Source organism: Flavobacterium sp. ZT3R18 (assembly GCF_007097385.1).
Taxonomy (GTDB): Bacteria; Bacteroidota; Bacteroidia; order Flavobacteriales; family Flavobacteriaceae; genus Flavobacterium.
In genome coordinates this window covers 97,164-212,506 of the sequence record NZ_VJZS01000002.1, presented here as the reverse complement: position 1 = coordinate 212,506, position 115,343 = coordinate 97,164, and the positions used below count along the sequence as shown (strand labels likewise).

113 protein-coding genes (1 of these 113 only partly in view) are annotated in these 115,343 nt (G+C 34.8%); 56 read left to right on the top strand and 57 right to left on the bottom strand.

What is annotated here, in order from left to right; genetic code table 11:
* A protein-coding gene (locus tag FNW52_RS03470; protein WP_143376043.1) for a CvpA family protein crosses the window boundary here: on the top strand, positions 1 to 157 show its 3' end. Its footprint begins 344 nt before the window's first position; 157 of the gene's 501 nt are visible here — the last part of the coding sequence; its start codon lies off the left edge, out of view; its stop codon occupies positions 155 to 157.
* 220 nt (positions 158 to 377) lie between these two features.
* On the opposite strand, the gene FNW52_RS03465 is transcribed toward FNW52_RS03470, so the two are convergent.
* From FNW52_RS03465 to FNW52_RS03430, 8 genes are all read right to left on the bottom strand, one after another.
* A complete protein-coding gene (locus FNW52_RS03465; protein WP_143376041.1) occupies positions 378 to 1,121 on the bottom strand; it encodes a tetratricopeptide repeat protein in 744 nt (247 codons plus the stop codon).
* Between the two features lie 64 nt (positions 1,122 to 1,185).
* Complete coding sequence (locus FNW52_RS03460; RefSeq protein ID WP_143376039.1) at positions 1,186 to 2,934, bottom strand: BatD family protein; 1,749 nt, start codon at positions 2,932 to 2,934, stop codon at positions 1,186 to 1,188.
* A 276-nt stretch (positions 2,935 to 3,210) separates the two neighbouring features.
* Entirely contained in the window at positions 3,211 to 3,945 is a 735-nt protein-coding gene (locus tag FNW52_RS03455) for a tetratricopeptide repeat protein (RefSeq protein ID WP_143376038.1), read from the bottom strand.
* A gap of 76 nt (positions 3,946 to 4,021) precedes the next feature.
* Positions 4,022 to 5,056, bottom strand: coding sequence for a VWA domain-containing protein (locus tag FNW52_RS03450; RefSeq protein ID WP_143376037.1), 1,035 nt, complete (start codon positions 5,054 to 5,056; stop codon positions 4,022 to 4,024).
* A 90-nt stretch (positions 5,057 to 5,146) separates the two neighbouring features.
* On the bottom strand, positions 5,147 to 6,148 hold the full coding sequence (locus FNW52_RS03445; protein ID WP_143376036.1) for a VWA domain-containing protein: 1,002 nt from the start codon (positions 6,146 to 6,148) through the stop codon (positions 5,147 to 5,149).
* Positions 6,148 to 7,779, bottom strand: coding sequence for a hypothetical protein (locus tag FNW52_RS03440; RefSeq protein WP_143376035.1), 1,632 nt, complete (start codon positions 7,777 to 7,779; stop codon positions 6,148 to 6,150). Before FNW52_RS03440 ends, FNW52_RS03445 begins: the two co-directional genes overlap by 1 nt.
* Before the next feature lie 49 nt (positions 7,780 to 7,828).
* Positions 7,829 to 8,692 carry a DUF58 domain-containing protein gene (locus tag FNW52_RS03435; RefSeq protein WP_143376033.1) on the bottom strand — a complete coding sequence of 288 codons (864 nt, stop codon included), beginning with the start codon at positions 8,690 to 8,692 and terminating at the stop codon, positions 7,829 to 7,831.
* Positions 8,693 to 8,773: 81 nt separating this feature from the next.
* Entirely contained in the window at positions 8,774 to 9,778 is a 1,005-nt protein-coding gene (locus FNW52_RS03430) for a MoxR family ATPase (protein ID WP_143376032.1), read from the bottom strand.
* Positions 9,779 to 10,048: 270 nt separating this feature from the next.
* On the opposite strand from FNW52_RS03430, the gene FNW52_RS03425 reads away from it, so the two are divergent.
* Complete coding sequence (locus tag FNW52_RS03425) at positions 10,049 to 10,924, top strand: aldo/keto reductase family oxidoreductase (protein WP_143376030.1); 876 nt, start codon at positions 10,049 to 10,051, stop codon at positions 10,922 to 10,924.
* Between the two features lie 98 nt (positions 10,925 to 11,022).
* Here FNW52_RS03425 and FNW52_RS03420 read toward each other — a convergent pair whose 3' ends face one another.
* The gene (locus FNW52_RS03420; RefSeq protein ID WP_185965910.1) at positions 11,023 to 11,829 is read right to left on the bottom strand and encodes a DUF4382 domain-containing protein; all 807 of its coding nucleotides are present in this window, start codon (positions 11,827 to 11,829) and stop codon (positions 11,023 to 11,025) included.
* Between the two features lie 106 nt (positions 11,830 to 11,935).
* Here FNW52_RS03420 and FNW52_RS03415 point away from each other — a divergent pair, with 106 nt between their 5' ends.
* The 3 genes from FNW52_RS03415 to FNW52_RS03405 all read left to right on the top strand — a co-directional run bounded on the left by FNW52_RS03415 (position 11,936) and on the right by FNW52_RS03405 (position 14,851).
* Positions 11,936 to 13,075 carry an ATP-binding protein gene (locus tag FNW52_RS03415; RefSeq protein WP_143376029.1) on the top strand — a complete coding sequence of 380 codons (1,140 nt, stop codon included), beginning with the start codon at positions 11,936 to 11,938 and terminating at the stop codon, positions 13,073 to 13,075.
* Between the two features lie 473 nt (positions 13,076 to 13,548).
* Complete coding sequence (locus tag FNW52_RS03410) at positions 13,549 to 14,280, top strand: metallophosphoesterase family protein (protein ID WP_143376028.1); 732 nt, start codon at positions 13,549 to 13,551, stop codon at positions 14,278 to 14,280.
* Positions 14,281 to 14,320: 40 nt separating this feature from the next.
* Positions 14,321 to 14,851, top strand: a complete 531-nt coding sequence (locus FNW52_RS03405; RefSeq protein WP_143376026.1) for a DUF6646 family protein — start codon at positions 14,321 to 14,323, stop codon at positions 14,849 to 14,851.
* Positions 14,852 to 14,972: 121 nt separating this feature from the next.
* On the opposite strand, the gene FNW52_RS03400 is transcribed toward FNW52_RS03405, so the two are convergent.
* Positions 14,973 to 16,526 (bottom strand): aldehyde dehydrogenase family protein, encoded by a 1,554-nt coding sequence (locus tag FNW52_RS03400; RefSeq protein ID WP_143376025.1) that lies wholly within the window; start codon positions 16,524 to 16,526, stop codon positions 14,973 to 14,975.
* Between the two features lie 465 nt (positions 16,527 to 16,991).
* Between FNW52_RS03400 and FNW52_RS03395 the strand changes: the two genes are divergently transcribed.
* Positions 16,992 to 17,951, top strand: a complete 960-nt coding sequence (locus FNW52_RS03395) for an MBL fold metallo-hydrolase (protein WP_143376024.1) — start codon at positions 16,992 to 16,994, stop codon at positions 17,949 to 17,951.
* A gap of 114 nt (positions 17,952 to 18,065) precedes the next feature.
* Positions 18,066 to 18,203 (top strand): hypothetical protein, encoded by a 138-nt coding sequence (locus FNW52_RS20660; RefSeq protein ID WP_185965909.1) that lies wholly within the window; start codon positions 18,066 to 18,068, stop codon positions 18,201 to 18,203.
* A gap of 78 nt (positions 18,204 to 18,281) precedes the next feature.
* Here the strand turns inward: FNW52_RS20660 and FNW52_RS03390 are convergent, their stop codons facing one another.
* Positions 18,282 to 19,397, bottom strand: a complete 1,116-nt coding sequence (locus FNW52_RS03390; protein WP_143376023.1) for an endonuclease/exonuclease/phosphatase family protein — start codon at positions 19,395 to 19,397, stop codon at positions 18,282 to 18,284.
* A gap of 303 nt (positions 19,398 to 19,700) precedes the next feature.
* Here FNW52_RS03390 and FNW52_RS03385 point away from each other — a divergent pair, with 303 nt between their 5' ends.
* The 5 genes from FNW52_RS03385 (at position 19,701) to FNW52_RS03365 (ending at position 25,067) form a co-directional block, all read left to right on the top strand.
* On the top strand, positions 19,701 to 20,705 hold the full coding sequence (locus FNW52_RS03385; RefSeq protein ID WP_370511562.1) for an LD-carboxypeptidase: 1,005 nt from the start codon (positions 19,701 to 19,703) through the stop codon (positions 20,703 to 20,705).
* A gap of 163 nt (positions 20,706 to 20,868) precedes the next feature.
* Entirely contained in the window at positions 20,869 to 21,228 is a 360-nt protein-coding gene (locus FNW52_RS03380; RefSeq protein ID WP_143376021.1) for a YraN family protein, read from the top strand.
* A gap of 105 nt (positions 21,229 to 21,333) precedes the next feature.
* Positions 21,334 to 21,990, top strand: a complete 657-nt coding sequence (locus tag FNW52_RS03375; RefSeq protein ID WP_143376019.1) for an aspartate kinase — start codon at positions 21,334 to 21,336, stop codon at positions 21,988 to 21,990.
* A gap of 156 nt (positions 21,991 to 22,146) precedes the next feature.
* Positions 22,147 to 24,252, top strand: coding sequence for an FAD-binding and (Fe-S)-binding domain-containing protein (locus FNW52_RS03370; protein ID WP_143376017.1), 2,106 nt, complete (start codon positions 22,147 to 22,149; stop codon positions 24,250 to 24,252).
* Positions 24,253 to 24,350: 98 nt separating this feature from the next.
* Positions 24,351 to 25,067 carry a (Fe-S)-binding protein gene (locus FNW52_RS03365; protein ID WP_143376016.1) on the top strand — a complete coding sequence of 239 codons (717 nt, stop codon included), beginning with the start codon at positions 24,351 to 24,353 and terminating at the stop codon, positions 25,065 to 25,067.
* A gap of 13 nt (positions 25,068 to 25,080) precedes the next feature.
* On the opposite strand, the gene FNW52_RS03360 is transcribed toward FNW52_RS03365, so the two are convergent.
* The 4 genes from FNW52_RS03360 to FNW52_RS03345 all read right to left on the bottom strand — a co-directional run bounded on the left by FNW52_RS03360 (position 25,081) and on the right by FNW52_RS03345 (position 30,285).
* Positions 25,081 to 25,539, bottom strand: coding sequence for a hypothetical protein (locus FNW52_RS03360; RefSeq protein WP_143376014.1), 459 nt, complete (start codon positions 25,537 to 25,539; stop codon positions 25,081 to 25,083).
* A gap of 49 nt (positions 25,540 to 25,588) precedes the next feature.
* Entirely contained in the window at positions 25,589 to 28,957 is a 3,369-nt protein-coding gene (mfd, locus tag FNW52_RS03355) for a transcription-repair coupling factor (protein ID WP_143376013.1), read from the bottom strand.
* Positions 28,950 to 29,591, bottom strand: a complete 642-nt coding sequence (locus tag FNW52_RS03350) for a hypothetical protein (RefSeq protein ID WP_143376012.1) — start codon at positions 29,589 to 29,591, stop codon at positions 28,950 to 28,952. Before FNW52_RS03350 ends, mfd begins: the two co-directional genes overlap by 8 nt.
* 211 nt (positions 29,592 to 29,802) lie before the next feature.
* Complete coding sequence (locus tag FNW52_RS03345) at positions 29,803 to 30,285, bottom strand: hypothetical protein (RefSeq protein WP_143376010.1); 483 nt, start codon at positions 30,283 to 30,285, stop codon at positions 29,803 to 29,805.
* 231 nt (positions 30,286 to 30,516) lie between these two features.
* Between FNW52_RS03345 and FNW52_RS03340 the strand changes: the two genes are divergently transcribed.
* Positions 30,517 to 31,197 carry a response regulator transcription factor gene (locus tag FNW52_RS03340; RefSeq protein ID WP_143376008.1) on the top strand — a complete coding sequence of 227 codons (681 nt, stop codon included), beginning with the start codon at positions 30,517 to 30,519 and terminating at the stop codon, positions 31,195 to 31,197.
* A complete protein-coding gene (locus tag FNW52_RS03335) occupies positions 31,194 to 32,561 on the top strand; it encodes a HAMP domain-containing sensor histidine kinase (protein ID WP_143376007.1) in 1,368 nt (455 codons plus the stop codon). Before FNW52_RS03340 ends, FNW52_RS03335 begins: the two co-directional genes overlap by 4 nt.
* Positions 32,562 to 32,841: 280 nt before the next feature.
* On the opposite strand, the gene FNW52_RS03330 is transcribed toward FNW52_RS03335, so the two are convergent.
* On the bottom strand, positions 32,842 to 33,414 hold the full coding sequence (locus tag FNW52_RS03330; RefSeq protein WP_143376006.1) for a hypothetical protein: 573 nt from the start codon (positions 33,412 to 33,414) through the stop codon (positions 32,842 to 32,844).
* A 740-nt stretch (positions 33,415 to 34,154) separates the two neighbouring features.
* On the opposite strand from FNW52_RS03330, the gene FNW52_RS03325 reads away from it, so the two are divergent.
* The 9 genes from FNW52_RS03325 (at position 34,155) to FNW52_RS03285 (ending at position 48,469) form a co-directional block, all read left to right on the top strand.
* A complete protein-coding gene (locus FNW52_RS03325; protein WP_143376004.1) occupies positions 34,155 to 34,361 on the top strand; it encodes a hypothetical protein in 207 nt (68 codons plus the stop codon).
* Positions 34,345 to 35,058: an MgtC/SapB family protein gene (locus tag FNW52_RS03320; RefSeq protein ID WP_255515471.1), complete on the top strand. Its 714-nt coding sequence runs from the start codon at positions 34,345 to 34,347 to the stop codon at positions 35,056 to 35,058. The genes FNW52_RS03325 and FNW52_RS03320 overlap by 17 nt, the downstream gene beginning before the upstream one ends.
* 46 nt (positions 35,059 to 35,104) lie before the next feature.
* Entirely contained in the window at positions 35,105 to 37,807 is a 2,703-nt protein-coding gene (gene mgtA / locus FNW52_RS03315; RefSeq protein WP_255515469.1) for a magnesium-translocating P-type ATPase, read from the top strand.
* 19 nt (positions 37,808 to 37,826) lie between these two features.
* Entirely contained in the window at positions 37,827 to 38,984 is a 1,158-nt protein-coding gene (locus FNW52_RS03310) for an efflux RND transporter periplasmic adaptor subunit (RefSeq protein WP_143376003.1), read from the top strand.
* Positions 38,985 to 39,029: 45 nt separating this feature from the next.
* Positions 39,030 to 42,131 carry an efflux RND transporter permease subunit gene (locus FNW52_RS03305; protein WP_143376002.1) on the top strand — a complete coding sequence of 1,034 codons (3,102 nt, stop codon included), beginning with the start codon at positions 39,030 to 39,032 and terminating at the stop codon, positions 42,129 to 42,131.
* A gap of 60 nt (positions 42,132 to 42,191) precedes the next feature.
* On the top strand, positions 42,192 to 43,484 hold the full coding sequence (locus FNW52_RS03300) for a TolC family protein (RefSeq protein ID WP_143376000.1): 1,293 nt from the start codon (positions 42,192 to 42,194) through the stop codon (positions 43,482 to 43,484).
* 12 nt (positions 43,485 to 43,496) lie between these two features.
* Complete coding sequence (locus FNW52_RS03295) at positions 43,497 to 44,159, top strand: outer membrane beta-barrel protein (RefSeq protein WP_143375999.1); 663 nt, start codon at positions 43,497 to 43,499, stop codon at positions 44,157 to 44,159.
* A 144-nt stretch (positions 44,160 to 44,303) separates the two neighbouring features.
* Positions 44,304 to 45,263, top strand: coding sequence for an L-threonine 3-dehydrogenase (locus tag FNW52_RS03290; protein ID WP_143375998.1), 960 nt, complete (start codon positions 44,304 to 44,306; stop codon positions 45,261 to 45,263).
* A 557-nt stretch (positions 45,264 to 45,820) separates the two neighbouring features.
* Positions 45,821 to 48,469: a glucosidase gene (locus FNW52_RS03285; protein ID WP_143375997.1), complete on the top strand. Its 2,649-nt coding sequence runs from the start codon at positions 45,821 to 45,823 to the stop codon at positions 48,467 to 48,469.
* A 383-nt stretch (positions 48,470 to 48,852) separates the two neighbouring features.
* On the opposite strand, the gene FNW52_RS03280 is transcribed toward FNW52_RS03285, so the two are convergent.
* Together FNW52_RS03280 and FNW52_RS03275 are read right to left on the bottom strand one after the other, a co-directional pair.
* Complete coding sequence (locus tag FNW52_RS03280) at positions 48,853 to 50,727, bottom strand: M1 family metallopeptidase (RefSeq protein ID WP_143375996.1); 1,875 nt, start codon at positions 50,725 to 50,727, stop codon at positions 48,853 to 48,855.
* A 62-nt stretch (positions 50,728 to 50,789) separates the two neighbouring features.
* The gene (locus FNW52_RS03275) at positions 50,790 to 52,367 is read right to left on the bottom strand and encodes a S8 family peptidase (protein WP_143375995.1); all 1,578 of its coding nucleotides are present in this window, start codon (positions 52,365 to 52,367) and stop codon (positions 50,790 to 50,792) included.
* A 211-nt stretch (positions 52,368 to 52,578) separates the two neighbouring features.
* Here FNW52_RS03275 and FNW52_RS03270 point away from each other — a divergent pair, with 211 nt between their 5' ends.
* Positions 52,579 to 54,294 carry a T9SS type A sorting domain-containing protein gene (locus tag FNW52_RS03270; protein WP_185965908.1) on the top strand — a complete coding sequence of 572 codons (1,716 nt, stop codon included), beginning with the start codon at positions 52,579 to 52,581 and terminating at the stop codon, positions 54,292 to 54,294.
* Positions 54,295 to 54,409: 115 nt separating this feature from the next.
* Here FNW52_RS03270 and FNW52_RS03265 read toward each other — a convergent pair whose 3' ends face one another.
* The 5 genes from FNW52_RS03265 to FNW52_RS03245 all read right to left on the bottom strand — a co-directional run bounded on the left by FNW52_RS03265 (position 54,410) and on the right by FNW52_RS03245 (position 58,368).
* Positions 54,410 to 55,267, bottom strand: coding sequence for an MBL fold metallo-hydrolase (locus tag FNW52_RS03265; protein WP_143375993.1), 858 nt, complete (start codon positions 55,265 to 55,267; stop codon positions 54,410 to 54,412).
* 102 nt (positions 55,268 to 55,369) lie between these two features.
* The gene (locus FNW52_RS03260) at positions 55,370 to 55,888 is read right to left on the bottom strand and encodes a nucleotidyl transferase AbiEii/AbiGii toxin family protein (RefSeq protein WP_143375992.1); all 519 of its coding nucleotides are present in this window, start codon (positions 55,886 to 55,888) and stop codon (positions 55,370 to 55,372) included.
* Positions 55,878 to 56,138 (bottom strand): hypothetical protein, encoded by a 261-nt coding sequence (locus tag FNW52_RS03255; protein ID WP_143375991.1) that lies wholly within the window; start codon positions 56,136 to 56,138, stop codon positions 55,878 to 55,880. Before FNW52_RS03255 ends, FNW52_RS03260 begins: the two co-directional genes overlap by 11 nt.
* Before the next feature lie 198 nt (positions 56,139 to 56,336).
* Positions 56,337 to 57,404, bottom strand: a complete 1,068-nt coding sequence (locus FNW52_RS03250) for a M48 family metallopeptidase (protein WP_143375990.1) — start codon at positions 57,402 to 57,404, stop codon at positions 56,337 to 56,339.
* A 4-nt stretch (positions 57,405 to 57,408) separates the two neighbouring features.
* Positions 57,409 to 58,368, bottom strand: coding sequence for a YjgN family protein (locus FNW52_RS03245; protein ID WP_143375989.1), 960 nt, complete (start codon positions 58,366 to 58,368; stop codon positions 57,409 to 57,411).
* A gap of 263 nt (positions 58,369 to 58,631) precedes the next feature.
* Between FNW52_RS03245 and FNW52_RS03240 the strand changes: the two genes are divergently transcribed.
* From FNW52_RS03240 to FNW52_RS03210, 8 genes are all read left to right on the top strand, one after another.
* Complete coding sequence (locus FNW52_RS03240; RefSeq protein ID WP_116759809.1) at positions 58,632 to 58,961, top strand: iron-sulfur cluster assembly accessory protein; 330 nt, start codon at positions 58,632 to 58,634, stop codon at positions 58,959 to 58,961.
* Positions 58,962 to 59,094: 133 nt separating this feature from the next.
* A complete protein-coding gene (gene sufB, locus FNW52_RS03235) occupies positions 59,095 to 60,543 on the top strand; it encodes a Fe-S cluster assembly protein SufB (protein WP_143375988.1) in 1,449 nt (482 codons plus the stop codon).
* Entirely contained in the window at positions 60,543 to 61,034 is a 492-nt protein-coding gene (locus FNW52_RS03230; protein ID WP_370511561.1) for a flavodoxin family protein, read from the top strand. Before sufB ends, FNW52_RS03230 begins: the two co-directional genes overlap by 1 nt.
* Before the next feature lie 17 nt (positions 61,035 to 61,051).
* A complete protein-coding gene (locus FNW52_RS20655) occupies positions 61,052 to 61,216 on the top strand; it encodes a hypothetical protein (protein ID WP_185965907.1) in 165 nt (54 codons plus the stop codon).
* On the top strand, positions 61,206 to 61,700 hold the full coding sequence (locus FNW52_RS03225) for a DUF6169 family protein (protein WP_143375987.1): 495 nt from the start codon (positions 61,206 to 61,208) through the stop codon (positions 61,698 to 61,700). Before FNW52_RS20655 ends, FNW52_RS03225 begins: the two co-directional genes overlap by 11 nt.
* 4 nt (positions 61,701 to 61,704) lie before the next feature.
* Positions 61,705 to 62,451, top strand: coding sequence for a Fe-S cluster assembly ATPase SufC (gene sufC, locus FNW52_RS03220; RefSeq protein ID WP_143375986.1), 747 nt, complete (start codon positions 61,705 to 61,707; stop codon positions 62,449 to 62,451).
* 1 nt (position 62,452) lies between these two features.
* Entirely contained in the window at positions 62,453 to 63,769 is a 1,317-nt protein-coding gene (sufD, locus tag FNW52_RS03215) for a Fe-S cluster assembly protein SufD (RefSeq protein WP_143375985.1), read from the top strand.
* 212 nt (positions 63,770 to 63,981) lie between these two features.
* Positions 63,982 to 64,584, top strand: a complete 603-nt coding sequence (locus tag FNW52_RS03210) for a Uma2 family endonuclease (protein WP_143375984.1) — start codon at positions 63,982 to 63,984, stop codon at positions 64,582 to 64,584.
* 256 nt (positions 64,585 to 64,840) lie between these two features.
* Here FNW52_RS03210 and FNW52_RS03205 read toward each other — a convergent pair whose 3' ends face one another.
* On the bottom strand, positions 64,841 to 66,187 hold the full coding sequence (locus FNW52_RS03205) for a serine hydrolase (RefSeq protein WP_143375983.1): 1,347 nt from the start codon (positions 66,185 to 66,187) through the stop codon (positions 64,841 to 64,843).
* 171 nt (positions 66,188 to 66,358) lie between these two features.
* On the opposite strand from FNW52_RS03205, the gene FNW52_RS03200 reads away from it, so the two are divergent.
* The 5 genes from FNW52_RS03200 (at position 66,359) to FNW52_RS03180 (ending at position 69,339) form a co-directional block, all read left to right on the top strand.
* Positions 66,359 to 67,573, top strand: coding sequence for an aminotransferase class V-fold PLP-dependent enzyme (locus FNW52_RS03200; RefSeq protein ID WP_143375982.1), 1,215 nt, complete (start codon positions 66,359 to 66,361; stop codon positions 67,571 to 67,573).
* 12 nt (positions 67,574 to 67,585) lie between these two features.
* Positions 67,586 to 68,011, top strand: coding sequence for a hypothetical protein (locus FNW52_RS03195; protein WP_143375981.1), 426 nt, complete (start codon positions 67,586 to 67,588; stop codon positions 68,009 to 68,011).
* A 1-nt stretch (position 68,012) separates the two neighbouring features.
* Positions 68,013 to 68,435 carry a SufE family protein gene (locus FNW52_RS03190; RefSeq protein ID WP_143375980.1) on the top strand — a complete coding sequence of 141 codons (423 nt, stop codon included), beginning with the start codon at positions 68,013 to 68,015 and terminating at the stop codon, positions 68,433 to 68,435.
* A 4-nt stretch (positions 68,436 to 68,439) separates the two neighbouring features.
* On the top strand, positions 68,440 to 68,763 hold the full coding sequence (locus tag FNW52_RS03185) for an SUF system Fe-S cluster assembly protein (RefSeq protein ID WP_143375979.1): 324 nt from the start codon (positions 68,440 to 68,442) through the stop codon (positions 68,761 to 68,763).
* 66 nt (positions 68,764 to 68,829) lie between these two features.
* Positions 68,830 to 69,339: a DUF2480 family protein gene (locus tag FNW52_RS03180; protein ID WP_143375978.1), complete on the top strand. Its 510-nt coding sequence runs from the start codon at positions 68,830 to 68,832 to the stop codon at positions 69,337 to 69,339.
* 62 nt (positions 69,340 to 69,401) lie between these two features.
* Here FNW52_RS03180 and hflX read toward each other — a convergent pair whose 3' ends face one another.
* The 31 genes from hflX to FNW52_RS03020 form a co-directional block, all read right to left on the bottom strand.
* Positions 69,402 to 70,643 (bottom strand): GTPase HflX, encoded by a 1,242-nt coding sequence (gene hflX / locus FNW52_RS03175; protein ID WP_143375977.1) that lies wholly within the window; start codon positions 70,641 to 70,643, stop codon positions 69,402 to 69,404.
* 152 nt (positions 70,644 to 70,795) lie between these two features.
* A complete protein-coding gene (locus FNW52_RS03170; RefSeq protein WP_143375976.1) occupies positions 70,796 to 71,557 on the bottom strand; it encodes a Bax inhibitor-1/YccA family protein in 762 nt (253 codons plus the stop codon).
* A 77-nt stretch (positions 71,558 to 71,634) separates the two neighbouring features.
* Positions 71,635 to 73,074 carry a murein hydrolase activator EnvC gene (locus FNW52_RS03165; RefSeq protein ID WP_143375975.1) on the bottom strand — a complete coding sequence of 480 codons (1,440 nt, stop codon included), beginning with the start codon at positions 73,072 to 73,074 and terminating at the stop codon, positions 71,635 to 71,637.
* Positions 73,075 to 73,307: 233 nt separating this feature from the next.
* Positions 73,308 to 74,540 carry a murein hydrolase activator EnvC gene (locus tag FNW52_RS03160; RefSeq protein ID WP_143375974.1) on the bottom strand — a complete coding sequence of 411 codons (1,233 nt, stop codon included), beginning with the start codon at positions 74,538 to 74,540 and terminating at the stop codon, positions 73,308 to 73,310.
* 23 nt (positions 74,541 to 74,563) lie between these two features.
* The gene (locus tag FNW52_RS03155; RefSeq protein ID WP_143375973.1) at positions 74,564 to 75,367 is read right to left on the bottom strand and encodes a DUF4292 domain-containing protein; all 804 of its coding nucleotides are present in this window, start codon (positions 75,365 to 75,367) and stop codon (positions 74,564 to 74,566) included.
* Entirely contained in the window at positions 75,367 to 76,719 is a 1,353-nt protein-coding gene (locus FNW52_RS03150) for a tetratricopeptide repeat protein (RefSeq protein ID WP_143375972.1), read from the bottom strand. Before FNW52_RS03150 ends, FNW52_RS03155 begins: the two co-directional genes overlap by 1 nt.
* A 132-nt stretch (positions 76,720 to 76,851) precedes the next feature.
* Positions 76,852 to 77,862, bottom strand: coding sequence for a sugar phosphate nucleotidyltransferase (locus FNW52_RS03145; RefSeq protein ID WP_143375971.1), 1,011 nt, complete (start codon positions 77,860 to 77,862; stop codon positions 76,852 to 76,854).
* Between the two features lie 175 nt (positions 77,863 to 78,037).
* Positions 78,038 to 78,472 (bottom strand): dUTP diphosphatase, encoded by a 435-nt coding sequence (gene dut, locus FNW52_RS03140; protein WP_143375970.1) that lies wholly within the window; start codon positions 78,470 to 78,472, stop codon positions 78,038 to 78,040.
* A gap of 115 nt (positions 78,473 to 78,587) precedes the next feature.
* Positions 78,588 to 80,060 carry a lipopolysaccharide biosynthesis protein gene (locus FNW52_RS03135; protein ID WP_143375969.1) on the bottom strand — a complete coding sequence of 491 codons (1,473 nt, stop codon included), beginning with the start codon at positions 80,058 to 80,060 and terminating at the stop codon, positions 78,588 to 78,590.
* A gap of 188 nt (positions 80,061 to 80,248) precedes the next feature.
* Positions 80,249 to 81,679 (bottom strand): AAA family ATPase, encoded by a 1,431-nt coding sequence (locus tag FNW52_RS03130; protein WP_143375968.1) that lies wholly within the window; start codon positions 81,677 to 81,679, stop codon positions 80,249 to 80,251.
* Positions 81,680 to 81,772: 93 nt separating this feature from the next.
* Positions 81,773 to 82,603, bottom strand: a complete 831-nt coding sequence (locus FNW52_RS03125; RefSeq protein WP_143375967.1) for an ATP-binding cassette domain-containing protein — start codon at positions 82,601 to 82,603, stop codon at positions 81,773 to 81,775.
* A 5-nt stretch (positions 82,604 to 82,608) separates the two neighbouring features.
* Positions 82,609 to 83,379: an ABC transporter permease gene (locus FNW52_RS03120; RefSeq protein ID WP_143375966.1), complete on the bottom strand. Its 771-nt coding sequence runs from the start codon at positions 83,377 to 83,379 to the stop codon at positions 82,609 to 82,611.
* A gap of 72 nt (positions 83,380 to 83,451) precedes the next feature.
* Positions 83,452 to 85,266 carry an OmpA family protein gene (locus FNW52_RS03115; protein ID WP_143375965.1) on the bottom strand — a complete coding sequence of 605 codons (1,815 nt, stop codon included), beginning with the start codon at positions 85,264 to 85,266 and terminating at the stop codon, positions 83,452 to 83,454.
* 26 nt (positions 85,267 to 85,292) lie between these two features.
* Complete coding sequence (locus tag FNW52_RS03110) at positions 85,293 to 86,414, bottom strand: hypothetical protein (RefSeq protein WP_143375964.1); 1,122 nt, start codon at positions 86,412 to 86,414, stop codon at positions 85,293 to 85,295.
* Between the two features lie 3 nt (positions 86,415 to 86,417).
* Positions 86,418 to 87,080 (bottom strand): hypothetical protein, encoded by a 663-nt coding sequence (locus FNW52_RS03105; RefSeq protein WP_143375963.1) that lies wholly within the window; start codon positions 87,078 to 87,080, stop codon positions 86,418 to 86,420.
* 245 nt (positions 87,081 to 87,325) lie between these two features.
* A complete protein-coding gene (locus FNW52_RS03100) occupies positions 87,326 to 87,730 on the bottom strand; it encodes a GNAT family N-acetyltransferase (RefSeq protein WP_143376252.1) in 405 nt (134 codons plus the stop codon).
* A 95-nt stretch (positions 87,731 to 87,825) separates the two neighbouring features.
* Positions 87,826 to 88,149, bottom strand: a complete 324-nt coding sequence (locus FNW52_RS03095; protein WP_143375962.1) for a hypothetical protein — start codon at positions 88,147 to 88,149, stop codon at positions 87,826 to 87,828.
* Positions 88,137 to 88,334: a hypothetical protein gene (locus FNW52_RS03090; RefSeq protein WP_143375961.1), complete on the bottom strand. Its 198-nt coding sequence runs from the start codon at positions 88,332 to 88,334 to the stop codon at positions 88,137 to 88,139. The genes FNW52_RS03095 and FNW52_RS03090 overlap by 13 nt, the downstream gene beginning before the upstream one ends.
* Positions 88,335 to 88,419: 85 nt before the next feature.
* Positions 88,420 to 89,007, bottom strand: coding sequence for a Uma2 family endonuclease (locus FNW52_RS03085; protein WP_143375960.1), 588 nt, complete (start codon positions 89,005 to 89,007; stop codon positions 88,420 to 88,422).
* A gap of 160 nt (positions 89,008 to 89,167) precedes the next feature.
* Entirely contained in the window at positions 89,168 to 90,028 is an 861-nt protein-coding gene (gene atpG, locus FNW52_RS03080; protein ID WP_116759854.1) for an ATP synthase F1 subunit gamma, read from the bottom strand.
* A 79-nt stretch (positions 90,029 to 90,107) separates the two neighbouring features.
* The gene (gene atpA / locus FNW52_RS03075) at positions 90,108 to 91,685 is read right to left on the bottom strand and encodes a F0F1 ATP synthase subunit alpha (protein ID WP_116759856.1); all 1,578 of its coding nucleotides are present in this window, start codon (positions 91,683 to 91,685) and stop codon (positions 90,108 to 90,110) included.
* A 23-nt stretch (positions 91,686 to 91,708) separates the two neighbouring features.
* On the bottom strand, positions 91,709 to 93,262 hold the full coding sequence (locus FNW52_RS03070) for a hypothetical protein (RefSeq protein WP_143375959.1): 1,554 nt from the start codon (positions 93,260 to 93,262) through the stop codon (positions 91,709 to 91,711).
* Between the two features lie 9 nt (positions 93,263 to 93,271).
* Positions 93,272 to 93,805, bottom strand: a complete 534-nt coding sequence (gene atpH, locus FNW52_RS03065; RefSeq protein ID WP_143375958.1) for an ATP synthase F1 subunit delta — start codon at positions 93,803 to 93,805, stop codon at positions 93,272 to 93,274.
* Positions 93,806 to 93,807: 2 nt separating this feature from the next.
* Positions 93,808 to 94,308, bottom strand: a complete 501-nt coding sequence (locus tag FNW52_RS03060) for a F0F1 ATP synthase subunit B (RefSeq protein ID WP_143375957.1) — start codon at positions 94,306 to 94,308, stop codon at positions 93,808 to 93,810.
* A gap of 122 nt (positions 94,309 to 94,430) precedes the next feature.
* Positions 94,431 to 94,622, bottom strand: a complete 192-nt coding sequence (gene atpE / locus FNW52_RS03055) for an ATP synthase F0 subunit C (protein WP_185965906.1) — start codon at positions 94,620 to 94,622, stop codon at positions 94,431 to 94,433.
* A 102-nt stretch (positions 94,623 to 94,724) separates the two neighbouring features.
* Positions 94,725 to 95,879, bottom strand: a complete 1,155-nt coding sequence (atpB, locus tag FNW52_RS03050; RefSeq protein ID WP_143375955.1) for a F0F1 ATP synthase subunit A — start codon at positions 95,877 to 95,879, stop codon at positions 94,725 to 94,727.
* Positions 95,880 to 96,407: 528 nt separating this feature from the next.
* Complete coding sequence (locus FNW52_RS03040; RefSeq protein ID WP_143375953.1) at positions 96,408 to 96,638, bottom strand: AtpZ/AtpI family protein; 231 nt, start codon at positions 96,636 to 96,638, stop codon at positions 96,408 to 96,410.
* Entirely contained in the window at positions 96,625 to 97,011 is a 387-nt protein-coding gene (locus FNW52_RS03035) for a polymer-forming cytoskeletal protein (RefSeq protein WP_143375952.1), read from the bottom strand. The genes FNW52_RS03040 and FNW52_RS03035 overlap by 14 nt, the downstream gene beginning before the upstream one ends.
* 2 nt (positions 97,012 to 97,013) lie before the next feature.
* Positions 97,014 to 99,647, bottom strand: coding sequence for a lipopolysaccharide assembly protein LapB (locus tag FNW52_RS03030; protein ID WP_143375951.1), 2,634 nt, complete (start codon positions 99,645 to 99,647; stop codon positions 97,014 to 97,016).
* 87 nt (positions 99,648 to 99,734) lie between these two features.
* Complete coding sequence (locus FNW52_RS03025; protein ID WP_143375950.1) at positions 99,735 to 100,430, bottom strand: ABC transporter ATP-binding protein; 696 nt, start codon at positions 100,428 to 100,430, stop codon at positions 99,735 to 99,737.
* A gap of 63 nt (positions 100,431 to 100,493) precedes the next feature.
* Positions 100,494 to 101,957, bottom strand: coding sequence for a DUF5687 family protein (locus tag FNW52_RS03020; protein ID WP_143375949.1), 1,464 nt, complete (start codon positions 101,955 to 101,957; stop codon positions 100,494 to 100,496).
* Between the two features lie 136 nt (positions 101,958 to 102,093).
* Here FNW52_RS03020 and FNW52_RS03015 point away from each other — a divergent pair, with 136 nt between their 5' ends.
* Positions 102,094 to 103,146: a ferredoxin--NADP reductase gene (locus tag FNW52_RS03015; RefSeq protein WP_143375948.1), complete on the top strand. Its 1,053-nt coding sequence runs from the start codon at positions 102,094 to 102,096 to the stop codon at positions 103,144 to 103,146.
* 74 nt (positions 103,147 to 103,220) lie between these two features.
* Positions 103,221 to 103,529 (top strand): hypothetical protein, encoded by a 309-nt coding sequence (locus tag FNW52_RS03010; RefSeq protein WP_143375947.1) that lies wholly within the window; start codon positions 103,221 to 103,223, stop codon positions 103,527 to 103,529.
* Positions 103,530 to 103,643: 114 nt separating this feature from the next.
* Here the strand turns inward: FNW52_RS03010 and FNW52_RS03005 are convergent, their stop codons facing one another.
* Together FNW52_RS03005 and FNW52_RS03000 are read right to left on the bottom strand one after the other, a co-directional pair.
* Positions 103,644 to 104,642, bottom strand: a complete 999-nt coding sequence (locus FNW52_RS03005) for a glycosyltransferase family 9 protein (RefSeq protein ID WP_143375946.1) — start codon at positions 104,640 to 104,642, stop codon at positions 103,644 to 103,646.
* A gap of 45 nt (positions 104,643 to 104,687) precedes the next feature.
* Positions 104,688 to 105,293: a DUF4254 domain-containing protein gene (locus FNW52_RS03000; protein ID WP_143375945.1), complete on the bottom strand. Its 606-nt coding sequence runs from the start codon at positions 105,291 to 105,293 to the stop codon at positions 104,688 to 104,690.
* Positions 105,294 to 105,505: 212 nt separating this feature from the next.
* On the opposite strand from FNW52_RS03000, the gene FNW52_RS02995 reads away from it, so the two are divergent.
* The 17 genes from FNW52_RS02995 (at position 105,506) to FNW52_RS02925 (ending at position 114,936) form a co-directional block, all read left to right on the top strand.
* Positions 105,506 to 106,699: a site-specific integrase gene (locus FNW52_RS02995; protein ID WP_143375944.1), complete on the top strand. Its 1,194-nt coding sequence runs from the start codon at positions 105,506 to 105,508 to the stop codon at positions 106,697 to 106,699.
* 219 nt (positions 106,700 to 106,918) lie between these two features.
* Positions 106,919 to 107,137, top strand: coding sequence for a hypothetical protein (locus FNW52_RS02990; protein WP_143375943.1), 219 nt, complete (start codon positions 106,919 to 106,921; stop codon positions 107,135 to 107,137).
* Between the two features lie 290 nt (positions 107,138 to 107,427).
* Positions 107,428 to 108,075 carry a hypothetical protein gene (locus FNW52_RS02985; protein WP_143375942.1) on the top strand — a complete coding sequence of 216 codons (648 nt, stop codon included), beginning with the start codon at positions 107,428 to 107,430 and terminating at the stop codon, positions 108,073 to 108,075.
* Positions 108,076 to 108,240: 165 nt separating this feature from the next.
* Positions 108,241 to 108,459, top strand: coding sequence for a hypothetical protein (locus FNW52_RS02980; RefSeq protein WP_143375941.1), 219 nt, complete (start codon positions 108,241 to 108,243; stop codon positions 108,457 to 108,459).
* Positions 108,460 to 108,498: 39 nt separating this feature from the next.
* Positions 108,499 to 108,900, top strand: coding sequence for a hypothetical protein (locus FNW52_RS02975; protein ID WP_143375940.1), 402 nt, complete (start codon positions 108,499 to 108,501; stop codon positions 108,898 to 108,900).
* A gap of 13 nt (positions 108,901 to 108,913) precedes the next feature.
* Positions 108,914 to 109,264: a hypothetical protein gene (locus FNW52_RS02970; protein ID WP_143375939.1), complete on the top strand. Its 351-nt coding sequence runs from the start codon at positions 108,914 to 108,916 to the stop codon at positions 109,262 to 109,264.
* A 3-nt stretch (positions 109,265 to 109,267) separates the two neighbouring features.
* Positions 109,268 to 109,435: a hypothetical protein gene (locus tag FNW52_RS20650; protein WP_185965905.1), complete on the top strand. Its 168-nt coding sequence runs from the start codon at positions 109,268 to 109,270 to the stop codon at positions 109,433 to 109,435.
* An 18-nt stretch (positions 109,436 to 109,453) separates the two neighbouring features.
* Positions 109,454 to 109,735 (top strand): hypothetical protein, encoded by a 282-nt coding sequence (locus FNW52_RS02965; protein ID WP_143375938.1) that lies wholly within the window; start codon positions 109,454 to 109,456, stop codon positions 109,733 to 109,735.
* A gap of 94 nt (positions 109,736 to 109,829) precedes the next feature.
* Positions 109,830 to 110,132 carry a hypothetical protein gene (locus FNW52_RS02960; RefSeq protein ID WP_143375937.1) on the top strand — a complete coding sequence of 101 codons (303 nt, stop codon included), beginning with the start codon at positions 109,830 to 109,832 and terminating at the stop codon, positions 110,130 to 110,132.
* A gap of 5 nt (positions 110,133 to 110,137) precedes the next feature.
* Complete coding sequence (locus FNW52_RS02955; protein WP_143375936.1) at positions 110,138 to 110,752, top strand: hypothetical protein; 615 nt, start codon at positions 110,138 to 110,140, stop codon at positions 110,750 to 110,752.
* A 143-nt stretch (positions 110,753 to 110,895) separates the two neighbouring features.
* Positions 110,896 to 111,228, top strand: a complete 333-nt coding sequence (locus FNW52_RS02950) for a hypothetical protein (RefSeq protein WP_143375935.1) — start codon at positions 110,896 to 110,898, stop codon at positions 111,226 to 111,228.
* Positions 111,225 to 111,509 (top strand): hypothetical protein, encoded by a 285-nt coding sequence (locus FNW52_RS02945; RefSeq protein ID WP_143375934.1) that lies wholly within the window; start codon positions 111,225 to 111,227, stop codon positions 111,507 to 111,509. The genes FNW52_RS02950 and FNW52_RS02945 overlap by 4 nt, the downstream gene beginning before the upstream one ends.
* Positions 111,510 to 111,511: 2 nt before the next feature.
* The gene (locus FNW52_RS21050; protein WP_255515468.1) at positions 111,512 to 111,637 is read left to right on the top strand and encodes a hypothetical protein; all 126 of its coding nucleotides are present in this window, start codon (positions 111,512 to 111,514) and stop codon (positions 111,635 to 111,637) included.
* Between the two features lie 3 nt (positions 111,638 to 111,640).
* On the top strand, positions 111,641 to 111,928 hold the full coding sequence (locus FNW52_RS02940) for a helix-turn-helix domain-containing protein (protein ID WP_143375933.1): 288 nt from the start codon (positions 111,641 to 111,643) through the stop codon (positions 111,926 to 111,928).
* Positions 111,929 to 112,124: 196 nt separating this feature from the next.
* The gene (locus tag FNW52_RS02935; RefSeq protein ID WP_143375932.1) at positions 112,125 to 113,087 is read left to right on the top strand and encodes a hypothetical protein; all 963 of its coding nucleotides are present in this window, start codon (positions 112,125 to 112,127) and stop codon (positions 113,085 to 113,087) included.
* A gap of 513 nt (positions 113,088 to 113,600) precedes the next feature.
* Positions 113,601 to 113,936, top strand: coding sequence for a helix-turn-helix domain-containing protein (locus tag FNW52_RS02930; protein ID WP_143375931.1), 336 nt, complete (start codon positions 113,601 to 113,603; stop codon positions 113,934 to 113,936).
* Entirely contained in the window at positions 113,923 to 114,936 is a 1,014-nt protein-coding gene (locus FNW52_RS02925) for a hypothetical protein (protein ID WP_143375930.1), read from the top strand. The genes FNW52_RS02930 and FNW52_RS02925 overlap by 14 nt, the downstream gene beginning before the upstream one ends.
* Positions 114,937 to 115,343: the final 407 nt, after the last annotated feature.

Genomic DNA, 115,343 nt, shown 5'->3' with positions numbered 1-115,343 from the left:
CAGTGTGTTTCTTACTATTTTCGAAAAAATAAATTATCATAATTATTTGGCCAAAAAAGAAACACTTGACAAATCCCTATTCTTTAATCCGATTCAAAAAGTGTCTGGATTTATTTTTCCGTCTATTGAGAAGTGGTATGATAAAGCGAGGAGGTAGAGTTCGCAGTCTCAGTTTTCAGTTTTCAGTCTCAGTTTTCAGTCTCAGTCTTCAGTTTGCAGTAATCAGTTTGCAGTCTGAGTGCTAAAGGATTTGGTTTATTAGCATATAAAAACAATAGCCCGTAGTCAAAACTATGGGCTATTGTTTTTAAGAATGCATTTAGCTGGTAGAACTCGTATTCGACTGAAAACTGAGACTGAAAACTGAATACTAACTACTACTTCACTTCCTTAATAGCCTTACCATCAATCCAACCCTCGGTTCCATCGGTCAATTGAATTTTTTTCCAGTTTTCTAAAGTTTCTTCTACGTATACTTTCGTACCTTCATGCAAGACAAAAGTGGCTGCACTCGCTTTTTGAGGTTCGCTTCTTACGGCTGCAGATGAAACAAAAACTATAGCTGGTTTTTCATTGTCAAAATGGCTTTTTTCAAAAAAGGCAGCCGAAATACTCATTAGAATTAACAATAGAATTACAAACATTCCCAAGAAAAAAATTCTTTTTATAACCACTGTTTGAGACAAATAATAGCCCAAGAAAAACGACAAGAACAACATCGCAAAAGCAATGGTTATCCAGGCCCAAGTATCAAAAGGATAAATTCCGGTAAAATCACGAAGTAGCTTTGCAAAACCAACTTTTGGAACTACTTTGATTTCATCTATCGTTTGCTTTTGAGCAAATTTTATATTGTTTAAAACGGCTGCGTTCGAAGGGTCTATAACCAAAGCTTTCTCGTAATTATAAATCGCTGCAGCCGTTTGCTGCAATTTATAATAACAATTTCCTAAATTAAAGTACAGTTCGGCAGATTCTTTGTTAGTTTTCAAAACCGATTCATACTCTTTGGCAGCCAAATCGTACTTCCCTTTTTGGTACAAATGATTTCCTTTCTCGAACCCGCTTTGGGCAAAGAAAATCTGAGTAGTTAATAAGAGTATGTAAAATATATTTTTCATTTTAATTAATTGTTGTTAAGTTTCTAAGAGTCTAAGTTGCTAAGAAACTTAGACTCTATTGAAATCATATCTGTTTTTCTAATTCGGAAATAATGGTTACCGCTTTATCAAAATCCTGTTGTATCGTTGCACTAGACGAAGGTGCATATCTTGCGATCTCGCAATTCTCGGTCAACGCAATAAAACTATCTACTGCTTCTGGATTTGCTTTTCTGGACAACAATAATTCCTGAATGTTATCTTTACTCATTTCCGAAGTTTCGATATGCAGTTTGGCTTTCAGGAAATTGTGCATTGCTTTTTCTAAGGCAACATAAAAAGGCTCTTTATTGTTGATTTGCTTTTTGGCCTCTGATAAATATTTCTTGGCCAATTTATTGTTCATTTTGATTCTGTTTCCAAAAACATCACCATCAATTGCTTCTTTTTTCTTTTTGAATAACACAATTATTGGAAGCATTAAAAATGGTAAAAACAACAAAGTATAAAAGGTATTAGAACCAAAAAAAGCGTGTTCATTACTTGTGGTAAGTTCTGTTTTTAAATTAATAAATTTAAACTGTTCTATTCCTGTAATTGCATTTTTTTCAGCAGTAGTATTTTCATGCGTCTCAGCAGTTTGTGTAGGGCCATCGAGCACATTAATTTTTATTTCGGAAGAACTTATTGTTTTATAAGTACCCGACCCCAAGTCAAAATATGAAAAATGCATCGGTTTAATGACATAATCTCCTTTGTATTGTGGTATAATGGTGTACGAATCTGAGATTTTGCCTGTCATTCCAGAAAGTGGCGTATTTACCTTCTCATCGTGAACCGCATCATACATTTCTAACGCATTGGGCACTTCTGGCTTTGGTAAAGTAAATAATTTAAGGTTACCAGTACCCGTTACACTTAAAACTAAATCCAGACTTTCTCCGTTTTTTAACGTTGTTTTTGAAGGTATAGCTTTAAAATCAAATCTACCCACAGCACCCGAAAAATCTAATGGTTTTCCTGCTTCTGGCAACGCTTTTACATGAATAGTTTTGGCTCCAGCCGAAACCCTTTTATTACCCTCTGTTATAATTACTCGCCCGAACATATCTCTACGATTGGTTGGCAATTGCACATCAATATCGAGTGCCAAAGGTTCAATAACTAACTTTCCTGATTTTTGAGGATATAAGATTACTTTTTTTAATACAATGAAACGGTATCGTTCGCCTTTGAACATTCCTTCTTCGGCAACCAATTGTTTAATCTCAATATTTTGGCTCCAAAAATCATTGTATTTGGGTTTTCCAAGCTCATTCCATTTGGTTATTCCAATATTGTTACTAAAATACAATTTATACACTACCGTAATAGGTTGATTGATATACGGATTGGTGTTCGAAATATCCGCAACCAAATATAGATTGTCATCGGCTGAAATTTGCGAGTCATTTGGGTCACGAGGTTGCTCTATTGCCGCAGTTACATTTATTTTTATAGGAGATGTTTTGTAGATCTGCCCATTATACTCTATGGCCGCTTGTTTGATTACCAAAGTCCCTTTTTGATTGGGTAAAAGAAAATAAGAATAACTTTTCTCGAAAGTGCTTCTCCCGTTAATCCAGGATTGGCTAACTTGCTGACTTGGTCCTGCTATAATTCGAAACCCATCAAAAGAAGGCTGAACAAAGTTATCCCCATCAATATTCATCACAAAATCGATACGGAGTCTTTCATTAAGTCCAAGCGTTGTTTTGCTTACTCTAGCCTCAAATTGCACTTGGGCTAAAAGTCCTTGAAAAGGGATTAGTAATAGAATTAAATATCTTTTCATTACTTGTTTTAATTGTTTTATGTGTTTAGAAGTTTAAAGGTTTAGAAAGTTTAGAGTATTGCGGTTACTATACAACCTACTTTGTCTAAAAAAACTTGTTTAAAGTTCATAACTAATTTATTTTAAGGTTTTATTTTGTTGAAAATGGCAAAATTCTATGTTTCGAGTCCGTCGGAGCGATCTTAAGCTATTTACACTTTTTAAATTTTCAAATCCTCTAAACTTTTAAACCGTTTTAAACTTCTAAACTTTTAAACTTTTAAACCGTGTATATTCTTACCAATCCTTCTCCATTTTCGTAGGAGAACCTTTTGCTTTATTGGCGTTTACTTTATCTTGAACTTTCTTTTCTTCGTTATTTACGGCATCCAAAAGATTTTCTAATCGTTGTTTTGGGATATCCCCAGGTTTTGGTTTAGGCTGACCATCATCTTTGGGTTTTTCGTCTTTCTTATCCTTATCTCCGTCCTTTTTGTCGTCTTTCTTGTCGTCCTTGTTTTTATCGTCCTTCTTATCTTTATCTTTATCGTCTTTTTTATCCTTGTCTTTGTTCTTATCCTTCTTTTTATCGTCTTTTGGAGGAGGATTATCTTTCAGCATTTTTTTGGCCAATGCATAATTGTAGCGCGTCTCTTCGTCCTCAGGGTTGTTGCGTAATGCATTTTTATACGCTTCAACTGCTTGGGTATAATCCTTCTCTTTCATAAAAACATTGCCTAAATTATGGAAAGCTTTGTGTTTTTGGGTTCTTGTTTTTACATTTTTTAATGCATTTCCATAGGCATATTTAGATTCTGAAAACTGATTTTGCCTGTAAATTGAGTTGCCTAAATTATAAGATGCAACGGTTCTATTAGGAAATTTAGATTTAGAAATTCTATAATTGGCTTCTGCCTCCACAAAATTCTTTTCTACATATTCCTCATTCGCTTTAGGCAACACTTTGTCTTTCTGTTGCGCATTGCCAACAAAAGCTAAAAGCAGTAGTATGTGTACAATTCTATTTTTCATTTTATCTTTTGATGTAAGTTTCAAAGCATTCCATGAGCTGTAATTACTCTTTTGGTTTACTAAGATCTTATTACCTTTATTTATTTTCGTTAAATAAATTCAACTTTCTCACCCATCTGGTTTTTCTTTCCAAAAAGAAAATATCCAGAAATAACAAGACAAATCCAATTCCCAAAAACCATTGAAATTGCGATTGAAAATCAGCCATTTCGGTAGCTTCAAATTCGGTTTTTTGTATTTTGTCTAGGGTGTTCTTTATGTATTCCAGCACTTCCTTGGTATTATTCCCATTTATATAACCACCATCCGTAATTTTAGCAATGGTTGCTAAACTATTTGGATTTAATTTGGTTATAACGACCTCTCCATTATTGTCTCTTTGGTAACTCTCTACAATTCCGTTCTTTTTTAAAGGAATCGTCCCTCCTTTCTCGGTTCCTAGTCCTATGGTAATGATTTTCATTCCTAGTTTCTTGGCATCTTCTGCAGCGGCTTCGGCACCTTCGGAATGATCTTCCCCATCCGAAATCATAATCAACAATTTACTCGTTTTACTTTTTTCGGCAAAATAAGTTGCCGATAATTTTATGGCTTCATCAAGCGAGGTTCCTTGAGACGAAACCATTTCAGGGTTAACACTTTGCAAGAACATTTTGGCAACACCATAATCCGTCGTTATGGGGAGCACCGGAAATGCGCTGCCGGCATAAACCACAATTCCTATTCTATCACTCCCCAATTGGTTGATGATTTGAGAAACAATTTGTTTGCTTTTTTCCAATCGGCTGGGCGCTACATCTTCGGCAAGCATACTTTTGGACACATCCATTGCAAACACAATGTCGATTCCTTCACGCTTTACGGTTTCCACCTTGGTTCCGATTTTAGGATTTACCAAGCCAATAATCAAAGCAGCCAAGGCCAAAAGCATTATGGTCAATTTTAAAACAGGTTTAAAAACCGAGCGTTCTGGACTTAGTCTTTTTAGCAATTCCAAATCACCAAATTCTCGTTGCTTTTTCCTTTTCCAATATAAATTAATTAGAAAAATTACCACCAAAACGGGTAGTATAAAAAGAAGATATAAGTATTTTTGTTCGTCTAATTCCATAATAATTTTTGATTTTTGATTAACGATTTTTGATTGCAGATAGCAATAAATCAGAAATCAGAAATCGTTAATCTTCATTCTTAAATTTTTTTATATAAAGCTTCTATACACAGTATTACGTAAACCTAATTCCAATAACAAAAAGAAACCGGCCAGCAAAACAAAAGGCCTATACTTTTCGTCATAATCATAGAATTTTAATTCTTCGACTTCAGTAGTCTCCAATTTATTAATTTCATCATAGATTTGAGCTAATTTGTAATTACTAGTTGCTCTAAAATATTTTCCGCCCGTTTTCCTGGCAATACTCTGCATCAACTTTTCATCAATTTCTACCTTCATCATTTGAAACATCAATTGTCCATTGGGTGCAACTGCATATGGAGATTCGGCCATCCCATTGGTTCCAACACCAATGGTATATACTTTTATTCCATATTGTTGTGCGATATCCGATGCGGTTTCAGGTTCGATAAACCCTGCATTATTAACACCATCAGTCAATAATATAATCACTTTACTTTTGGCTTTACTGTCTTTTAAACGGTTTACGGCAGTGGCCAATCCCATTCCAATTCCAGTTCCATCCTGCAAAACATTATCATATTTTATACTTCGAATTGCATCTTGAATAACAGCTTTATCACTAGTTACAGGTGTTTTGGTATACGCTTCAGAGGCATAGACCACAAGTCCAATTCTGTCATTTGGCCTTTCGTCCACAAAGTCGGCAGCCACTTTTTTCAGGGCCTCCATTCTATTAGGCTTCAAATCTTTGGCCAACATACTCCCTGAAACATCGATTGCCACTACAATATCTATTCCTCTTGTCGTTTTCGTTTTATTGCTTACGTCAACCGTTCTAGGTCTTGCCATAGCCACAATTAGAGACGATAATGCCAATAAACGAATTATATTTAATAGTGGTTCTAGCTTGGCCATTAGAGAATTTGTGCCCTTGAATCCCTGGAGAGAACTAATCTGCATGGAGGCCGTTTGTTGTTCTCTTCTCCAAAATATCAGAGCAATTCCAATTGGAATCAGAAGAAACAACCAAAAAAATTCTGGATTTAAAAAGGTTATTTTTTCCATTAGTTACTCGCTGATTTAAGTTCTACCGAATTCAAAAGACGGTCTGTTAATTCCGTTGCATATCGATCTCCTTCTTCATGAAGAATCATAATTTGTTGCAATCCTCCTTCTTGTCCAAAAAGTAAAATTTCATAATAAATTTTAGAACTGCTTTGGGTATTGCCATCTATTCTTGTAAAAGTTCCGTATCCTTTCTTGCCGGTAATTCCTGCATTGGTTTGAAAATCTTCTTGTTTTACAATCATATTTTGAGCTCCTTGTGATTCTAAAACCTGCAAAGAACTTTCGATCGATTTAGACAAATCTAATGCTCCTTCTTTTTTATATTTAATAGTAGAGACCATAATGTAAAAATTATCCAAGAGGCTACCATAACCAAAAGATTGCATCTCTTTTATCAAAGCCATCCCATCTTTTGGCAATGTTTTTGTCAAATCCATTCGTTTCAACACTTTTGGAGTTTCTACAATAACGCCAGGGTTTCCGTATTCACTTTTTACCCATTCACCTTCCAACAACTCTTTGGTTGGATGCCCAAACACATTGTCTACTACATAATTATAGCCTTTGGTAGCCATGAAGTAGATTGTTATGGTAGAGAGTAAAAGAAAAACGGATAAAACTGAAACCACAATACGTTGAGTTCTCTTTTTTCTAAGCAAAATTTTGATTTGTTTTTGCTTCTGTGCTTCATTCAAAATAGTGTCTTCCTCGATTGCTACTTCAACCGGAATAGCTTCATCAAGGGTTAAAATCGCTCTTTGAATTCTATTTCTGTCTTCGGTAATTTCAAATTCTAAAGGTTTTGATTTCGCAAATTTCACTAAATCGGCTTGTTTCAAAACGGTAAATAAATTTTCTATCGTTTCCTGAGAAAGCTTCATTTTCTTTTTTAATGATGCTACTTTAAGTCCTGCAATCAATTCTGAAGTGGTGCTTTCCATCGCTGGAATTTCTATGGCTTCTTCGATGTAGTTTCGAGCAATATCTGTCAATTCACTATAATACGCTTTCACTTCTCCGTGTTGCCAAAGTTCTTTTTTCTCTAAAGTATTGAGTAAACTGGTCGCTTTTTCTATAGGCGTTTTATAAACTTCTTCTTCAATTTTTTTCTTTTGGTGTTTTTTTATGTACCAATAAACGAAAGCTCCAATTCCTAAGATCAATACAATGCCCAAAAGATATTTCCACCAATCGCCCCATGAATCTTGGGCTTTTACAATGTCTTTAATGTCATACATTTTTTGTTTTAATGTATCGACTTGAACATTGGCAACCTCAACTTTTATCGAATCGGTCATAAAAGCTTTATTATTGATCAGAATTTTGATGCTTGGAATCGTATATTTCCCCGAATCAAATTGAGTCAAACCGTACTTTTTGATTAATTCGTAACGGTCGTCCTTTTTGATAGTGTCAATTGGATACGACTGAATAACTTCTAGCGCTCCAATGTTTTTTAGTTTTGGAAAAACAACTTTAGACAAAGTATCTACCGAAGTTTTTAAAGTCAATTTAAACTCAGCTCCAATTTTATTTTTTGTAGTATCGATACTGGTAACTACTTTTTGCTGTTGTGCAAAAGCAAAAGTTGTTATAAGTAAAAATAGTAGGTAAAGTTTAATTTTCATTTAGTTCTTAATTTAAACCCGACAGGTTTTGAAACCTGTCGGGTTTGTCTTATCTTGATTTAAAATAGCCTAATAATTTGGTAACATAACTTTCATCGACTCTAGTATTTACAACACCTGAACCCGATTTACTAAAAGTCTCTTTAAAATAATTCACATTATCATGATAGTATTTTTCATAATTCATTCGTACCAATTTTGAACCCGTATTAATCAATTGTGTTTTGCCTGTCTCTGCGTCAAGCATGGACACCATTCCTAAATTGGGCATTTTTTCTTCTCGAATGTCATACACTCTGATGCCTGTAATATCGTGTTTTTTGGAAGCAATTTTCAGTGTTTGCTCATAATCTCCCGACATGAAATCGGAAATGACAAATACGATGGCTTTCTTTTTTTGGGTACCCGATAAAAACTTCAAGGCTTGAGCAATATCCGTTTTGTAACTCTTGGGGTGAAACTCTATTAATTCACGAATGATTCTCAATACGTGTGATCTCCCCTTTTTAGGTGGAATATACAATTCGATTTGATCCGAAAATAAAATCAATCCTATTTTATCGTTATTTTGAGTAGCCGAAAATGCCATTGTTGCAGCGATTTCGGTAACAATTTCTTTCTTAAACTGGCTTTTAGAACCAAAACTTTCGGAGCCCGAAATATCAACCATCAACATCATGGTCAATTCGCGTTCTTCCTCAAAAACTTTAACATGCGCTTCGTTATAGCGAGCGGTCACGTTCCAATCTATGGCGCGTATATCGTCGCCAAATTGATATTGGCGCACCTCACTAAAAGTCATTCCACGTCCTTTGAACGACGTATGATATTCCCCCGAAAAGATATGATCACTCAATCTTCGGGTCTTGATTTCTATTTTACGTACTTTTTTTAAAAGCTCTTTTGTATCCATTTCTTTAGTTTTCAGTCGCAGTTTTCAGTCGCAGTTGACCCTTATAGTCTGAAAACTGCGACTGAAAACTGAAAACTATTTTTAAGGTACTTCGATTTCGTTGATGATTTTATTGATAATGTCTACCGATGTAATATTTTCGGCTTCGGCTTCATAAGTAATTCCAATTCTATGTCGCAAAATATCATGAACTACAGCGCGAACATCTTCTGGAATCACATACCCACGACGTTTGATAAAAGCATAACATTTTGCAGCGGTAGCAAGGTTAATACTTCCACGAGGGGAGGCTCCAAAACTGATTAAAGGTTTCAATTCAGCCAATTTATATTTCTCTGGGTAACGAGTGGCGAAAATAATATCTAGTATGTATTTCTCTATTTTTTCATCCATGTAAACCTCCCGAACCGCTTCTTGAGCGCGTATAATTTGCTCTACTGAAACTACTGGATTTACTTTTTCATAGCTCCCCTTAAGATTTTGACGAATCACCAAACGCTCGTCTTCCATCTTTGGATAATCGATGACTGTTTTTAACATAAAACGATCGACTTGTGCTTCTGGCAATTGGTAAGTACCTTCTTGCTCAATAGGGTTTTGAGTTGCCAAAACTAAAAATGGTCGGTCTAATTTAAAAGTGGTATCACCAATAGTGACTTGTTTTTCTTGCATCGCTTCCAATAAAGCCGATTGCACTTTGGCAGGCGCACGGTTGATCTCATCCGCAAGAACGAAATTAGCAAAAATTGGTCCCTTTTTGATAGAGAACTCATTTTGCTTAATGTTATAAATCATGGTTCCTACAACATCTGCTGGCAATAAATCAGGAGTAAACTGAATTCTACTAAAAGAACCATGAATGGCTTGTGAAAGGGTATTTATGGCCAATGTTTTGGCCAATCCAGGAACACCTTCCAACAAAATATGTCCTTGACCCAAAAGTCCAATTAATAATCGTTCGACCATGTGTTTTTGTCCCACAATGACTTTGTTCATTTCCATGGTGAGAAGGTCTATAAAAGCACTTTCTCTTTCGATTTTTTCATTGATTGCTCTAATGTCTAAAGTCGTTGTATTCTCTTCCATATTTATATTTTTAAACCCTAAATTTTTATATCTTTCGTTTGATGGTGCAAATTGAATTTTTTTTTAGAAGTAAGATGTTAAAAAATGGTTAAAACTTCGGACAATCCCCTAATTTTAAGCTCGAATTGTGATTGTATTTACCTATTTTTAAGAACTCAATAAAACAACCGTCAAAATCACAACTTTAACCTCTAAATCATTAGGGCCTGTTCCCAAATAAATCGGACAGAATTGAAGACGTAATTTTTGAACAAACATTAAAAGTAAAACATGACTAAAACACCTTTTTCTAAGATAATCGCGGGTACCATGACATGGGGAATTTGGGGTAAAAACTTAGACAAAAATCTGATGATAGACCTGATGAATTCTTGTCTCGAAAGTGGTATTTCGACCTTTGACCATGCCGATATTTATGGGGCTTATACTACCGAAAACGCTTTTGGAAATGCCTTTAGCAAAAGCAAAATTGACAGACAAAAAATACAGCTGATTTCAAAGTGTGGCATTCAACATAAGAATAAAAACAGAAGCCAAAACAGCGTTGGTCATTATGAATATTCTAAGTCCTACATCATTTGGTCAGCTGAACAATCCCTGCAAAATTTACAAACTGATTATTTGGATCTTCTACTTTTACATAGACCCAGTCCATTGATGCAAGCCGATGAAATTAAGGAAGCTGTAGAAAAACTAAAAACCGAAGGAAAGATTTTGGATTTTGGGGTGTCTAATTTTACACCCAGCCAAACCGATTTGATTCAAACTAAAACTAAAATCAATTACAACCAAATCGAATTTTCTATCACACATATTGACCCTATGCTCGACGGCAGTTTAGACCATATGCAAACCAACCAAATTACACCGATGTGTTGGTCTCCTTTAGGAACCGTTTTTAGAAAAGATGATGAACAATCGCAACGTATAAAAAAGCTAGCGACAACACTTTCGTTAAAATATAATGTGGCTGATGATGTTATTTTATTGGCTTGGATATTGAAACATCCCGCTGGAATTTTGCCGGTTTTCGGGACTTCCGACAAAAATAGAATTGCAAATTTGATGCAAGCCACCACTTTTGAAATGGAATTGCAGGATTGGTTTGCCCTTTGGATAGCGAGTACAGGGAATCCGGTACCTTGATTAAAACGAATCATAAGGGCTAACTATTCATTATCCCTTATTTGAAAACAAAAAAACAGCTAAAATTTAGCTGTTTTTTTGTTTGAATTTAAATGATTCTATAACGAAATATTACCCATATCTGCAATTGTTCCATTAACAACAACTACTCCTGCAATAGTTTTCACCACTTTCCCCGAAGCTATATCTGGCGTTAAAGTAACCGTATAGGTTCCAACAGGAAGTCCATCCAATCGAAATACACCTTCTGCATTTGCGTAGGCTGAGACTGTGGTTGTTCCAACTTGAACTGAAGCCAAAACCTGAAATCCCACTAGCAATGGACTAATAGTCCCTTTGATGCTCCCTGAAGTTTCTTTTGTTGAAACTCTGATTACTGGGTGTAAGTTATAAATACCCGAACCCCCAGCTTGGACAACGATAGAGTGTTCCACGTCAAAATCCAATAAGAATTCATAGGTTTTGTCTGCTAACAAAGTTTGGTTCACTTTTAATTTTAATCCAGATTGTTGCGCGCTTGGAGTACTCAATTTATGTGTTGTACCGTCTTTAAGTACCACAGTGTTGTTATCCCCAAGCAGTAATCGAATTTGCCCCAAATTTCCTGAAGCAATCGTATTATCTGCCAATAAAGCAGTAACGCCCCCTGTTAAATCCAGTAAATTATAAACGCCTGGGTTTTTCCCAATACTTACCCATCCTTGGTCATCTGTGTTTGAGTTGCTTTTTATCAAAACATCTTTCACCTCAACATTTACTTCTTTATAATCTCCTGGGGCATCAGACAATCTAACCATAACCCCTGATGTTCCAGTAGAATCACCACTGTTGCTACATCCCGTCAAAAACAGACCCAACACTGCCATCGCAAAAAAACCTACTGTGCTTAATTTAATCTTTCTCATACTTTTTTTTATTTCGTTTTTAGTAAATTTGGTAAAACTTGAACGCATAAGATTTCAGTTTAGTACCCTTTTAATACAAACGATTCAATTTTAACAATGATTAACAATGATTAACAAACGTCTTCTTATCAAAAACCTGCTCGCTCACAATGATGAGAGCAGTTTCTATGATAAAAAACGGCAGTTGAATTTGCATTCTAGAGAGGGAAAAGGGAAGTTTTTGAAACATATTTGTGCGTTATCCAATTCGAATCCCACCAATAATTCCTATATCGTGGTAGGTGTTGAAGATGAGAATAATGATATCGTGGGAGATGATTTTTTTGATGATAGTAGGATTCAGAATTTAGTAAATGCTTTTCTGGAAAATCCGCCCAAAATTCAATACGAAAATGTACCTTTTCCTAATTTACCAAAGGACAAAGTGATTGGGCTCGTAACCATAAAACCCAACAGCAAAACTTCCTATTTCAAAAAAGGAATTCACACTATTCCTGCGAACAGTGTTTTTATACGTCGCGGCAGCAATACCATGCCAATTGAGGGAGAAGTTGAAAAAAATTATCAGAATACCGAAACCGTAATTGACATTGAAAACAGTTCGAGAAACAGCATAGAATACACCCTTGACGGCGTTATTGATTTTATGAATTTCCGTCACAAGGACATGGCTCCAAAGTATAAAGTTTTTAAAGAATTATTTGTTATTTGTTGGGCTGGAATTGCCAAAAAATCCCGTGATAAAACCTATTTATCTCGGGTAGATATTGAGTTGATTAACGAGCAAATCAAACTATTCTATTCGGCTCAAGATGTGGTTGAAATTACGTATAATGAAGATACTTTTACCATTATTGAGTATGTTCCTTTGGGGTTGAATGACAAAACCAGTTACTATCCGTTAGAACAACAAACGATTCATTTTCATGACAATGGATACTACAAAATTGATCGAAAAATACTTTTTGAACCGCCGGAATTCAATAGAAAAATGTTGTATCACATTTATAATTCGAACATCTCTTTACTTTACAAACTCCAGAAAGAGATTAAACTATCGGAACGGGAACACAAAGATTTAGAAAATTTACCATCGACTTTTATGATTTGTTACCTCAACGGTTTTGAGGAGGCCAAACAAAAACTGATTGACGCCAAACCGCTATTGAAACCATTTACGCAAGTGTATCTTTCGTTTAAAGAAGCACTCCGTATTCTGAGAAAAATGAAATATGATGTGCAGTAAGTTTGCTTTTTGAGAGTCGTTTTATCCCCATTAACCAAACAAACCTATTATCCAAAGTACAACATCATTTATTACTTGACAAGCAAAATTAGTCATTAGTAATATTAAAGTGAGTAATGCATTCATTTTTATAATTTTTTGGTAAAACTACGATACTTTCTTACAGCATACAATCACTAAATATAGTGATATTTTGAAAATCAAAAATAATGAATTTTACCCAATAAAAACAATTTAACTAATTGACATTCATTGGTTTCGAAAAGATATTTCGAAAATTAAAATATGTCACTAAAAAAATTACATTTTAAAACCCTTCCTTTTCTTGTAGTTTAGAAAACGAGAATGATCCATTTCTAAAATCAATCTATTTCATATAAAATCAAAGTTGATCTTCTCAAAAGGTTAAAAAATAAAAAAACAACACCTCTTTTGTCCTATTTTTGTAAAAGAACAATTTCAGAATGAATTACATGAGAACATTAGTTATTGGCGACATACATGGTGGCTTACGAGCTTTGCATCAAATTCTAGAAAGAGCCAAAGTAACCCCAAAAGATAAACTCATTTTCTTGGGCGATTATGTTGATGGCTGGAGTCAATCCCCGCAAGTGATCGATTTTTTGATTGAAATGAAAACCTCCCACGATATTATTTGTATTCGAGGGAATCATGATGAATTATTAGAGGAATGGCTCAGCGAAAGCAAAGATAATTTGCTGTGGTACAACCATGGAGGAGAAGCAACCGTTTTGGCCTATGAAACTGTATCTGCCGAGACCAAACAAAGGCATATTAAATTTTTGCGCTCTTTAGATAATTATTATCTGGACGAGCAAAACAGATTGTTTATTCATGCAGGTTTTACCCATATGAATGGTGTTGACTATGAATATTTTCCAAAATTATTTTATTGGGATCGAACACTTTGGGAAACCGCATTGGCATTAGATAAAAGTATGAAACCTTCTGATCTATTGTATCCCAAAAGGTTCATTCAATACAAAGAAATATACATTGGACACACTCCTGTTTCACGAATAGAAGCCACAACTCCGGTACAAATGGCCAATGTTTGGAACATTGATACCAGTGCCGCTTTCAAGGGACCGCTGACGATTCTAGATGCCGATACCAAAGAATTTTGGCAAAGCGAACCTTTACCAAGTTTATATCCTAATGAGAAAGGGAGAAATAAAATCTAAACACTATATTTGCAGAAAAATAGCACTTAATTTTATATTTATGAAAAAGATTATCACACTTGTGTTTTTGGCATCTTTTGGTTTAACAAATGCACAACAGGCTTTTAAAGGAAAAGGAGACACGAAAATTAATATCGGAGCTAACATCCAGAATGGTGGATCAGGAATTCAAGCTTCCGCTGATTTTGGTCTTGGAGAAAATTTTTCTTACGGATTTGTTTCTAGTTATTTATTAGGAGTGGACGAATTTAATGGGCTTTACGGGAATGTCCCAACACTATATTATGGTGAAAAACCAAAGTTTGAAGATCGATTTGATGCTAAATTTAGAATTAATGCCAATTTAGGAAGCGTGATTAATATAGACGAAAAATTAGACATCTATCCTGGATTAAGTTTAGGATTGAAAAATTTTGGTGGTCATGTTGGTGGACGTTATTTTTTTACTGAAGGATTTGGTGTATTTACGGAACTTGGATTTCCAATTGCAAAATACGGAAATGAAGACAAAGTGTTTTACAATTTAAACAACCAATTCACTTTTAGCCTTGGAGCATCTTTTAATTTATAGAAAGGCATTTTTTCAAAAAACACTCCGCTTTTCAATAAGTTCTCGAAAAGAGGTATAAAACAAAAAGACCATTTGAAATTTAACTTTCAAATGGTCTTTTTTTATTAGTACTGAATCAAATCTACAAATCAAATTTGATTCCTTGTGCCAAAGGCAAACTTGTAGTATAATTGATCGTATTGGTTTGACGACGCATGTAAACTTTCCAAGCATCAGAACCAGACTCACGTCCACCACCTGTTTCTTTTTCTCCACCAAAAGCACCACCAATTTCGGCTCCAGAAGTTCCTATGTTTACGTTGGCAATTCCACAATCAGATCCTACTACAGATAAGAAATGTTCCGCTTCACGTAAATTGTTGGTCATAATCGCTGATGACAATCCTTGTGCTACTCCGTTTTGAACGTCGATAGCATTCTCTACTGTTCCTGAATATTTGATTAAATATAAAACAGGAGCAAAAGTTTCGTGCTGTACAATTTCGAATGAATTTTGTGCTTCGGCAATCGCTGGTTTTACATAACAACCACTTTCGTATCCTTCTCCAGAAAGTACTCCACCTTCAACAAGGATTTTTCCTCCTTCGGCTACTACTTTTGTCAAAGCATTGGCATACATTTCAACTGCATGAGTATCAATTAGCGGTCCAACATGATTGTTTTCGTCTAATGGATTTCCGATTCGCAATTGCCCGTAAGCAGCCACTACAGCGTCTTTTACTTTGTCATAAATACTTTCGTGAATAATCAAACGACGAGTTGATGTACATCTTTGTCCTGCAGTTCCTACCGCTCCAAAAACAGCACCAATAACAGTCATTTTGATATCGGCATCTGGCGTTACAATGATAGCATTGTTTCCCCCTAACTCTAATAAAGATCTTCCCAAACGACCCGCAACATCTTGAGCAACTATTTTCCCCATACGAGTAGAACCTGTAGCAGAAATTAAAGGTACACGTTTATCGGCAGTCATTAATTGACCTATCGTATAATCTCCGTTGATCAAACAAGAAATACCTTCTGGAAGATTATTTTCTTTGATCACCTCCGCAATAATATTTTGACAGGCAACTCCGCACAAAGGTGTTTTCTCTGATGGTTTCCAAACACAAACGTCTCCACAAATCCATGCTAATGCAGTGTTCCAAGCCCAAACAGCTACCGGAAAATTGAAGGCAGAAATAATCCCCACAACTCCTAAAGGATGGTATTGCTCATACATTCTATGTCCTGGACGCTCAGAATGCATTGTTAAACCATGCAATTGACGCGATAATCCCACTGCAAAATCACAGATGTCAATCATTTCTTGAACTTCTCCATATCCTTCTTGCAAAGATTTCCCCATTTCGTAAGAAACCAATTTACCTAAAGCCTCTTTGTTTTTACGCAATTTATCCCCAAACTGACGCACAATTTCTCCACGTTGTGGAGCTGGCATCAATCTGAATGTTTTAAAAGCTTCGGTTGCCGTTTGCATTACTTTTTCGTAATCGGCAGGGGTGCTCATTTTTACGGAAGCGATTAGCTTTCCGTCTACTGGCGAATGACTATCCAGTATTTCTCCATTTGAAAAATGGTTAATTCCTGTTGAAGTCCCTTCATTTATGGCTTTAACTCCCAATTGCGCTAATGCCTCTTTCATTCCGAATTGTTCTGCTATTGTTATCATTGTAACTATTTTGGTTAAATTTGTTATATTTTTGTGTAAAGATATTATTTTAAGCTTAACTTGACACACTCCAAATGTTAAAATCAAAGTACGGATACACGATTAAGATTCAAAAACATACTGAAGTATATTAAAAAAGCGAGTAAATTTATACTTTTTTGACGGGTTGCTGTTGATTTTTATAAAAAAAAGGGTTCAGTAATAACGAAGAGAGTAATTTTATAATCGGAAACATTGTTGTCCGATTAAATTCAAAGCCAAAATTTATTTTGTGTTATTCTCTCGCAAAGTCACGAAGACGCAAAGAAAAAAACGCTAGACTTTGCGAGAAATTTTAAAAATCAAGCGTGCTATTCGTTTGTCTTTTAAAAGCAACTCAAATACAGCACATAACAGAATACCTTAAAATCTTAGTAGAACAACAATGTTTTCGAAAATAAAACTTAAAATAATACCCTTTTGACCATGACTACCATTAATCGATATCTTATTGTTTTCTTTTTGATAACCATTCATGTGTTTGCTCAACAAAAACAATCTGCTGCTTTTGAAGTAGTGCCGTTGGGAGTAAGAGGCGGAATTGATGAAAAAAATCTTTCGGCTTATTTAGTCGCTCCCATTCACACTCATGATTACATCTGTCTCGATGCAGGAACCCTAAATTCGGGAATTGAGAAAGCGATAGCGAATAAAGTCTTTACCGTTTCACCTACTGAAGTTTTGCGACAATACATTAAAGGCTACTTTATTTCTCATGCCCATCTGGATCATGTTTCGGGTTTAATCATTAACTCGCCTGCCGATGCTGAAAAAACGGTTTATGCCACCAAAAAATGCATGGAGACGATGGAAAACCATTATTTCAACGGAGAGGCTTGGGCCAATTTTGGTGACGAAGGCGTGGGGTTTAAGTTGAAAAAATATCATTTTCAAACTCTTGCTATTGGGGAAGAAACCAAAATTACCAATACCACCATGACCGTAAAAGCGTTTGCATTGAGTCATGGAAACCCTTTTGAGAGTACTGCTTTTTTAATCCAAAATGGAAATGATTATGTTTTGTATTTGGGTGACACAGGCCCTGATTCGGTAGAGAAAAGTGACAAATTAAATCTTTTATGGCAAGCGATCGCTCCATTAATTCAACACAAACAATTAAGAGGGATTTTTATTGAAGTTTCTTTTCCTAATGAACAACCGGATTCTTCTTTATTTGGACATTTAACTCCTAATTATTTAATGAAAGAACTCCATGCGCTTAGTGAATTAAGTGGAAAAGAAGCCTTGAAAAGTTGCGAAATTATCATTACTCATTTGAAACCACCGACTCAAAATATTGTAAAAATTCAAGAGCAATTGCAAAAACAAAATGATTTAGGTTTACAACTCATATTTCCTGAACAAGGAAAACGTTTTGAATTATAGCTGCATACAGCAAGACAGCCTTTTACAGTAAGAAATAAAATTGCCACAAAGGCACAAAGACGCAAAGAAAAAATAAGGGTAACTACTCAACATATTCTGTTTTCAAAACATTAATTGCCTCCAGCTTTAGCTGGAGAAATAAAATTGGTATGTTATGTAATGGCTTTAGCCAAAATAGCATGCTTTTTGGCTAAAGCCAATTTATTATTCATTCATTTACCTCCAGCTTTAGCTGGAGGCAATTCAAAATAAGCAATAGGCTGAATAGTTACAAATCATTTAAGAATTTGTGCCTTTGCGACAAAAGCACCTTTGCAGTAAAAAAAACCTTTACTTTCTCTCCTTTATCAAATAAATATAAACCGGAAAGTGGTCGCTAAAACCAATTTCGGTGAGCGAATGCCGTAACGGATATCCTTTGTACTTACCGCTTTTTTGAATTAAAAAGGGTTTGTTATAAATTCCCGCTTTCCAATATTGAAAAGAGCTGTAGTCCTTTTGCAGTAGCGATTCCGAAACCATGACTTGATCAAAAATATCCCAAGAATCCCGAAAAGCAATCGTACCCAATCCTTTATTGACCATCTCTTCGAATGGATTGTAAATCCCAAAGGACTGAACTTCTTGTGTTTTTCCTTTAGCTCCAAGTGCTCTTTTCACACTGTTATTAAAAGGACTGTCGTTTAAATCTCCCATCGTAATTATCTTGGCATTGGGGTTGATGTGCTGCAAAGAATCAATAATCTTTCTGTTTAAAGCTCCCGCAGCCTCCCGAAACGGACTGGTTTTCTTCTCCCCTCCAGATCGTGACGGCCAGTGGTTGACAATAATATGGATTTCTTCCCCATTCAAAAAACCCGTTACCAGCAATTGATCTCTGGTGTAAACTCGGTAATTTTTGGTGCTGACTTCAATAACATCTTCGGTTTCTAAATCCTCCAGAGATTCCGCTTTTGATGTTTCCTTAATCGGTTGTTCTCCTTTATATACATACAAAGGAATATTGCTATAACTCGTGGGTTGAAACTGCTTTTTTTGATACAATAAAGCAACGTCGATTCCCCTTTTGTCGGGTGAATCAAAATGGATAATCCCATAATCTTTGTCGCTCAATTTGGGTTGCTTGATTAAATCTTCTAGAACGCCTTGGTTTTCAATTTCGACACCACCAATAAATGTTGGGGAATTGGGATTTACGGAAGTTCCGATTTCAGATAAAACACGGGATAAATTTTCTAGTTTTTGATGGTATTTTTTAGTGTTCCAATGTTGATCTCCCGTGGGCGTCCATTCATCATCATTGGTAATCGGGTCATTAATAGTGTCAAAACAGTTTTCAAAATTGTAAAAAGCTACCGTATGAACCACAAATGCCTTGGTTTGGGCATGGCCTTTGGATAGCAAAAGAAGTAAAATCAGATAAAAACAGGTCTTTTTCAACATCATTACACTTTATAAATGGTTCTACCACGATATGTGTGGATTACTTTTATTTCGCCACGAATTTCACGAATTATTCACGAATTAATTTGTGTGAATTTCAAAGAATTTGTGTGAATTTGTGCAATTCGTGGCTTACTTTTTTTCTTTCATTTATGGCTACCCACACGGTTGAGGGCAAAACCTTATAATTTTTTTATATTAAGTAAATATAGTAATTCAATTACAATTATTTGTCTTGTTTCAGAAATGTATATCTTTGCTTTAACTCAGAATCAGTATAACAATTCATTTTCCAAAAAATACAGCATGAATACCAATCCATTTTCTTTTATTCAAAAACAATGTGTTTTGTATCCGATGCTATTCCTTATTTTTGTTTTACAAGCTATAAACAGTCAAGCACAAACTACTATGATTACACCACCTTATTTACAAAAAGGAGATACCATTGCAATTGTGGCAACCGCCAGAAAAAATGTTGATGACAACTTAAAACCAACTATAGATTTATTGCATTCTTGGGGTTTAGAAGTCGTTATTGGCAATACCATCGGACTCGATCTAAATCAATTGGCGGGAACCGATGAACAACGCGCAGCCGATTTACAGCATCAAATGGACAACCCAAATATCAAAGCAATTTGGTGTGCCCGTGGTGGTTATGGTACGGTACGAATAATTGATTTATTGGATTTTACCAAATTCAAACAACATCCAAAATGGATTGTTGGCTTTAGTGACGTTACTGTTTTACATAATCATCTCAACACCATGGGCTACAAGTCCATTCATGGAACTATGCCCGTTAGTATCGAAAGAACGGCTCCAGAATCTATAGAATCTTTGAAAACAGCCTTATTTGGAAAACCTTTAGAATATCAGATCGACCCCTTCCCGATGAATCGTTTTGGAAAAGCTACGGGGGAATTGGTGGGTGGAAACTTGTCTATTTTATATAGTTTGATGGGGTCTAAATCGGCTATTGATTGTACCGATAAAATTTTATTCATAGAAGATCTGGACGAATACCTCTACCATATTGACCGAATGATGATGAACCTAAAACGCAATGGTTGCCTCGAAAGCATCAAAGGTATTATTGTGGGAGGCATGACAAAAATGAAAGACAATGACATTCCATGGGGGAAAAATGCAATGGAAATTGTTCAAGATGTGACCCAAAAATACAACATTCCTGTACTTTATAATTTTCCTGCAGGACACGTTCATGACAATAGAGCCTTGATTATGGGTAATGTCGTGAGTATGGATGTGAATGAAAATTGTAATACCGTAGTTTTTGAAAAATAAAAATGATTTTTGATTGAAGATTAACGATTTTTGATTGCAGATTTGTTTGAACCGAAATTTGAGGATTAAATCTTTTATTTTCTACTTCTAAGATCAAAAATCTTAATTCTCTTTTTTCTAACTTCTTAAATCTAAAATCCTCAATCTAAAATCTAAAATTTCAATGGCTGCACACAACGAACTTGGCAAACTTGGAGAAGATCTGGCTGTAGAATACCTTCGAAAAGAGGGTTATGAAATTCTGGAAACCAATTGGACATTCCAAAAAGCGGAGATTGATATCATTGCCATGAAAGAGGGAATCCTTGCTGTTATAGAAGTAAAAACACGTTCATCGCTGGAATTTGGATTGCCACAAGATTTTGTAAAGCCAAAAAAAATTCAGCTCTTGGTCAAAGCAGTCAATGCATACGTAAATCGAAAAAATTTGGACATTGAAGTCCGTTTTGACATCATTGCCATCCATAAAGAAGGCAAATCCTTTGCAATTGAGCATCTTATAGACGCTTTTTATCATTTCTAAAAAAATTTAACAATGTTATATTTGTAACAAATTGTTTTTTAAGTATCTTTGCCGAGAATTTAGATCCAAAAACTAAGTACCAACTACGTAAAAACCACATCCATTATGAAAACAGTATCTTCAATTGTTGAAAATTACATTAAAACAAAACCGTTTTTATTGAACGCTTTATCACTTGGCATCATCAACTTGACTTCGTTGTCTCGAAATATTATGATCGAATTGGAAAGTGAATTTGGCAAAGAAGTAAAACAAGGAGCTGTGGTAATGGCACTTAAAAGACTAACTGAAGAATTGGATTTTAGATTGAATCACAAAATCAATAAAGTAATCAAAAACATAGGGGAAATAACGGTTCGATCTGCTTTGACTGATTATACTTATGCCGTTTCGGATACCGTATTAAACAAACAAGCCGATTTGATTACTGACATTAATGCATTACCAGACATTTTTTATACCTCATCCAAAGGAGTAAATGAAACGAATATTGTGGTTAGTAATAGCGTCAATCACTTGGTTGAAAAACATTTTGCTTCTGAAAAAATGATTCAGAAACTGGATAATTTAGCTTCTATAACGGTAAAATTACCCAAAGAAAACATCGCAGTTCCTGGAATTTATTATTTCATATTTCAGCGTTTGGCTTGGGAAGGGATTATTATCAATGAGGTAATTTCGACTTCCAATGAGTTTACCATTTTAGTAAGCGAAAATGAAGTAGATGTAGCTTTTAAGGTTATCAAAGATTTAAAAAATTAAGATTTATATTTTTTATATGCTATCCTAGAAATGTGTAACTAATTTTTTTAAACCATTAAGGGATTAAGTTTTATTAAGAAAGATTACGAAACTTAATTTTCTTACTATCTTAATGGTTCAAGATATTTGAATATTGCATTTTAAAACACAATCGCTATGTTAGCTCCTTCGTATCAAAAGTTTAAAGACATTTTGTCGGCGTTTATCGATCCCAAACGTATTTTGACCAATCCTTTGCAAACTCTTGCTTATGGAACTGATGCCAGTTTTTATAGACTCATTCCCAAAATTGTAATTCTTGCCCACAACGAGTTTGAAGTTATTGAAATTATAAAGCAAGCTAAAGTGTTCGATATTGCACTAACCTTTCGGGCTGCTGGAACCAGTTTGTCTGGTCAGGCCATTACGGATTCGGTCTTGGTGGTGGCCACTCACGGCTGGAAAAGGTTTGAACTTTTAGATAACAATCAAAAAATAAAACTAGAACCCGGTATTATTGGTGCCAAAGCCAATAATTACTTGGCTCCCCATGGTTTAAAAATTGGCCCTGATCCAGCCTCTATCGGAGCATGCATGATTGGTGGAATAGTCGCCAATAATGCCAGCGGTATGTGTTGCGGAACGGCTCAAAACTCCTATCAAACGATAGCCGATATCCGAATTGTATTGAATGACGGAACTATTCTGGACACAGCGAATTCCGATAGTGTTACTGCTTTCAAGAACAATCAAAAGGCGTTAATTCAAGAAATTGAAAGTCTTAGAGATGAGATTAAAAGTAACGATGAACTTTATAAGCGTATCCAAAATAAATTCAAAATAAAAAACACCACAGGATATAGTATCAACGCCTTGGTCGATTATGAGGATCCTATTGAAATCATTAAACATTTGATGGTGGGATCTGAGGGAACTTTGGCTTTTATTTCGAATGTGACTTTCAAAACGGTTATTGACGAAAAATACAAATCTTGCTCTTTGATCTTCTTCCATACAATTCAGGATGCCTGTAATGCTACTATATTGTTAAAATCAAGCCCAGTTGCAGCAGTAGAATTATTGGATCGGGAATCCATTCGATCAGTAGAAAATGACAATGATGCACCAGACTATTTCAGAACATTACCCGAATCGGCTTGTGCTTTATTGGTGGAATGTAGGGATAATGATTTGGCTGTTTTAAATCAGAAACAAGAAGCGATTCGACTGCAAATTCAATTCATTCCTACCTATACGGATTATGAATTTACCAGTGATCCCAAACAATATTATTTTAACTGGAAAGCCCGAAAAGGATTGTTGCCAACAGTTGGCGGACTGCGAAAAAACGGAACAACCGTTATCATTGAAGATGTCGCTTTCCCGTTACCTCAACTGGCTGATGCCTGTTTGGCATTAAAAGATTTGTTTAAAAAATATGAATACCACGATGCCGTTTTATTTGGTCATGCCTTGGAAGGAAACCTGCATTTTGTGTTTTCCCAAGATTTTTCGAACCAAAATGAAATCGATCGGTACGAAAAACTAATGTCAGAATTGGCAGTTTTGGTGGTAGATCGTTTTGGAGGTTCCTTAAAAGCAGAACATGGAACAGGACGTAATATGGCGCCATTCGTAGAAAAAGAATGGGGAACTGCAGCTTACGAAATCATGAAACGCATCAAAAACATTTTTGATCCGAATAATAAAATCAATCCCGATGTACTAATCAACCCCGATCCCAAAGCGCATCTCAAAAATTTAAAACCGTTACCAGAATCCAATGCTATTATCGACAAATGTATCGAGTGTGGCTTTTGTGAACCGCATTGTGTTTCCGAAGGATTGACATTATCCCCGCGACAACGTATTGTGATCGCCAGAGAAATTAGCCGATTGGAAAGTACAAATGACGATCCGCAGCGATTGGCAGCGATTCAAAAAGAAGTAACCTACCAACTGGACGAAACCTGTGCTACCGATGGACTTTGTGCCTTGGCTTGTCCCGTTCACATTGATACCGGAAAATTTGTAAAAGAATGGCGAGCCAGAAAATTGGACTCTGGCGATAAAAAAATAGCGGCTTACATTGGTTCTCACATGGCTGGAACTACGGCGATTTTGAGAATCGGATTGAAAATAGTTTCCGTTTTTCATGCCCTACTTGGAACCACTATTATGACTTTGTTATCCAATGGGTTCCGTTATATAAGTTTTGGAAAAGTTCCGAAATGGATTCCTGAAATGCCCAAAGGAGCAAATAAAATAAACACGAAAAATTGACCTCAGATTCGCAGATTAATTTTTTTATTTTGAATAAAATATTTACCAGATTACAATAAAAATCTGCGAATCCGCGGTTAAACTTTTAATAAAAAACAATGAGTGCAATACCCGATTTAAAAGTAGTTTACTTCCCTTCTTGTATCAATAGAAGTATGGGTAAAAATAGTTTTCAAGACTCCGATGATCTTCAATTGACAACACTTACCCATCAATTATTGGTTCGTGCCGGTTTTACGATAATTTATCCCGAATCATTGAACACTCATTGTTGTGGTATGCCGTTTTCGAGCAAAGGATTTGCAGAAGCCAATCACGCTCAATCCGAATCTTTAGAGGCGGCCCTGTTGAAAGCTTCAGAAAATGGAAAATATCCCATATTGTACGACATGAGTCCTTGTTTTTACCATTCAAAAGAAGAATTTTCGAAAGCCTTAAAAATTGTGGATCCCATCGAATTTATGTTGGATTACGTCATGCCAAAATTGGTTGTAAAAAACAAAAAAGACACCATAGCCGTTTTCCCGGTTTGCTCCGTTAAAAAAATCGGAAAGATGGATCAACTCCTTTCCTTATCCAATCTGTGCGCCAATAATGTGACGATTATCGACAGCAATTGTTGTGGTTTTGCAGGAGACAGAGGTTTCTTAATTCCCGAATTGAACGAATACGGATTGCGTGAATTAAAAGAACAAATTCCCACCAACTGTAAAGAAGGCTTTTCTACCAGCAGAACCTGCGAAATTGGTTTAGAAAATAGGAGCGGTATTGATTTTAAATCAATTTTTTATTTGATTGAGGAAGTGACGCGATAATGACAAATATTTTTTATTCTTTAAAGTTAGGATTAAATTTCATAATCAGTTTATCCCTTTCCTTTTTGTTTTTTCTTGACGAGAAGAATAATGGTATTGAGATTCCAATTTCATTTATTCCTATCACAGTTATAATACCACCTGCCAAAGCCACGTATGCTCCAGACTCGTCCATTTCACTATTTGAATTATTTGAACTATTCTTAATACTTGTTAATATTAAAATCCCCCCTGTAGTTGTAAGTAACCCTAGTCCGCTAAAAATATAGCCAACTGTTTTGCTTGTTTTTCTTTTGCGCTCTTTTTTCAGGATTTCCATAAATTCAACTCCATAGTTTGGATTTTCGATTATGAGTGGTTTGTATTCAATACCGAAAGTTTCAAGTTTTTGAATTTGATTCGATTTTAATTCCTGCCCTTGCATTCCTAATACCATCAGGAAGCATAATAAAGAGATGATTTTCAATTTCATAATTAAAGTACCGTAATTGTTTTTAAAATATTGATCAACTTGACTATCCTTACTCCCCTCCCAACAACTCCATCAATTCCAAAGCCCTTCTTGTATTCTTCACATTATCAAAGGTCAACAACAGTCGCAAACCTGCTGGAGTTTGCTTTTCTTTCATCTGGCAAATAGAATTGTGAGTTTGCACAAACTGTATCACCTTATGGAAACGTGTAGAATGGTAATAATCCGATTGTTGATCGGAGACAAAATAACCAATCATCTTGCCTTTTTTCATCACCAGTTTTTCGATTCCCACTCGGGTCGCAATCCATTTGATACGAATGCTGTTCATTAAAGCAAGGGCTCGTGGCGGCATTGGACCAAAACGGTCAATAAGTTTACTTTGAAAAACAATCAGTTCCTCTTCGTTTTTTACGTTACCCAACTCGTTGTACAAACTCAAACGCTCGGTGACATTATTGATGTATTCGTCTGAAAACAACAACTCAAAATCGGTGTCGATTTGCAGGTCTTTTACATATTCCTTGGTTTCTATATTGCTCTCTTCAGGATACAAATCCTTGAATTCATTTTCCTTCAATTCCTCTATGGCCTCGTTCATGATTTTTTGATACGTATCAAAACCAATGTCATTGATGAATCCGCTTTGCTCTCCTCCCAACAAATCTCCGGCACCACGAATTTCGAGATCTTTCATGGCAATGTTCAAACCACTTCCCAACTCGCTGAATTGCTCCAAAGCCTGAATTCGTTTTCGGGCATCTTCGGTCATGTGCGAATACGGCGGACAGATGAAATAACAAAACGCTTTCTTGTTACTACGTCCCACTCGACCTCGCATTTGATGCAAATCTGACAATCCGAAATTATTCGCATTATTGATAAAAATGGTATTCGCATTCGGAACGTCCAATCCGCTTTCGATAATGGTGGTGGCTACCAGAACATCAAATTCTCCGTTCATAAAGGCAAGCATCAACTCCTCGAGTTTGGCGCCTTCCATTTGTCCGTGACCAATTCCCACTCGGGCATTAGGCACCAAGCGCTGGATCATTCCTGCAAATTCTTTGATATTTTCGATTCGGTTATTGATAAAGAAAACCTGCCCGTTGCGCTGAATTTCATACGAAATCGCATCCCGAATCAATTCTTCATTAAAACCAACTACATTGGTTTCGATAGGATATCTGTTTGGCGGTGGTGTCGTGATTACCGATAAATCCCGTGCTGCCATCAACGAAAACTGCAAGGTTCTCGGGATAGGCGTTGCCGTCAAAGTCAAGGTATCGACATTGGCAGCAATGGTTTTGAGTTTGTCTTTTACGTTAACTCCGAATTTTTGTTCCTCATCGACAATCAATAATCCAAGATCTTTGAAAACCACATTTTTGTTAACCAATTGATGTGTTCCAATCACAATATCGAGTTTACCTTCGGCTAATTGTTTTAGGGTTTCCGCTTTTTGTTTGGCGGTTCTAAAACGGTTCAGATAGCCAACAGAAACGGGCATGTCTTTCAACCTTTCGGTAAAAGTGCGGTAATGTTGGTACGCCAAAATAGTCGTTGGTACCAAAACCGCCACTTGTTTGCTATTATCAACAGCCTTAAAAGCGGCACGAATGGCGACTTCGGTTTTACCAAAACCTACATCCCCACAAACCAAACGATCCATAGGACGCTCACTTTCCATATCAGCTTTTACTTCTTGGGTTGATTTGGTTTGGTCAGGCGTGTCCTCGTAGATAAACGAACTCTCCAACTCGTTTTGCAAGTAACTGTCGGGAGCAAATTGAAATCCTTTTTCCAATCGTCGCTTGGCATACAACTGAATCAAATTGAATGCAATATTTTTAACCCTTGCTTTGGTTTTTTGTTTTAAAACCTTCCAAGCATTCGAACCCAGTTTATAAATTTTGGGTGGTGTTCCGTCTTTCCCGTTGTATTTCGAAATTTTATGTAGCGAGTGAATGCTCACATACACGATATCATTGTCGGCATACACCAGCTTGATGGCTTCTTGTGTTTTGCCTTCGACTTGTATTTTTTGCAACCCGCCAAACTTTCCAATTCCATGATCGATATGCGTTACATAATCGCCTACGGACAAAGTCGTGAGTTCTTTTAAGGTTAAATTTTGCTTTTTCGAATACCCATTTTTGATGCTAAATTTATGATAGCGTTCAAAAATTTGATGATCGGTATAACAGCAAATTTGGTTTTCCTGATCGATGAAGCCTTGATACAAAGGCAATACGATGGTCTTGTATTGCTTGCGGATATTCTCGGAATTGGCTTCATCTAAGGTTTCGAATATATCATGAAAACGTTTGGCCTGCGCTTCATTCGAACAAAACAAATAATTTTTATAACCGTCAAAATGGTTCTCGCTTAAGTTATTCAACAACAAATCAAACTGTTTGTTGAACGACGGTTGCGGCTGAATATGAAATTCAAACTTCTTGGTCGTTTTAAAAACAGGCTTCGAATGAAATTCCACAATCGAAAAATCCAACGCTCGTTGCACAAATGCTTTTTGGTTCAAGAACAATTGTTCCGGAGTCGCATGTTTGATATCTTTGGACAATTTTTCAAAAGCTTCTTCGGCTTTGCCAAATTGCTTGTCCAATTCGTATAAAAGATTCTCGGTATTTTGAAAAAACAAAACCGTTTTCTCAGCTATATAATCTAAAAAACTCTCCCTGTTTTCCTGAAAAATTCTGTTTTCGACATTCGGAATGATGGTGATTTTTTTCTGTTTTTCTAATGACAATTGAGTCCCCACATCAAAACTACGGATACTTTCGACTTCATTGCCAAAAAATTCTATTCGGTACGGATTGTCATTCGAAAACGAAAACACATCGACAATTCCTCCACGAACTGAGAATTCGCCAGGTTCCGTAATAAAATCAACTCTTTTGAATTCGTATTCAAACAATACTTCGTTCAGGAAATCAATCGAAATTTTATCGCCGATTGCTACTTTCAAAGTGTTTTTATCCAAATCCTTTCGAGTCACTACTTTCTCAAAAAGCGCCTCGGGGTAGGTAACAATGACAGCGGGTTTTTTTCGGGAATTGATTCGATTGAGTACCTCAGCGCGAAGCAAAACATTCGCATTGTCGGTTTCCTCTATTTGGTACGGACGACGAAAAGAACCGGGATAAAACAACACATCGGGTTCACCGATCATTTGTTCGAGGTCGTTAAAATAATAGGCTGCTTCTTCTTTATCATTAAAAACCACCAAAAAAGGAAGCTCTGATTTCTTAAAAAGAGACTGAATCACAAAGGAAGCTGCCGACCCCAACAAACCTTCCAATTGTATTTTTATCTGATTATTTTCCTGCAAACGGGCTACAATCTGAGCCGTTTTTGGAGAAGAATCATAAACCGAATATATAGTGGCCTTACTCAACGTGTGCTGCGTTTGGATTATTTGGATTGCTCAAATTATTTGGATTACCTGGAATCACAGGGCTTCCAGACTGAATGGCTCTTGTGGTGTCCAGCATCTTTAATAATTCGGACTCCCCAACTTCCAATGGGATTTTACTTTTCTCGACAATTTTATCCATTTGTCTTTGCAAAGAAACCAACTCGATATTAATTTCCGAAACGAGCTTCGTCACTCTTTTATCCGAAACTTTATCCAAATTAATGTATAAATCTAACATTTGAACTTGCGTGACTAAAGTCGCAATACGGCTTCTTATTTGTGGTGTATCAAATTGGGTAGGAATATTGGTGTTCAAAGCCATCGCTTTGGTCGATAAGGCTTTGGCTTTCTTTTGAAAAGCACCAATTGTTTTCTTTGGCTTGATGGCCAATTCATCCATAAAAGCACGCCATTCACCCCAAGTGGCCAAGGTAGCTTCCGAAGTCGAATTGATCGGAGTGTCGTGAAAATTCCACCCTTTATTTATAGTTGTGAAAATTAATTCCTTCTTTTTAGTATCCCTTAAGTTATCGGCAAAACGTTGTTCGTTGTTATTTTTACACGAAAACTGCAGCGAAATTATCAAAAAAAGCAGCGTTAATTTAGTATTCATTTGTAGCAATTATTTGTTTTTTAATGGTCAAATGTCCTTCGCAAAGAAATTCAGTATTACTCCTATCTTTTGAACTATTTCAAGCACAAAGTTACAAAGTAATTTTACAATAGTCGAAAAAACGAAAGTCCTAAAGAAAAAACAATAAAAAAAAGCTAAGCATGTAAAAAACACTTAGCTTCTTTTTAATTTAATAACGGTGTAACTATATTTATAATGCTTCTATTTCTGAAGTTGCCATTTGTGCAACGGCTGCACGTGGATTTATATAAATTGAAATTTTCCTTCCTTTTGGCGCAGTAAAATCAAGACCTTTCAATTCCACTTCTTGAGATCCTAAAGCTTGAATTTGCTTAACCTTGAATGACAAATTAATTGTTTTGTCCACATCGTCTGTATTCGTATAGCTGAAAGTTACCAATTTCCCACTATTATAAAACACTTTTTCAATGGTTTTTACGGTTGCTGGTGCTTCTGTAACATTTAAATTTAAAATCGATCTTTCAAAATCTACTCCTCCAATACTATTGGGTGTCCACAAATCATATTTGTATTTTAGGGCATTATTGATCTTGATTACGAACGAACATTCTGGTAAATCGGCAGCTTTTTCTTGTGGACTTACAACGAGATTGTCTTTTGTACAATTTGTTAATAATAGTGCCAACACTATTATGCTTATAACTTTTTTCATAAATTTGTTTTTATCGAAAACAGACCATTTTCGAATATTTTTTGCAAAAATACCACTATCACATTGCATTTAATAGCAAAAAAGAAAGGTTTAACAAAGGTTTCGTGTTTTCTTGTCAGGAATATACGTCACAATTAACGTTAATTAGAGTAAAAATATGATATCGAATCGTCGTTTATCTTCAATTTGTAATAGCGTCGATTTGAAAAATGAAAGCGTAACTTTGTACCGATGAAAATTCTAATAATAGAGGACGACCAAAGGGTAGCTGCACTTATCCAAAGAGGGCTGGAAGAGCAAGGCTTTACCACTACTTTAGCTTATGATGGGATTTCGGGAAAGAAATTGGCATTGAACAATCAGTATGACTTGGTTATTACTGATATTGTTTTGCCTAAACTTGACGGACTCGATTTGTGCAAGGAAATACGCAAGACCAAACCCGATCTGCCAATAATTATGCTTACCGCTCTAGGTACTACCGACGACAAAGTAGAGGGATTTGATGCCGGTGCAGACGATTATTTGATAAAGCCTTTTGAAATGAGAGAGCTTTTGGTTCGAATTCGGGCTTTGTTGAAACGGAGTACAGGCAATACCAATAGCATTAAATTTATTTTGAAATATGCCGATCTTGAAATGAATTTGCAAACCAAAAGCGTAAGAAGAAACGATACCGAAATAAATCTTACCCCAAAAGAATTTAAACTTTTAGAATACCTACTCCAAAACCCCGAACGTGTTTTGTCGCGAACCGAAATTGCCGAGGAAGTGTGGGACACTCATTTTGACACTGGCACTAATTTCATAGATGTATATATCAATTATTTACGGAAAAAAATTGATAAAAATTTTGACCATAAGCTCATACACACCAAATCTGGAATGGGATTTATCTTTAAAGTAGAATGAAAATCAGAAACCGCCTTACTTTATTATTTACTTTTATTACGGCCACGATTTTATTTGTGTTTGCTTCTATTATCTATCTCTCAGCTAAAGAAAATCGCGAAAATGAGTTTTATTTTGGTTTAAAAAAAGAAGCCATTACCAAGGCAAACTTAATTTTTGATGCGAAAGTTGATACTAAGACCCTACAAGACATTTATAAAAATAACAGGGAGATCCTAAATGAAGTAGAAGTTGCGATCTATGACGATTCTTTTAAATTGCTCTATCACGATGCCGTCGATATCGATGTGGTGAAAGAAACCAGACCCATGTTTGATGAAATCATTCAAAAAAACGAATTGTATTTTTATCAAAAAAACAGACAAGTAGTTGGTTTGAACTTTAAATTTAAAGGGAAGGATTTTGTTATTACGGCCGCCGCTTATGACGAATATGGCTATAAAAAGTTACAGGATTTACAGCAAAACATCATTCTTTTTTACATTATTTCAATATTATTTCTCTATATAGCAGGCCGTTTTTTTTCGAGAAAAGCATTTGAACCTATAGTTGAACTCACCAACAAAGCAAAAAACATTACGGCCACAAATCTTGATTTGAGGTTAAGCTCCAGCGACAGTAAAGACGAACTCTCTGAAATGGCGAATACATTCAACGAAATGCTCAACCGGTTGGAAAATTCATTTGATGCACAAAAACATTTTGTCTCCAATATTTCACACGAACTACGAACACCGCTAGCCGCAATTATCACCGAATTAGAATTATCCACCAACAAAGAGCGAAGCACCGAAGAATATAAAACTGCCATACAATTTGCTTTGAATGATGCCAAAAAATTAGCCAAACTTTCCAATAGTTTATTGGATCTTGCCAAAGCGAGCTATGATCCATCTGAAATTTCTTTTAAGCCCGTTCGTATAGACGAGATCTTATTAGACGCCAGCCAACAGGTCCAAAAATCCAATTCCAGTTACAATGTCAGCATTCACTTTGAAAATGATTTTGAAAATGAAAATGACATTTCAGTAAACGGAAATGAATATCTTTTGAAAGTTGCTTTTGCCAACTTGTTTGAAAATGGATGCAAGTTTTCGAATAACCATAAAAGCCAGGTGTCTATTTCGTTTACCGAAAATCAAATCAGTTTACAGTTTACAGATACCGGTATTGGCATTACAAAAAAAGATTTAAAGCATATTTTCACTCCATTTTATAGGGGTTCAAACAAAGTTCACGCTGATGGAAATGGTATTGGCTTGTCCTTGACCAAGAAAATTGTCTCGCTGCACAAAGGGGAAATATCGGTGGTTTCTAATGTTGCTGTGGGAACCAATTTCAAGGTTGAAATTCCTCATTTATAAATTCCAAAACTTTAAATCACCGATTTTAAACACCCTCCAGTTAAAGCTGGAGGCAATTGACTGCTTTGGGTAAATAAATATAGAAAATAGAAACGGCTCAATAATTACTGCATTTCTTATCGATATAAAAGAGGTGCCAACCCATTATTGCCAACAAAAAAAGGCTGTCCGAAATAGGACAGCCTTTTTTGAATAAATCGAATCACGAGAATCACTTTAAGAGCATACAATTAAATTTGTAAGCAATTAATACTTTTTTCCCTGCTCTATTTACAAAAAATTAAAGTTTATATGACAAACCAGCATTTAAAATCCCTTTGTAACCGAATCCTAAATTAACAAATCCCCCAAATTTATTTCCGAAACGAACCCCAATGGCATCCACTTGATAAGCAACTAGATTTGTTGTATCTGTTTGTCCAGCATATTCGTGATGATTTACAGAAACACCCCCAGAAACACCAGAGTATAACTTAACCGTTTTTTTCTGGAAATAATTAAAATCCGCTCCAGCTAGAACTGTATAATAGCTATCTTCCATTCTGCCACTTTTTACTTTGGCAATGATAATATCTTTACCCACTTTTTCATATACAAAACCTCCTTTAAGTGAAATTCTAGGAGTAATATCATATAAGTACTCTAATCCAATTGCTCCGGTTCCCTGGTTATTCTCTGTTTTATAATATCCACCTGTTAATCCAACACTCCAAACATCCGACATTAAATCAGCAAATTGAGGAACGGTTCCAAGACCGTAAGAAAATCTAATTTCACTTTTTCCTTGTTTTTCCTGTGCATTAACAACTAAACCAAAAGCTAATAATACCAATACTGTCAATCCTTTTTTCATTTTTTATTTATTTTAAATTATGAGCTGCAAAGGTAAATATCACAAAACCGAAACCTTTTGTTATTTCCATAAAGTAAAGTTAAACCAAGCAAGCGACTATAAGTCAACTACTTAACGCAATATATTACATTGACTCCTTAATTTCAATCGGTTTCGTAAAATATAGTCAAACTGTTTATTTATTTTTTTTTGGTTTTTTTTAAGAGACTTATAACTATTCATTACCATAAATACATGTGTAATCGGATACACGACAGATTGCACTTTTTGAGAAAACAAAATTAATTCTCATTGTTGTCGAAATTCCAACATATAAGTTTATGTAAGAAAGCAAAGTGAACTTATCTGTTTAAATATACCCAACTATATTGTCGCTATAAGTCTTCCGACTATAACATTACTTTTAGAAAAGGTGCATTTTGTCGTACACCCTGTGTAACCATTCGGTATCGCAAATACTAAGTTGCTTTTTGCCACAATTATTGTTTGATTTCTTAATAGACCCTAAGTGTTAAAGTAAACCTGCATAGATTACGGTAACTCTAATAAGATTCTAATTTTTTTCTAAACCTTTTCTAACGGCTCTATCTAAGTTGCTGCTCTACTTTTGCAGCTCAAAATTTAAAAAACAGTACAAATTAAAAATGGATCTCCCTCCCCCTAGAAAACAAAAATTATAAACTTCTCATCTGCATGATTGCCATTGGTTTTTTCGCAGTTGCGAATTAAAGACAAAAATCATGTTAAAAACACCTTCAAAAAATAAAACAATTCGCCTTCTTGATGAGAGTTACAACTATCCGCTCGGAATCGAAGCAAGCCCGACAGTCGCCTTCTTAAAAAAAGAAACGGTTATCCCTAAACTAAAATGGGTTTCGAATATTTTCGACTATTTGAGTAGTGCTAATTCTAAAACAAGAGACTTTCTCTATGATTACAACCTATGAATTCACGGTTCGTCTTTCGACAGCCTTACTACTGGGAGCCACTATAGGCATTGAACGGCAATGGCACCAAAAAAGCGCTGGACTCCGTACCAACACATTGGTTTCATTAGGCGCTGCCGCTTTTATCCTGCTCTCCGTTTCGCTAACGGGTAATGGAGGAGATCCAAGTCGAATTGCCGCTCAAATTATCACAGGAATTGGTTTTCTGGGTGCTGGAGTGATTATGAAAGACGGTTTAAGTGTGCAAGGGCTGAACACGGCGGCAACCATTTGGTGTTCGGCAGCAGTGGGTTCACTAGCAGGTGTTGGTTTATTTGCGGAAGCGACAATCGTTAGTGTCGCAATAATGCTTACCCATTTATTGCTTCGCCCAGTTGGTTTGAAATTAAACCAATTACAACCCATAAAATCCACAAATGCCGCTACGGATTATTTGATTACCATAAACTGTAAAACAGAAGTTGAGAATCATCTTCGGGTGATGCTCATGCAAAATTTAGGGTTGCACGATACCTTATTATTAAAATCATTAACAAGTGATGATAATGAAGATCCTTCTATTGCAATCATAACAGCCGAAATAAAAGCTGTTTCGGCACAAGATAATTTAATAGAAAAAATGGCTAGCCGATTAACCATTGAAGAAAAAGTAATAAAAGTGAGTTGGGAAATTATTGGAACCCAAACAGATCTATAAATCAACATATTAAAAACAGTCCAATTATTATTTAAAATTATAAAAGATGAGTGTAAAAGATAAAATGAAACAACCTTTTTATTCCTTAGCCAGTAGCAACGGAATGAATTTAGGGGCTATTACAAAACTGCGTACTGCTTCTCGAAGCAACGACGATTTTGTATATGCTATGCTGGAAAGCTCAGAAAAAGGGCTTACAAAACCTGCCTCTGAAGAACGAATTAGAGAATTTGGATTAAATGAAGTACAGCACGACAAAGCGCCCTCTTGGATAAGCCAATTATTGAAAGCATTCGTAAATCCGTTTATTTTCATATTGCTTATCATTGCTATAATCTCCTTTATCATTGATATATGGATGGTACCTCTGGGAGAAGAAGACTTCAAAACCGTAATCGTCGTTGCCATGATGGTTTTATTTAGTGCGTTGTTACGATTTTTTCAAGAATACCGCAGCAATAAAGCCGCTGAAAACTTAAAAGGAATGGTGAAAACCACGGCTACCGTTTTAAGAAAATTTATGGGCAAAAGAGAGATTGCCATGACCGAATTAGTTCCTGGCGACATTATCTTTCTCTCGGCTGGTGACATGATTCCTGCGGATTGCCGTATTATGCAAAGCAAAGATTTATTCGTTAGCGAGTCGATGCTTACAGGAGAAGCATTGCCTATTGAAAAAACTTTTCTTCCCATTCGTGATGCCGACAAAAAACAACCCATAGAACTCAACAACCTTTGTTTTATGGGGACCAATGTGGTGAGTGGTACAGCAACCGCCATAGTCGTTGCCACTGGAAGCCAGACTTATTTTGGGAGCATTAGCAAAACCATTTTAGGAAACAGACCCGAAACGGCTTTTGATATAGGGGTGAACAAAGTGAGTTACTTGCTCATCCGTTTTATGTTGGTGATGGTTCCCGTAATTTTCCTAATAAATGGTTTTGTAAAAGGCGACTGGATGCAGGCCCTTCTATTTGCAATTGCCGTTGCCGTAGGTCTAACGCCCGAAATGTTGCCTATGATTGTTACCGCCAATCTTGCCAAAGGCGCACTGAACATGAGTAAACACAAGGTAATTGTAAAACGATTGAACGCCATCCAAAATATTGGTGCTATGGATATTCTCTGTACCGATAAAACCGGAACATTGACACTCGATAAAATAGTACTGGAAAAACACCTAAATGTTTTTGGTGTCGAAGATGATGAAGTCTTAAAGTGGGCCTACCTCAACAGTTTTCATCAAACGGGACTAAAAAACATACTGGATAAAGCCGTTTTAGAACATGCCGAACTTCACGATTATTTGAAAGTGGAGGAATCCTTTATGAAAGTGGATGAGATACCTTTTGATTTTCAACGCAGACGCATGTCGGTTATCCTTAAAATGCAAAACGGAAATCATCTGTTGATTTGCAAAGGAGCAGTCGAAGAAATGTTGGATTTGTGTTCCCATAGTTTTGATCCTGGCGAAGACAAGCAACTCCATCTCGAAAATGACAAAGTAATTCCGATGGATCAGAAAATGCGAAATACCGTTTTGCAAACCTCAAAGAAAATGAATGAGGAAGGATTAAGAGTCCTGTTAGTTGCCATTAGGGAATTTGACGGAACACGTCCGTTGACTTATTCAGTAGAAGACGAAAACAAGCTTACACTGACTGGCTTTATTGGTTTTCTGGATCCCGCAAAACCATCGGCAGAACCCAGTATTGCGGCACTTCACAAATTAGGGGTGACCTTAAAAGTGCTTACTGGCGACAATGAAATCGTTACCAAAAAAATCTGTAATGATATTGGAATTCCAGTACAAAATATTGTGCTGGGTGCCGAGTTGGAAATGATGACCGATGCCGAACTTACCCAACGCATTGATACCATTTCGATTTTTGCCAAACTAAGTCCATTACAAAAAGTAAGGGTTGTCAGAATATTAAGAGCCAAAGGGCATACCGTAGGGTTTATGGGAGATGGGATCAATGATGCCGCCGCACTTAAGGAAGCAGATGTAGGTATTAGCGTAGATACCGCCGTAGATATTGCCAAAGAAAGTGCCGACATTATTCTGTTAGAAAAGGATTTAATGGTGTTACGCAAAGGGGTCATTTATGGCCGCAGAACTTTTGGTAACATCATCAAATACATAAAAATGACGGCTAGCAGCAATTTCGGAAATATGTTTAGCATGCTTGGAGCAAGTGCTTTTCTGCCCTTTTTACCGATGCTTCCCGTTCAGTTGTTAGCTCAAAACTTGTTGTATGATATATCACAAACAACCATCCCTTGGGACAAAATGGATGAGGATTTCTTAGAAACACCAAAAAAATGGGATCCTTCAAGTATCCAAAGATTCATGTTTTTTATCGGACCCATCGGTTCCATTTTTGACTTTGCAACTTTTGCCGTGATGTTTTTTTTCTTCAAAGCCAATACTCCAGAACTGCAATCCTTTTTTCAAAGCGGTTGGTTTATAGAAGGTTTGTTGTCTCAAACATTAATTATACACATGATACGCACCAAAAAAATTCCGTTTCTACAAAGTTGGGCAACAACTCCTGTGGTAGCATTAACATCCATAATTATGTTTATTGGTATCGCTATTCCGTTTTCGCCATTAGCGCCAATATTAAAAATGCAACCACTTCCGTTGAGTTATTTCCCTTGGCTGTTTGGAATACTCACCAGCTATTGTTTGCTAACGCAATGGGTAAAAACGTGGTTTATAAAAAAATTTAACGAGTGGTTATAACACTAAAGAAGAATACAATATGATACTAAACAAAACAAAAAATTGCGGGTTTCAAATAGCGAAAGTTCAAAATCGAAACCTCTTATTGGCTCTAATTACGGCAACCGTTCTTACTGCTTGCGGTACTACAGCCGAAACCAAAGAAGAAGAAAATTTTTCTTTGAAGGGAGACACCATTGTAGTTCCTGCCCAATCATCGATTGCGCCCAAACTAAAAATGGAAACGGTCAAAGAAGAGCCTTACCGTTTGAATCTAATAACAGCGGGTACCGTAAAAGCGATTCCGAATTATTATGCCGAAATAGCCCCACCGTTTTCTGGTAGGGTAACCAAAGTACATTTGAAATTAGGAATGAAAGCACAAGCAGGAACACCGCTTTTTGAAATTGTTTCCCCAGATTTCGTCGATGCACAGAAGAATTTTTTTCAGGCAAAGTCAGGATTTCAAATAGCCCAACTTTCGTTGAAACGCCAAAAGGATTTAAGTGCCAATGGTGTGGGCGCACAAAAGGATCTAGAAGAGGCGCAAACCAATTTTGAAATAAATGAAAAAGAATATCAAAATGCCATCGTCAGCTTAAAAATATTCGGGGTAAATGCCAATACGTTAGCCTTTGGACAACCGCTGGTCATTACCTCTCCCATTCCAGGCGAAGTGGTACACAACGAAGTGGTCATGGGACAGTATATAAATACCGAAGATGCCCCCCGAGCAAAAGTTGCCAACCTAAAAAAAGTTTGGGTCGTGGGACAGGTAAAGGAAAAAGACATTCGGTTTATACATGAATTAGATGCTGCAACAATCCAGATAGCGGCTTATCCCGACAGAAAAATAACAGGCAAGGTGTATCATGTTGAAGAAAGCGTTGACGAAGCCACCCGAAGTGTACAGGTTTTAATCGAGTGCCAAAATAATGACAATACACTTAAACCCGGCATGTATGTAACCGTAAACTTTATTGATACGCCTCAAAGCACTTTGTTCGTCCCAGCCAAAGCGGTGTTGCAGTTTAACGACCAAAGTTTCGTATTCGTTCAAATCGCAAAAGGAAAATACATAAGACGTACCGTGGAAACTGGAATTTCAGACAATGGAAAAATAGCCATATTATCCGGACTAAAATCAGACGAAACCATCATAAGTGAAGGTGCTTTCTATCTCCTTGAAGTAAAATAATTAGATATCTCTCGATAATTATCGGAATTAAAAAATAAAACACATATGAAAGAAAATATATTTGGAACAGCCATTACTAAACGCTGGTTAATTTTAGCATTATTCTTGCTACTTTCTTTATTTGGGTATTACTCTTGGACCCAACTATCGGTTGAAGCTTACCCCGATATTGGAGATGTTACCTCGCAAGTGGTAACACAAGTTCCCGGTTTGGCCGCCGAAGAAATGGAACAACAAATCACGATTCCCATCGAGCGCGCCATAAACGGATTGCCTGGTCTGCATGTGATGCGAAGCAAAAGTACTTTTGGCTTGTCTATGGTGACCATTGTTTTTGATGACGGGGTAGAAGATTACTTTGCCCGAGCCAGAATTCAAGAACGCTTAAATGATGTCGAATTGCCTTATGGTGCCGTACCGGGTTTAGACCCTCTTACCTCTCCAACTGGTGAAATTTACCGCTACATCATTGAAAGCAAAAACCATGATTTGCGACAACTAAGCGAGCTACAAGAATACATAATTATTCCCCGTATCAAGCAAGTAGCGGGTGTGGCAGACATCACCAATTTTGGGGGTATCACAACGCAATATCAAGTAGAGCTTGATCCCCGAAAAATAGAGCAATACAATTTATCGCTAAGCGAAGTAACCGAAGCTATCGAAAAAAACAATGCCAATGTGGGCGGTAGCATGGTGGATCGTGGCGACCAATCCTACGTGGTGCGTGGAATCGGTTTGGCAAAAAATCTGGATGATATAGGGCGAATTGTCGTGAAATCGGTAAATGGCGTTCCCATTTATCTCAATGATATTGGGAAACTAAAATATGGAAACCTAGAACGCAAAGGGGCACTTGGGTATTCTGACAAACGTGGGGCTGACTATTCCGATAATATTCAAGGCATTGTGCTTTTGCTAAAACAGGAAAATCCATCGGTTGTCCTAAAAGGCGTGAATGAGGCCGTTGTAGATTTGAACGAAAACGTGCTTCCAAAGGGAGTAAAAATCCATACTTTCTTAGACCGAACTGATCTTGTAAACACTACCCTTACCACCGTTTCTCACACTTTACTTGAGGGAATGGCTTTGGTAATTATTGTGCTAATTGTTTTTCTGGGTAGTTGGAGAGGGGCTTTATTAGTGGCAATTACGATTCCAATCTCATTATTGATTGCTTTTATATTAATGAAATTGACCAATATTCCGGCAAATCTGCTTTCCCTAGGGGCAATCGATTTTGGAATTATTGTAGATGGTGCTATTGTAATGATGGAGACCGTTTTGAAGAAACGAGAAGATAACGAAGACCAAGAACTAACCGAGAAAAGTATTGCCGAAAGGGTAAAAGGAGTGGCTCGTCCAATATTTTTTGCCACCTTGATTCTTATTACTGCTTACTTGCCGCTATTTGCGTTTGAACGTGTGGAGAAAAAATTATTCACACCCATGGCATTTACCGTTGGCTACGCTCTTTTTGGTGCCTTACTAGTTGCCTTATTTCTTATACCGGGACTAGCCTATTTCATTTATCGCAAGCCACAAAAAATGTATCACAACAAGTGGCTCGATAAACTAACTAATGCGTACCACAGTCGCATTCAAAAAATAATGCAAGCTCCCAAAAAAGTGTTTGTGCCATTAATTGCGGTATTGTCTCTTGCTTGTATTCTTACCGCAACGGTAGGAAAAGATTTCTTGCCTCCATTAGACGAAGGGTCTATTTGGTTACAAGTTTCATTACCGCCGGGTATCACTTTAGAAAAATCGAAAGAGATGAGCGACACCCTTCGTCATCGTACACTAAAACACGACGAGGTAACCTATATGATGGTGCAAGCCGGACGTAATGATGACGGAACAGATGCGTGGACCCCTTCGCACTACGAATGCAGTATTGGTCTAAAACCCTACAGCGAGTGGAAATCAGGAAGAACCAAAGCCGATTTAATTAAAGAACTTGCCGCAGAATACGCCACTATGCCAGGATATAATGTTGGTTTTTCGCAACCCATGATTGATGGGGTTATGGATAAAATTTCGGGAGCACACAGCGAATTGGTGGTAAAAATATATGGCGAAGATTATAAAGAAACCCGCCGAATTGCAGAGGATGTCATCAAAACATTGCAAGGTGTAAAGGGAGCCGTTGATTTGGCTATAGACCAAGAACCGCCTTTGCCGCAAATACAAGTTATTGCGGATCGCCAAAAGATTGCCCAGTATGGCTTGAATGTAGATGATGTATCGGAATTGATAGAAGTTGCCCTGGGAGGAAAAGCGGTTTCGCAAATTTTTGTAGGCAATAAAGTCTATGATATTATGACGCGTTATGACGAAGAAAGTCGCAATAGTCCTGAGAAAATAGCAAATTTAATGTTGACCAATTCCGAAGGGAGCAAGATTCCTTTGTCCCAAGTTTGCAACATCAAACTCAATACAGGAGAAAGTACTATTTCTCGAGAGATGAATCAACGACATTTAACCGTTCGTTTGAACTTGAGAGGGAGTGATTTGAGTTCGTTCCTAGCCGAAGCTCAATCTGAAATTGAAGAAAAAGTAAAATACGACCATGAACAATTTAAAATAAAATGGGGAGGACAATTTGAAAATCAAGAACGCGCTTATGGGCATCTTGCCGTAATCGTCCCTTTGGCTTTAGCCCTTATGTTTGTCTTATTGTACGGTGCGTTTGGCAAATTCCGTCAGGCAGGACTGCTGATGAGCATCGTTCCTTTGGCCTTGTTTGGAGGAATGTTAGCCCTAAATGTTCGTGGAATGACACTCAATGTCTCCTCTGCGGTGGGCTTTATTGCCTTGTTTGGTGTGGCGATACAGAATGGCGTAATTATGATTTCACACATCAATCAACTTCGCAACAAAGGAATGGCCTTGCTTGATGCCGTAACGAACGGTGCCAAACAACGCTTCCGTCCCGTATTGATGACCGCAACAGTTGCTGTTTTGGGATTGCTTCCTGCTTCCTTAACCACTGGTATAGGCAGCGATGTACAAAGGCCACTGGCAACGGTAATCGTTTATGGTTTACTGTTCTCTACCGTTCTTACCTTATTTGTTTTGCCTTCTCTTTATTATCTGATTGAGAAAAAATTTGAGCAAGAGGAGGAGGAGTTAGAAAACGTTTAAGCGTTGATTTATTTAACGATTAACAGAATAAACAAATAACCAAATAAACAATTCAATACTATGATTAAAAATATAAAATATAAATGGGTGCCATTTGTTTTACTGATCGGTATTCCGGGAGTGGCAAATGCTCAAATTGACACCACATTTACAAGAACAATAATAAATTATTCGGATTTTCTAACCTTAGTCAGTAAGAACAATTTAGGCTATGCTGCCGAAAAATTCAACATGAATATTGCAGACGCCAATGTAGAAGCGGCCAAAGTTTTCCCAGATCCAGAACTAACCATCGGAGCAAGTGATACTGGACAACGAAGAATGCAGATGGGTTATGGTTTTTCTGGTGAATTAAGCTGGTCATTAGAATTGGGAGGAAAGCGAAAAGCACGCATCAACTTGGCAAAAAGCACCAACGAACTCACCAAGGCCTTACTTGAAGACTACTTCCGCAACCTACGTGCCGAAGCTACTTTGAATTACCTCACGGGTTTGAAACAAAAAGAGCTTTTTGCAGTACAGCTCAGCTCTTATACGATTCTAAAAAATATAGCCGTCTCGGACAGCATTCGTTTCAAGTTAGGAAGTATCTCCGAAATTGATGCCCGCCAAAGCAGACTAGAAGCCAATGCCATGCTGAATGAAGTTTATCAAAGCGAAGCCGATTGGAAGACCGCCCTTTTGCAATTAGGGACGCTAGTGGGGGAGCAAAAAGCAGACGCCTTGTTGCTGCCTTCTGGAGATTTAGCAAAAATGGATCGTGTGTTCGATTTAAACCAACTGATTACTTCCGCCCAAAACAACAGAGCCGATTTGTTGGCTGCGCTCAAGAATAAAACGGTATCCCAAGATGCTTTAAAATTAACCCAAGCGAATCGGGTTTTCGACCTGGGATTCAGTTTGGGAGTAGAAGGCGCTGCTGTTGTAAGTAATGCTGTTGCACCAACGCCCTCTTCAACCGCAGTTTCGGCAGGAATAACCATTCCACTACTATTTTCCAACAACAACAGAGGCGAATTAAAAGCCGCAGAATATGGCTTGCAACAAGCCAATGTGCTATACAAACAAACGGAGTTACAAATTCAGGTTGAAGTTAGGCAAGCCTGGTTTGCTTACCACACGGCACAAAAACAGGTTCGCCAATTTAATACTGGTTTACTTGCTGATGCAAAAGGAGTATTAGACGGTAAGATTTATAGTTACAAGCGAGGAGAAACTTCGCTGCTGGAAGTATTGAGTGCACAACAAACCTATAACGAAACACAGCTCAATTATTATGAAACGTTATACAACTACGCAGCAGCCTTAGTAGAATTGGAAAAAACAGCTGGCATTTGGGATATTAATTTTTAAAATAAAGAAACAATGAAAACAATACTTACAATAGCACTGATGTTATTTTTGTCAATAACAGCCAGTGCACAACAGGAAAAGATCACTTTTGGCATTAGTGGCGGTATGAACTGGTCGACACTCAGAGGCAGTGACATCGACAGTTTATCAACTGGGGGTGCATCAAAAGGGTCAATCAGTGCTGTAATCGGCATCACTCTCGACAACAAAACAACCAAGCATTTTGGACTAAAACATGAACTTTTTTACAGCAGACGATTGACTACAGTAGAGATGAATGATGCTATTAACCCTATTTTTACCAGTAGCCTTAGGCGTCAATATCTTGATCTATTTCCCGCTAGTCCAACTTTTTATTACAAAGGATTTCAGCTCTATGCAGGTCCCTATTTAGGCATTTTGTTAAATGCCTCCATTCAGCGCAAAGATGATGATGGAAACCTATATACTGATAAAACTTTTTTTGGCTCTAGTGAATCTTCCGGTGGTTATAGCCAGAAAATGGATGCTGGAATTGTAATGGGTTTAAATTATGAATTACCAAACGGACTTAATTTTGGAGCGCGCTGTATTCGTGGATTTGTGCCCCTGATTGAAAATGCAAATACACAAGAAGAGCAATGGAAGATTTACAATCAAAGTTTTTTTGTCACCATGGGGTATAAATTTCAATAAATTTCAATTTTCAACTATATCACGTTTAGGAAAACTATGGACTAACAACAATAACGGCTGTTTTTTTTTGATATTAACAAACCGGTGGCTAAATTTATCTAACTATTTATGAAATCGTTATATTTGTGGTCAAAACAAATTACAATGAATCCAAAGATATTAATTATAGGCGCTTGCGGGCAAATAGGCACCGAACTAACGCACCAACTTAGAGCATTATACGGAACGGAAAATGTTATTGCTTCCGACATTCGAAAATTGAATACCGATGTCGTCAATTCAGGACCCTTTGAAGTGGTCAATGCTTTAGATTTTAACCAAATTGAAAATTTGGTAGAATTGCATCAAATTACCGACGTGTATTTAATGGCAGCCCTGCTTTCTGCGACAGCCGAAAAAAATCCTGCTTTTGCTTGGGATTTAAATATGAACTCGTTATTTCACGTTCTGAATTTGGCGAAAGCCGGAAAAATCAAAAAGATATTCTGGCCTTCCAGTATAGCCGTTTTTGGGCCAACAACACCCAAAGAAAACACCCCGCAATACACTGTTATGGAACCTTCTACCGTTTATGGAATCAGCAAACAAGCCGGCGAAAGATGGTGCGAATACTACCATAACATCTTTGGAGTCGACGTGAGAAGTATCAGATATCCTGGTTTAATCAGTTGGACCACACTCCCAGGCGGAGGAACTACCGATTATGCTGTTGACATCTATCACAAAGCACTTTCTGATAAAAAATACGAATGCTTTTTAGCTGCAGAAACCAAAATGCCGATGATGTATATGGATGATGCCATTGCAGCTACCATCAATATTATGAAAGCACCGGTTGAACAAATTAAGATTCGATCTTCCTATAATTTGGCGGCGATGAGTTTTACCCCAACCGAAATTGCTGCCGAAATCAAAAAACACATTCCAGAACTGGAAGTAACGTACGCACCGGATTTCCGTCAAAAAATTGCCGACAGTTGGCCTGCAAGCATTGACGACAGCCGCGCTAGAGAAGATTGGGGCTGGAAACACGAATTTGATCTAGAAATGATGACCGTCGATATGATCAAAAATCTAAGTCCGCAATACAGTACCGACTTATAGAATAATTCCAAAAATTCACGTCCATAATCATCCATTGGGCGTGCCACCATTAGAAAAAGAGGCCTACTTATCGCAGCGCGTATTCGGCCTCTTTCCCTAATGCTGTCAGGCTATTGCCGTTACAAGGTAACTTGGCGCTATCCTTCACGCAGCATCCGTGTCCCGAAGATATTATTCGTTTAAAGAACCTGTTCTTCCACAAACCACTCACTCAATATTGTCTCACCTCAAAATTGTCCTTCCGAGGAACGAGGAATCTCCACAATACTATTCCGCAATGCTATTCCGTTTTTTTAATTTTCTTAGTCGAATAAGATTGTCGAGCTACTCGCGGAGATCTCTCCTTCGTCGAGATGACAATATTATGATGAAAAGTTTGAGAACAAAAAACTGTACTGACCCAAATTACGGGTTTATAGAATTTCCGTACTAATTGCAATAAAAACAATTCATAAATAACGTTTCACTAATAATCCTCTTTGATTTTTGCCAATTATTTAACGGTTTGTCCCTGCGATTTATTTAAATTGCAAATGCATTAAAAACAGGAAAATGGTATGTCAGAAATAGATCCAGAAAGAGCGCGCCTAAAATTAAGAACCGACAATAAAGGCTGGAAAAAGTGGGGTCCTTATCTAACGGAACGCCAATGGGGAACCGTACGAGAAGACTATTCTCAAAATGGTTATGCCTGGGGAAGCACCACTCACGACATGGCCCGCTCCAAAGCGTATCGATGGGGAGAAGAAGGTATTGGGGGGATTTCAGACAACAAACAGCACATCTGTTTGGCTTTTGCTTTTTGGAACCACAAAGACCATATTCTAAAAGAACGTTTTTTTGGACTAACCCCTTCCGAGTCGAACCACGGAGAAGACGTAAAAGAAATCTACTTCTATCAAGATTCCACCCCTACCCATTCCTATCAAAAGATGCTTTATAAGTATCCTCAAACTGCTTTTCCGTATGAAAAACTAATCAAAGAAAGCAAAAAACGATCCCGTCAGGAACCCGAATACGAACTACTGGACACAGGGATTTTTGATAACGATGCCTATTTTGATATTTCCATAGAATATGCCAAAGCCGAGGAACAGGACATCTTAATCAAAATTACCGTAGAGAACCGCTCAAAGGAAGCCGCTCCAATTACAGTATTACCCACCATTTGGTTCAGGAACACTTGGAGTTGGGGATATGAGAATTACAAACACAAGCCAACCTTAACTGGCGTTGGAAAAGCTGCAATTGAAGTCCACCATCGCTTAGTGGGTCACTTTCATTTGTATGCCGATCATGCCGAAGAACTTTTATTTTGCGAAAACGAAACCAATTTGGAGCGCTTGTACAAAACCCCAAATCCCACTGCTTATACCAAAGACGGCATCAATGATTATATTATCAATAAAAATGCAGCAAGCATAAATCCAAAGGGTACAGGCACCAAAGCAGCTGTAAAATATGACGATATCATTCCTGCCAATGGTCAAAAAGTCTATCGCCTTCGATTTACAAATACCACTACAAATAATCCTTTTGCCGATTTTGATACCCTCTTCGAAAAAAGAACTCGGGAAGCCGATGCATTTTATGCTCCCCTCCAGAAAGAAGTTACAGATGAGAAATTAAAATCCATTCAGCGTCAAGCGTATGCGGGAATGCTTTGGACCAAACAATGGTATTATTACAATGTCTTTGAATGGCTAAAAGGAGATCCCTCTACTCCAAAACCAGAAGGAAACAGAAAGACTGGGCGAAATAGTACTTGGAAACATTTATATACTTCCAACATTCTTTCTATGCCAGACAAATGGGAATACCCTTGGTTTGCGGCATGGGATTTGGCCTTCCATACCTTGCCTTTGGCCAGATTGGATCCTGATTTTGCCAAAAGACAATTGTCAGTTATCCTTAGGGAATATTACATGCACCCAAACGGGCAAATCCCAGCTTATGAATGGTCGTTCTCGGATGTCAATCCACCAGTTCATGCTTGGGCCACCTGGAAAGTATATGAAATTGACAAAGAAGCCAATGGTGGCGTTGGAGATACCGTTTTCTTGGAACGTATTTTTCACAAACTGTTACTGAATTTCACTTGGTGGGTAAATCTCAAAGATGAAAATGGGAATAACATCTTTGGAGGTGGATTCCTTGGCATGGATAATATTGGAGTATTTGATCGCTCCGCCGATTTACCCACAGGAGGTCATCTCGAACAAGCCGACGGTACGGGTTGGATGGCCATGTATTGCCTAAATATGTTGCGAATAGCCTGTGAAATTTCATTGAAAAATCCCGTTTATCAAGATATGGCTTCCAAGTTCTTTGAGCACTTTCTACAAATTTCGGGAGCGATGCAATCAATGGGAGACAACAAACTTAATCTTTGGGACGATGAAGATAAATTCTTTTACGACATGCTCCACAAAGAAAATGGCGATGCCGAATTGCTAAAAATACGCTCAATGGTTGGGTTGATCCCTCTATTTGCCGTCGAAGTATTAACTCCGGAGTTGTTAGAGAAATTACCCGCTTTTAAACGTCGTGTCGAATGGGTTCTAAAAAACCGTCCGGACTTAGCGAGTTTAGTTTCGAGTTGGTATCATCATGGCAAAGGAGAAAGTCGTTTGCTTTCTACCCTTAGAGGGCATCGAATGAAAATGATCCTAAGACGCATGTTTGATGAAAATGAATTTTTGTCGGATTTTGGGGTACGATCTTTGTCCAAATACCACAAAGAACATCCCTATAAATTCAAACATGACGGAGGAACCATTCAAGTCGATTATACTCCAGCCGAAGCCACCGGAGATATGTTTGGCGGAAACTCGAATTGGAGAGGGCCTATTTGGTTCCCCATGAATTATTTGATTTTAGACTCTTTAGAAAAATTTCACAGCTATTACGGAACGGACTTCAAGGTAGCATTCCCAACCCATTCGGGGCAAATGGTCACGCTACAGCAAGCTTCTGAAGGAGTTGCCAAACGATTATTATCGCTTTTTATACCGGATGCCAACGAGAAAATTCCGATGTATGGAGAATACGAGAAGTTTCAAGAGGATGCTCTTTTCAATACAAACCATTTGTTCTTTGAGTATTTTGATGGAGATACTGGCAAAGGTCTAGGCGCCAATCATCAAACGGGATGGACGGGATTGATTTCTGAAATTATTAGACACTTGCATGAGGAAGTGGAATAGGTAGTCTTTTTGTGTCTTTGCGAGGAACGAAGCAATCTCACTAACAAGGGCAACTTAGTGAATTATTGAAACGGACATACGATATGAGATTGCTTCGTTCCTCGCAAAGACACACGAAAACTTTATTCCAACTAAAAAGAGATCTCATTGAAAACCCTAAATTTCTAAGTTTACCCTAATGATCTTAGGATTGGGTAAGGGATAGACGCTGGCTACCGAAGTAGCGCAAATAGCCCGACAGCAGTAGCAAAAGGGGCGAGTAAGCAGCACTAAAAGTAGCCCCTTTTGCTAGTGGTGTTACCCCCAAATAATTGTTGTATAAAAAAAGGCTCTTTTAAAACGTTACATTTTAAAAGAGCCTTTTTTTATATTTTTATGAAATATTACTTCACTTCATAAATATTATTGCCTTGTTTGATATCTGCCATTAAACCGCTAGCATCTATGGTAATTTTCTTGATGGTAGCTTTCGGTTTTGAGATGTTAAATTCAAAAGTAGGATACGCCCAAGCCCAATCGTTAAGGACCGTTCTGGTAATGGCGGGAGTTGGGTTTTCTTTTTCGAAACTCATCATGCGCAACGGGATGTAGAAACTCTCTTTGGTACCATCCGTATATTCTACCAATAGATCAATTGGCATTGGCATTCTACCAATTCGTTCAAGGGTTACGGTTGTTTTATCGGCATTGTCTTTGACTTCTTTGATTCCGTAATCGATAGTGTTCAGTGTTTCTGTCCAATCGACCAAGTACCAATCTAAGTTGGCTCCCGAAACACGCTCGGCAGTTCTCTTAATATCGTTTGGTGATGGGTGTTTGAATTTGAAATCCTGATAGTATTTTTTCAGGGTTTTGTTTACGTTGTCCTGACCAATCACATAAACCAATTGCGACAAGAAAATACTTCCTTTTACGTAAGACGAAATACTATACGGACGGTTTTCATCATAACGATCTCCGTGCGTGGTTTGTGGTTGCTCCTTACCAGATTCTACTAATTTATAATAGGCTGCATAGTTGGGTTTGAATGGGTTTTCTTCTTTTTTGTCTTTCAATTCATTCAGTGCCGAATCTTCGATATAGGTGGTAAAACCTTCGTCCATCCAAGGGTGTTTGGATTCGTTGGACGCCAAAATATGTTGGAACCAAGAGTGCCCCAGCTCATGTGTAGCCGTACCTAAAATTCCTTCCAGTTTTCCGTTACCCAGCATCAAAGTACACATGGCATACTCCATTCCGCCATCACCTCCTTGTATAAACGAGTATTGTTTGTATGGATAATCACCAACCGTTTTGTTGTAATCATCCATCACTTTTACCATCAAAGGCTCTAGTTTTTTCCAGTTTTCTACAACAGCCGGTGTATTTTTGAAAAAGAAATGCAAATCGACATTGTTGGGTCCTTTTACTATATCGTGCACGTAATTTTTATCGGCAGCCCAAGTAAAATCATGCACCATTGGGGCTACAAAATGCCAAGTCAAGGTTTTTGTTTTTTTTGGATATACTACGGTAACTCCAGCATCTTGGTAGCCATGCCCCATTTCGTTTGGATTTTGCAAATAACCAGAACCTCCCAAAGTATAGTCTTTGTCGATTGTAATGTTGACATCAAAATTCCCCCAAACACCGTGAAATTCTCTGGCGATATAAGGATCAGCATGCCAACCTTCAAAGTCAAATTCAGCCATTTTTGGGTACCATTGTGCCATTGATAATTCGATACCTTCGACATTATTGCGTCCCGAACGACGAATTTGCACCGGTACTTGACCATCAAAATCTAGGGTAAAAGTCGTTTTTGAATTTGGCAGAATCGGTTTGGCCAAAGTAACTTCTAGAATCGTCCCTACTTCTTTGGCAACAGCCACAACGCCGTCTTGTTTGAAATTTGAAATTCTCAAATACCCAATTTCGTTGGGTTTAAGGTTTTTGATTCGGCTTTCTTTTACCTCTTTGTCATCTACTTTTATTTTGGTTACCATACGACCATCAGGGTCTTTGATGGTTTGCAGTCTAGCATCCATTTCGCTTCCCGGTTGAAAAGCATTATTGTACAAATGATAGTACACTCTCTTCAACGTATCCGAAGAGTTATTAGTGTAAACCAGTTCTTGTTTTCCCTTGTACTGGTAGGTTTTGACATCCATAGTGACGTCCATTTTATAATCGACCTGTTGTTGCCAGTAACCCGAATTTTGGGCGGATAGATTCACAATACTTACAGAAAAGAATACGAATAAATAGAGTTTGCGCATGGTATTTAAAAATAAAAAATGGAAGAACAAAAGCCCTTCCATTGGATTAATAGTAGTTACAATTATTTCTTAGACATTTTCTCGGCCATCACTAATGCATTATAGGCATTGACCATTTTTCCTGATTTAGAAGAATTGGCTGCTGTGCTTGATTCTTGTTTTTCGCCCAAAAGTACGGTGGCAGGAAGTGGCATTCCAGATTCCATCAAGATTTGTTTTACTTGTTTGGCTGATAATTTTGGGTAATACGAACGAACCAAAGCGGCAACTCCAGCAGCATTAGGCGCAGCCATAGAAGTTCCTTGTAAATATTTGTATTTGTTGTTTGGGATGGTTGCGTAAATTTCATCCCCAGGAGCAAAAACATCTACGTTAAAAGTACCATAATTTGAAAACTCTGCGATTACACTTTGTCCGTATGCATTATTCAAAGCACCTACGGTCAACACATTCGAAGCAAATTCTTTTTTATTGTCATCGGAGTCATTTGGGAAATTTGTATTTTCAGCCAAATCGATATTATTTCCATCATTCCCAGCGGCATGAACAAACAAAACGTCTTTCTTTTCAGCGTATTTAATGGCATCAAAAACCCATTGCTTGTGAGGAGAATAACTTTTTCCGAAACTTCCGTTGATTACTTTGGCTCCATTATCTACTGCATAACGAATGGCCAGTGCAATATCTTTGTCGTACTCATCTCCGTCTGGAACCGCTCTTACGGCCATGATTTCAACATTATTGGCAACTCCGTCACCCCCAAGATTATTGCCTCGTACTTGAGCAATAATTCCAGCAACGTGAGTTCCATGAAGGGCTTCTTCTTTGTCTGGTCCATAAACAGTATTGTTTCCGTATTTGGTATCTTTAATGTCTTCTGGATTATCACCTACAATTTTTCTACCATCAAACTCTTTGTTTAAATTATAGTTCAATTGATCGTAAACATATTTGCTATACTCTTCGATTTCCGCTCTAAAAGTAGGCCCTGCATTGGTCAAAATACGGGTCATGACCATTTTACTTTTGGTCAAATCAGGATCGGTAGTAATGATTGCGTTCAAATCTTCAACAGTATAGACTTCCTTATTCAAATGTTTTTGAATGGATTTATCTGCCCCCATCAAGAAATCGACTTGCTGTTTGTCTTGCAATGCTTTATTGTATTTTTCATTATACGCAGCCAGTGCACTTTTGTAGGTTGCGGATCCGTCATCGCCTTTTTTTACGCTACGGGTCATTTCTAGTGTTTCTTTTCCGGCATTACCCAGAAAATTCCAACCGTGAATATCATCAATGTAACCGTTTTTATCATCATCTATTCCGTTTCCGGCAATTTCTTTTTTATTGGTCCAAACTATGGATTTCAAATCTTCGTGATCAATGTCAATACCCGAATCTACAATCCCAACAATTACTTTAACCCCTTTTTTGCCTTTTAGTAATTCCGCATAAGCTTTATCTACGCTCATTCCCGGAATACTGTCTTTGGCCAAATCCAGATGCGACCATCTTTGCAATTCGGGTTCACTCAGTTTTCCTTTTTTACCAGTGTATGTAGTCGATGTTTGCGCATTGGCCGAAAGACATAATGACAAAGCCGCGAGTAATGCTAATGAAGTTAGATTTATTTTTTTCATGTACGTATTTTCCAATTTTAATAATCAACTCCAAAAATAGTAGAAGTAAATTACATATTACGCAATCGTTAACGGTATTTTAAGATAAAACACCTCTGGAAAAAGGTTTTTATTACAAAAATAATATTAGTAGGATATCACTAAATAATACCGTAAGAAAATGGATTATTTTTCGTACTCTTGCACCGCCTTATATTTAAAGACAACTTTTATGAAAACAAAATTACTTATTGTATTTGCATTTTGCACTTTTAATTTATTCTCCCAAACCAATGTAGTCCCAAACGGTGGATTCGAAACTTGGACCAATAGTACAACATTGTCCGACTGGACAATAAAAAACAATGTAACCCAAAACACTTCTAGTTTTACCGAAGGGAGCAAAAGTGTACAACTGTCTATTGCAAACAACACCACTAGACCAGAAATAATAGCTCAAGTTCCTATGACCGCTGGTAAAACGTATACTGTAAAATTTAAGTATAAGGATCCAAACGGAAACTTTAACAGTCAACATCCCATAAGTTTAAACATTAAGCAAAACGGCAGTTCTACAACGATATCCAGCAGTACTTTTGCCACTGACAACAATTGGACTGTAAAAGAAACTACTTTTACCCCAGACCAAAACATGTCGTATGACTTGAGTATTTCCTTATTTACTTTTGATACTGAGGCATTTAATATTTTGATTGATGACGTACAAGTGTTTGTTCAAGCAACTGAGCAATACACCCTAATCCCTGATCTAAATTTTGAGAAAAAACTAATTGAGTTGGGAATTGATTCTGCTCCTGCCAATGGGAAAGTAGCAACAAACAAAATTAACACATTGACTTCGTTGAATGTTTCTTCAAGCTCAATTGCTGACTTAACAGGTATTCAGGATTTTGTAGCTTTAGAATCGTTAGATTGTCAAGAAAACAATTTAACTATTTTAGATCTCTCTAAAAACGGAAAATTGACAGATGTAAATTGTTCTACAAATCAATTAACCAGTTTCATCAACACTAGCAATCTAAATTTGACACATTTAAACTGCGATTCTAATCAATTAAATTCACTAGTTGTTTCTAAATATACTGTATTAACAAATTTATTTTTTAATTATAATAAGATAACTGTAATTGATGTTTCATCAAATACTTTGTTGGAGAAATTAGAGTGTTATTCAAACTTACTTACTGAATTAAACATTACAAATAATACATCTCTAATAGAGTTAAGTTGTGGAAAAAATCAATTAACAAGTTTAAATACTTCCAAAAATCTCGCTTTAGCTTATTTAAGCTGTTCTTACAATCAAATATCTAGCTTAAATCTTTATAAAAACACAGCTTTATATGGTTTAGGTTGTTCAAATAATAAATTATCTACCCTAGATATTTCTGCAAATGTGGCTTTAACTGGTATTTTCTGTCATGTAAATGAATTGACAAGTCTTGATCTTTCGAGAAATTCAGTTCTGCTACTTTTAAAATGTAACAATAATAAATTATTAAGTATAAATTTTAAAAATGGCAAAAACTCAAGTATTGACACGAATAATCTTCCTAATTTCAAAAACAATCCTAATCTGAAATGCATACAAGTTGATGATGCTGCTTATTCAAACAATAATTGGTCAACTTTAAAAGATGCTACAGCAACCTATAATACGGTTTGCACGACATTAGGAATAGAAGAATCTATTTTTGATAAAATCGCTATCTATCCAAACCCAACCAAAGGGGAATTGCACATTGACAATATTGTTCTTGAAAAAGTAACTGTTTATGATGCTTTAGGAAAGTTAGTGAAAACAACTACATTTACTTCTGGAGCTAATGACAATACGATACATTTAACTGGATTGCCAAAAGGAATCTATTATGTGTTTCTAGAAAGCGAAGGAGCCAATACCGCTAAGAAAATTATAGTGGAGTAAGTAATAAATCATCCAAGTGAGATTGCTTTGTTCCTCACAAAAACTGCACATAAAACCCCCATTTTCAAATCGATGAAAATGGGGGTTTATTTTTAGAGTTAACTTTATCTAGATTTTAAAAAATATCTGTACAACTAAATACTTCCTTCAATCGCACTCCTTTCTCGGTATGCTCTACGGTTATAATTTCGTTATGCGCATCATGTTCCAAAAACAAATAGTAATTGTTATCGGCGGCGGCGTTCAGGAATTTTGCTTTCTCGGGCATCGTCAATAAAGGTCTGGTATCATAACCCATTACGTACGGCAAAGGCAAGTGTCCAGCTGTTGCCAATAAATCGGCACAAAAAACAATCGTTTTATCTTGGTATTGAATGTGCGGAATCATTTGCTTCTCGGTATGACCATCGGCATAAAAAATTCCAAATCCCAACTCATTTGAAATTCCAAAATCTCCATCGGGTCTAGGAACAAAATGCAATTGTCCATTTTCTTGCATCGGCAAAATATTCTCGGAAAGAAATGACGCTTTCTCTCTCGGATTCGGTTTTGTGGCCCATTCCCAATGATTCTCGTTACTCCAGAATTTGGCGTTTTTGAAAGCGGGTTCATAGCCGGTTTTGGCTGCGTTCCATTGCACGCTTCCCCCGCAATGGTCAAAATGCAAATGTGTCATAAAAACGTCGGTAATGTCATCGCGATGAAAACCGTATTGAGCCAACGATTTGTCCATAGAATGCGTTCCCCAAAGCGAGTAATACCCGAAAAACTTGTCGGATTGTTTGTTTCCCATTCCGGTATCAATCAAAATCAATCGGTTCCTGTCTTCAATCAACAAACAGCGTGCGGCAATATCAATCAGATTATTTTCGTCGGCAGGATTGGTTTTGTTCCAAATGGTTTTGGGAACCACACCAAACATAGCTCCACCATCGAGTTTAAAATTGCCTGTTTCTATAGGATAAAGTTTCATTTTTAAAAAATTTTATTCAAATGTAATATGCCTTCAATTATTCTCTTTTTAATTTTAGAAATAGGCAGTGGTTTTTTTAATTTTGGAGGGCCAATTTCGGGGTCAATATCTCCAAAGTATTCCAATCCCCTTATTACTGTTTGCGTATTTAAGTTCATAAAAACCGAGCATTTGATTGATAGAAAAATGTTCAAGCAGAAAATAAATATCAATAAAATCCTTTAATCGTTTACCTGACTGAGCTATTGCATTGAGTTTCATAGCGGCAATATCTTCCAAGGATAGATAAGTAATGCCTTCCTCGGTAATGGGTTCATTTATTAATGGATAATTATGGCGAATGAAATCAGTTTTAATAGAATTGATAAAACACATCAATGTATTTTCTCTCTCAAAAGACTTGAAAAATTCTTTGTTTTCTGCTAATTTTTCAACAAATTCTTGCGTTGAAAATTCGTTTTGAGTAAATAAGTCGATGTCAATAGAATTTCTATGACCTAATTTTAATGCTAATGCCGTTCCTCCGACCAAATAAAATTCCTTCAAGAAATCTAGCCTTTGTAGTTCTTGAATTAGCGAAAAAGTTTCTGGATTTATGATAAATGGGTCTTTACAGAACATCGAAATAATCTGATTTTAAAAATAATTTACTAAATTCTTTGTCTCTGTTTTGCAATTGAGCCGACCATTCTATTGTTTCAATAATTTTTTCGTGGGGATAATAATGTACTATTTCTTTCCAATCTTCCATAGTCCCTCTTTCTAAAACTCTTTCAATAACAATTTTATACGATTTATCGTAATTAAAGGTATTTAAATCGTATTCCCAGAGTAAAAATGCTGGTATATTTGGTTTTTTCATCGTTTCCATAGCATTACAAATTTAATCATTTTAAAAATAGTACCTGCTATTTAATGGCAATAGTTGCTCCAATTTAGCCAAAGCTTTGTCCATAGAATGTGGATCCCAATATATAGGATTCAAAAACAACCTAAAACCATTTTGAAACGAATTCCAGAATTCAAGCAAATAAAAAAGCCTGAACTCCATTTGGAATTCAGGCTCAATTTAATTTTTAATGGCTGAAAACAATTTCTTCAGTTGCAAATTTTCTTTAAACTGAAAAGGTTTTATTTTAATCAATTCATTAATATCTCTTATTCTTTCGGTAGTAACAGGATGCGAACTTAAAAATTCCGGAATACTGACAACCTCTTCATCCTGTAATCGCTTGAATAAATTAGACATCCCTTTTGGGTTTACTTTATTTAAAGCGATAATTTCAAACCCTTCCACATCAGCTTCATGTTCAAATTTTCTAGAGTAAGACAACGATTGCAAACTATTCACATTATCACCAATTGTTGCCATAACCCCATTGGCATCTCCCAAAACTGCGGATACAAATAAATAGCCTGATAAATTCCTGCACACCATTTTCATAGAGTGCCGATGATTCACATGAGCCACTTCATGACCAATAAGTCCAACTAATTCGTCATAATCTTTCATGGTATTAAGTATCCCCGAAAAAACGACAATATTTCCATCCGGAAGTGCAAAAGCATTCACCATTTCTGAATTTACAACCGTGAATTTTAATTTTTTGGTGTTTTTTAAGTTCAACTCACTTGCAAATCGATTTAAAGCTCTTGTCTTTTCAGTATCAACATCATTAAAAAGCATGTTTTGGTCAAAAAAAGTTTCTCCTAATTGAGAATCATAATCTTCTGGAATGAGTACCACCGCTTTTTCTGCTACAAATGGAAGGACATAAAAATAACCTAATCCAATAATTGCAAAGATAAAAACGGTAAAAAGGATATGGGCTTTGATTCCCATATCCATTAGTTTTTGATACCAACTTAGATTCCCTTTCTTTTTTCTAAAATCATGAATCCTTTTTATAAAATCGCTGTCACTAATTTTTATATTTTGAATAGGATCATTTCCATATTCAAGATATACGTTTTTTGACTTTATTTCGAAAACAACCAAATCTAGATCCCAAGAATGTTGCTGATTATTGATAGTTTCAAAAACAAGAACACTTTTCTCAACATCAAAAATTAATTCAATTTCTTGCGGAATAGCTGATTCTCCATCAAAGAAAATCCCAATTATTTTTTCTTGCATAACATTACATCACAAAATCCATATCAAAAAAATCACTAATATCTTCTCCTGTGGCATCCTTATAATTCTCTTCGGTTTGTGACAATAAATTCAAATCGATATTTCCTTCCATTTCAATATTATCAAAAACATATTTCATCGTTCTTGTTACAACCCAAGCATACCCAATACCAAGTGTCCCAATGATGATTAGTATATTTACAATTGCCAATTTAAAAACCCCACCTCCAGTTACAGTCGAATTTAAGGCAATTTCTTTATCCTCTTTATTCATACTTAAATTATTGATGTAGTATTCAAAAAGGTCTTTTTGCCACCAGAACCCATAAATCCCCAAAGTAAATACCGTCAATAAATAGCCTTTAAGGTTTAACATAAAATAATCTCCTCCATCTCCTTCACTATTAAATTCAACATCTCCAAATCGAATGTTGCTCAGCAAATAATTCCTCATGTTGATTGACATCCAAGAACCGTATAATCCAAAAGAAATAATGGTAAAGAAAAGCCATTTGAAGAAATTTATACTGAACTCCTTGCGGTCTCCTCTGTATCCAAAACGAATTCCTCTCCAAGATGTTCTGGACATTCTGTATCTATAGGATCCATGTATGGCAAATGGCAATAGCGCCAAAATACCAAGATAAAGTATCACAATTCCCAGAACTGGTGTTTTGAGATAGAGGAATAAAAAAAATAAAGCATACAGAAACGTAATTATAAGTATTGCTTTTACAAAGCCTCTAAACATTTCTTTACCGGTTCCGTGAAATGAGAAAGAATCCCCATTCAAAGAAGTTTCTCCATATAAAAATTGCAGTTTTCTTGCTTTCGCCCATGGATAATAAAATCCTAAAGTAAGAATTGTCAATAACCAGTTAACGATAATCACGCTAAAAAATTCGCTCCCTTTACCATTAAATTCAAGTTGGTAATTTGTTGGTGTTTGTACTGTTTTCTCCATAATTTGATTTAATACTATTTAGTTTGTTAATAGATCATAAATATATCTTTTTAAATTGAAAATTCTACCCTTATATAACAAATTTCTATTTTGCCATTAGTTATATAAATGTTATCAGTTATGGAAAAAAGTATTTTATATAGTATCTTTGCGGTTAATTTAGACGTAATAAACATAAGAAGCAAATATGCTTTTCATAGATAGACACTCCTTTTGGAGATTCATTCTAAGCTATTTACTTCTAAAACAAATAACACCAACACATGATACAAGTTTCTGATACTGCCAAAAAGAAAATCATCGATCTGATGAAAGACGATGGTTTTGATGCTGCTGTAGACTACGTGAGAGTAGGCGTAAAAAGCGGCGGATGCTCTGGTTTGTCGTATGATTTGAAATTTGACAAAAACAAAGGCGAAGACGACAAAATCTTTGTTGACAACGACATCACTATTGCTGTCGAAAAAAAATCATTCCTATATTTAGCTGGAACGATATTGGAATTTTCAGGAGGATTAAACGGAAAAGGTTTCGTTTTTAATAATCCAAATGCCAATAGAACCTGTGGTTGTGGGGAATCATTCTCACTATAGCCCCCTAACCCCCTCCCGATAGCTATCGGGAGGGGGAACAAAAAGCTATAATGAACTTATAAATTATTTAAATAACTATAAATTCCTATTTACCCCTAATAGGAGTTCCCCCTTCGGGGGTTAGGGGGCTAATATGTCAAAATACACCGAAGACGATTTAAAAATCGAATTAGAGACCAAAGAATATGAGTACGGATTCTATACCGAATTAGAATCGGAGACCTTTCCTATTGGTCTAAATGAAGATATTGTTCGCGCTATTTCTCAAAAGAAAGAAGAACCACAATGGATGACCGATTGGCGTATTGAAGCTTTTCGCGCTTGGGAAGAAATGATTGAGCCAAATTGGGCAAATGTAAAATATGAAAAACCAGACTTTCAAGCCATTTCGTATTACTCAGCCCCAAAGAAAGCAGACCCAAACAAAACGCTAGACGACGTAGATCCTGAACTTTTAGAAATGTACAAAAAGTTAGGTATCTCTGTTGATGAACAAAAAATGATGAATAATGTGGCCATGGATATCGTAGTTGACTCGGTTTCGGTAGCGACAACATTCAAAAAAACATTAGCCGAAAAAGGAATTATCTTTATGAGTATTTCCGAAGCCATCCGTGAATATCCAGACTTAGTTCGTAAATATCTTGGTACAGTTGTTCCTCAAAAAGACAACTTTTATGCAGCCTTGAATTCAGCTGTTTTCTCAGACGGATCTTTCTGTTATATTCCAAAAGGCGTTCGTTGCCCAATGGAGCTATCTACTTATTTTAGAATCAATCAGGCAGGAACAGGACAATTCGAAAGAACACTGTTAGTGGCAGACGAAGGTAGTTATGTTTCTTACTTAGAAGGTTGTACTGCACCATCTCGTGACGAAAACCAATTGCATGCCGCAGTAGTAGAATTGATCGCCCTGGATGATGCCGAAATAAAATACTCTACCGTTCAAAACTGGTATCCAGGAAACAAAGAAGGTAAAGGCGGGGTTTTCAATTTTGTGACCAAAAGAGGATTCTGCGAGAAAAATGCCAAAATATCTTGGACACAAGTAGAAACAGGATCTGCCATAACTTGGAAATATCCATCTGTTATTTTAAAAGGAGATAACTCAGTAGGCGAATTTTATTCGATTGCCGTTACCAATAATTACCAACAAGCCGATACCGGAACCAAGATGATTCATTTGGGTAAAAACACCAAATCGACTATTATTTCTAAAGGAATATCTGCTGGAAAATCGCAAAACAGTTATAGAGGTTTAGTTCAAATTGGCGCTAGAGCAGACAATGCCAGAAACTTTTCACAATGTGATTCCTTATTAATGGGAAACCATTGTGGAGCGCATACTTTTCCTTACATCGAAAGCAAAAATCCAACGGCAAAAGTAGAACATGAAGCTACAACGAGTAAAATTGGTGAAGACCAAGTTTTCTATTGTAACCAACGTGGTATCCCAACCGAAAAAGCGATTGCGCTTATCGTAAACGGTTTCAGTAAAGACGTTTTGAATAAATTACCAATGGAGTTTGCTGTGGAAGCACAAAAATTATTGGAAATTTCACTGGAAGGAAGTGTAGGATAATGATGAAAAACAGGAAAGTTATTATAGTCGGATCTTCTAGAAGCAAAGGAAATACATCAAAAATTGTTGATGAAATTTCTATTCAAATAAACGCCGATGTTATTGATTTAAGAGATTATTCCATTTCTTATTATGATTATGAAAGTAAGAATGTAGCAGATGATTTTTTACCTTTAATAAAATCAATTCTAGAGAAATATGACACATTGATTTTTGCAACACCCATATATTGGTATAGTATGAGTGGCATTATGAAAGTGTTTTTTGATAGATTTTCGGATTTAATTCGAATAGAAAAAGAAACAGGAAGAGAACTTCGAGGTAAAAACTTTGCAGTAATTTCAAATTCTCACGATAACGAAATTGATTTTGACTTTTACATTCCTTTCCGAAAATCTGCCGAGTATTTAGGAATGAATTATCTTGGAGACAAGCATTTCAATGCAGATCAATTTGACCAAAAAGACAAAATAGAATTAGATTTTATATAATTTAAAATTTATAGAATATGGAAACTAAAAAGAGAACCAGACAAGACGAAATAATTGAGTATTTGATGAATAGCAAAAGAGAACTTCAGGAGGAAATCAAAAATGATGTTCATACTAAAGAATACAAAGATGCTGTTAAAATACTGAAAGCTAAATTGAAATTAAAAGCAAATGCAATATAATTATTTTTTTTTAGGTGGAAAAAATAACAGTTACGTATTTGCTACACGTTTGGAAATTATTTATGAAATAAAATTTAAGCCCTCTTCTTATATTAATATTTTTGACAGAAAAATTTCTGAATATATTTTTGAATTTGTTATTGAAGTTTCAGAAAACGAAACGGGAAAAAATCCCCCTTTTGATATTAAAGTATCTCGAACAATTGCTGAAATCTTCAAGGATTTTTTGCTAAAACACGATAATAATATTGCTCTTTATATTTGTGATTCATCGGATGGAAAACAAGAATTAAGAAAAAGGAAATTTGACGAATGGTATGAAAAATACCAAGACAATACATTTGCAAAAATGAATGAAAAATTAAAAGATTCAGACGGAAATTTTTACTTAATTTCGATGATTCTTCAATATAAAAATCCAAGGAGAGTACAAATAATAGATGCTTTTTTGAAATTAGCAGACGATAATAACACAGAAAAATAATATAATGTTATCAATAAAAAACCTACACGCCTCAATAGGTGACAAAGAAATATTAAAAGGGATAAACCTTGAAGTAAAAGCAGGAGAAATTCATGCTATAATGGGACCAAATGGTGCTGGTAAAAGTACTTTGGCTTCAATCATTGCCGGAAACGAAAATTACGAAGTAACCGATGGGGAAATCTTTTTAGACGGTGAAGACCTTTCGGATCTTGCTCCCGAAGAGAGAGCCCACAAAGGTATTTTCCTTTCGTTTCAATATCCTGTAGAAATCCCAGGAGTTTCGGTAACCAACTTCATGAGAACTGCTATCAACGAAACACGCAAAGCAAACGGTCAGGAAGAAATGCCAGCCAACGAAATGTTAAAAGTGATTCGTGAAAAATCAGAATTATTAGAAATCGACAGAAAGTTTCTTTCGCGTTCTCTTAACGAAGGGTTCTCTGGTGGAGAGAAAAAAAGAAATGAAATTTTCCAGATGGCAATGCTAGAACCAAAACTAGCCATCCTTGACGAAACCGATTCCGGTCTTGATATCGATGCTTTAAGAATTGTTGCCAATGGGGTAAACAAATTGAAAAGCGATAAAAATGCTATCGTTGTAATCACTCATTACCAAAGATTGTTAGACTATATTGTTCCTGATTTTGTACACGTTCTTTACAATGGAAAAATTGTAAAATCGGGCGGAGCAGAATTAGCGCACGAACTAGAAGAAAAAGGATACGATTGGATTAAAGCAGAAAACTAAGATGGAGCTAAAAGAAAAATTACTATCGTCTTTTATGGCTTTTGAAGAGCGTATCGATGTTCATTCCGAACTTCACAATGTGCGAACAGCGGCTATAAAAAACTTCGAAAATAAAGGATTCCCAACCAAAAAAGAAGAAAGTTGGAAATACACTTCTCTAAACGCCATCCTAAAAAATGACTTTAGCGTTTTTCCAAAAACAGAAAATACCATCCAATATAGCGACGTAAAAAAATACTTTTTACACGAAATAGACACCTACAAAGTAGTTTTTGTAGACGGTGTTTTTAGTTCGCATTTATCATCAACTACCCACGAAGCTATCGATGTTTGCTTAATGTCATCGGCATTAAACAAGCCGAAATATAAAATGATTATTGATAATTACTTCAATCAAATTGCTAGTAAAGACGAAAGTTTGACTTCCTTAAATACGGCTTTCGCCAATGAAGGAGCTTACATCAATATCCCAAAAAGCAAAGTTGCCGATAAGCCTATCGAGATCATGTATTTCTCTACAGGAAGCGAAGCAGCACTTTTGGTTCAGCCTAGAAACTTGGTTATTGTTGGTGAAAACTCACATGTACAAATTATAGAACGTCACCAAAGTTTGAATGAAAATCCAGTTTTAACCAATTCGGTTACCGAGATTTTTGCTCAAAAAAGGGCTATTGTCGATTATTACAAAATTCAAAATGACAATCTAGAAGCGAACTTAATTGACAATACTTATGTTTCCCAAAAACAGGAAAGTCATGTTTCGGTGCATACTTTCTCTTTTGGAGGAAACTTAACCAGAAACAATTTAAATTTCTACCACTTTGGGGAAAGATTGACCAGTACCTTAAACGGAATCACGATTATTGGTGGCAATCAACACGTTGATCATTATACACTGGTAAACCACGCAACACCAAACTGTGAAAGCTTTCAAGATTACAAAGGAATTTTTAACGACCGTTCTACTGGAGTTTTCAACGGAAAAGTATATGTAGAAAGAGAAGCCCAAAAAACAAACGCTTTTCAAAAAAGCAATAATATTCTGTTGAGCGACAAAGCAACCATTAACGCCAAACCGCAATTGGAGATTTTTGCCGATGACGTAAAATGTTCACACGGTTGTACCATCGGACAACTGGACGAAACTGCTATGTTCTACATGCAACAACGTGGAATCCCTAAAAAGGAAGCCAAAGCATTGTTGATGTACGCTTTCTCAAATGCCGTTATCGAAAACATCAAAATACCGGAATTGAAACAACGAATCACAACCATTATCGCTAATAAATTGGGCGTTAAAATTGGATTTGATTTGTAGATAAATTATAATTAGTGCCTAATCCTGCTATCCATTGCAAGCTTTTTGGCACTACTGCATTTTTCTAAAAACAAAAAAAGAGCTTCCGTTGGTCGCTCTTTTTTGTTTAGAAAAATTGCACCATTGCTACAAAAGGCTTTCCATTTCTATCAGGGGCAAAACACACAACGATTAAAAAAATCAGTATCTTTGAGTATTAAATTCAATATGCTATGGCGACCGTTATAACTGACATAAACGATTTATACTTAACTAAATCATACACTTACGCCGATTATCTTACTTGGGATTTTTACGAAAGAACCGAACTACATAATGGAAAAATGGTCATTTTAGACAATACTGGTACTTTACACCAAATCATTTTTGGAAGACTACTGCTTCTTCTACATCATTATACAAAAACCAAAAAATTATTTCTTTACCAAGCTCCTTTTGATGTTCGAATATTCAATCAAAGTAATACCATATCAGATGATAATACATTTACAGTTGTTCAGCCTGATTTTAGTGTTTTTGATTCTGAAACAAAATTAGAGGAAAGAGGTGGAATTGATGCCCCATTATTAGCAATTGAGATTCTATCTCCATTATCCAAGAATTACGACAACGAACTAAAACATAAATTCGAGATCTACGAAAAAGCAGGTGTTAAAGAATATTGGATAGTAGAACCTTTTCAAAAATCAATATTAATTTATACCCTTCAAAATAACAAATACATCGGACTAAAACCCATTGCCGAAGAAGGATTTGTACACAGTCCGCTATTTCCGAAATTGAGTTTTAATGTGGAGGAAATTTTTAGAGACTAATTCTTATTGAAAATTAATCCACCTTATTAGAATTTAAAAAACAATAATTCAACCTTTTAGAAGTTTTTAGCAAAATCATTTTTTTACTAAACTATAAATTAATAGTATAAATCCAAAAAACGATAATCCTAATCCCAAATTAAGACATATCGAATTATATGGACGACTTATAATTGTTGACCAGGCCAAAGCATTAAAAACAAAACCAATTATCATTAATAGAAATGATATTAAAAATTTACTACTTCCCATACTATTATTTATTTACACTCCCCACTATCCCACTCAAAAACCCATTAAAATCAAATTCCGGTTCCTCTTTCAAACCCATTCTCACAATCACTAAATCCACCGACGGAATAATGGCAACCATTTGTCCTTGAAAACCATTACAATAATACATATCTCTTGGGACATCGGGGAAATGACCACCAGCATTGAGCCAAAATTGTGCACCATATCTTCCGTGAGAAGTGTTTGTAGGTGTAGATACATACTTTACCCAATTGGCATCAAATATTTGTTCTCCGTTCCAGTTGCCTTTGTGTAAATATAGCAATCCCAATTTAGACCAATCTCTTGTCGTTGCCCAAGCGTAGGATGAACCCACATAATTTCCCGCCATATCCGTTTCAGTAAGCATTGAATGCATCCCTATTCTATCAATCAAAGCCGAATACCAAAAATCCAAATACTCCTGATGTGTTTTGAATTGCTTCCGCAAAATTCCCGACAGCAAATTTGTTGTTCCCGAAGAATAATTCCAATGTGTATTGGGTTTAAAAAGCGCGGGTTTTAGCAATTGTGACCGAGTCATGTCTTCGGTCTGAAAAAGCATCTTTGTCGCATCACAAATTTGGTCATAATGCTCCTCCCATTCCAACCCAGAATTCATGTGGAGTAAATCATTGGTCGTAATGTTTTTTCGATTGTCGTTTTGCCATTCTGCTATGGCAGCGGGTTTATAAATGTCAAATTGACCTTGCTTTTGAAGTATTCCAAAAAGTGTTCCTGTAATACTCTTGGTCATGGACCAGCCCAAAATAATACTCTTTTTCGTAAAACCTTCCGCATATTTTTCGGCTATGATTTTGTCTTTATAAATAACCAAAACGGATCGGGTTCTTTTATCATTATAACCCTCAGCATCAAATGCCTTGGCTACAGCCCGATCTAATTTTGCGTAATCCACATTGGCAAAAACCGTGTCTTTAAGCTCAATATCGCCATAAGGAAACGGTAATTTATTTTTTATTTTTGTTCTTTTGGGAACTTCATACGGCTTGCTAAGATCAAAATCATCGTTGATTAATGTGGCTCCCAAACCTGCTCTATAAATTGCTTTTCGTTTTATTAGACCAAAAACAGCCGACGTAGCAAATTTTCCAGATTCATTTATTTGATTGGTCGCCCAACCTATCACATCGAAATCATTATCGCTTTTTTCGATAGCCTCTTGCGAGCGATTGGCTATAAAATGTCCAGAAGCAACACTTTTAGCCGAAAATCCAGATATCAATTCTAGTTTGGGATAATTCGTAAAACCAAAATAGCCTAAAAGGAGTAAAAAAAGAAAAACGCCTATTCTTAAATATTTTTTCATATTGAAAGATTAATATGGCAATTTAGTAATTAATTTGATCCCAAAAAAATATAACCCATTTTAAATCAGCCGAGTTAAGGAATCAATATTTTTGCAATTATTAACTATTGTTTTCTGAAAAACTAAATCAATTGTATTACTTTTGTATTTAGAAAAATTCTAAATAAAGTAATGTTAGATATTCAAAAAATAAGATCCGCCTTTCCTATTCTTTCACAAAAAGTAAACGGAAAGCCTTTAGTATATTTCGATAACGGTGCCACTTCACAAAAACCGCAAGTGGTAATTGATGCAATAGCCCAATATTATCAAGAAATTAATGCCAACATTCATAGAGGAGTTCATACGTTAAGCCAATTGGCTACTGATGCCTATGAAATTTCCAGAGGAAAAGTCCAAAATCATATCAATGCTAAATATCCTCATGAAGTGCTATTTACTTCGGGAACTACTTTCGGTATTAACCTCGTAGCCAATGGATTTACTTCCATTCTAAAACCAGGTGATGAAGTACTGGTTTCTTCATTGGAACACCACAGTAATATTGTGCCTTGGCAAATGCTGTGTGAAAAAACAGGAGCCACACTCAAAGTCATTCCGATGAATGAAAAAGGCGAATTGATAATGGAGGAGTATGATCGATTACTGTCTCCAAAAACCAAGATTGTAGCTGTAAATCATATTTCGAATGCACTGGGAACCATCAATCCTATCAAGTACATGATTGACGAAGCACACAAAGTTGGAGCTGCCATTTTAATCGATGGCGCACAAGCTGTACCGCATTTAAAACCTGATGTTCAGGCTTTGGATTGTGATTTCTATGTTTTTTCAGGACATAAAATGTGTGGTCCAACAGGAACAGGTGTTTTATACGGAAAAGAAGCTTGGCTAAATAAGTTCCCTCCGTATCAAGGTGGTGGTGAAATGATCAAAGAAGTGACTTTCGAAAAAACGACTTATGCCGATTTACCCCATAAATTCGAAGCAGGAACACCCAATATTGCGGGCGGAATTGTTCTAGGAACTGCCATTGATTATATGAATGAAATTGGTTTTGAGAATATTCAAAAACAAGAATTAGAATTACTAGACTACGCCACAAAGCGATTATTAGAAATCGACGGCTTGAAAATTTTTGGTACATCCGAGGCAAAGACTTCGGTAATCTCCTTTAATATAGAGGGTATTCATCCGTATGACATTGGAACCATCATAGACAAATTGGGAATCGCCGTAAGAACGGGGCACCATTGTGCTCAACCGATTATGAATTTCTTTGGTATTCCCGGAACCATAAGAGCATCCTTTTCTTTTTACAATACCAAAGAAGAAATTGATCTAATGGTCGATGCCGTAAAAAAAGCGCAAATGATGTTGACTTAAAAAAACTGAACTATGAAAATTATATCCCTTTTGTTTTTAACCCTATTTCTTGGTAAAAACTGTCAAAGTCAAAACAATCTTGATCTGGAGACTGCAAAATTAGAATACACGGCCAATTCAAGAGGATTGTATAATAATATTGTTGTAGAGAACAAAACCGTATCAGTTACAAGTACCAGAGACGGAAAACCTGTTTCAAATTCGCTTACCGACGCCCAATGGAATACTTTAATCAAAGAATTCCAGAAAGTGAATTTGGAGGAAATTCCAAGTTTGAAAGCGCCCACTCAAAAACGTTTTCACGATGGTGCGGCAATGGCTAATTTGACAATAACCTATAAAGGGAAAACCTATGAAAGCCAGACTTTCGATAATGGATTTCCACCCGATAAAATAAAAAATTTAGTAAATACACTACTATCCTTTTCAAAAAAATAGAATGACAATAAAAGAAATACAAAACGAAATTATAGACGAATTCTCCATGTTTGACGACTGGATGCAACGTTATGAATACATTATTGATTTAGGTAAAAACCTTCCTTTAATTAAAGAGGAATTCAAAACCGATAATAATCTGATCAAAGGATGTCAATCCAAAGTATGGTTACAAGGAGAACAAAACGATGATACAATTGTCTTTACAGCCGATAGTGATGCTATTTTGACAAAAGGTATAATCGCAATTTTAATTCGTACTTTTTCTAACCAAAAAGCAGTCGATATCTTAAACGCCGATACGGAATTTATAGACGAAATAGGATTGAAAGAGCATCTTTCGCCAACAAGAGCCAATGGTTTGGTTTCGATGATAAAAAATATAAAAATGTACGCTCTGGCATTTGATGCTAAAAAAAACTAAAAATATGGAACAAGAAATAAACACCGCAGAATTAGGAGAATCTATTGTAAAAAAATTGAAAACCATTTACGATCCAGAGATTCCTGTAGATATTTACGAATTGGGATTGATTTATGATGTAATGGTTAATACCGAATACGAAGTAAAGATTCTAATGACGCTTACTTCTCCAAACTGTCCAGTGGCCGAGAGTTTACCAAGAGAAGTAGAAGAAAAAGTAAAATCTATCGAGCATGTAAAAGATGCTGAAGTAGAAATTACTTTTGATCCACCTTGGAGCAAAGATTTGATGAGCGAAGAAGCAAAATTAGAATTAGGAATGCTATAAAAAAGTATTCAGTCTCAGTTTTCAGTTTTCAGACTGTGAACTGAGACTGCGACTGAAAACAAAAAAATGGAAGAAATAATCAATAAAGTAGCGAATAGTGTACTGGAAGTTTTCGATCTTGAAGACTATTATCCAGCGGGAGTTCGTGTGCAAATCGATATTTCGCAATGGCTTATTGATGGTTTTTTATTAAAGGAAAGTGACTTTAGAGAGCAACTTAACAATCAAGATTGGTCAAAATACCAAGGCCAATATGTTGCTATTGCTTGTGGTACAGATGCGATAATCCCAAAGTGGGCTATCATTTTAGTCACTATGCATCTCGCTCCTTATGCCAAGAAAATCATAAACGGTTCAATAGAAGATTTAGATTCGGCTTTGTATGGGGAATTGCTTCCTGAAATTGATTATTCCGTTTATCAGGACAAACCTATTATTATAAAAGGCTGTTCCAGAAAACCTGTTCCTATGCGTGCCTATGTTTTGGCAGCACAGTATCTACAACCTTATGCCAGAAGTATAATGTACGGAGAAGCCTGCTCTGCTGTGCCTCTGTATAAGTCTACTAAAAAATAAGCTATTCTTGAATTCAAACATAAAAAAAGCCCTTTTGGAAATTTTCTAAAAGGGCTTTTATATTATTCATTATCTACTTCCTCCTCCTTCTCTACGGCATCTTTATAATCTGGATATAAAAATTTATTGTAGGGGAAACGGGTAATGTGTATTTGTCGAACGGATTCGTAAACCCTTTCTCTAAAGTCTTCAAAATTCTCTTTTTGTGTAGCCGAAATAAACAAAGCATTTTTTTCACCTAAACGGTGCATCCAGGTTTGTTTCCATTCCTCCAATGTAAAATGTCTTGGTGTCTTTTCGGTCATTAAATCATCTTCGTCTATAGTCAAATGTTTGTAGGCATCAATTTTATTGAAAACCATGATAACAGGCTTATCATTTGCCTTAATATCTAACAACGTTTGGTTTACTGACTCGATGTGGTCTTCAAATTCAGGATGTGAAATATCTACAACATGCAATAACAAATCGGCTTCACGAACTTCATCCAAGGTACTCTTGAAGGAATCTACCAATTGAGTGGGTAATTTTCTAATAAACCCTACAGTATCCGAAAGCAAGAAAGGTAAGTTCTTAATAACTACTTTCCGAACCGTGGTATCTAATGTCGCAAAAAGTTTGTTTTCTACAAATACATCACTTTTCCCAACGGCATTCATCAAAGTCGATTTACCAACATTGGTATATCCTACCAAAGCGACACGTACCATAGCGCCACGATTACTGCGTTGCACGCCCATTTGCTTATCAATGGTTTTTATCTTCTCTTTCAATAACGCAATTCGATCCCGAACAATACGCCTATCGGTTTCAATCTCGGTTTCTCCAGGTCCACGCATCCCGATACCCCCTTTTTGACGTTCCAAGTGGGTCCACATTCCAGAAAGTCTAGGCAATAAATACTGGCATTGTGCTAGTTCTACTTGGGTTCTTGCATAAGAGGTTTCGGCTCTTTGCGCAAAAATATCAAGGATAAGGTGCGTACGATCTAATATTTTACAATCAATTATTTTAGAAATATTCTTTTGTTGCGAAGGCGATAATTCATCATCAAAGACCAAAGTTGAGATGTCATTCTCTTTTACAAAAAGATTAATCTCTTCTATTTTCCCGGTTCCCACAAAGGTTTTAGGATTCGGGCGTTCCATCTTTTGCGAAAAGCGTTTGACTACTTCCCCACCTGCGGTAAAAGTCAAAAACTCTAATTCGTCAAGATATTCTTTAAGTTTTTCTTCGCTTTGATTTTGGGTAACAATACCAACTATAGCCGTTTTTTCGAAATTTATTGTTTCTTTTTCTAACATGTCTTTAAATAAGAATACAAATTTAATGATTTGACAGCTACAATTCCTTTAATCGCTTTATAAATTAACATCCTGATAAGTTATGATTCGGAATTAAAAAAAAAATACCCCTCTTTTCAGAAGGGTATCATTATAAAAACAATTGTTGAATCTTATTTTTTTGACAGTTTTGAAAGTAATCTTAAGAATTCAATATACAACCATACCAGCGTAATCATCAATCCCATTGCCCCGTACCATTCCATGTATTTAGGCATTTTTTGCTCTACTCCTTTTTCGATTCTATCAAAATCCAAGAACAAGTTTAAGGCCGCAATTACAATGACAAACACGCTAATCCCAATACTCATCATAGAATTTCCATAGTGTACTGGCGTAAAACTGGTAAACATAGAGAACAACCAAGAAATGATATAATAGGTGGCAATGGCTAGAGTTGCAGCCATAACAACAGATTTGAATTGCTCGGTTACTTTTACAATTTTATATTTATACAATCCTAGACAAACAGCAAAAGTGACAAAAGTAGCACCAACCGCTTGGGTTACAATTCCAGGATACATCGTCTCGAATATAGCCGAGATTCCACCTATGAACAATCCTTCAAAAAGGGCATATCCAGGGGCTAAATATGGAGAATATTGTGGTTTGAATGCAGCGATTACCACTAAAATTAATCCAACTATTGCTCCACCAAATGCAGGAACTATTGGATTCATTCCATTAAAAGTGGCCCACCAGATTACAGTTGCTGAAGCAGTAAGCAATAAAAAAAGGATTAAACTCCTATTGATTGTTCCTGCTAAAGTCATGTCTCGATTATCATCAATAATCGTTGCTTTATGCACTTCGTCATTTCTGGAAACTGCGGTTGAAAATGTTTTGTTATTTAAAAACGGATTATTCGAATTCATAATTTTCAGATTTTAATTTTATCAAAAGTAATTTTTATTTTTTAGAAGACTGTTTAAATTTTATTAATTTTTTTCTGCTATTTACCTACTAACCACGTTTTAGGATTGGTATAGTTTGTGTTTTGGGTAATAGCGAATTTTAAAATTGTCTTTCCATCTCCATTGGTTTTTATTTTCCCCAAGCTTTGTCTTATACTTACTTTATCCCCTTTGCTTACATTCACTGAGCTCAGATTTTGATAGATGGTAAAAAAGTCTCCATGTTGTAACATTACCAATTTATTTACGGGAGAAATAATGATAACACTCGTTACGACTCCTGCAAAAACAGCTCTGGCGTTGGCTCCAGAATCAGTGCCAAATTCCAGACCGCTGTTATGGATTACCAATGTTTTATATAATGGATGTGCTTGGTCTCCATATCCCAGTGTTATATGCCCTTTTTCAACAGGCCAAGGTAGTTTTCCTTTATTCGCTTTAAAGTTATCCGAATCTACTTTCCCATCCGATGTTAATTCTATTTTAGTAGATGAAACCGCTACTGGGGCAACACTCGGTTCAGCTTTAGCAATCGCTTTTGCCACTTCTTTTGGAATTGGAATGGGTTTCGGAATTGGTTTCGAATTGGCTTTTGCTTTAGCGGCGGCAATTGCATTAGCCGCAGCAATCGCCTTCGCCTTTTCAATGGCTTTAGCTTTGGCAATGGCATTGGCTATAGCATTTGCTTTTGCAATAGCATCTGCTTTGGCTTTATCTTTTGCCGCTTTTTCTCTGGCCGCTTTTCTATTAGCTTCGGCTATGGCTTCGCGAATTAATCGGTCTATTTTTTTGTCAATCCCTCTAGATTCCTTTTGTTTTTTCTTAATTTCTGCAATAATTTTATTTTTGTCTTTCTTTAAAGAATCTACTAGTTTTTGCTGCTCTATTTTTTCTTTTTCTAAAGACAATCGCTCTTTATTATTTTCGGTAATAAGCTGTTCCTTGGCATTTTTTTTAATATCTAATTTGGCATTAAACGTATAAAGCACATTGGTTTTAGATTGTATTTCTTGCCCTTGTGTTTTTCTATAATTGGTATATTGTTTCATATACTGCATCCTTTTATAGGCCTGCAAAAAGCTTTCAGAGGATAAGATAAACATGGCTCGGCTTTCTTCGGAACGACTTTTATATGATTTAACGATCATCTTAGCATAATCCTCTTTCAGTAATTTGAGTTCATTCTCAAGCTTGTTTATCTGAGCTTGATTTACAGAAATAGAATTTCCTAAAAGCTTTGTTTGCTTTTCGGTAGTAGAAATTAATTCTTCTTTTAGCTTGATTTTATTGCTTTGTAAAACAATGGCTTTGGTTGCTGTTTTTTCCTGTTTCTTAACCGTTTGTAGTTTGGTTTCGTTTTCTCGGATTTCTTTTTGAATTTTGGCTTTTTGCGCTTCTAATTTTGCTTGTTGTGATTCTTGACTCCAAAGAACAGAAGTTGCAAATAGAAAGATAAGGCTTATAAAAAATTTTGGCATCTTAAATATATATGGTGCAAATTTAATGAATGATTTTATTAAAAAACGACAAAATTAAGTATTCAAATTAAAGTTGCTAAGACACTAAGTATCATTAAATATAAAATGATTGCTGATTTTTGATTAACGATTTTTGATTTCAGATGTGATGGATACCGTAAAATCAACAATCGTTAATCTTCAATCTAAAATCTAAAATCGCTGAAACTTAGTGTCTCCTGAAAGTTCCCAAACTACATATTATACAGCCAACTTGCTGGATTATTATAGCTAGTATTTTGAGAAATGGTAAACTTTAAAACGGTTTTCCCTTCTCCGTTAGTTCTAATTTTTCCAAGACTTTGTTTGATGTTTACTTTATCTCCTTTGCTTACAAAAACCGAACTTAAATTTTGATATACCGTAAAGTAATCTCCATGTTGTATCACTACCGCTTTATTTACAGGAGACAAAACAATAACACTCGTTACTTCGCCTCCAAAAACCGCTCTTGCAGTTGATCCTTGATCTGTGGTAATTTCTACTCCACTATTGTGAGTGATCACAGTTGGGTAAACAGGATGTGGTTGATCACCATATCCTAAAGACACAAAACCTTTTTCTACTGGCCAAGGTAATTTTCCTCTATTGGCTTTAAAATTATCTGCCAATATTTTTGATTCGGCGGTCAATACAATTCTTGATGAAGTATAGTTCGCAACCGGAGCATTCGGATTGGCAATAGCCGCTTTTCTATTGGCCTCTGCAATGGCTTCTCGGATCAATCGATCTATTTGTCTATCTATAGCTCGGGACTCTTGCTGCTTTTTCTTGATACTGACTATAATTTTTTTCTTGTCTTTTTTAATCGCATTTACCAATTTCAATTGCTCCCTTTTTTCTTTTTCAAGAGATAATTTTTCTTTGGTGTTTTCGGCTAACAACTTCTTTTTGGCTACTTTTTGAACGTTCAACCTCTCATTGTACCCTAAAAGTTCATTCGTTTTTGATTTAATTTCTTCCCCTTGCAGCTTTCTATAACTCGTATATTGTTTCATATACTGAGCTCTTTTATACGCTTGCAAAAAATTCTCGGATGATAATAAAAACATAGCCCGACTTTGTTCGGATCTGCTTTTGTATGATTTCACAATCATCTTAGCATAATCATCTTTAAGTACAACCAACTCCTTATTTAGCTTATTGATTTTCATCTGATTGATATACATGTCATTCCCAAGAATCTTGGTTTGCTTTTCTGTAGTATGAATCAGTTTTTCTTTTAATTTTATTTTGTTATTTTGAAGAACAATTACATTAACGGCAGATTTCTCTTTTTTCTTAACCGTTTGCAATAACTTTTCATTAGCCAAAATTTCTTGTTGAATTTCGGCTTTACGTTTTTCTAATTTTTCTTGTTGCGAATCTTGTCCCCACATCAATGAGGTCATGCTTAAAAAAAGTAGGCTTAAAATAAATCTCGGCATCTTACTATTGAATTTGTTCAAATTTACTTAATTAAAATTCTTTTATAACCATTTGGGACACTATATGGAAAAGAAAGTTCTTCATTTATGGTTATGGTATTATATCCTAAATTTATTTCTGTATTCCCTTTATCTTGACTGGCATTGATTGCAATATTTGAAGGAAACATAGATTCATTATACAGCTTAGAATCAGAATAAGAAACCTGAATCGTTCTATTTTTAGCAGTTTGAGTAATCTCTTGCTTATTCAGTAGAAACTTTTGAGTGTCAAAAAAGAAATATTTTTTGGTGTCTTTATTAGAAATATCTTCCAAACGGTACGACTGATCTACTAACGAATCTTGATATTCCCCTTTAGTTAAATCATCCATTGCTTGACCAATCAACATGTTTTGAATCTTTTTATAATCCAAATCAGTTCCCAGCCATTCGCTTAATGTACTAAAATCACCTTCAAAATAACTTCCGTTTAATTTCTCATAATAGCTTACTGCCGTTGGAGTAATTAAGGCTTTGGCCATTGTTATTCCCAAAAATCGAATGCTGACCAAAATTTGCTCGTTGTTCTTGATTTTTATTTCGGCTGTTACATTTTGAGTTTGTTTATCATCACTATATCTCACATTTGATTTAATATATAATGTTGAAAATTCGCTTTTATTATTGTAATAATTTTTTACAATCCGCTCTGCATTCATGCTGTTCGAATCTGTGCTTTTATTCTCTTTTATAACTTTTGCCTTTGCTTTACAAGACACTAATGTTAGCGAACTGCTCAAGCAAATCATTAGAACAAAAAGTACTCTTACTAGAAATCGATTCATTATTTTTTTTCTTTTATTAATTGATTGGCTTTGCTAAAATAAAACTCTTTTTTGGTTGCATCTCCTAAACCATTGAAAGCTTCGCCAAGTTGAATATTAAAATTAATTTCTAAATTTACGTTTTCCACTACATAATCAAAGCCCATTTCAAGAATCTCTTTGGCTTTTTTAAATTGATGCAATTGATTATTTGCCATTCCTGCATAATAATAAAATTGAGGTTCGGCAGGATAGGTATCAATCATTACCATGGCTTTTTTGACTACGGATTCAAATTGTTTGAGTTCAGTATTGGCTTGAAGCCAAAGCATATTGGTCTCTAAATCAACTTCCGAATTATTTTTCTCTGATAGTTCATAATATTTAATCGCGTTTGCCCATTGTTCTTTATTATGGTAAAACTTCCCTATTTCTTTGGCTACGTTTATTTCTTTGTCGTTCTTAAAATACCCAATTGCATTATCCAAATCGGGAATAAATTGTGGATTGGTATTGGCAAAGAGTAAAAACTCATTAAAGATACGATGTTTGATTTTTGAATCAATTTTCGGGCTAGCCAAAACTATATTCATTGCCTTTGCCGCATTTTGTCCATCCTTTTTTTCCAAATAACTTTTGAACAAACTCACTTGCGCCCAAACTGATTCGGGGATTTCTTTTTCTAATTTTTGCGAGATCTCTAATGCTTTTGATTCTTCATTGTTTTTAGAATACAAAAAAATCAAAGCAATGTAATTCGATTCTTCTTTAGGACTTTTGTTTATTTGATCTATTAAGTTTGTTATTTCTGCATTTTGATATTTCCCTTCAGACAAAATTTCCATTTTGTACATTTCTCTTCTGTCTGTTTTTCCTGTTTTTTCATTCAGTTCGTTTATACCTTCAAGAGCTTTATCATATTGCTTCGTTGCCATGTACAATGAAACCAAATCTTCTTTGTATTCTGGATCGAAAGGAATGATTTTATTGACTATGATTATGGCTTGATTAAAATCCTTGGTGGCATAACATACATCGTACATCCCTACCCAAAACCATTTGTTATTGGGATCCATTTGAGATGCATGCTCATAAGAATCATAAGCATTTTTATAGTCTTTTTGTGCGAAGTAATTTTTTCCAAATTCAAAATAAACCGTTGCTTCATTGGGTTTTAATTTCAAACATTGTTCTAATGAGGCTAAAGATTTATCATAGTTTTCAATGCTTTTTTGAAATAAAGATTCATAAAAAAAATCTTGAAATTTATCTCCTTCCACTTTAATTTCCTCTGGCTCCGTTTGTGCCAATACAGCAACTGAATTGCTCAGCAAAACGGAAAAAGTGAATATGAAAGTCCATTTTTTTATCATTGAAAAAGAAGTCTTTGGAAAACAAAATCAACAGTATTGTTAACCATTGCAAAATAAATTAAAAAAACAACAAAGCAGCATAATAAAAACTTAAAAATGCTGCTTGATGATTTTTTAATGTACGCTTTTTAATTATTCTAAAACGGAATAATCCCCAATGCTGATATTGGTAAAATTCCCATCAAAACTGGCATAATTCCCTATCATGGCATTATCAAGATTGGCATTTTTTATACGAACGTTGGTTTGCACCAAACTGTTTTTAATTGTGCTGTTTTGTACGTGACATCCGTCCCCTAAAGAGACGTTTGGCCCTACGGTTGAATTCATCAGGATTACATCATCCCCAATATAACAAGGCGGAATAATCGTTGAATTTTCGAAAACCGCTAAATTAGAAACTAAATTTTCACCATCTTCCTGTAAAAAACCTAGCATTCTAGAATTGGTTTCTACAGTAACGTCTTTGTTTCCGCAATCCATCCACTCATCTACTTCTCCTGGAACAAATTTCATGCCTTTGGCCATCATTTGTTTTATTCCGTCATTAATTTGATATTCTCCACCGTGAATGATATTATTATCCAACACCAATTGAAGTTCATTCTTTAAAACGGCAACATCTTTAAAATAATAAATTCCGATAACGGCAAGATCTGAGACAAATTCTTTTGGTTTTTCAACGAGTTCAATTATTTCATTGGCTTCGTTTAAATTTACCACACCAAAAGCTTCCGGTTGATCTACTTGTTTTACCCAAATTACACTATCGGCATTTGTATCTAAATCAAAATTGGCCCGGATTAAAGTATCGGCATAAGCAATAACAGCTGGTCCACTCAAAGAATCTTGGGCACACATAATGGCGTGACCGGTTCCAAGTGCCTCATTTTGATAATAGATAGTTCCTTTGGCGCCTAATTTTTGAGCAATTGCAATTAAATCTTCTTCTACTTTTTTTCCAAAACTTTCGTGAATAACGAATGCAATTTCTTCAATTTCCTGATTTAAAACGCCTGCTATATCTTCGACTAAACGGTGTACAATTGGTTTTCCTGCAACTGGAATTAAAGGCTTAGGAATGGTTAAAGTATGTGGGCGAAGGCGTGATCCGCGTCCTGCCATTGGTACGATTATTTTCATTTGGTTTGGTTTAATTTAACCGCAAAGTTCACGAAGGTTTCGCAAAGTTCACGAAGGTTTTATTATATTAATTTTGGCCACAGATTAAACGGATTAAACTGATTTTTTAATACTTATTTGAGTGCGTACTAAATCCTGATAACTGAGACTCCCGATAGCTATCGGGACTGAATACTTATTTCACTCCCGTACTTCCAAAACCACCCGCTCCTCTTGAAGTTTCGGTTAATTCTTGTACTTCAATCCACTCAGCACGTTCGTGTTTGGCGATGATGAGTTGGGCGATACGTTCTCCATTTTCGATAACAAATGGATCATTGGATAAATTTACTAAAATTACACCAATTTCTCCTCTATAATCGGCATCGACAGTTCCGGGCGCGTTAAGAACGGTTATCCCGTTTTTGGCTGCCAATCCGCTTCTAGGTCGCACTTGAGCCTCATAACCTATTGGCAATTCTATAAAAAGACCTGTTTTCACAATGGTTCTTTCCAGAGGTTGCAATGTTATGGATTGTATCAAATTGGCTCTTAAATCCATTCCTGCTGAAGCAATGGTTTCGTAGTTTGGGAGCGCGTGTTGTGATTTATTGATAATGTTTATTGTCATTCTTTTTAAATATAAAATGTATTGATTACGGAATAGCCTAGCCCTGTTTTTTTTATTAAACCTGACGGGTTTTAAAAACCCGTCAGGTTTAATAAAAAAGATACAGGCAGATATTCTAATTTTTAATTGGACGTTTTAAAATTCGCAAAAGTGTTTCTTTTTCATTGTAATAGATAAAGCCCATAAATACGGCTAAAAGTAAAATTCCAATATAATAATTCTCTCTAAAACCATAAAAAGAAATACATGAAAAACCGGTAGATAAAGTAAGATAGCCGACTATCTTTTTCTTGTCATAGGGAATTGGATAATATTTGTTTCCAAGATAATAGGAAATAAACATCATGCTCCCGTAAGCTGAAATGGTAGCAACCGCCGAACCATAATAACTGTATTTGGGAATCAATAAATAGTTTAACACCAAAGTGACTACCGCTCCAACTATTGAAATGTAAGCTCCAACATAGGTTTTATCGATGAGTTTGTACCAAACGGAAAGGTTGGTGTAAATACCCAGAAAAAAATTAGCCAAAATAATCAGAGGCACCACTTTCATTGCTTCCCAATAAGACGGATTTGGAATCATAACCTGTTTTAAAAGGTCGGCAAATACGATAACGGATAATAATATAAAAGAACCAAAAATCACAAAATATTTAGTGATCGTTGCATAAGTTTGCTGCGCATTTTCATTGGAAGCATGGCTAAAAAAGAAAGGCTCAATCCCTAACGTATAAGCCGTTCTATACAAAACCATAAAGAGTCCCAATTTATAACAAGCCGAATACACTCCTACTTGCTCTGCCGCTATGTTGACAGGCAATAATTTACCCAAAAGGATTTTGTCAAACTGTTCGTTGATGGCAAAGGCTATTCCCGCAATCATAATTGGCAATCCATAACGCATCATTCGTTTCCAAAGTTCGTAATCAAATTTCCATTTAATCGTAAAGTAGTCTGGAAAAAGTACCACAAAAGTTAGAAAACTAGCTATGATATTGGCAAGGAAAATATAGCCTATTTGGAAATTTTCAATGTAAACTGAACTTAAAAAACTATCGGGATGAGACACCGAAACACTTGGTAAATACAACAGAAAGAACAAATTGAACGATAGATTGACTACAACATTCCCTATTTTAATTAAGGCATAAAATTTAGGTCTTTGGTTGGCCCTTAACTTAGAAAAAGGGACAATAACCAAAGCATCCAATGCTAAAATCCAAATAGAATATGTGATGTATTGCGTATCTACACCAGACCATAGGGCTAATGAATTTCGAAACAATAAAGCTATAAAAATGAAGAGGATAGTCGTCCAGAAAATTGAAATAGTAGTCGTTTCAACCACGCTTGTTTTACTTTCGTCTTTGTTATTATAGAATCTAAAAAAAGCAGTTTCCATTCCGTAAGCCAGAATGACATTAAAGAAAATCATATAAGCAAAAATGATGGACACTTTCCCGTACTCTTCCTTTGGTAACAAACCTGTGTATAAAGGTACCAAGAGGAAACCAAACATTCTTGGTACTACTGTGGCTAGTCCATATATGGCTGTTTGTTGAAAAAGTTTTTTATATAATCCCAAAATATAATGTCTGTTTACTATTTATAACACAAAAATAACCAATTCTTTGGTTATTTTTGGGGTTTTGTTGCTGAATAAAGTTGAAAAGTAATTTAGAGTTTTAAGTTAATCATTCATCGTCCAATATTTTTACAAAATGAGGCCTTTAGTATTATAGTAGAAAATAGGAACCGATTTTTAATTAAAAACTATTCTTGAAAAAAACTAACTTGTTTTTGCGTCTCCTTAGGTTCTGGTATATCAATTTCGGTAAACGTCTTTAAAATTTCTTGATTAATTGAAGGTAAAAGTACTATTCTATTAGCTTGGTTTTGAACACATTTTTCAAATAAATTACGAACTACCCTTGCATTACCAAAATTTTCATCCTTTTTGGAATACAACAATTCGAAAGTATCAGCTAATTTTTCTTTAGCATCAGCATCTATTACAAAATCGGAGCTTTTACAAAAATTTTCAAAGATTAAAAATAATTGTTCTGGAGCAAAATGATTAAATCGAAAAAAACGATTGAATCGAGAGCGTAATCCTGGATTGAATTCCACAAAATCCTTCATTGGTTCTGTATATCCCGCAACAACCACTGCCAAATCTCCACGATGGTCTTCCATTCTTTTCAATAAAGTATTGATAGCTTCGGAACCATAATCATTACCGGTCGCATTTGTTGTTAATGCATAAGCCTCATCAATAAACAAAACACCTCCCAAACTTTCTTCTACAACTTTGTCTACTTTTGCAGCCGTTTGTCCTACATAGCCAGCAATCATTCCTTCTCTATCGGTTTCATACATTTGACCTTTTGACAAGAACCCCAAATGCTTGAATATCCTACCTAAAAGTCTGGCAACAGATGTTTTTCCTGTTCCCGGAGGTCCCAAAAACACAGTGTGTAGAGTAACTTCAATATTTTTCAACCCTTCAGAAGATCTCTTTTTTTGGATTTCTAAAAGGTTTATCAGCTCATAAACATCTTTTTTCACTTCCTCCAATCCTATTAATTGCTCTAATTCTTGAAGTACAATTTCCAAAGAATCATTCTTTGAAATAGAGGTGACATCCGAATTTGAAACATCTTTTGGATTACTCTTTAAGCCAATAAATGTGCCAAAATCCTGTTTGTCCTTAAACTTTACTCCATAAGAATACTTAAGGAAATTTTGATATTTATCTAAAATCCATTCGTATTTAGGATCGTTGATTTCCAATAAAACGCTTGGGATAAAGTATTTTTGGTCATTTTGTTCTGACCAAAGTAAACTATTTTCATTTCTGATTTTTGAAATATGCTTTTTGAAATTTTCAGTAGAAACTAAAGTGTTTAGAGCCTTAACCTCTTTTTCATCAGCAAAACTGTCATTCCTCAATGCATCATAATAATAAGCTAACGTAAATCTAGATTTATCCTCTTCTTTCACTAAGCACAGATTGTATGTTGCTATACAATCTGAAAGGAAAAAATGCTCAGCTTTTAGTAACAATCCATTAGAATTATTTAATACAACAACTTCATTTATCCTTCCAATAAATACTTCATTCTTATTTAATGACGAACAAATATCAATAATTTCCGAAGTTTCTTCTCTTAATACTTGAATAAATGAAGCGGTAAAAACCATCTTTTTCGTGTTTATTTCTGATGCTAAAATCTTTTTCTAGCTATAAAAACTCTAGAAACCGATTGAATTGAGTTTCTTTTAAAATATGTTCTATTATGAAATCATCATTTGATGCACAATCTCTTTACAAAGTTTTCTATGTCCTTCTCCAAATTCTGTCCAAGCCAATCCAATATCCCTTAAATCATACTTTGCAACTATCGTTCCGTATTTTTCTTGTTTTCCATTAATTGTTGGATGCCCAATTACATAAATGGATTGTGCTAATTCCAAAGCCAATTCAATATCATGAGTAGAAAATATAACAGTATTATAATCAGATGTTTTACAAAGTAAGTTAAATGATTTCTTTACTTCCTCAATATTCCCAACATCCAAACCAGAGAAAGGTTCGTCTAAAACTATAAAATTATCTGATGAAAACAACTGCTCAATAATTGCCGTTCTTTGTCTTTGTCCTCCCGAAAGTTCATTTGGGTATTTATCTATACAATTTTCTAAACCCCAAACTTTTATATACTCTTTTATTTTACTTTCCTTTTCAGCATCCGAAAGTGTCGTTTTTCTTAATGAAAATTTCAGTGCCTGATGAACTGTTTTATGCCTGAACAAAGTGTATTTTTGATCTACAAAACCAATATCCCCTTCCTTAACAAGTTTAGCTGCATTTGGTTCGCTATTCTCAAAATCGCGAATCAATATTTTCCCATCCGTACAGGGAACCAATCCAGTTAACGCTTTAAAAAAAGTAGATTTCCCTCTTCCAGATCTTCCCACAAATGCAATCACTTGTCCTGTACAATCAACTCCTTCACGTATTACATCCTTTTCGGTAAGGTTTATGTCTTTTATAATAATAGCATCATCATAGGCAACACTAAGATTTTCAACATACAAAAGTGTTTCTTTATATTCGTGTTTCATATAACTTATATTTTTGAATATCTAAATATTGTTTTTCTTAAAAAATTAATGCCCGCGTCAAGCCCCAATCCTATTAATAAAATAATGATTTGAAGCGCGATTATTCGACCAGTATTCATAAATTTATCCGAGTTTTTTATTAAAAACCCCAATCCACCAGACGCTACAACTATAGATTCCACAGTAACCAGCATCATCCATGTAATCGCTATATTTTGCCTAATTACATCAATAACATAATCCAATCTTCCTAAAATAATAACTTGCCAAAGCACTTCCAATCGACTGCATTTTAAAGTTTTGGCATGGTCGAATTCTTCTTGTGGAATGTCTTTGATAACCGCAATTAATGACGTCGTCAAGAAAGTGGTCAAAAATATAACCAAAATCCAAACTTGCATTGTTCTCGCTTCGTGGATTACCATTGTGATATAAAATGACAAACCTGTAAAAGGCAAAAAACGAAATTTAGTTACAAATTCTGAAATGGATTTCAACAGCGGTATTGGCCAAGAATAAGCCAAAATCAGCGAAATTATGGTTGCCAAAAATATGGATAAAAAACACAATTGCAACGAATGCAAAATATGCACTACTAATCCTTCATTATACAAATCCGTAAAACCAGTAAAAACTTGACTCGGAGACGGAAAAAGGTGCTTTGTCCCTGAAGTGCCAATAAACCAAGTTACAATCAAAAGAAACAGCCAACCCAATAAAATCAGTGTTTTATTGGTTTTTGATAATTTCTCAAAGGGGGTTAAAATTTTTATCATAAAAAATATTTTAAAAAACAAAGACACAGTTTTCCACTAATGAATTACTTGTGTCTTTGCTAAAATGTAAGTTTATTTTAAGAACGTAATTACAACTCTACGGTTTTTAGATTTACCAGATTCTGAACTATTATCAGCAATTGGTTCGCTTTGCCCTTTACCGTCGATTAATTGAAAACGATTTTCTGGAATACCTTTTTGTTTCAAATAATTTACAACTGCTTGTGCTCTGTTTTTTGATAAAGCTAAGTTTGCCTCACTATTTCCAACATTGTCAGTATGTCCAACAATCGTTAATTTGCTGTTTTCTGCTTGAACCAAAAGATTGTAAATTTTCTCTAAATCTTTATTAGAACTGTTTTGAACAGCAGCACTTCCAGAACCAAAATTTATTTTCCATTCGCCAGAAGCCATAACCTCTGTAGCTTGTGTAGAATAATCCGCTTTGTCAGCAGCAGTAGATTCAATGTCATTAATGTTCTTTAAGAAAAATAAGTTAACAGCTTCTTCATAAGGAACCACTGCTCCAACATTTTCATTAAAACCAAACGGATTTAATTCAGTCAAATAACTTGAAACTTGATTGTAAACCGATTTATATCTGTTTACACCATCTGACATTCCAAAATATTGCATTCCATCAGCATAATTAAAAACTTTGGATCCACCCATATTATACGTCAATCCGTTTTTTGTTCCTTGTTGTCCTTTGAACATTTTATACCAATATTCTGGAGTTTCCATATTATAAGTAGTAGCTACTGCTTCAGAAGCTCTTACTTTCCAATCCTCATAATTCTTCATTTGGTTCGAAGCCGTTAATGCCGATTTCAAAATATTAGAAACAATTTCTGGATTTTTGGTTGCCCATTCTTTTACACCAATTAAAACAGCTGGCATTTGGTTATTAAATTCTTTAGTCGAAACAATATCGACAAAACCAGATAATTTGTCAAAAACCGTTTTATCCCCTGGAGTCCAAGTGGCACAACCGTCAATTTTTCTGTTTACTGATTTTCCTGTCAATTTTCCGTTGTTCACTTCTTTCAAAGTAACCGTCCAACCTGTAGTTTGGGATTTAATCAACTCCTCTGCCGATTTGATATAATCATCATTTTCTGATGGATAAATATTTACTGCATCTGCATCATAAGTTGCAGGATCTGGATTTACTTTCAATCCATTTGCAAAACAATAATTTACGGTCGTAACCCAATCCCCATCTCCTAAAACTGCAGAGATAACAGCACCTTTCATACTTTTCGGATCTGATTTCCAATTTGGCGGCCCAATCAGTTTGTCTTCACCATAGCTCATCCCTACAGCACCCATTACTTGTAAATGGTATTTTCCTTTTCCGTATTTTTCGTCTAGTGATTTTTGGGCAGAGCTTATGTAAAATGGAGCTCCATCCCCCATAATCACAATTGCAAATACACTTTTATCGGATGTTGGAAAAGCTTCTCCGCCATCAAATTCTTCGATAAATTTCATTTGCATATTACGCAATTCCGAGAGCCAGTCTTGTCTAATAATTTCAAGATTAACTCCGTTTTTTTCCATTAAAGAACCTTTTGTCGTTTTTGGTCCACCATTAGAAACAATAAATCCAGATGCAGCATTCCAGGCATATCCTGCAATTCTTACTAAAGGCTTACCGCTTACTTCTGAAGAAACTTCCTTAGAAGGTAACTCTAATTTATCTGCGTTCGTAACATTATTTACATCTGTACCATTCAACTCCATTCCATTCAACTGTTTTGAAACAGCTGTTTTGATTCCTGGAGAAACGTAATAAACCGCTCCTAAAATCCCTCCAATTGCAACAATAACAATTAATAATTCTGAAAAAGTGGTTAGCTTTTCTGTTCTTAAAATTTTTCCCATTTTATTTTTAAAATTTAAATTATATATTAAAAAATATCTCCAAAACCACCACTAGACATTTTATCTTCTTTGGTCATTTTATAATTTGGACTCGTATATTTCGTTGAATCAGGAATTGTATTGTCGCCTGTTTTAATTTCATCTGCCAATGAATCTAATCTGGAGTACAACTCGTCGTTATCTACAGAATATTTAGAGGTAAGTGAATCAATATCAATTAAGTTCTCAGAAGTTCTGGCTATATCTAGCGCAATTGTTGAAGTTACTACCTCTAATGCATATTCTAATTCCCAATCTTTGGTAAACATCATGGCACTTTTGGCACTTTCAGTTGCTTCTTTAGCATTTCTGGCAAACTCATATTCCTTTTGAAGCATCGTAACTGTAGCGTCAAAATCGGCAATTTTTATATCTATTGCTGTTCCTGCCAGAGTCAGCTTTCTATCCATTTTACCCAAAACATTGGCACGAACACCATATTTTTGAATAAAATTTTTGCTTTGCTCATATTGTGTGGAAATCCTTTGAGAATCACTTAGCTTTCTAGCCAACTCACTTTGAAGAGCAACATACTCATCTGTGTCTTTGGCAGCAACTCCATTCAATCTAACCATTTCATCCATTGCTGATTTTAACTTCTCACACTGACGTTTCAGACTTAAAACATCTTCCTGAAAAGATTTGGCCTCTTTTTCAGATTTACTGGCTTCGATTTCCATCTCATTTTTAAGTCCTTTCAGCTTGGCTTTGGTATTCTTAAAAACTTCACGGTTTTTAACCATTTTAAGTTTTTGTTCCTCCAATTCATTAAAAGGATTACTTTGAATTAATGCTTTGTGAAGGTTTTTGGTAGCAAATCTTAGTCCCTTCATAATAACCGGAAACATCATTACCAAAAAAACTAAAAAAACACCTGTCGCCGATAATGCAATTGCTTGTCCCAACATTGTAAAAAGCGGCGGAATAATATACGTCCAGGTTAAATATCCACCAATGCCCAATAAACCTAACGCCAAACCCCAAAATAATGTTTGCTCCCCTTTTTTTAAAGTCCCAGGCTTTAAGGCAATTTCTCCTTTTGACTCATCAAAATGTTTTAATATTGGTAGCGATAATAGTGTATTCTTTTCTTGTTCGAATTTGTCCATTAATTATAAATATTGATTAATTCCTGTTACTACTGTGTTAATTGAATCTAGGATTTTATGCTTGGCCAAATCGTTAGCTTCCATCTTTAATTTAATCTCTGAAAACTGCTCTATATTATTGGAATCCAATTTTTGAAATTCTACTTTTTTCGTTTCCAATTCATTTTGAAGCTGAAGAATCTTAGTATTCAATTCTTCAATACTTTTAGAAAGATTGTACTTCTCTTTGGTCAAATTATTCTCTAAATCCGATTTTTTGGTTTTACCAACAGTATCGTATTTAGCATAAACTTTTTCAATCTCAGTAACATAAAAATTCGCTTTTTCAAGCAGAAATTGTTTCGTCAAATCAGGCTGAATAGTTTTACCCATTGTGAAGGCCATTTGATAACTTTGAGGATTCGAAATTCCAACTGCTACAACCGATTTATACAATTCAAAAAAATCAAAACCAGCAGCATTCAAAGACTCAAAGCCTTTTTCATAAACTTCGAAAATTTCTTTTAAAAAAGGATTGGATATAGAATCCAAAGTACTTGGTTGAGAAGCATGATTTGGAAATTTAGTAACTTCACTAGGGGTAGGTGTTATTGCAACTTGAGGTTGATTTGTTGATTCTTCTTCATTAATAAAAAGACCTTTCCAATTAAAACTTTCTTTTGCCATTTGTATATTATTTAATCTAAAATTAAAGGAGTTGTAAAACAATTTCTACTATTATACGCTTAACTTGTTAAAAAGTTACTAAAATAAAAACATAAATGTAAACTTTTTCAACAAACAAAAGTATATAAGTAATCTGTATGATTTTTTTTCCTATAATAGAATTGATTAATTCGCTGTACCAATACTAGTTGCAGCTAACAACGAAGAAACAAAATACGACATTATATGATGTCTATTACCTACGTCTAAGTTAATCCCTCTTCATTTAATATTTTCAAAAAGTGAAAACCTTTTGGAACATATCCTTGATTATAATAAAAACGGTGAGCGGTAAAATTACCCGTGAAAGCATCCAAAACAATGGCATTACAACCTTCTGCTTTGGCTTTAGCATCAATATAATCGGTCATGATTTTACCTATGCCTTTAGCTCGGTGATCTGGATGAACAATAAAATTATCAATTTCGATGTATTTTCCTGTCCAAAGTTTCATTGCTGTCCAAAAACCAGTTACCCCAACACAAGTAGCCTCTTCAAAAACAGCTAATTGTTTGTAATTATGAGGAACCATTTCCTTCAAATAAGATTCATATTTCTCTACGGTAAGGTTGGGGTACAGATGTTTCATTACTTCTATTTGAGCAAGCATATCTTCAATCGTGGTAAGTTCTATTGTTTTCAATTATAGGAAATTAGATTTAAAAAAATAAAAAAGAGCCAAACAAAGTCGAGCCCTAAAATTGTCTAAAGCCATTTTGCTTCTTTGCAATGGCTGTTTATGATGTTTGTAATGAGATAATTATTTTCTGTTCTTTCAAAGAAAATATACCAAGTCGTTCTTTTATTGGATTTATAGAAAATATAATTGGAACCAAAAGAACTCAGTTCAATTGGTGTTCTTCTAGAAGGGAAAGTGGTTATGTTGTCTTCTATAAAATCTACAATCTTAACAGCGTAATTTTGCGCACTACTTTTAAATCCAAAATATTCTTCTTCAAAAAGAATATCAACCAAATCATTGATATAGCTTTCCGCAGAAGTACGATAGGTAATATTTATTTTTTCCAAGGCAAAGTTTCGATGTGAGCCAATAATCTCCTTTTCAATTCTTCCCCAGTAATTGCTGTTTTTAATTCTTCTTCGAAATTAAAAGTATTTTGTCTTTTGATGCGGGAAATTTCATTAAGAATTAATACATCATCCAAAGTTTCAATCCAGTCGATGATTTCTTTTTTTTGAGTCAGTGTTTCCATTTTGGTTGCAATTTAAATCAAAGTTACTGATTTTTGTTCCTCTAGAAAAGGAATAAAAGCTTAAATTCAATTCATCAAATACAAATTATACTTTATAAAAGACGTCTTCAATAGCAATATCTAATTCTGGGAACAAAGGACTCTTTATGTTTTCTCCTTCCACTTGTGGTTTCAAACCAATAAATTCACCATTGATTAAAGTATAAACCAATATAATCTTATCAAAAGGTTCAATTATCCAATACTCTTTTACACCAGCTTCTTGATATAAATTGAACTTTGTATGTACGTCATGTTTACTATTATTTGGCGATATAATCTCGACCATCAGATCAGGAGTTCCGTTACAACCTCTTTTGTCCAGTTTGCTTTCGTCACAAATAATACATAAATCGGGCTGCACTACAGTTGAGTCTTTCTTTGCTGAAGGTATCGGCAAACGAACATCAAATGGAGCTGCGAAAACATTACAGGGTTTTCTTTTAAAATTTACATAAAAACTTCCTGCAAGATTATTTGAAATTCTTTGATGAACCATACTCGGAGCAGGGCTCATTTTCATAATAAACCCTTTGATGAGTTCTACACGTTCCTTAAATTGCCATAACAAATAATCCGAATACGAATATTGCTTGGTCAAATCGAGATCGGAAAATTTAGTTACTGTTGTCATTTCAAAATGTTTTATCAAAGATATAAAATCTAATTTTAAATTTTATACAAGATTTTTTGATGTGGAAACAAGAAAGCCAGCAAATTTTGCTGGCTTTCTTATAAATCTAAAATTCTTAAATCGTTAATCTGCTCCCGATAAATATCGGGACTAAAATCTATTACCCTTTCAAGGCTTCTGCTCCACCAACAATCTCAAGGATTTCATTAGTAATGGCTGCTTGACGTGCTTTATTGTAAGTCAATTTCAATTGATCTCTCAAATCAGTTGCGTTGTCCGTTGCTTTGTGCATCGCAGTCATACGCGCTCCGTGCTCTGAGGCAAATGAATCACGAATTCCTTTGTACAATTGCGTTTTCAATGCTTTAGGAATCAATGTTAAAACGATTTCTTCTTTTGAAGGTTCAAAAAGATAATCTCCTGTTGAAACTGGTTTATCTGATTTTATAGGCGCTAATGGCAAAAACTGTTCCGTTTGAACAATTTGAGTCGCAGCATTTTTAAATTGATTGTAAATCAATTCTATTTTATCGTATTCTCCAGAAACAAATTTTTGAGTTAATGTTTCTGCAATTACAGCCACATTGTCAAATGATAAATGATCAAAAATAGTACTTTGATTATCAACAACTTTAAGTGTTTTTGATAAAATATCATTACCTTTTTTACCTATAGCAAAAATATCAACTTGCTTTCCTGCATAATATTCAGAACGGCTTTTAGCTTCCTTAATTACATTGGTATTAAATGCACCACACAAACCTCTATTTGAAGTTATGGCTACAATTAAAACTTTTTTTACTTCACGTTGTGTTGTAAATTCTCCACCAGCATCACCATCAAGAGTCGCTGAAAGATTTTGTAATAATTCTGTTAATTTTTCGGCATAAGGGCGCATTGCCGTGATCGCATCTTGTGCTTTCTTAAGCTTTGCTGCAGAAACCATTTTCATTGCCGATGTGATTTGCATCGTTGATGAAATGGAAGTAATTCTATTACGGATTTCCTTTAAATTTGCCATTTTTGGTAAAGTTAGAAGATGGAAGATGGAAGCTAGAAGTAAGGATTTAACTTCCTACTTCTAACTTCTGACTTCAATCTTAATTATATTTCGCTGAAATTTCTTTTGCAACAGTTTCAAGAACATCTGTAATCTCATCTGTTAATTTTCCTGCTTTCAAAGCATCAAGAGTCGCTCTGTGTTTGTTGTTCAAGAATTCTAAGAAATCTTTCTCAAATTCTTTCACTTTATTCACAGGAACACTTCTCAACAAGTTTTTAGATCCAGCATAGATAATTGCAACTTGGTCTTCAACAGTATAAGGATCATTCAAACCTTGTTTCAAAATCTCAACGTTTCTTCTTCCTTTTTCAATTACGTTTAAGGTAACAGCATCCAAATCAGAACCAAATTTAGCAAACGCTTCCAATTCACGGAATTGCGCTTGATCTAGTTTCAAAGTACCTGCTACTTTTTTCATTGATTTAATTTGAGCATTACCTCCAACACGAGATACCGAAATACCTACGTTAATCGCTGGACGAACCCCAGAGTTAAACAAATCTCCATCCAAGAAAATTTGACCATCAGTAATCGAAATTACGTTTGTTGGGATATATGCAGAAACGTCACCCGCTTGAGTTTCGATAATTGGTAAAGCAGTCAATGAACCACCCCCTTTTACGATACCTTTTAATGAAGCTGGCAAATCGTTCATGTTTTTTGCAATTCCATCATCAGCAATTACTTTACAAGCACGCTCTAATAAACGACTGTGTAAGTAAAAAACGTCTCCAGGATATGCCTCACGTCCCGGTGGTCTTCTCAATAAAAGAGAAACCTCACGGTAAGCAACTGCTTGTTTAGATAAATCATCATAAACAATTAAAGCTGGACGACCTGAATCTCTAAAATATTCTCCAATAGCTGCACCTGCAAAAGGAGCATAAACTTGCATTGGAGCTGGATCAGAAGCATTAGCTGCAACGATCACTGTATAAGCCATTGCTCCTTTTTCTTCTAACATTTTTGCAATTCCTGCAACAGTAGAAGCTTTTTGACCAATAGCAACGTAGATACAAAATACTGGTTTCCCAGCATCGTAAAATTCTTTTTGATTTAAAATCGTGTCAATACAAACAGTAGATTTTCCTGTTTGACGGTCACCAATAACAAGTTCACGTTGTCCACGACCCACTGGGATCATAGCATCAACCGCTTTTACCCCTGTTTGCAAAGGTTCAGTAACGGGTTGACGGAAGATAACTCCAGGAGCTTTTCTTTCTAAAGGCATTTCGAATAATTCACCACCAATTGGTCCTTTTCCATCAATTGGAAAACCAAGAGTGTTCACTACACGACCTACCATTCCTTCTCCTGCTTTAAGAGAAGCAATACGTTGTGTTCTTTTTGCTGTAGATCCTTCTTTGATTCCTGTTGATGGTCCTAAAAGTACCACACCAACATTGTCTTGTTCAAGGTTCAAAACGATAGCCTCTAATCCGTTTTCGAATTCAACTAATTCACCGTATTGAACATTTGAAAGCCCATAAATAAGAGCAATACCATCTCCAACTTGAAGTACTGTTCCTACTTCCTCTAGCGTAGCACCAGATTCAAAACCTTCGACTTGCTTTCTTAATATTGCTGAAATTTCAGCAGGTTTGATTTCCGCCATAATAATTATTTTTACCTATTTTTTTATATAGATTTAGAATATAAATCAACTAAATCCTTTAAACCATCTATATTACTGTAATCAATTTTTTCTAAGTCATCAATATTTAAAGAAACACCTAAATATTCATTCAATTTTTTATAAAATTTATCTTCCTTACCTTTTTTAATTAGAATTTGAAATCCTTTATCTTTATTAGGCAATTCTAAAACAAAACTTTTATTTTTAACATCTTGACAAATATTAATTTTTTCTGATAAATAAATATCTTTAAAAAATTTCCAAGATGCTGAGCCTAAACTTAGAGAACCTAATCCCAAGGATTTTGAAGCCAATTGATTTAAATCAAGAACAGATGAATCTGAAGTAGTAGTAGTAGGCATACTTTCTATTTTTACATAAATAGCTCTATACTTTGCTTCGGTTCCGTCATCATTGAATACTACAAAAGATACGCCTTCTTTAGCATTATAAGGATAAATCACTGGTTTACCTTTCTTGTTTGTTCCTTTTACTTTCAATGAACTTCCTACACCACCATCTAAATCAGCCATTCCATTTTGAGAAGTAGTTAAATTTTCAAAATCAATAGATATTAAACCTTCAAACTTTTCTCCATTTGATTCAACTACATATCCGTTTTTTTCATAAATATTTGAAGATTTTTTTTTGGCTTCTTCAAATTTTGATACTTCATCAGATTTTTTCACATCTAAAAGAACTTTCGCTTCTCCCAAAGTCATGAATTTTTGACCATTTAAATAGGCATTATTTACTAGCTGAATTAAAAAAGGTCCCTGATTAGCTTGATCCTTAACATCTATATTATAAGTAGGCTTATAAATAAAAGTCTTTTTTGATTCGCTTAATGCAACAGCCAATTTACCTCCAGTTTCTACTGCGTGAACAAGCACTCTACCGTTTAATGACAAAATATCAACAACCAAAACAGGATATGGACTTTGGTCTTCCTTCATAGAAACGTTATAACTTGCTACTACTTGGTTCATAAATGTAGCATTTTGCTCTTTAGAATATTTGTCTGTAAATGCGTCCTGAGGAATATTACCCGAAAAAATAAGTTTGTCTCGTAAAAATAATTGGTAATCAAGAGTAGCTAATTCTTTTTGAATTGCTTCGTTCTCTTTTTGTCCTTTTTCGGCTTCTGCGGTAATACTTGTACGTTCTACTGAGAAAAAAGCATCTAAATTTTCTACTCCATTAACCGTAATTAGATTATATTTTTTAGCTAAAAGAACAGTAATCGCTTTTTTCATATTGAGATTAGAAGTAGATGGAAGATATTCCATTTTTACTTCAGATTTTCTTTTCCCTTCAGCATCATCTGTTATTGTTAAAAAATTTTTAACGTCTGATTCACTTATTTTTAAATAAGTCCAAGTAACAGTTATTGAATTTGAATTATTCAACGATTTGAACTTAAAATCATCTCCTTGTTTTTCAAAGGTTGCAACTGAAACCTGATCAAAAAGAACTTGATTTTTTTTTACAGCTATATCTTGAGAAAAAGATACTATCGAAAATGCAAATACTAAAAAAAATAAAAATTTCTTCATTTCTAAAATTTAATTACTTAACTCTCTTTTTAATACTTGTAATCTGTTGGCAACTGAAGCATTATATTGCTGGTCACCTATTCTTAGAATAAATCCTCCAATGATAGCAGGATCTACTATATTTTCTATTGTGATTTTTTTGTCTGAAAGGGTTGCAATTTTAGCTAAAACTTTAGCTTCAAGTGCAGCATCCATAGCAATTGCTGTAGTTACTTTGGCCACTTCAACATTATTCATGATATCGAATAATTCACTGTATTTTACTGCAATAGCTTCAAGAATTTCGAATCTTTTGTTTTCAAATAACAAATGAAGTAATCCTTTAGTAACATTGTCAACACTAGCAAAAACTTCTAAAAGTGCGCTCTCTTTTACTTCTACTTTTATGGTTGGGTTTTGAATAAAAGTATTCAATTCCAAATTTCCATTGATAGTTGAAGCAATCAATTTCATGTCGTTATTTACAGATTCAGCTACCCCTTTTGAATTGGATAAATCTAAAATTGCTTTCGCATAACGAATTGCTGCTTTAGTACTTGCCATAATTAGTTCAATTTAACGTCACCTAACATTTTCTCAACCAATTTAGTTTGAGCTTCTTTGTTAGATAATTCATCTTTCAATAATTTTTCAGCAATGCTAAGAGACAAAGTCGAAACTTGTAATTTCAATTCAGCCATAGCTGCATTTTTTTCGCTTTCGATAGCCGCTTTAGCTTGTTCGATCATTTTTTGACCTTGAGCTTGAGCTTCATTTTTTGCATCTTCAACCATTTTCTCTTTCATTTCACGAGCATCTTTAAGCATGTTGTCACGCTCTAATCTTGCTTCTTGTAAAATACGTTGGTTGTCTGCTTGCAAGTTTTGCATTTCTTTTCTAGCATTTTCAGCAGAAAGCAAAGCATTTTTAATTCCTTCTTCTCTATCGTTTACAGCATCAAGAATAGGTTTCCAAGCGAATTTTTTCAATAAGAATATTAACCCAACAAATATTAATACTTGCCAGAAGAACAAACCTAACTCAAACTGATTTATTAACTTTTCCATTTTTTATAAATTGTAAATTGTATTTTAAAAAATAAAATTTAATTTGTTTAATATAATTTTCAACATTTAATTAAAACAATAGCTACAACCAACCGTTGTAACTATTGTCTTTTTAGTTTTAATTAAGATGCGAATAACGCAGCAAAACCAATACCTTCAATAAGTGCAGCTGCAATAAGCATTGCAGTTTGGATTTTTCCAGAAGCTTCTGGTTGACGAGCAATAGCGTCCATTGCTGAACCACCAATTCTACCAATACCTAATCCTGCTCCGATAACGATCAATCCTGCTCCTACGATTTGTGGAATTTCCATAATATATATAATTAAAAATTAAACATTCAAATTTAATTTTAGATTGTAGACCTTAGATTTTAGATTTTGAAAATCTGCCATCTGACATCTGAAATCTAAATTTTAGTGATGAGCTTCCTCATGATGATGCTCTTCTACTGCCATACCGAAATACAAAGCAGAAAGCAAGGTGAAAATATACGCTTGTAAAAACGCAACTAATATTTCAAGAATAGAAAGCATAAATGACAATCCAAACGACAAACTGCTTCCTAACCAACTTTTAAAGATAAACATTAAACCGATAATACTCATCAAAACAATATGTCCTGCAAAAATATTTGCGTACAAACGTATCATTAATGAAAACGGTTTAATAAGAACTCCTAACAATTCGATTGGTGCCAATACGATACGCATTGGTTTTGGCACACCTGGCATCCAGAAAATATGTCCCCAATAATTTTTGTTAGCAGTAAGATTCGTAATTAAAAAAGTAAGTATCGCTAACGAAAATGTAATAGTAAGGTTTCCTGTAACATTGATTCCAAATGGCATCAATCCAAAAATATTCAAGAATAAAATAAAGAAAAATATAGTTAACAAGTAACTCATGTATTTTTTATAATGCTTTTCTCCAATATTCGGAATAGCAATCTCGTCACGAATAAACAAAACAACTGGCTCAAAAATACGACCAGCACCAGAAGCAATACCTCCATTTTTAGTATACGATTTTGCCAAGCCTGTAAACAGTACGAACATCAAAAGTGCCGCTATCATTATAGACAATACTGATTTTGTGATCGACAAATCTAGAGGACGAACATTGGTTACAAATCCTGTTTTTTCATCTTCAGTGATTGTTCCAGCCGCATCGGTTTTATAAATTTTTCCGTCGTGGTGGTTTATTTTGTAGAAATTCCCGTTTGATTCTGCTACCGCTTCTCCATGTTCAAATTTTGAAGAAGAGAAAATTTGAAATCCATTATCCCAAATAATAACTGGTAATGAAAAACCGTAATGCACTCCTGTTTCATCATCTTGAAAAAAAGAAAATTCATGAGAGTCTAATACGTGGTGTTTGATAAATGCTTTAACTTTAGACTTCACATCTGTTGGTTCTGCATGTGCTTCATGAGCAGATTTTGCTACTTCATGTGTAGCTACAGTTTGAGTACTTGTGGTATCCGTTTCAGGATTTGCAAAACTAGTAAAAGGAAGACATACTACGAAAGTCGCTATAATAAAACTAAGTGCCTTGTTTGAAATCACCATATCTGTTAAATATCTAAATTTTTTACGATTCTAAAATTTGGTGCAAATGTACATTTTTTATTAATACTCAAAAGCATATAAAATTAAATTTTTCAAACATTTTTATCACTTGTCGTCAATTTACTCTTTTTCGTTGACTAATCGTATTGTAAAAAGTGTTTCAATTGCTAAAAACACAATAAACAAGACAAAAAAGTTTACTCGTTCTATTGGGCTATTGGGCTTTGGGACATGCAATAATGGCCTTACTATCAGATAACAAAAAATCATTTTGACACTTGTAGCCAAGAGAAACGACATCCCCACATTATCAAAACTTTTTTCTTTCACCATCAATAATATTTTAAAAATAACCGTGGATAAAAGAAAGAAAAATAAGTAAAGTACTTCTAAAGAATAATGGAATGTGTTAGTATCTATATTTAAAACATAAAAAATAACTTTATGGATTGTATAAATTATAAGGACAAGAGGTAATAAAGTTAGAAAGGGTAAGAACTTTTTAAAATTCATTGTTGTTGTATATTGTTACTTTTTATTGATTTCGTTTACTTGTCGGATGACATTATATAAAGCCAAAAAAACACCTACCATCACCAATATTTTTACATAATACACTTTTGTACTGGGATGATTGTCGTCTAACCAATTTCCTAGATAGGAAAACAAGAAAATAATAACTCCCATTTGGATTGGGATATTAATTAAGGCCAACCATTTGGTATAGTTGTTTTTCTTTGGGTCATTATTCGTTGTCATTTGCAGCTCCTTGTGTAGCATTGGGTTTCATGATACAGGTTGCACTAAAAACGGCTCCCGGTTCTACGGATAATTTCCCAACAGTAACATCGCCAATAATAATGGCTGATGCTTTTATGTTTAAAGTATCTTCAATCTTCAATTTCCCTTCAAATCTACCTTCTATGTCTGCATTTTGACAAATTATTTCTCCTATCACACTTCCAGCAGGACCTATTACTAACTTCCCCTTCGAAGAAAAATTACCAATAAGCGCTCCGTCTAGTCTGAAATCAGCTTGCGAAATAATATCTCCCTTGATTATGGTTTCCTCAACAATTCTATTGGTTTTCCCTAAAACATCGGTTAAAGATTTCGTTTTTTTATCAAACATAATTACAGTTTTTTAAGTGAAAGATAGGCTTCCAGATTTTTTTTGATTTGAATAATTTTGTAGTTTTCATTAGAAATAATAATTCCCGGCTGATTTATTTTGTATTTTATGTTTTCCACCAAAAGGGCCGCTACAAATTTTGCGTAAGACTCTGTATGTATTCCATGAATCGAAATAAAACTTTCTTTTTCGGTGTATGAATCACAAGTGTATTTTAACTTTTCAACATTTTCATTGGCGAAAAATAACGCTAATTTACTCTCTATTGCTGCAGCACTTTTCTCGTCATTATTGGCAATTCTAAAAATAACCTTCCAATTCTTCGAATCCGCTGTACTAAAATTCATTTGTTCCAAAAGCGGAATTTGGGTTTTAAGAATTTCGATTGCATTTTTCCCTTCTTCAGTAGTAGCGTAATTATCGGCTACATACTGTATGGCGCTTTTATAAGCTTCAAGTCCATACCGTTTTCCAATGGTATAGGCTTTTAGTAATTCGAATTTTGAAACTATCGGATCTCCAGAAAAATCACTTATCAAACCCTCTACTTGTTTTAATACCGATGCAAAATATTCCTCTTCATACAATCTATACAATTTTATATACTCGCCTTCGGGTGTGTCTTGTTGTGTTTCGTTAAGTGAACTCGAATTGTTTACGATGTTTGCATAACGTGAATTAGGATATTGAGTCGTTATTTCATTTTTAAGCGCTTCTGCTTTTGCACTATTCGTGATTTGATAGATTTTATATAAATTATACTTTGTAGGAAGTATCAATTTTTCTTCTGGATTGTAGGCTAATAATTGTTCCAGTTTTGTGCTAGCCAAATTATATTCTTTGAATTTTTCTTTATATGTAACTCCAAGTTTATAATAAGTCAAATTCCTTTCTTTGACGAGGCTGTCAATAACCGTTTGTGATTTTGGAAGTTGTTTCATATAATACTCCGTAGTATATTTTTCGTTTACCACAACTAGAGCTGTTTTGGCAACTGTTGTAGTATCGGTTTTCTTTGCTTCAGGATTATTATCTGTCGCTGAACCAGCTGTTGCCGACACTCTCCAATAGCCGACTTGAGTTCGGTTTCCCCATCTTTTTTTGAACTCTAACTTTCCGTAAGCTACCGCATTGGGATTATAAAAATAGAAAGTGTTTACCTTTTCCTTAACTGTTGGATTGCCATTATCTGGCGGTGTAACTCCTTTTCCCGTATTAGGCATTCCAGGAATTATATTAGAAATAGTTCCATCTGGCACATTCAAAGCACTGTTTAACGCAATGTTGTTTTCTATCTTTTTTTGTTTATCCTCAAGTAGTTTTTTAAGTTCGTCCCTACTCTTTAATTTCTGAATATAGTTTTCGTAATAAACAATTTGCTCTGGCTCTTTTAATGCAGCCACATAAATAATACTATCATTCCTTTTAGCAATAGCTTCATCTAATATGACTTCATCGAGGTCTTTTCTGGTTTTTTGAATCTTTAGAAATTCTCTAGATTTCACATCTAATAATGCCAAACACTGGTCGTAATTTTTTGCTGCATTAAGGTAATCGGCATCTTTGAAATACATATTCCCTATATTTCTATAATTGGAGGCATTCAAGTAAGGGTCTGTAGATTTGGTTTCTAAAGAGGCTTTATAAAAGTCTAATGCCATTTTTTTGTCCTTATTGTTATCATAAAAAATTCCAATGTTATGATAAATCACATCCAAGTAGGGTCTGTTTTCTCTGTCCTTCATAATCTTTTTAGATTTTTCGACAAATAAATCATAGTCCTCGTTTTTATAATTATTGAGCTTCGCTTTTTTGGCGTAAGCCTGAATAACAAACTTTCTTTCGGCTTTTCTATTCATATCAATAACGGTTTGATAAAAATAAATGGCACTGTCCTTTTGCACTGATTCTTCATACAATTGTCCTAATAAAAACGAATACCGTTCTTTATCTTCATTGCGTTTCGTTTTTTTATTGGCCAATTTTAATTTTACAATTGCACTGTCTTTTTCTTCAATATTCAAAAATGCACTGGCTAAAATGGCATTCGCATCAGCAAATTCCTGATTACTTAACTCATTATCTTTAATAAGTTTAGAGGTGTTTCGTATCGCTGCAGCATCATTTCCTAAGCGAATATTTGTTTTTTCACGCCAAATTCTAGCTTCATAATTATTGCTGCTGTTGGGGTATTTGTAAAGAATGTAATTGAAAGCGTCTAGAGCAGGAATAAATCTTTGGTCATAATACCTCGCTTTTCCCAGTAATAGATAGGCTTCGTCTATTTGGTAATTTTTTTCCCTTCCATCAATATTCATGGAATGTTTTTGAATGGCTTTGGTCGCTTTGGCTTCGGCAAGTTCAAAATCGGCATTTTTGGATTTTCCGTCAACTGGCAAATCATCACTGACCTGCATTTTCTCTACAGGTAGGCGTTTCCAAAAATTTTCGGGTGAATTATCTTTTATTCCTTTAACGCCTTTATCTAATGCAATTTGCCCATTATATAAAATATTCAATTTTGTACTTAGGGCGTGGGAATTTCTAGCCAAAAAAGTATCTTTCTTGGTAGAACAAGCTATCAAGAAAGATAAAAATAGTACAGCTAAAATATATTTTGGTGTATTGCTATTCAAGGGTAAACGTTTAGGTCATTAAACTTTAAAAAAAGTATTTTAGTATAATGCCTGGTAAAAATACGTTTCTTTTTGAAATATATAAATTTAAACCGCAAAAAACAATTCTAATTCTTGTAACGTCTCTTTTGAAGTTGGCATATCTTTGACCAATTCCCCTTTATTAAGCGCTACAATTCTATCACAAACATCAACGGTATGCTGTAAATCATGACTGGAAACAAGTACTGTAATGTTTGGGTTGTCTGCCAATTCTTTGATGATTTTTTTCAATCTATTTACCGTTGTGGGATCTAAATTGGCAAAAGGTTCATCTAAAATAATTACTTCGGGATTCCCTATCAAAGTAGCAATGATCCCCACTTTCTTTTGATTTCCTTTGGATAAATCGCGTAAGTATTTTTTGTTTTTAAGGATTTCCCCATTAAAAAATTCTTCGTGTTGAGCCAGTAGCACATCTACATCGGCTTTGTTTTGACCTCTTAAATCTCCAATGAAATAAAAATATTCTTCGGGTGTTAAATATCCAATTAGGAAACTCTCGTCTAGAAACGAAGCCGTAAAGGGTTTCCATGCCTCACTGCTATTTACTTGAACATCATTGTTTATGATATTACCCGTTGTAGGCTGAATTAAATCCAACAACAAACTGAAAAAAGTTGTTTTTCCGGCTCCGTTATTGCCCACCAGTCCAAAACTTTGTCCTTTTGGAATTTCTAATGATTCTATATTTAATACGGTAGTCCCGTTGTATTTTTTGGAAAGATTATTTACTTGTATCATGATAATTTTAGATTTAAGATTTAAGATTTTGGCAGAGACGTTACAGTGCAACGTCTTTACTAATCATCCTTTTTGTTTATAGGCTTCAATGGTTTTGTATTTCTCCTTTTTATAAATTTTTTCTATAAATACAAAAGCTTTATTTTTTAGGGCAAAACCTAGAACACCAACACTAGCAACGAGTGCTAAACCTAAGTTCGCATTCATCAAATAGGTACCCAACCCATATAATGCTACAGGCAAAATCAATTGCGGGATGGTAATAAGCATTGTTTTTACATTAAATGCTTTTTTGTCTCCAAAAGCACCTTTGCCAGAACTCAAATCAATCGGGGTTTTGGTAAAAGCTCCTCCTAATAATACTAATGAGGAATTGACTCCTATATTATAAATGGATCCAACAACTATAATTAAGTAAACAGACCATCCAAAATATAAGTAAAACGAAGCAATGATGGTCGAAACTACTGTAGCAATAACCATCAGCCACCATTTTGAATTCAAATATCCTTTGTATGGAATGTTCTGTGTCATCATAAGTTGATAATAAGCACTATCCCAACTGGGTACAAACTGACCAAAAGTCATTAAAAATCCACCTGACACAATAATACCCGCAACAATTTGCATCACTGGAGGTTGATGCGAATTACTATTGAAAAATAATAGTCCGTAAAACATGAACATAACACTTAATCCAATTGTCGTTTTAGAACGTTTGTTTCTTTTGATTAATTTAATGTCATTTTTTAAAAACGTTCCCAGTGTTCCAAATTGGTTCAACCAAGTTAACTGTTCCGTTTTGGCAATGTCGTTTTTAGCAGATAATCCTGCATCTAGATACAAATCGTCTTTTAGATAATTGTACGTCCAATAATACAATCCTGTCAATACTAAAACAGGAAGTGCGAAAAGCCATTTGGTATGAAATAATGCTTCAAAAAACGGATAGGTATAATTCGTAATATCAAAGAATTTATAATATTGACATCCTGCCAAAATCAGTGCAACAGTAATGAAAATACCCAATAAGTTGTCTTTGTTATTCAATAAAACATTCAAAAAATTATTGCAATACACTAAAGAAAAAAGAGCCATTCCCCAAAGCAAAACAGAGACTGCATCATAGCCTTCGTAAATTAAAGCTGCACAAAAAGGAAGAAAGAAAAACGCATGTACCACATTAAAAAAAGACAACATCGTTTTCCCCAACGAAAAATGTACAATGGTTGACTTTTTGAAAGGCATGGTCAACAATGGGCGAATGTTCATCACTGGAATCGCTTGCAGCAAAAGCCGAACAATCAAATCCATCACAAAGTAATACATCAGGAACTTGTTTATGGTTACTAATGGATCCAATTTCATTTCCTTAAGAATATAAAAAGCCCCTACTCCTAAAGCTAAAAAAGCTACGGCAAAATAAAGGACTAGAAATCCCATTAAAATTTTCAAGGCCAAATTCGATGCGAAAGAAGCAGATCTAGAGAAAGATTTCCACTCGAGGTAAATAAATTTTGTAAACATGGTTGTTGTTTTGGTTCTGTAAGTAAGTATATCGATGTAAGAAAACGTTACAGAAATAAATCAAATTCAAACTTGAATGGGATCAAATTCTTTCAATCCTAAATAGTTTTATTACTTTTGTAAAAAAAATATTCCTATGCCATCCTTCCTAAAACTGATTGTAAAAGAAGTAAAACGTGAAACCAAAGACGCTGTTTCAATACTTTTTAATGTACCCGAAGAATTAAAATCGAATTATACTTTTATAGCTGGTCAATATATTAATTTACGCCTGACTTTAGACAATACCGAGATTCGTCGTGCCTATTCTATTTGTTCTGCTCCTACAAGTGGGGAATTACGAATTGCGGTAAAAGCCGTAAAAAATGGTGCTTTTTCTCAATTTGCTAACACGAAATTAAAAGCTGGCGATGTCCTTGAAGTAGGAAAACCAGAAGGGAAATTTACTTTTGAACCTGAAATAGACCGTCAAAAAAATTATATTGCTTTTGTAGCGGGTAGCGGAATTACTCCCGTTTTATCGATCATAAAATCGGTTTTGAAAAGCGAGCCAAAAAGTTCTTTTGTTCTAGCTTATGGAAACAAATCTCCTGAAGAAACCATTTTTCATCACGAATTGCACGATTTACAATCTCAATATGTGGGTCGCCTTTTTGTGCATTATGTTTACAGTCAAGCTAATGTGGAAAACGCATTGTTTGGTAGAATTGACAAATCTGCAGTAAATTTTGTCTTGAATACCAAACACTCAGCATTGGATTTTGAAAAATTCTATCTGTGTGGCCCTGAAGAAATGATCAATACGGTTTCTGGTGTTTTGAAAGAAAAAAACGTTAAAGAATCGGCTATAAAATTCGAACTATTTAAGGCCTCTTCGCATGAAAATACTATTCAAGAAGCGTTAGTTGGACATTCAAAAATTACCGTTATGGTAGATGATGAGGAAACAACTTTTGAAATGTCACAAAAACAAACCATTCTTGAAGCATCCCTAAAACAAGGAATTGACGCACCTTATTCCTGTCAAGGCGGTATTTGTAGCAGTTGTTTGGCTCGTGTAACTTCTGGAACAGCGATAATGAAGAAAAATTCTATCCTTACCGATAGCGAAATTGAAGAAGGTTTAATCCTGACTTGTCAAGCGCATCCTACTTCGGCTAGTTTACGAGTTGATTATGACGATGTTTAGAAGAGTTTTGAGTCTCAGTTTACAGTCTCAATTTACAGTTTTTCGCGACTGAAAACTGAAAACTATTTTTTTATATGAAATCAACACGAGAAATTTTTAAAGGAAAAGAATATCTTTTGGACGAACCCGAAGTGGCGAAACTATTGGAGTATTGTGAGGAATTGCAAGATGAAATCGTTGAGTTCAAATTTCAAAAAAATGACAATAAAGAGCTTGCCATGCTCGATATGCTCAAAGAAGTTATAAAAGGCTGCAACGCTATCGAAAAAGAACAAATGGAACACGATCGTTTTGGATATGAAGCCCCCGATTATCAAGAAACCATTTCGAATTTGAAACGATATATTTATGGAAGATGTAAGGATGAGAAGATTTATTTGTAGTTCGTCATTGCGAGGAACGAAGCAATCTCATATCGTATATCTATTTCAATAATTTACATAGCTTACTGTTAGTGTGATTGCTTCGTTCCGATAATTATCGGAACGAAGCAAAAACTATAAAACAAGATTAACCACTTTCTCAACAGCAATCGTTCTCATCACATCTTCATACCCTTCTACTTTTTTGTTACCATAAACGGATGTTGGTAATTTTGGATACAAATGGCTATCGGAAACCAAGGCATTTTTAAAGGTTTGATTGAAAGGAGAAAAACCAGCATACGGATGTGTTGCGCCCCAAAGAGTGATTACTTTTACACCCAACATTGCCGCAATATGGGCATTCCCGGAATCCATAGAAAGCATCACATCCAGATTACTGATGAGTTGCAACTCTTGTTGAAACTTGATTTTTCCAGCCATATTGATGACATTATCTTTACCAGAACTTAGCGTATTTAGAATTTCGATTTCTTTTTTTCCGCCACCAAAAAGCAAAATGGTATTGTTTGGATCTAATGCCAAAGTGTCTATTACTTCTTGCATTAAGTCCAGAGGATAGACTTTGGAATCGTATTGTGCAAAAGGGGCAATTCCAATCAATTTTTGTTGCGAATTGCCAATAATTTTGAGAATATCGGAGTCTAAAATGGCTTTTTTAGGAAATATTGGATTGGATAAATTCACAGCAAAACCAAGTTGTTCGAACACTTTGATGTGTCTTTCGAACATGGTAGTCAATGGTTTGAAGACTTTATTTTCGGGACGGGTCAGAGCTTTTTTCTCATCTCTTCCTTTGTCTACTGAAGCTGTATTTTTTCCGCTTAAAGCAAAAAGTGTTCTCACGATTTTAGAACGCAGGACATTATGCAAATCGGCAAAAGCATCAATATTCAACTTATTTAAATCTTGAAATAATCGGCATAGCCCTAGGAATCCTTTGTGTCTTTCTTTTTCATCGAAAGCAAAAAAAGAAAGATTGGGAATTCCATCAAAAAAAGGTTTGAAAAAAGGTCTGGAAACTACCGTAATTTTTACTTCTGGATACTGATTTACAAAAGCCCGTAAAACAGGAACCGTCATGGCGACATCTCCCATTGCGGAAAGTCTCATGACGGCTATATGTTTAATTTTTGGGGACAAAATTGTTGCCAAAAATTATTTTTTGTTTTGATACAAAACGGGATTCAAATCATCGTCGTTGTACATTTTCATTTGTTTGTACACTTTCATGAATTTATCTCCATTTTCGATGTCTGTCAATAAATCATCAATTGCCGTTGACAAATCCGATCTTTGTTCTAAAAGGATGTTCAATTTGGCTTGACATTTGTCTCTGTGATCTTGTGAAGCTTCGGTACGAGTCGCTTCTTCATTCATGTGGTAAATTTTTAGCGCCAAAATAGACAATCTGTCAAAAGCCCAAGCAGGACTTTCAGAATTGATTTTAGCATTCTCTTTAACCACTGCATGACTGTATTTTTGAAGAAAATAACCGTCGATATATTCTACCATATCGGTACGTTCCTGATTCGAAGCGTCGATTCTTCTTTTTAAGGTCAAAGCGGCTACAGGATCAATATTTGGATCACGAATGATGTCTTCAAAATGCCATTGTACGGTGTCAATCCAGTTTTTTAAATACAATAAATGTTCAAATTTCTCTTTTGGGAAAGGATTGTTTATGGGTTGATCTACATTATCAAACTGGTGATAATCTTTTATACTTTGTTCGAAAACAGAATAAGCTAATTTAGAAAACATATCTTTATCATTTTTGTGATACAAAGATACTTTTTATATTTTAAACTATGTAAATTAACAAACACTTTTTTGTCAAAACCCTTATAGAATAAGGGTTTAATCAAATATTGATTAATATATTTATCAAATTTAATCAATAGAATTGATACCAGTTTTCTACCAACGATATTGATTTTTTATTTGTAGGTTTGCAGTAAGAAACACTTACTTACATGAATAAAACTAAATTCAACACGGTTTTTAACCGTAAAAATAAACTGAACCCACAGGGCAAAGGTTTGATTCAAATAGAATGTTATTTGAACGGTCGTAAAAAATATTTTAGTACAAATATTTATTTAGAACCACAATACTGGCACTACAAAAACAAGACAATAAAAACCGATTTTGCAAACGGAATTAAACTAAATAAGCAAATTTCAGAAACTTTGCGAAATTTAGAAAACTTTGAACTGGATTTGATAAACCAAAATAAGCCGTTTAGTTTATCGATGTTGGATGACTTTTTTAAGCCAAAACAAAAATTTAATTTTACGGACTTTTGCGAAAATGAAATTAAAAACGGAAACTACAACAACGCCACAAAAAACAACCAACGCAGTACACTAAAACGATTAAAGCAATTTAAAAACGAAATTGATTTTAATGAAATTACCTTTGAATTTTTGCACGATTTTAACCGATTTTGCGAAAAACAAACTTTGTCTTTTGATGGCAAATGCAAGAAAAAATTAAGACATAACACGATATATAAATATTTTTCAAACATTAAAATCTTTGTCAATTTAGCGATTAACAAAAATTTGATGTCTTATGAAACGTACCCATTCAGAAAGTTTAAAATTAAGTTAGAACCAACCGAAAAAGTATTTTTGAACCCCACCGAAATAGAGTTATTTGAGAACGTGGAACTCACAGGCGAAAACCAAAAATACCAATATGCAAAAGACTTATTTTTGTTTGCCACCTACACAGGATTAAGATATAGCGATGTAATAAGTTTGCAAAAAACAGATTTTGAAACCATAGAGGGAAATAAATATTTAGTAAAGAAAATGGAAAAAACAGGCGATACCATACGATTGCCAATATTTGCAATTTTCAATGGCAAACCCATTGAGATAGTAAATAAATACTTCTCGTTTCAAAGCGTTTTTTGTTTCAATTATTTAACTAACCAACAAATAAACAAAGTATTACTAAAAATTTGTGAACTGGCAAAGATTGAAAAAAAAGTAACCTTTCACACGGCACGGCATACAACCGCTACATACTTACTTTACAAAGGCGTTTCAATAACTACCGTACAAAAATTATTAGGGCATAGAAATCTTGCCACTACTCAAATTTACGGGCATATAATGGATAGTACCATAGAAAAGGAACTATTAGCGGTAAACTTTTAACCAGTTATGAAAAAATACAAATACACCCCCACCACACTTTTTTACTGGCTTGTTGCAAGTATAACCTTATCGTTAATTATTTCGCCACCCGTTTGTATATTGGTTTGTGCCAGTTGGTTTATGTATGCTTTTATAGTTTTTTGCAACAAATTGTAAGCAAAAAAATCGCCTTGCAAAGTATTTTTAGAGTTTTTAAATTTGCCGTATAAACTTTTACAAATGGCACTAACAAGACAACAGGGAGCGTTAAAAAACAAACTTTTACGATACAAAGAAATAGTAAACGAGTATCAAAACCATAACACACAAGACATACCACTTACAGTAATTTGGCGAAATTACATTTACCCAAAATACTACATAAGTAAAAGCACGCTATACAACGCATTGAGCGAACCGATAGAAAAGCAATTAAAAGAACTTGCCAAACTGGAATAAAAAAACGAAACCACACACCAAAACGGATTTTATTTATAATTAAAAACTGGATAAATACACAAATATTTAGCCAAAAGAACCGCACCAACTGGAGCGGTTTTTTATTATACTTTTTTAGATTCGCCACCCACAAACCCACCGCCCAAACTGGAGTGGTTATTTTACACAATTAAATATGAATAATTTTAATACCCACCACACAAATATTAAAATTATTGATATTTAATGACAAAAAAACATCTTTTTTTTTGTTATTTTCGCACTACAGAAACACTTAACAAAACAAAAAAATGAGTAAACAAAGCAAAATCACAGTAAAACATTATTTAAACACTAATTTAAAACCCAAAAAAGAAAACGGAAAAGAAACATATCCAGTTTATGTACAGGTTATTTATGATAGAAAAATTTATAAATTTAAGTCGGAAAATAAATTTTTTGAGTATTTAAGTGATTCACAATTAGAGGAAGAAACATTTATAAAATTTTTAAGTGATGAAATAAAACGAGTCGAAAGATGCGTTATTTTGTTGTCGAAAAATAATGAAAAATTATTAACAAGTAAAGATATTTACAGACTTTCAAAGCCGTTATATATTATCATTGAAAATAATTTCGGAAAGTTAATTGATAAAGAGGTTGAAGATGCCCCAAAGTCATTAACAGATTTAAGTTATTCAGAAATTAATACTTTATTGTCTTTTCTTAATGGATTTCAAGAATTAGACAATAAAAATGAAATAGTAAGTAATGTAAGAACTTGCATAAGTCAAATAAATTACCCAAGTTTCAAAGACTACAATATTAATTATATTGTAGCAGATTTATATTTTGGCGATAATTATATAAAAATTTATGATGATTTATTTAGGTATAGTGTTGATGAAAAAACAACAAAGATTTTAATGAAAGATTTTCAGTATTTAACTGAATTGTAGATATTTAATATTTTTTTTAAAGCGGTTTTAACAACCGCTTTTTTTACGTAAAAATGTTTCAAAACAAAAATTGAAACTTTTTATTAAAAATGTTTGTATTTCGTAATTGAAACTTTATATTTGCAGAATAAATATTGAAAATAACAATTTAAAAAAATAAAAATAATGAATATTCAAGAAATAAAAAAGCAGTTGCCAACTGGTGCAATTAAAGAAATTGCAAATTTGAGCGGTGTACATTATGCAACGGTTCAAGGTTTTTTTAACGGAAAACAAACTAAAGAAGATGTAAGGATTATTGAGGTAACAGCCGAATATTTAGAGAACTACAAAAAGAAAAAGAGCAAAGCAACCGCAAAACTTCAAGCGGTTGCAAGTGCATAAAGTAAAAAAAGGAAACACTTAACAGAATAAAGCGATAAAATGGAATTTTTAGAAACTTACAAAATAGTAGAGGGTAAAATCGAAAAGACAGGAAATAAAATTTTGTTTTCAGATTTTATGTTACAAGCTCGAAGCGAATTTAGAACCAAAGCAATAGAATTAATGCAACTAACAAACGAGGATTTTAATAAAATAATCTTTGAGTATGGTTGTAAGATGGAAGCCAAAAACACGCATAAAAATAGCAAAGGTATAATCAAAGAAAAAGTGTTTTGGGATTGGTTTAATAAAGAAATAGATTGTTTTTGTTTTCAATTTGTAGATGTATGCAAATCACTAAAGACTGCCGAAAATTTTAAAGCAGCATTTTTAGGAGGTTTACAGGAATGCTTTATAAACCAAACTAAAACTGCCGATTTAACAGAACTAATAAAACTTTAAATTTTTTTAGCAAATGGAAAAACTTGAATTTTCGACAAACTGGAATAATAAACTAGACTGTAAATGTTTTACAGCGATTAGGATTTACAACCCTCAAAAGCATTTTAAAGGAAATAAATTTCATATTTTCTTGCAAAAGAAATACAAAGCCAAAGCAGAAATTTTGAGCGTTGGAGTTATAAAAATCGATAGTTTGACGGATTACATTTGTTATTTAGACACTGGTTACAGCCGTGCGGAAACTATAGAAATACTAAAAAAAATATACCCTAGAATTGATTTTAAGAACACACATTTAACCGTTTTGTTACTCAAAAAAATTGAGCTACCAAAACCAAAACAGGAAACCCTTTTTAATTGCTAGTTTATGACAGTACACGAAAAAACACATTTGAAATTGAAAGATTTTGAAACCAAAGTACAGGAACTAATACAAGAACTGGAAGCGGAAAAAGTCAAAAAAAAAGATATTGACAAAGTGAGATTAATTTTAACAAAATGCCAAAGTGCAAAATCGACATTTAACGATAATTAAACCAAATACTAATAATTTATGAAACACTGGAGCGAATTTATAGACAATCGTACCCACGCTACTAAACGGCTCGCAAAACTGGCTAATTCATTAGCTTTTGACGTTCAAGACAAAGAAATGTTATTGACGAATGCAAAGGCAAATCTAGATCGTTTCGAGTTGCAAATTTGTAATAAAATAGCAGGAAACTATAAAAGTGAATGCGAATATGAAAACGCAATTTTGGGCGCAAAACATAAGGCTAATGTATGGAATAATACCCCAACAAATGAACTTAAGAACCCAACCCATAAAAAATAAATTTTAGCCAAATACGCAAAGGAATGAATACAGCAGTAGAACAAACGACACTAATTAAAAAAAGATTACAACCAAAATTAAACAGTATTTAATTATGAATATAAAACAAATGGAAGCAATGCTTCCCGATTTTAGCGATGAAATTTTAAAAGATTTTGAGAAGACACAAGACAACTTTAAAAGCATCACGGTACAAAAAGGTTTACAGATGTTGGAACGTAGAAAAATGGACACTAATACGGCTAAAAAAACGGAGTTTTGGCAAAAGCTACAAAAGAATTTAGAATTAAATCTAAAGCCATTTTTAAACGATTTAGCGATGAAAAAAAGCAACGCAAACAAGGAACGAAAAATAACGGAATTTTTCAAATATATAGATAAAAACACTAATAAATAAAAACTATGGCAAACTTTGAAAGGGTATTATTAGGTAGAAACGAGCAACAAATCAGAAACGAGCTACGTATGTTTGAACCAAGAAAGGAATACTTTCAAAAATTGGTTGATAAATATGCGGAGTTGGGTTTGAAGTCATTACAAGAAAATGACTTGATAGAATTGTTGGAAAATCCTAAAAGTTTTATCACAAAACAGATTACAGCCGATGAAATACTAAACATTGGAGGCTTAAGGTTGAATTCGGAAAAACTATTTGATTTAATAGAAAAGCCCGCAGGAACGGACGAATTTATAAATAAAATTATATCCGATAAACAACACCGCTCTACGATAGAGGATTATCATTTTTATTTAGGGTATTTCATTGTAGGCAATGAAAATAAAATCGAGGTAAAACCCGAAATAATAGAAAGAATAACGGAAAATTGTTCTTTATATATTGAAACCCAAAACCAACTAGACGGGTATAATAAAGTTAATGAATTGGTGCAAATTATCAACGATTTAAACCAATTAACTACAAAAAATAAAATAGGTAGTGACACAGAATTAACGGAGTTAATGGTATGGACAAACGGAACTAATGTGATTAACAAAACAGTAGTTAAAAGATTTTAAACCACAAACTATAAAAGTGAATGCGAATATAAAAACGCTATTTTGAGCGCAAAACACAAAGCCAATACGTGGAATAACAAACCAATAGACAGCCACGAACCAACCCACAAAACCCAAAAATAACCAATAGAAACACTTACAAAATGAACGCAAAACCTATTCAAGAATACAACAAACAAGCACTTATTGATATTGAAAAACATTTAGAGTTTAGCGAGTATTCAAACAGTCAAGTTACCAAAAGAATCACTTATGTAGATTTTGTTGACATAGTGGATGATTTAACAACAATTTTAACCGCTATTGAGGTTATCGGTTTTCAAGGAAGTAATCAAGATTTAGGCACTTGTGCGGGATTGTCACAAATTGCACGAAAGATGTTACCACGTAATGAAATGGATTTTTTAGATAGTTTGTTAATCAAAAAAGAGGGAAACAAAGAAATATTTTCTAAAATCGATACACTTAAGCAATGAACACAGAAATAGCATTAAACCAAGTGGGATTTAGAAACGCAATAGTTTCTAATATCGAATTAGAAAACGGAACGCATACCCAAATAATCACAATTTTCAACAATCCCGAATTTAATTTTGAAGAGTTGAAAATCGGAATTGATACCAGTTTGAACAGCATTAATAAAGATTACCATTCTATAAAATCGGTGCAAACCACATTTAACAGTATCGAAAACGCTAAACTTAAACCGTTTGCGAAATACAAAAAAGTTGAATTTTCTAACCTCGAAAACCTATAACAATGAAAGTAATATTTAGCATACAGAAAGTATATAATTTGAGCGGTGCAACGGCACAAATTAGAGTTAAAATGTTTAACAAAGTGGTTTTTAGATTTTCGTTTAACCCTACTTTAAACCCTATTTAAACAATGGATACCAATATAGCAGTTATCACAGTGCCACTGGCAGAATGGAAGGATTTAAAAACTCAAATGCAAAGTATCGCTAAAAGTTTGCTCGAAATAAAGGGAAAAGATAAAAGCGAGTTTATAACCCCTAAAGAGGTTTGCGAGTTGTTGAAATGTAGCCGTAATACGTACCAAAGTTACATAGAAAAGGGGTTTTTAGAACCTATAAAAATGAAGTCTGAAAAGTACAGCAAACTATTATTTAAGCGTGCGGATATTGAGTATTTTTTACAAAGTAGAATTAACTGAAACACGAACGATTTGAGGGCGGTTTTGGCTCGGATTACTTAAGGATAACCATAGAAACACTTACTTACAGGAATAAAAAAACCGCCTTACTTAAGGGCGGTTTTGGGCTATCTTACTTAAGGATAGCCTTAGAAACACTTACAAAGAATAAACCTTTGTAGTACTGCAAATGTAGTAAAAAAACGAATGATACAAAATGATTGACAAAATAAGGTTTTCAAAAAAAAACCTATCAGAATGCGAGATAAAGAAAATAGTATTAACAAGCCGTTTGCAGTCCTATGATGCAAACGGCTTAAAGCATTATCATAACCAACGAACTAAAAATTTTAACGGTGGTATGTTTATAAAAATTGATACCGATAAAAGCCTAAAAATTGAAGGAAGTTTACATAAATATTTCACGTCTTTAAGGAATAAAAAAACGGATAACTTCGATAGTTTTACGATGTACCAAGCCAAAGAAACACTATTAAAATTGATTGAAAACACAGGGTTTGAAACCAACAATACAGCGATTAATTTTTATGAAATCGGTTTAAATATAATTACTGATATTGAGCCAAAAGAATTGTTAAAAAGTGTTTATAGTATTGGCGATTTTGACAAAGAAAAACTATTTTATATTGATGCTAAATTTAAAAATGAAAGCCAAAAAATAACGGAATATCATAAAGACTTTAGACTGGTTTACAAGGTTTATGACAAAATACACGAAATGAAAGATAATAGAAAAGAACCGCCAAAAAACACTAAAATAATAAGAATTGAAACCATACATAAGAGAGTAGAAAAAACTTTTTTGATTGATTTTTTTACAGATTCAAATTTAAAACGAGTGCAGCGGATTTTTTTTGATAATTGGGATAAACTTAATTTTTTTGTAGAAATAGTTGCACCCAAAAAAACAAGTGTTTCAAAAATCGAACTATCAAAAGTTTTGTATAAAAAAAGTCAGTCCGATGTGTTAAACGGAATTTTTGAGCAATACAAAAACAATACAATGAGTATAAAGATTTATTACACTTTGAAAAGGTTTATAGAGAACTGGGAAAACGAAAAAATAAACTTTGTGCCTACCAAAAGTTTGATTTTTTACCAGTGGGAAAAACTATACAATTCTGAAAAACAATCATATAACAATAAAATAAATTTATAATGATACAATTTGACAAAAACATTTGTTGCAACGGAGCGTATAAGTTCCGTCTTTTTTTTGTTGGTAGCTTGTTGTAAACTTCCGATAGGAAGCTATACAGGCTTTAAGCATAGTAAAAGCAATACAATAACAGTAACCAAAAGGGAACAAAAAAACCTAAAAAGGAATAAATATAAAAAAGGTCGAAAATCAGTAAAATAAGGTACTAAAATTACGGTTTTTTCAAAGGTAATTCAAAAAGTACGCTTAATATTGATTGATAAAGTATAAAACACTGAAAATCAATTAAAAAAGTTTAAAAAAGTGCTTAAATCAATATAAAAACGCCCTTTTCACTTGCAAAGCCGTTCCTAAAGTGAGTTTTTTTGATTGGGGGTTGTATATTCTAAAATAAATTAAAAATATTTCAAAAAGTACCCTATTGTAAAACCCATACTAAAATTACCTTTTACCGTAACTTAACAACATTTTAATATCATTTTAATTACCCTAAAATTCAAAAATACCTTGATAATGAAAAAAGCAAAAAAAAAGCAAGTCGAAACCAAACAAAGAAAAACTTATACACTCGATGACAAAGCCAGTGCAAAGCGTTATTATTTGATTGGTTTAACACTGCAGGAAATTAGTAAATTGATTAACGCACCTGTTAGAACAATTGAAAAGTGGCAAATTGCCGAAAACTGGAAACAATTAAGAGAAACAAACCAAATACACTCTAAAGCACTGGATTTGTATGTAAGTGGCAAAACATACAAAGAAATAGCAACGTTGCTAAACAAAAGCACTGCTACAGTTTGGCGTTATCTAACAACTGCAAAAAATGAGCGAACCAATGGCATTAAATAAAACCAACGTCAAAGGTTTGTATTTGACAAACGAGGGCAAAGCGTGGCACAAAAGCGCAAAGCGTGAAATTAAAGCCACTACAAACGGAAAAATAAGGTTTAACGGCAAATTGTACGATTTGCAAAAGTTAATTGATTTAAATAAGCCAAACGCTACCAAACCCAAAGGAGCGAACCCAAAGCCAACACTTAAAAAAAGTGTTTCTATTCGTGAACTTCAAAAACAGGGATTTAAGAAAACGAAAATAAGCGGTTTATTTGCGACAAATAAAGGACTTTGCTATAATTCCATATCAAAACGAAATTTAACCACTACAAAGGGCAAAATCACTATAAACGGCAAAGCCTATAACGTGGCAAAGATAATTCTAGAAACATTTTGTAAAATTCCGATGCGAAGCGGTCAAATGGTTTTTAAAAATGGCAACGACAAAGATTTTTACTTTGAAAATTTAGAATACAAAAGCACAATAAAACAAATCGCACCCAATGAAACCGACTTAATACATTGCATACGCTTTTATTTTGAAGTCGATAAAAAGCTACATAATAGAAGCAATTTAGTAAGATACTATTTAAGTGAGATTGTGAAAATTAGAGAATTTGCAAACCAATACAACGGCAAAGATTTTGATTTGTTTATTGAGTACATAAAAACAGACTATTGGATTTTATCAAATAATCAAAAAGCGGTTTTTGATAAATTCAACTATACAGCCACCAACGGCAAAAACGCAATAAATAAATATTTGGGTTTATTGATTTGTGAATGTTTGCAGGATTTTGAAAACGGACTTTTGACAGTCAAAGGATTTAAACCAAAGCCACCAACGAAAACACAAAAATTAAGGGATTTGCAAAAGTCAGTTAATGAGTGGGGTTTAAATGTTAAAATACCTTTGCGAAAAAAAAGCAATAGAGAACTATTAAGCGACTATGATAAGCATTTGAAAGAGATTGTCAGCAAAATAAAGAACCTCGAAAACGAACCGCCAAAATAAGGCGGTTTTTTCTGTTAAAAATAGTTTATAAAGTATTCTTTGAACTTTTTATTTTTAGTTTAATTTGTTGATTTTAAATAATTTAAAAAAATATTATTTCGACTGGTAGAAAATAAGTATAAAACAACACCTTTTTTAGGTCAATTTTTGAGGTTTTACAATGGCTTTGATATTTGCAAATTTTTTGAGGTTTTACGATAATATCGTACTTTTTTAGGTCAATCAAAAATACAGGGACAACTGGAGCGGGTCGCACTGGATTGGGTCGGTTCAGCAGTTGATTAGTTGCCAGTTCCCACGGTTCAGCAGTCCATTGGCTCGCATTGGATTGGGTCGGGTCAGCAGTCGATTGGTTGCCAGTTCCCACGGTTCAGCAGTCCATTGGCTCGCATTGGATTGGGTCGGGT

Coding starts and splice junctions, on each gene's coding strand:
- FNW52_RS03465 (WP_143376041.1), bottom strand. CDS start 1,121: ATGAAAAATATATTTTACATACTCTTATTAACTACTCAGATTTTCTTT.
- FNW52_RS03460 (WP_143376039.1), bottom strand. CDS start 2,934: ATGAAAAGATATTTAATTCTATTACTAATCCCTTTTCAAGGACTTTTA.
- FNW52_RS03455 (WP_143376038.1), bottom strand. CDS start 3,945: ATGAAAAATAGAATTGTACACATACTACTGCTTTTAGCTTTTGTTGGC.
- FNW52_RS03450 (WP_143376037.1), bottom strand. CDS start 5,056: ATGGAATTAGACGAACAAAAATACTTATATCTTCTTTTTATACTACCC.
- FNW52_RS03445 (WP_143376036.1), bottom strand. CDS start 6,148: ATGGAAAAAATAACCTTTTTAAATCCAGAATTTTTTTGGTTGTTTCTT.
- FNW52_RS03440 (WP_143376035.1), bottom strand. CDS start 7,779: ATGAAAATTAAACTTTACCTACTATTTTTACTTATAACAACTTTTGCT.
- FNW52_RS03435 (WP_143376033.1), bottom strand. CDS start 8,692: ATGGATACAAAAGAGCTTTTAAAAAAAGTACGTAAAATAGAAATCAAG.
- FNW52_RS03430 (WP_143376032.1), bottom strand. CDS start 9,778: ATGGAAGAGAATACAACGACTTTAGACATTAGAGCAATCAATGAAAAA.
- FNW52_RS03425 (WP_143376030.1), top strand. CDS start 10,049: ATGACTAAAACACCTTTTTCTAAGATAATCGCGGGTACCATGACATGG.
- FNW52_RS03420 (WP_185965910.1), bottom strand. CDS start 11,829: ATGAGAAAGATTAAATTAAGCACAGTAGGTTTTTTTGCGATGGCAGTG.
- FNW52_RS03415 (WP_143376029.1), top strand. CDS start 11,936: ATGATTAACAAACGTCTTCTTATCAAAAACCTGCTCGCTCACAATGAT.
- FNW52_RS03410 (WP_143376028.1), top strand. CDS start 13,549: ATGAGAACATTAGTTATTGGCGACATACATGGTGGCTTACGAGCTTTG.
- FNW52_RS03405 (WP_143376026.1), top strand. CDS start 14,321: ATGAAAAAGATTATCACACTTGTGTTTTTGGCATCTTTTGGTTTAACA.
- FNW52_RS03400 (WP_143376025.1), bottom strand. CDS start 16,526: ATGATAACAATAGCAGAACAATTCGGAATGAAAGAGGCATTAGCGCAA.
- FNW52_RS03395 (WP_143376024.1), top strand. CDS start 16,992: ATGACTACCATTAATCGATATCTTATTGTTTTCTTTTTGATAACCATT.
- FNW52_RS03390 (WP_143376023.1), bottom strand. CDS start 19,397: ATGATGTTGAAAAAGACCTGTTTTTATCTGATTTTACTTCTTTTGCTA.
- FNW52_RS03385 (WP_370511562.1), top strand. CDS start 19,701: ATGAATACCAATCCATTTTCTTTTATTCAAAAACAATGTGTTTTGTAT.
- FNW52_RS03380 (WP_143376021.1), top strand. CDS start 20,869: ATGGCTGCACACAACGAACTTGGCAAACTTGGAGAAGATCTGGCTGTA.
- FNW52_RS03375 (WP_143376019.1), top strand. CDS start 21,334: ATGAAAACAGTATCTTCAATTGTTGAAAATTACATTAAAACAAAACCG.
- FNW52_RS03370 (WP_143376017.1), top strand. CDS start 22,147: ATGTTAGCTCCTTCGTATCAAAAGTTTAAAGACATTTTGTCGGCGTTT.
- FNW52_RS03365 (WP_143376016.1), top strand. CDS start 24,351: ATGAGTGCAATACCCGATTTAAAAGTAGTTTACTTCCCTTCTTGTATC.
- FNW52_RS03360 (WP_143376014.1), bottom strand. CDS start 25,539: ATGAAATTGAAAATCATCTCTTTATTATGCTTCCTGATGGTATTAGGA.
- FNW52_RS03350 (WP_143376012.1), bottom strand. CDS start 29,591: ATGAATACTAAATTAACGCTGCTTTTTTTGATAATTTCGCTGCAGTTT.
- FNW52_RS03345 (WP_143376010.1), bottom strand. CDS start 30,285: ATGAAAAAAGTTATAAGCATAATAGTGTTGGCACTATTATTAACAAAT.
- FNW52_RS03340 (WP_143376008.1), top strand. CDS start 30,517: ATGAAAATTCTAATAATAGAGGACGACCAAAGGGTAGCTGCACTTATC.
- FNW52_RS03335 (WP_143376007.1), top strand. CDS start 31,194: ATGAAAATCAGAAACCGCCTTACTTTATTATTTACTTTTATTACGGCC.
- FNW52_RS03330 (WP_143376006.1), bottom strand. CDS start 33,414: ATGAAAAAAGGATTGACAGTATTGGTATTATTAGCTTTTGGTTTAGTT.
- FNW52_RS03325 (WP_143376004.1), top strand. CDS start 34,155: ATGTTAAAAACACCTTCAAAAAATAAAACAATTCGCCTTCTTGATGAG.
- FNW52_RS03320 (WP_255515471.1), top strand. CDS start 34,345: ATGATTACAACCTATGAATTCACGGTTCGTCTTTCGACAGCCTTACTA.
- mgtA (WP_255515469.1), top strand. CDS start 35,105: ATGAGTGTAAAAGATAAAATGAAACAACCTTTTTATTCCTTAGCCAGT.
- FNW52_RS03310 (WP_143376003.1), top strand. CDS start 37,827: ATGATACTAAACAAAACAAAAAATTGCGGGTTTCAAATAGCGAAAGTT.
- FNW52_RS03305 (WP_143376002.1), top strand. CDS start 39,030: ATGAAAGAAAATATATTTGGAACAGCCATTACTAAACGCTGGTTAATT.
- FNW52_RS03300 (WP_143376000.1), top strand. CDS start 42,192: ATGATTAAAAATATAAAATATAAATGGGTGCCATTTGTTTTACTGATC.
- FNW52_RS03295 (WP_143375999.1), top strand. CDS start 43,497: ATGAAAACAATACTTACAATAGCACTGATGTTATTTTTGTCAATAACA.
- FNW52_RS03290 (WP_143375998.1), top strand. CDS start 44,304: ATGAATCCAAAGATATTAATTATAGGCGCTTGCGGGCAAATAGGCACC.
- FNW52_RS03285 (WP_143375997.1), top strand. CDS start 45,821: ATGTCAGAAATAGATCCAGAAAGAGCGCGCCTAAAATTAAGAACCGAC.
- FNW52_RS03280 (WP_143375996.1), bottom strand. CDS start 50,727: ATGCGCAAACTCTATTTATTCGTATTCTTTTCTGTAAGTATTGTGAAT.
- FNW52_RS03275 (WP_143375995.1), bottom strand. CDS start 52,367: ATGAAAAAAATAAATCTAACTTCATTAGCATTACTCGCGGCTTTGTCA.
- FNW52_RS03270 (WP_185965908.1), top strand. CDS start 52,579: ATGAAAACAAAATTACTTATTGTATTTGCATTTTGCACTTTTAATTTA.
- FNW52_RS03265 (WP_143375993.1), bottom strand. CDS start 55,267: ATGAAACTTTATCCTATAGAAACAGGCAATTTTAAACTCGATGGTGGA.
- FNW52_RS03260 (WP_143375992.1), bottom strand. CDS start 55,888: ATGTTCTGTAAAGACCCATTTATCATAAATCCAGAAACTTTTTCGCTA.
- FNW52_RS03255 (WP_143375991.1), bottom strand. CDS start 56,138: ATGGAAACGATGAAAAAACCAAATATACCAGCATTTTTACTCTGGGAA.
- FNW52_RS03250 (WP_143375990.1), bottom strand. CDS start 57,404: ATGCAAGAAAAAATAATTGGGATTTTCTTTGATGGAGAATCAGCTATT.
- FNW52_RS03245 (WP_143375989.1), bottom strand. CDS start 58,368: ATGGAGAAAACAGTACAAACACCAACAAATTACCAACTTGAATTTAAT.
- FNW52_RS03240 (WP_116759809.1), top strand. CDS start 58,632: ATGATACAAGTTTCTGATACTGCCAAAAAGAAAATCATCGATCTGATG.
- sufB (WP_143375988.1), top strand. CDS start 59,095: ATGTCAAAATACACCGAAGACGATTTAAAAATCGAATTAGAGACCAAA.
- FNW52_RS03230 (WP_370511561.1), top strand. CDS start 60,543: ATGATGAAAAACAGGAAAGTTATTATAGTCGGATCTTCTAGAAGCAAA.
- FNW52_RS20655 (WP_185965907.1), top strand. CDS start 61,052: ATGGAAACTAAAAAGAGAACCAGACAAGACGAAATAATTGAGTATTTG.
- FNW52_RS03225 (WP_143375987.1), top strand. CDS start 61,206: ATGCAATATAATTATTTTTTTTTAGGTGGAAAAAATAACAGTTACGTA.
- sufC (WP_143375986.1), top strand. CDS start 61,705: ATGTTATCAATAAAAAACCTACACGCCTCAATAGGTGACAAAGAAATA.
- sufD (WP_143375985.1), top strand. CDS start 62,453: ATGGAGCTAAAAGAAAAATTACTATCGTCTTTTATGGCTTTTGAAGAG.
- FNW52_RS03210 (WP_143375984.1), top strand. CDS start 63,982: ATGGCGACCGTTATAACTGACATAAACGATTTATACTTAACTAAATCA.
- FNW52_RS03205 (WP_143375983.1), bottom strand. CDS start 66,187: ATGAAAAAATATTTAAGAATAGGCGTTTTTCTTTTTTTACTCCTTTTA.
- FNW52_RS03200 (WP_143375982.1), top strand. CDS start 66,359: ATGTTAGATATTCAAAAAATAAGATCCGCCTTTCCTATTCTTTCACAA.
- FNW52_RS03195 (WP_143375981.1), top strand. CDS start 67,586: ATGAAAATTATATCCCTTTTGTTTTTAACCCTATTTCTTGGTAAAAAC.
- FNW52_RS03190 (WP_143375980.1), top strand. CDS start 68,013: ATGACAATAAAAGAAATACAAAACGAAATTATAGACGAATTCTCCATG.
- FNW52_RS03185 (WP_143375979.1), top strand. CDS start 68,440: ATGGAACAAGAAATAAACACCGCAGAATTAGGAGAATCTATTGTAAAA.
- FNW52_RS03180 (WP_143375978.1), top strand. CDS start 68,830: ATGGAAGAAATAATCAATAAAGTAGCGAATAGTGTACTGGAAGTTTTC.
- hflX (WP_143375977.1), bottom strand. CDS start 70,643: ATGTTAGAAAAAGAAACAATAAATTTCGAAAAAACGGCTATAGTTGGT.
- FNW52_RS03170 (WP_143375976.1), bottom strand. CDS start 71,557: ATGAATTCGAATAATCCGTTTTTAAATAACAAAACATTTTCAACCGCA.
- FNW52_RS03165 (WP_143375975.1), bottom strand. CDS start 73,074: ATGCCAAAATTTTTTATAAGCCTTATCTTTCTATTTGCAACTTCTGTT.
- FNW52_RS03160 (WP_143375974.1), bottom strand. CDS start 74,540: ATGCCGAGATTTATTTTAAGCCTACTTTTTTTAAGCATGACCTCATTG.
- FNW52_RS03155 (WP_143375973.1), bottom strand. CDS start 75,367: ATGAATCGATTTCTAGTAAGAGTACTTTTTGTTCTAATGATTTGCTTG.
- FNW52_RS03150 (WP_143375972.1), bottom strand. CDS start 76,719: ATGATAAAAAAATGGACTTTCATATTCACTTTTTCCGTTTTGCTGAGC.
- FNW52_RS03145 (WP_143375971.1), bottom strand. CDS start 77,862: ATGAAAATAATCGTACCAATGGCAGGACGCGGATCACGCCTTCGCCCA.
- dut (WP_143375970.1), bottom strand. CDS start 78,472: ATGACAATAAACATTATCAATAAATCACAACACGCGCTCCCAAACTAC.
- FNW52_RS03130 (WP_143375968.1), bottom strand. CDS start 81,679: ATGGTTTTTACCGCTTCATTTATTCAAGTATTAAGAGAAGAAACTTCG.
- FNW52_RS03125 (WP_143375967.1), bottom strand. CDS start 82,603: ATGAAACACGAATATAAAGAAACACTTTTGTATGTTGAAAATCTTAGT.
- FNW52_RS03120 (WP_143375966.1), bottom strand. CDS start 83,379: ATGATAAAAATTTTAACCCCCTTTGAGAAATTATCAAAAACCAATAAA.
- FNW52_RS03115 (WP_143375965.1), bottom strand. CDS start 85,266: ATGGGAAAAATTTTAAGAACAGAAAAGCTAACCACTTTTTCAGAATTA.
- FNW52_RS03110 (WP_143375964.1), bottom strand. CDS start 86,414: ATGGACAAATTCGAACAAGAAAAGAATACACTATTATCGCTACCAATA.
- FNW52_RS03105 (WP_143375963.1), bottom strand. CDS start 87,080: ATGGCAAAAGAAAGTTTTAATTGGAAAGGTCTTTTTATTAATGAAGAA.
- FNW52_RS03100 (WP_143376252.1), bottom strand. CDS start 87,730: ATGCTTGCTCAAATAGAAGTAATGAAACATCTGTACCCCAACCTTACC.
- FNW52_RS03090 (WP_143375961.1), bottom strand. CDS start 88,334: ATGGAAACACTGACTCAAAAAAAAGAAATCATCGACTGGATTGAAACT.
- FNW52_RS03085 (WP_143375960.1), bottom strand. CDS start 89,007: ATGACAACAGTAACTAAATTTTCCGATCTCGATTTGACCAAGCAATAT.
- atpG (WP_116759854.1), bottom strand. CDS start 90,028: ATGGCAAATTTAAAGGAAATCCGTAATAGAATTACTTCCATTTCATCA.
- atpA (WP_116759856.1), bottom strand. CDS start 91,685: ATGGCGGAAATCAAACCTGCTGAAATTTCAGCAATATTAAGAAAGCAA.
- FNW52_RS03070 (WP_143375959.1), bottom strand. CDS start 93,262: ATGAAGAAATTTTTATTTTTTTTAGTATTTGCATTTTCGATAGTATCT.
- atpH (WP_143375958.1), bottom strand. CDS start 93,805: ATGGCAAGTACTAAAGCAGCAATTCGTTATGCGAAAGCAATTTTAGAT.
- FNW52_RS03060 (WP_143375957.1), bottom strand. CDS start 94,308: ATGGAAAAGTTAATAAATCAGTTTGAGTTAGGTTTGTTCTTCTGGCAA.
- atpE (WP_185965906.1), bottom strand. CDS start 94,622: ATGGAAATTCCACAAATCGTAGGAGCAGGATTGATCGTTATCGGAGCA.
- atpB (WP_143375955.1), bottom strand. CDS start 95,879: ATGGTGATTTCAAACAAGGCACTTAGTTTTATTATAGCGACTTTCGTA.
- FNW52_RS03040 (WP_143375953.1), bottom strand. CDS start 96,638: ATGACAACGAATAATGACCCAAAGAAAAACAACTATACCAAATGGTTG.
- FNW52_RS03035 (WP_143375952.1), bottom strand. CDS start 97,011: ATGTTTGATAAAAAAACGAAATCTTTAACCGATGTTTTAGGGAAAACC.
- FNW52_RS03025 (WP_143375950.1), bottom strand. CDS start 100,430: ATGATACAAGTAAATAATCTTTCCAAAAAATACAACGGGACTACCGTA.
- FNW52_RS03020 (WP_143375949.1), bottom strand. CDS start 101,957: ATGTTTACAAAATTTATTTACCTCGAGTGGAAATCTTTCTCTAGATCT.
- FNW52_RS03015 (WP_143375948.1), top strand. CDS start 102,094: ATGCCATCCTTCCTAAAACTGATTGTAAAAGAAGTAAAACGTGAAACC.
- FNW52_RS03010 (WP_143375947.1), top strand. CDS start 103,221: ATGAAATCAACACGAGAAATTTTTAAAGGAAAAGAATATCTTTTGGAC.
- FNW52_RS03005 (WP_143375946.1), bottom strand. CDS start 104,642: ATGAGACTTTCCGCAATGGGAGATGTCGCCATGACGGTTCCTGTTTTA.
- FNW52_RS03000 (WP_143375945.1), bottom strand. CDS start 105,293: ATGTTTTCTAAATTAGCTTATTCTGTTTTCGAACAAAGTATAAAAGAT.
- FNW52_RS02995 (WP_143375944.1), top strand. CDS start 105,506: ATGAATAAAACTAAATTCAACACGGTTTTTAACCGTAAAAATAAACTG.
- FNW52_RS02990 (WP_143375943.1), top strand. CDS start 106,919: ATGGCACTAACAAGACAACAGGGAGCGTTAAAAAACAAACTTTTACGA.
- FNW52_RS02985 (WP_143375942.1), top strand. CDS start 107,428: ATGAGTAAACAAAGCAAAATCACAGTAAAACATTATTTAAACACTAAT.
- FNW52_RS02980 (WP_143375941.1), top strand. CDS start 108,241: ATGAATATTCAAGAAATAAAAAAGCAGTTGCCAACTGGTGCAATTAAA.
- FNW52_RS02975 (WP_143375940.1), top strand. CDS start 108,499: ATGGAATTTTTAGAAACTTACAAAATAGTAGAGGGTAAAATCGAAAAG.
- FNW52_RS02970 (WP_143375939.1), top strand. CDS start 108,914: ATGGAAAAACTTGAATTTTCGACAAACTGGAATAATAAACTAGACTGT.
- FNW52_RS20650 (WP_185965905.1), top strand. CDS start 109,268: ATGACAGTACACGAAAAAACACATTTGAAATTGAAAGATTTTGAAACC.
- FNW52_RS02965 (WP_143375938.1), top strand. CDS start 109,454: ATGAAACACTGGAGCGAATTTATAGACAATCGTACCCACGCTACTAAA.
- FNW52_RS02960 (WP_143375937.1), top strand. CDS start 109,830: ATGAATATAAAACAAATGGAAGCAATGCTTCCCGATTTTAGCGATGAA.
- FNW52_RS02955 (WP_143375936.1), top strand. CDS start 110,138: ATGGCAAACTTTGAAAGGGTATTATTAGGTAGAAACGAGCAACAAATC.
- FNW52_RS02950 (WP_143375935.1), top strand. CDS start 110,896: ATGAACGCAAAACCTATTCAAGAATACAACAAACAAGCACTTATTGAT.
- FNW52_RS02945 (WP_143375934.1), top strand. CDS start 111,225: ATGAACACAGAAATAGCATTAAACCAAGTGGGATTTAGAAACGCAATA.
- FNW52_RS21050 (WP_255515468.1), top strand. CDS start 111,512: ATGAAAGTAATATTTAGCATACAGAAAGTATATAATTTGAGCGGTGCA.
- FNW52_RS02940 (WP_143375933.1), top strand. CDS start 111,641: ATGGATACCAATATAGCAGTTATCACAGTGCCACTGGCAGAATGGAAG.
- FNW52_RS02935 (WP_143375932.1), top strand. CDS start 112,125: ATGATTGACAAAATAAGGTTTTCAAAAAAAAACCTATCAGAATGCGAG.
- FNW52_RS02930 (WP_143375931.1), top strand. CDS start 113,601: ATGAAAAAAGCAAAAAAAAAGCAAGTCGAAACCAAACAAAGAAAAACT.
- FNW52_RS02925 (WP_143375930.1), top strand. CDS start 113,923: ATGGCATTAAATAAAACCAACGTCAAAGGTTTGTATTTGACAAACGAG.